The organism is Pseudomonas izuensis, assembly GCF_002356535.2.
Taxonomy (GTDB): Bacteria; Pseudomonadota; Gammaproteobacteria; order Pseudomonadales; family Pseudomonadaceae; genus Aquipseudomonas; species Aquipseudomonas izuensis.
On record NZ_AP017423.2, the window covers coordinates 4,893,610 to 5,006,347 of the forward strand.

The 112,738-nt window shown below is 58.7% G+C and carries 112 protein-coding genes and 1 tRNA gene (1 of these 113 cut by a window edge); 60 read left to right on the forward strand and 53 right to left on the reverse strand.

Going from position 1 to position 112,738, the window contains the following annotated elements; genetic code table 11:
- Positions 1 to 160: 160 nt before the first annotated feature.
- Both LAB08_RS21575 and LAB08_RS21580 read right to left on the reverse strand, forming a co-directional pair.
- Positions 161 to 397, reverse strand: coding sequence for a glutaredoxin family protein (locus tag LAB08_RS21575; RefSeq protein WP_096509792.1), 237 nt, complete (start codon positions 395 to 397; stop codon positions 161 to 163).
- A gap of 108 nt (positions 398 to 505) precedes the next feature.
- On the reverse strand, positions 506 to 1,714 hold the full coding sequence (locus tag LAB08_RS21580) for an ammonium transporter (RefSeq protein WP_096509791.1): 1,209 nt from the start codon (positions 1,712 to 1,714) through the stop codon (positions 506 to 508).
- A gap of 326 nt (positions 1,715 to 2,040) precedes the next feature.
- Between LAB08_RS21580 and LAB08_RS21585 the strand changes: the two genes are divergently transcribed.
- The 9 genes from LAB08_RS21585 (at position 2,041) to LAB08_RS21625 (ending at position 14,037) form a co-directional block, all read left to right on the forward strand.
- Entirely contained in the window at positions 2,041 to 2,355 is a 315-nt protein-coding gene (locus LAB08_RS21585) for an ElaB/YgaM/YqjD family protein (RefSeq protein ID WP_096509790.1), read from the forward strand.
- A 2-nt stretch (positions 2,356 to 2,357) separates the two neighbouring features.
- Positions 2,358 to 2,747, forward strand: a complete 390-nt coding sequence (locus LAB08_RS21590; RefSeq protein ID WP_096509789.1) for a phage holin family protein — start codon at positions 2,358 to 2,360, stop codon at positions 2,745 to 2,747.
- Positions 2,744 to 3,085, forward strand: a complete 342-nt coding sequence (locus tag LAB08_RS21595) for a hypothetical protein (protein ID WP_096509788.1) — start codon at positions 2,744 to 2,746, stop codon at positions 3,083 to 3,085. The genes LAB08_RS21590 and LAB08_RS21595 overlap by 4 nt, the downstream gene beginning before the upstream one ends.
- A 126-nt stretch (positions 3,086 to 3,211) precedes the next feature.
- On the forward strand, positions 3,212 to 4,375 hold the full coding sequence (locus LAB08_RS21600) for an EAL domain-containing protein (protein ID WP_096509787.1): 1,164 nt from the start codon (positions 3,212 to 3,214) through the stop codon (positions 4,373 to 4,375).
- Between the two features lie 250 nt (positions 4,376 to 4,625).
- Positions 4,626 to 5,954: a deoxyguanosinetriphosphate triphosphohydrolase gene (locus LAB08_RS21605; RefSeq protein WP_096509786.1), complete on the forward strand. Its 1,329-nt coding sequence runs from the start codon at positions 4,626 to 4,628 to the stop codon at positions 5,952 to 5,954.
- A gap of 179 nt (positions 5,955 to 6,133) precedes the next feature.
- Positions 6,134 to 6,574 carry a response regulator gene (locus LAB08_RS21610; RefSeq protein ID WP_096509785.1) on the forward strand — a complete coding sequence of 147 codons (441 nt, stop codon included), beginning with the start codon at positions 6,134 to 6,136 and terminating at the stop codon, positions 6,572 to 6,574.
- 192 nt (positions 6,575 to 6,766) lie between these two features.
- Positions 6,767 to 7,393, forward strand: coding sequence for a response regulator transcription factor (locus LAB08_RS21615; RefSeq protein ID WP_096509784.1), 627 nt, complete (start codon positions 6,767 to 6,769; stop codon positions 7,391 to 7,393).
- An 8-nt stretch (positions 7,394 to 7,401) separates the two neighbouring features.
- A complete protein-coding gene (locus tag LAB08_RS21620) occupies positions 7,402 to 11,043 on the forward strand; it encodes a transporter substrate-binding domain-containing protein (RefSeq protein WP_096509783.1) in 3,642 nt (1,213 codons plus the stop codon).
- 48 nt (positions 11,044 to 11,091) lie between these two features.
- Complete coding sequence (locus tag LAB08_RS21625) at positions 11,092 to 14,037, forward strand: HD domain-containing phosphohydrolase (RefSeq protein WP_096509782.1); 2,946 nt, start codon at positions 11,092 to 11,094, stop codon at positions 14,035 to 14,037.
- On the opposite strand, the gene LAB08_RS21630 is transcribed toward LAB08_RS21625, so the two are convergent.
- Both LAB08_RS21630 and LAB08_RS21635 read right to left on the reverse strand, forming a co-directional pair.
- Complete coding sequence (locus LAB08_RS21630; protein WP_096509781.1) at positions 14,038 to 14,520, reverse strand: GAF domain-containing protein; 483 nt, start codon at positions 14,518 to 14,520, stop codon at positions 14,038 to 14,040.
- On the reverse strand, positions 14,517 to 15,407 hold the full coding sequence (locus LAB08_RS21635; RefSeq protein WP_096515253.1) for an ATP-binding protein: 891 nt from the start codon (positions 15,405 to 15,407) through the stop codon (positions 14,517 to 14,519). The genes LAB08_RS21630 and LAB08_RS21635 overlap by 4 nt, the downstream gene beginning before the upstream one ends.
- Before the next feature lie 163 nt (positions 15,408 to 15,570).
- Between LAB08_RS21635 and LAB08_RS21640 the strand changes: the two genes are divergently transcribed.
- A complete protein-coding gene (locus LAB08_RS21640) occupies positions 15,571 to 17,892 on the forward strand; it encodes a hybrid sensor histidine kinase/response regulator (RefSeq protein ID WP_172901662.1) in 2,322 nt (773 codons plus the stop codon).
- Here the strand turns inward: LAB08_RS21640 and LAB08_RS21645 are convergent.
- From LAB08_RS21645 to msrB, 3 genes are all read right to left on the reverse strand, one after another.
- The gene (locus tag LAB08_RS21645; protein WP_096509780.1) at positions 17,876 to 18,337 is read right to left on the reverse strand and encodes a MarR family winged helix-turn-helix transcriptional regulator; all 462 of its coding nucleotides are present in this window, start codon (positions 18,335 to 18,337) and stop codon (positions 17,876 to 17,878) included. The genes LAB08_RS21640 and LAB08_RS21645 overlap by 17 nt on opposite strands.
- Positions 18,334 to 18,819 carry a glutathione peroxidase gene (locus tag LAB08_RS21650; protein WP_096509779.1) on the reverse strand — a complete coding sequence of 162 codons (486 nt, stop codon included), beginning with the start codon at positions 18,817 to 18,819 and terminating at the stop codon, positions 18,334 to 18,336. Before LAB08_RS21650 ends, LAB08_RS21645 begins: the two co-directional genes overlap by 4 nt.
- A gap of 327 nt (positions 18,820 to 19,146) precedes the next feature.
- Positions 19,147 to 19,542, reverse strand: a complete 396-nt coding sequence (msrB, locus tag LAB08_RS21655) for a peptide-methionine (R)-S-oxide reductase MsrB (protein ID WP_096515249.1) — start codon at positions 19,540 to 19,542, stop codon at positions 19,147 to 19,149.
- A 226-nt stretch (positions 19,543 to 19,768) separates the two neighbouring features.
- Here msrB and LAB08_RS21660 point away from each other — a divergent pair, with 226 nt between their 5' ends.
- Both LAB08_RS21660 and htpX read left to right on the forward strand, forming a co-directional pair.
- Positions 19,769 to 20,980, forward strand: coding sequence for a pyridoxal phosphate-dependent aminotransferase (locus LAB08_RS21660; protein ID WP_096509778.1), 1,212 nt, complete (start codon positions 19,769 to 19,771; stop codon positions 20,978 to 20,980).
- 316 nt (positions 20,981 to 21,296) lie between these two features.
- Positions 21,297 to 22,187, forward strand: coding sequence for a protease HtpX (gene htpX, locus LAB08_RS21665; protein ID WP_077044600.1), 891 nt, complete (start codon positions 21,297 to 21,299; stop codon positions 22,185 to 22,187).
- A gap of 179 nt (positions 22,188 to 22,366) precedes the next feature.
- On the opposite strand, the gene LAB08_RS21670 is transcribed toward htpX, so the two are convergent.
- Complete coding sequence (locus tag LAB08_RS21670) at positions 22,367 to 23,023, reverse strand: thiopurine S-methyltransferase (protein WP_096509777.1); 657 nt, start codon at positions 23,021 to 23,023, stop codon at positions 22,367 to 22,369.
- Positions 23,024 to 23,126: 103 nt separating this feature from the next.
- On the opposite strand from LAB08_RS21670, the gene LAB08_RS21675 reads away from it, so the two are divergent.
- Positions 23,127 to 23,894 carry a DODA-type extradiol aromatic ring-opening family dioxygenase gene (locus LAB08_RS21675; RefSeq protein WP_096509776.1) on the forward strand — a complete coding sequence of 256 codons (768 nt, stop codon included), beginning with the start codon at positions 23,127 to 23,129 and terminating at the stop codon, positions 23,892 to 23,894.
- Between the two features lie 121 nt (positions 23,895 to 24,015).
- On the opposite strand, the gene LAB08_RS21680 is transcribed toward LAB08_RS21675, so the two are convergent.
- On the reverse strand, positions 24,016 to 24,963 hold the full coding sequence (locus LAB08_RS21680) for an IS110 family transposase (RefSeq protein WP_217910633.1): 948 nt from the start codon (positions 24,961 to 24,963) through the stop codon (positions 24,016 to 24,018).
- Positions 24,964 to 25,278: 315 nt separating this feature from the next.
- Positions 25,279 to 26,952, reverse strand: coding sequence for a DEAD/DEAH box helicase (locus LAB08_RS21685; RefSeq protein ID WP_096509775.1), 1,674 nt, complete (start codon positions 26,950 to 26,952; stop codon positions 25,279 to 25,281).
- Positions 26,953 to 27,374: 422 nt separating this feature from the next.
- Between LAB08_RS21685 and LAB08_RS21690 the strand changes: the two genes are divergently transcribed.
- On the forward strand, positions 27,375 to 28,166 hold the full coding sequence (locus LAB08_RS21690) for a crotonase/enoyl-CoA hydratase family protein (RefSeq protein ID WP_096509774.1): 792 nt from the start codon (positions 27,375 to 27,377) through the stop codon (positions 28,164 to 28,166).
- A 136-nt stretch (positions 28,167 to 28,302) separates the two neighbouring features.
- Here the strand turns inward: LAB08_RS21690 and LAB08_RS21695 are convergent, their stop codons facing one another.
- Positions 28,303 to 29,058, reverse strand: a complete 756-nt coding sequence (locus LAB08_RS21695; protein WP_096509773.1) for a spermidine synthase — start codon at positions 29,056 to 29,058, stop codon at positions 28,303 to 28,305.
- Positions 29,059 to 29,222: 164 nt separating this feature from the next.
- Between LAB08_RS21695 and LAB08_RS21700 the strand changes: the two genes are divergently transcribed.
- Positions 29,223 to 30,569, forward strand: a complete 1,347-nt coding sequence (locus tag LAB08_RS21700; protein WP_096509772.1) for a class II 3-deoxy-7-phosphoheptulonate synthase — start codon at positions 29,223 to 29,225, stop codon at positions 30,567 to 30,569.
- An 86-nt stretch (positions 30,570 to 30,655) separates the two neighbouring features.
- Here the strand turns inward: LAB08_RS21700 and LAB08_RS21705 are convergent, their stop codons facing one another.
- Together LAB08_RS21705 and LAB08_RS21710 are read right to left on the reverse strand one after the other, a co-directional pair.
- Complete coding sequence (locus tag LAB08_RS21705) at positions 30,656 to 31,885, reverse strand: winged helix-turn-helix domain-containing protein (protein WP_096509771.1); 1,230 nt, start codon at positions 31,883 to 31,885, stop codon at positions 30,656 to 30,658.
- 64 nt (positions 31,886 to 31,949) lie between these two features.
- Complete coding sequence (locus LAB08_RS21710) at positions 31,950 to 32,165, reverse strand: DUF1127 domain-containing protein (RefSeq protein ID WP_096509770.1); 216 nt, start codon at positions 32,163 to 32,165, stop codon at positions 31,950 to 31,952.
- A 95-nt stretch (positions 32,166 to 32,260) separates the two neighbouring features.
- Between LAB08_RS21710 and LAB08_RS21715 the strand changes: the two genes are divergently transcribed.
- Positions 32,261 to 33,115: a LysR substrate-binding domain-containing protein gene (locus LAB08_RS21715; protein WP_096509769.1), complete on the forward strand. Its 855-nt coding sequence runs from the start codon at positions 32,261 to 32,263 to the stop codon at positions 33,113 to 33,115.
- On the opposite strand, the gene LAB08_RS21720 is transcribed toward LAB08_RS21715, so the two are convergent.
- Positions 33,105 to 33,854 carry a sulfite exporter TauE/SafE family protein gene (locus LAB08_RS21720; protein ID WP_096509768.1) on the reverse strand — a complete coding sequence of 250 codons (750 nt, stop codon included), beginning with the start codon at positions 33,852 to 33,854 and terminating at the stop codon, positions 33,105 to 33,107. The genes LAB08_RS21715 and LAB08_RS21720 overlap by 11 nt on opposite strands.
- A 114-nt stretch (positions 33,855 to 33,968) precedes the next feature.
- Here LAB08_RS21720 and LAB08_RS21725 point away from each other — a divergent pair, with 114 nt between their 5' ends.
- From LAB08_RS21725 to LAB08_RS21740, 4 genes are all read left to right on the forward strand, one after another.
- Positions 33,969 to 34,925 (forward strand): LysR family transcriptional regulator, encoded by a 957-nt coding sequence (locus LAB08_RS21725; RefSeq protein WP_096509767.1) that lies wholly within the window; start codon positions 33,969 to 33,971, stop codon positions 34,923 to 34,925.
- Positions 34,926 to 34,994: 69 nt separating this feature from the next.
- Positions 34,995 to 35,456 carry a MarR family winged helix-turn-helix transcriptional regulator gene (locus LAB08_RS21730; protein WP_096515246.1) on the forward strand — a complete coding sequence of 154 codons (462 nt, stop codon included), beginning with the start codon at positions 34,995 to 34,997 and terminating at the stop codon, positions 35,454 to 35,456.
- Between the two features lie 326 nt (positions 35,457 to 35,782).
- Positions 35,783 to 36,202 carry an organic hydroperoxide resistance protein gene (locus tag LAB08_RS21735; RefSeq protein ID WP_096509766.1) on the forward strand — a complete coding sequence of 140 codons (420 nt, stop codon included), beginning with the start codon at positions 35,783 to 35,785 and terminating at the stop codon, positions 36,200 to 36,202.
- Positions 36,203 to 36,239: 37 nt separating this feature from the next.
- On the forward strand, positions 36,240 to 37,250 hold the full coding sequence (locus tag LAB08_RS21740) for an alpha/beta hydrolase (RefSeq protein ID WP_096509765.1): 1,011 nt from the start codon (positions 36,240 to 36,242) through the stop codon (positions 37,248 to 37,250).
- 177 nt (positions 37,251 to 37,427) lie between these two features.
- Here LAB08_RS21740 and LAB08_RS21745 read toward each other — a convergent pair whose 3' ends face one another.
- Both LAB08_RS21745 and earP read right to left on the reverse strand, forming a co-directional pair.
- The gene (locus LAB08_RS21745; RefSeq protein ID WP_007983530.1) at positions 37,428 to 37,997 is read right to left on the reverse strand and encodes an elongation factor P; all 570 of its coding nucleotides are present in this window, start codon (positions 37,995 to 37,997) and stop codon (positions 37,428 to 37,430) included.
- 48 nt (positions 37,998 to 38,045) lie between these two features.
- On the reverse strand, positions 38,046 to 39,188 hold the full coding sequence (gene earP / locus LAB08_RS21750) for an elongation factor P maturation arginine rhamnosyltransferase EarP (RefSeq protein WP_096509764.1): 1,143 nt from the start codon (positions 39,186 to 39,188) through the stop codon (positions 38,046 to 38,048).
- A gap of 124 nt (positions 39,189 to 39,312) precedes the next feature.
- On the opposite strand from earP, the gene LAB08_RS21755 reads away from it, so the two are divergent.
- Both LAB08_RS21755 and LAB08_RS21760 read left to right on the forward strand, forming a co-directional pair.
- Positions 39,313 to 39,723, forward strand: a complete 411-nt coding sequence (locus LAB08_RS21755; protein ID WP_096509763.1) for a hypothetical protein — start codon at positions 39,313 to 39,315, stop codon at positions 39,721 to 39,723.
- A 2-nt stretch (positions 39,724 to 39,725) separates the two neighbouring features.
- Positions 39,726 to 40,208 (forward strand): GreA/GreB family elongation factor, encoded by a 483-nt coding sequence (locus tag LAB08_RS21760; protein ID WP_096509762.1) that lies wholly within the window; start codon positions 39,726 to 39,728, stop codon positions 40,206 to 40,208.
- Between the two features lie 6 nt (positions 40,209 to 40,214).
- Here the strand turns inward: LAB08_RS21760 and cysB are convergent, their stop codons facing one another.
- The 5 genes from cysB to LAB08_RS21785 all read right to left on the reverse strand — a co-directional run bounded on the left by cysB (position 40,215) and on the right by LAB08_RS21785 (position 44,170).
- Positions 40,215 to 41,189: an HTH-type transcriptional regulator CysB gene (gene cysB, locus LAB08_RS21765; RefSeq protein ID WP_008057010.1), complete on the reverse strand. Its 975-nt coding sequence runs from the start codon at positions 41,187 to 41,189 to the stop codon at positions 40,215 to 40,217.
- Between the two features lie 112 nt (positions 41,190 to 41,301).
- Positions 41,302 to 41,805 carry a universal stress protein gene (locus LAB08_RS21770; RefSeq protein WP_096509761.1) on the reverse strand — a complete coding sequence of 168 codons (504 nt, stop codon included), beginning with the start codon at positions 41,803 to 41,805 and terminating at the stop codon, positions 41,302 to 41,304.
- A gap of 94 nt (positions 41,806 to 41,899) precedes the next feature.
- Complete coding sequence (locus LAB08_RS21775) at positions 41,900 to 42,805, reverse strand: 5'-nucleotidase (RefSeq protein WP_096509760.1); 906 nt, start codon at positions 42,803 to 42,805, stop codon at positions 41,900 to 41,902.
- 25 nt (positions 42,806 to 42,830) lie between these two features.
- Positions 42,831 to 43,787 carry a putative 2-dehydropantoate 2-reductase gene (locus LAB08_RS21780; protein ID WP_096509759.1) on the reverse strand — a complete coding sequence of 319 codons (957 nt, stop codon included), beginning with the start codon at positions 43,785 to 43,787 and terminating at the stop codon, positions 42,831 to 42,833.
- Entirely contained in the window at positions 43,784 to 44,170 is a 387-nt protein-coding gene (locus LAB08_RS21785) for a thioredoxin family protein (protein ID WP_096509758.1), read from the reverse strand. The genes LAB08_RS21780 and LAB08_RS21785 overlap by 4 nt, the downstream gene beginning before the upstream one ends.
- Here LAB08_RS21785 and LAB08_RS21790 point away from each other — a divergent pair.
- Both LAB08_RS21790 and LAB08_RS21795 read left to right on the forward strand, forming a co-directional pair.
- Complete coding sequence (locus LAB08_RS21790) at positions 44,169 to 44,612, forward strand: pilus assembly protein PilZ (RefSeq protein ID WP_096509757.1); 444 nt, start codon at positions 44,169 to 44,171, stop codon at positions 44,610 to 44,612. The two genes, LAB08_RS21785 and LAB08_RS21790, sit on opposite strands and share 2 nt — an antisense overlap.
- 170 nt (positions 44,613 to 44,782) lie before the next feature.
- Positions 44,783 to 45,859, forward strand: a complete 1,077-nt coding sequence (locus LAB08_RS21795) for a 3-deoxy-7-phosphoheptulonate synthase (RefSeq protein WP_095196788.1) — start codon at positions 44,783 to 44,785, stop codon at positions 45,857 to 45,859.
- An 81-nt stretch (positions 45,860 to 45,940) separates the two neighbouring features.
- Here the strand turns inward: LAB08_RS21795 and LAB08_RS21800 are convergent, their stop codons facing one another.
- A complete protein-coding gene (locus LAB08_RS21800; protein WP_008057026.1) occupies positions 45,941 to 46,228 on the reverse strand; it encodes a GNAT family N-acetyltransferase in 288 nt (95 codons plus the stop codon).
- A 639-nt stretch (positions 46,229 to 46,867) separates the two neighbouring features.
- Between LAB08_RS21800 and oprI the strand changes: the two genes are divergently transcribed.
- Positions 46,868 to 47,119 (forward strand): outer membrane lipoprotei OprI, encoded by a 252-nt coding sequence (gene oprI, locus LAB08_RS21805; protein WP_003199355.1) that lies wholly within the window; start codon positions 46,868 to 46,870, stop codon positions 47,117 to 47,119.
- Positions 47,120 to 47,242: 123 nt separating this feature from the next.
- On the opposite strand, the gene LAB08_RS21810 is transcribed toward oprI, so the two are convergent.
- The 3 genes from LAB08_RS21810 to LAB08_RS21820 all read right to left on the reverse strand — a co-directional run bounded on the left by LAB08_RS21810 (position 47,243) and on the right by LAB08_RS21820 (position 49,295).
- The gene (locus LAB08_RS21810) at positions 47,243 to 48,214 is read right to left on the reverse strand and encodes a L,D-transpeptidase family protein (RefSeq protein ID WP_096509756.1); all 972 of its coding nucleotides are present in this window, start codon (positions 48,212 to 48,214) and stop codon (positions 47,243 to 47,245) included.
- Positions 48,215 to 48,339: 125 nt separating this feature from the next.
- Complete coding sequence (locus LAB08_RS21815; protein WP_096509755.1) at positions 48,340 to 48,633, reverse strand: hypothetical protein; 294 nt, start codon at positions 48,631 to 48,633, stop codon at positions 48,340 to 48,342.
- Between the two features lie 56 nt (positions 48,634 to 48,689).
- Positions 48,690 to 49,295, reverse strand: coding sequence for an arylesterase (locus tag LAB08_RS21820; RefSeq protein WP_096509754.1), 606 nt, complete (start codon positions 49,293 to 49,295; stop codon positions 48,690 to 48,692).
- 10 nt (positions 49,296 to 49,305) lie between these two features.
- Between LAB08_RS21820 and LAB08_RS21825 the strand changes: the two genes are divergently transcribed.
- The 3 genes from LAB08_RS21825 to greB are packed head-to-tail and all read left to right on the forward strand — an operon-like array spanning position 49,306 to position 53,025.
- On the forward strand, positions 49,306 to 49,989 hold the full coding sequence (locus LAB08_RS21825) for an ABC transporter ATP-binding protein (RefSeq protein WP_096509753.1): 684 nt from the start codon (positions 49,306 to 49,308) through the stop codon (positions 49,987 to 49,989).
- Positions 49,989 to 52,493 carry an ABC transporter permease gene (locus LAB08_RS21830; RefSeq protein ID WP_096509752.1) on the forward strand — a complete coding sequence of 835 codons (2,505 nt, stop codon included), beginning with the start codon at positions 49,989 to 49,991 and terminating at the stop codon, positions 52,491 to 52,493. The genes LAB08_RS21825 and LAB08_RS21830 overlap by 1 nt, the downstream gene beginning before the upstream one ends.
- Positions 52,494 to 52,527: 34 nt before the next feature.
- Positions 52,528 to 53,025, forward strand: a complete 498-nt coding sequence (greB, locus tag LAB08_RS21835) for a transcription elongation factor GreB (RefSeq protein WP_095196793.1) — start codon at positions 52,528 to 52,530, stop codon at positions 53,023 to 53,025.
- A 33-nt stretch (positions 53,026 to 53,058) separates the two neighbouring features.
- Here greB and LAB08_RS21840 read toward each other — a convergent pair whose 3' ends face one another.
- The 4 genes from LAB08_RS21840 to LAB08_RS21850 form a co-directional block, all read right to left on the reverse strand.
- The gene (locus tag LAB08_RS21840; protein ID WP_096509751.1) at positions 53,059 to 53,367 is read right to left on the reverse strand and encodes a hypothetical protein; all 309 of its coding nucleotides are present in this window, start codon (positions 53,365 to 53,367) and stop codon (positions 53,059 to 53,061) included.
- A 356-nt stretch (positions 53,368 to 53,723) separates the two neighbouring features.
- The gene (locus LAB08_RS21845; protein ID WP_096509750.1) at positions 53,724 to 54,092 is read right to left on the reverse strand and encodes a bacteriocin; all 369 of its coding nucleotides are present in this window, start codon (positions 54,090 to 54,092) and stop codon (positions 53,724 to 53,726) included.
- 337 nt (positions 54,093 to 54,429) lie between these two features.
- Positions 54,430 to 54,618, reverse strand: a complete 189-nt coding sequence (locus LAB08_RS30430) for a hypothetical protein (protein WP_096515244.1) — start codon at positions 54,616 to 54,618, stop codon at positions 54,430 to 54,432.
- A gap of 147 nt (positions 54,619 to 54,765) precedes the next feature.
- Complete coding sequence (locus LAB08_RS21850) at positions 54,766 to 55,086, reverse strand: YbjQ family protein (RefSeq protein ID WP_096509749.1); 321 nt, start codon at positions 55,084 to 55,086, stop codon at positions 54,766 to 54,768.
- Between the two features lie 402 nt (positions 55,087 to 55,488).
- On the opposite strand from LAB08_RS21850, the gene phaR reads away from it, so the two are divergent.
- A complete protein-coding gene (gene phaR / locus LAB08_RS21855; protein ID WP_096509748.1) occupies positions 55,489 to 56,010 on the forward strand; it encodes a polyhydroxyalkanoate synthesis repressor PhaR in 522 nt (173 codons plus the stop codon).
- A gap of 34 nt (positions 56,011 to 56,044) precedes the next feature.
- Here the strand turns inward: phaR and phaP are convergent, their stop codons facing one another.
- Positions 56,045 to 56,608, reverse strand: a complete 564-nt coding sequence (gene phaP / locus LAB08_RS21860; RefSeq protein WP_096509747.1) for a TIGR01841 family phasin — start codon at positions 56,606 to 56,608, stop codon at positions 56,045 to 56,047.
- Positions 56,609 to 56,859: 251 nt separating this feature from the next.
- Here phaP and LAB08_RS21865 point away from each other — a divergent pair, with 251 nt between their 5' ends.
- Positions 56,860 to 59,238: a DUF3141 domain-containing protein gene (locus LAB08_RS21865; RefSeq protein WP_096509746.1), complete on the forward strand. Its 2,379-nt coding sequence runs from the start codon at positions 56,860 to 56,862 to the stop codon at positions 59,236 to 59,238.
- Positions 59,239 to 59,252: 14 nt separating this feature from the next.
- Here LAB08_RS21865 and LAB08_RS21870 read toward each other — a convergent pair whose 3' ends face one another.
- Entirely contained in the window at positions 59,253 to 60,380 is a 1,128-nt protein-coding gene (locus LAB08_RS21870) for an AraC family transcriptional regulator (protein ID WP_096509745.1), read from the reverse strand.
- A gap of 270 nt (positions 60,381 to 60,650) precedes the next feature.
- Here LAB08_RS21870 and phbB point away from each other — a divergent pair, with 270 nt between their 5' ends.
- The 4 genes from phbB to LAB08_RS21890 all read left to right on the forward strand — a co-directional run bounded on the left by phbB (position 60,651) and on the right by LAB08_RS21890 (position 64,830).
- Entirely contained in the window at positions 60,651 to 61,397 is a 747-nt protein-coding gene (gene phbB / locus LAB08_RS21875; RefSeq protein WP_096509744.1) for an acetoacetyl-CoA reductase, read from the forward strand.
- A 63-nt stretch (positions 61,398 to 61,460) separates the two neighbouring features.
- The gene (locus tag LAB08_RS21880; RefSeq protein WP_096509743.1) at positions 61,461 to 62,639 is read left to right on the forward strand and encodes an acetyl-CoA C-acetyltransferase; all 1,179 of its coding nucleotides are present in this window, start codon (positions 61,461 to 61,463) and stop codon (positions 62,637 to 62,639) included.
- A gap of 161 nt (positions 62,640 to 62,800) precedes the next feature.
- Complete coding sequence (gene phaC / locus LAB08_RS21885) at positions 62,801 to 64,504, forward strand: class I poly(R)-hydroxyalkanoic acid synthase (RefSeq protein ID WP_096509742.1); 1,704 nt, start codon at positions 62,801 to 62,803, stop codon at positions 64,502 to 64,504.
- 59 nt (positions 64,505 to 64,563) lie between these two features.
- On the forward strand, positions 64,564 to 64,830 hold the full coding sequence (locus tag LAB08_RS21890; protein ID WP_096509741.1) for a hypothetical protein: 267 nt from the start codon (positions 64,564 to 64,566) through the stop codon (positions 64,828 to 64,830).
- 109 nt (positions 64,831 to 64,939) lie between these two features.
- On the opposite strand, the gene LAB08_RS21895 is transcribed toward LAB08_RS21890, so the two are convergent.
- A tRNA-Ser gene (locus tag LAB08_RS21895) sits at positions 64,940 to 65,029 on the reverse strand.
- A 307-nt stretch (positions 65,030 to 65,336) separates the two neighbouring features.
- Between LAB08_RS21895 and LAB08_RS21900 the strand changes: the two genes are divergently transcribed.
- The 3 genes from LAB08_RS21900 to LAB08_RS21910 all read left to right on the forward strand — a co-directional run bounded on the left by LAB08_RS21900 (position 65,337) and on the right by LAB08_RS21910 (position 68,078).
- Positions 65,337 to 66,026 (forward strand): crotonase/enoyl-CoA hydratase family protein, encoded by a 690-nt coding sequence (locus tag LAB08_RS21900; RefSeq protein ID WP_096509740.1) that lies wholly within the window; start codon positions 65,337 to 65,339, stop codon positions 66,024 to 66,026.
- A gap of 214 nt (positions 66,027 to 66,240) precedes the next feature.
- On the forward strand, positions 66,241 to 66,963 hold the full coding sequence (locus LAB08_RS21905) for a lysophospholipid acyltransferase family protein (protein WP_096509739.1): 723 nt from the start codon (positions 66,241 to 66,243) through the stop codon (positions 66,961 to 66,963).
- A 143-nt stretch (positions 66,964 to 67,106) separates the two neighbouring features.
- Complete coding sequence (locus tag LAB08_RS21910) at positions 67,107 to 68,078, forward strand: magnesium and cobalt transport protein CorA (RefSeq protein ID WP_096509738.1); 972 nt, start codon at positions 67,107 to 67,109, stop codon at positions 68,076 to 68,078.
- Positions 68,079 to 68,176: 98 nt separating this feature from the next.
- On the opposite strand, the gene LAB08_RS21915 is transcribed toward LAB08_RS21910, so the two are convergent.
- The 3 genes from LAB08_RS21915 to LAB08_RS21925 form a co-directional block, all read right to left on the reverse strand.
- A complete protein-coding gene (locus LAB08_RS21915) occupies positions 68,177 to 68,905 on the reverse strand; it encodes an amidotransferase (RefSeq protein WP_096509737.1) in 729 nt (242 codons plus the stop codon).
- A 94-nt stretch (positions 68,906 to 68,999) separates the two neighbouring features.
- Positions 69,000 to 71,144 carry a 3-hydroxyacyl-CoA dehydrogenase NAD-binding domain-containing protein gene (locus tag LAB08_RS21920; protein WP_096509736.1) on the reverse strand — a complete coding sequence of 715 codons (2,145 nt, stop codon included), beginning with the start codon at positions 71,142 to 71,144 and terminating at the stop codon, positions 69,000 to 69,002.
- A gap of 24 nt (positions 71,145 to 71,168) precedes the next feature.
- Entirely contained in the window at positions 71,169 to 72,374 is a 1,206-nt protein-coding gene (locus tag LAB08_RS21925; protein ID WP_096509735.1) for an acetyl-CoA C-acetyltransferase, read from the reverse strand.
- Between the two features lie 603 nt (positions 72,375 to 72,977).
- Here LAB08_RS21925 and LAB08_RS21930 point away from each other — a divergent pair.
- Positions 72,978 to 73,799: a c-type cytochrome gene (locus LAB08_RS21930; protein WP_096509734.1), complete on the forward strand. Its 822-nt coding sequence runs from the start codon at positions 72,978 to 72,980 to the stop codon at positions 73,797 to 73,799.
- Between the two features lie 116 nt (positions 73,800 to 73,915).
- On the opposite strand, the gene LAB08_RS21935 is transcribed toward LAB08_RS21930, so the two are convergent.
- From LAB08_RS21935 to LAB08_RS21980, 10 genes are all read right to left on the reverse strand, one after another.
- Positions 73,916 to 74,725, reverse strand: a complete 810-nt coding sequence (locus tag LAB08_RS21935) for a transglutaminase family protein (protein ID WP_096509733.1) — start codon at positions 74,723 to 74,725, stop codon at positions 73,916 to 73,918.
- Positions 74,722 to 75,672 (reverse strand): alpha-E domain-containing protein, encoded by a 951-nt coding sequence (locus tag LAB08_RS21940; RefSeq protein ID WP_008061804.1) that lies wholly within the window; start codon positions 75,670 to 75,672, stop codon positions 74,722 to 74,724. The genes LAB08_RS21935 and LAB08_RS21940 overlap by 4 nt, the downstream gene beginning before the upstream one ends.
- A gap of 12 nt (positions 75,673 to 75,684) precedes the next feature.
- Complete coding sequence (locus LAB08_RS21945) at positions 75,685 to 77,094, reverse strand: circularly permuted type 2 ATP-grasp protein (RefSeq protein ID WP_096509732.1); 1,410 nt, start codon at positions 77,092 to 77,094, stop codon at positions 75,685 to 75,687.
- Between the two features lie 358 nt (positions 77,095 to 77,452).
- Positions 77,453 to 77,797: a ribonuclease E inhibitor RraB gene (locus LAB08_RS21950; RefSeq protein ID WP_053157306.1), complete on the reverse strand. Its 345-nt coding sequence runs from the start codon at positions 77,795 to 77,797 to the stop codon at positions 77,453 to 77,455.
- A gap of 212 nt (positions 77,798 to 78,009) precedes the next feature.
- Positions 78,010 to 78,243: a hypothetical protein gene (locus LAB08_RS21955; RefSeq protein WP_096509731.1), complete on the reverse strand. Its 234-nt coding sequence runs from the start codon at positions 78,241 to 78,243 to the stop codon at positions 78,010 to 78,012.
- A 214-nt stretch (positions 78,244 to 78,457) separates the two neighbouring features.
- Positions 78,458 to 79,333, reverse strand: coding sequence for a polyamine aminopropyltransferase (gene speE / locus LAB08_RS21960; RefSeq protein WP_096509730.1), 876 nt, complete (start codon positions 79,331 to 79,333; stop codon positions 78,458 to 78,460).
- A gap of 204 nt (positions 79,334 to 79,537) precedes the next feature.
- On the reverse strand, positions 79,538 to 79,729 hold the full coding sequence (locus tag LAB08_RS21965; RefSeq protein ID WP_077044645.1) for a PLDc N-terminal domain-containing protein: 192 nt from the start codon (positions 79,727 to 79,729) through the stop codon (positions 79,538 to 79,540).
- 81 nt (positions 79,730 to 79,810) lie between these two features.
- Positions 79,811 to 80,341: a hypothetical protein gene (locus LAB08_RS21970; RefSeq protein ID WP_096509729.1), complete on the reverse strand. Its 531-nt coding sequence runs from the start codon at positions 80,339 to 80,341 to the stop codon at positions 79,811 to 79,813.
- Positions 80,342 to 80,511: 170 nt separating this feature from the next.
- Positions 80,512 to 81,030, reverse strand: a complete 519-nt coding sequence (locus tag LAB08_RS21975) for an ankyrin repeat domain-containing protein (RefSeq protein WP_095196809.1) — start codon at positions 81,028 to 81,030, stop codon at positions 80,512 to 80,514.
- Between the two features lie 96 nt (positions 81,031 to 81,126).
- Positions 81,127 to 82,965, reverse strand: a complete 1,839-nt coding sequence (locus LAB08_RS21980) for a long-chain-acyl-CoA synthetase (protein WP_096509728.1) — start codon at positions 82,963 to 82,965, stop codon at positions 81,127 to 81,129.
- 343 nt (positions 82,966 to 83,308) lie between these two features.
- On the opposite strand from LAB08_RS21980, the gene LAB08_RS21985 reads away from it, so the two are divergent.
- Positions 83,309 to 83,584 carry a DUF3509 domain-containing protein gene (locus LAB08_RS21985; RefSeq protein ID WP_095196811.1) on the forward strand — a complete coding sequence of 92 codons (276 nt, stop codon included), beginning with the start codon at positions 83,309 to 83,311 and terminating at the stop codon, positions 83,582 to 83,584.
- 152 nt (positions 83,585 to 83,736) lie between these two features.
- Here LAB08_RS21985 and mtnC read toward each other — a convergent pair whose 3' ends face one another.
- Genes mtnC through aroC form a run of 5 tightly spaced genes read right to left on the reverse strand, consistent with a single transcriptional unit; the run spans position 83,737 to position 87,869 of the window.
- Positions 83,737 to 84,420, reverse strand: coding sequence for an acireductone synthase (gene mtnC / locus LAB08_RS21990; RefSeq protein ID WP_096509727.1), 684 nt, complete (start codon positions 84,418 to 84,420; stop codon positions 83,737 to 83,739).
- Positions 84,421 to 84,424: 4 nt separating this feature from the next.
- Entirely contained in the window at positions 84,425 to 84,970 is a 546-nt protein-coding gene (locus tag LAB08_RS21995; protein ID WP_096509726.1) for a 1,2-dihydroxy-3-keto-5-methylthiopentene dioxygenase, read from the reverse strand.
- A gap of 12 nt (positions 84,971 to 84,982) precedes the next feature.
- A complete protein-coding gene (locus tag LAB08_RS22000) occupies positions 84,983 to 85,603 on the reverse strand; it encodes a methylthioribulose 1-phosphate dehydratase (RefSeq protein WP_096509725.1) in 621 nt (206 codons plus the stop codon).
- Positions 85,600 to 86,748, reverse strand: a complete 1,149-nt coding sequence (locus tag LAB08_RS22005; protein ID WP_096509724.1) for an MFS transporter — start codon at positions 86,746 to 86,748, stop codon at positions 85,600 to 85,602. Before LAB08_RS22005 ends, LAB08_RS22000 begins: the two co-directional genes overlap by 4 nt.
- A 29-nt stretch (positions 86,749 to 86,777) precedes the next feature.
- A complete protein-coding gene (gene aroC, locus LAB08_RS22010; protein ID WP_096509723.1) occupies positions 86,778 to 87,869 on the reverse strand; it encodes a chorismate synthase in 1,092 nt (363 codons plus the stop codon).
- 84 nt (positions 87,870 to 87,953) lie between these two features.
- Here aroC and LAB08_RS22015 point away from each other — a divergent pair, with 84 nt between their 5' ends.
- Positions 87,954 to 88,952, forward strand: coding sequence for an alpha/beta hydrolase (locus LAB08_RS22015; RefSeq protein WP_096509722.1), 999 nt, complete (start codon positions 87,954 to 87,956; stop codon positions 88,950 to 88,952).
- Positions 88,953 to 89,050: 98 nt separating this feature from the next.
- Positions 89,051 to 89,842: a hypothetical protein gene (locus LAB08_RS22020; RefSeq protein WP_096509721.1), complete on the forward strand. Its 792-nt coding sequence runs from the start codon at positions 89,051 to 89,053 to the stop codon at positions 89,840 to 89,842.
- A gap of 110 nt (positions 89,843 to 89,952) precedes the next feature.
- Here the strand turns inward: LAB08_RS22020 and prmB are convergent, their stop codons facing one another.
- Positions 89,953 to 90,861 (reverse strand): 50S ribosomal protein L3 N(5)-glutamine methyltransferase, encoded by a 909-nt coding sequence (gene prmB, locus LAB08_RS22025; protein ID WP_096509720.1) that lies wholly within the window; start codon positions 90,859 to 90,861, stop codon positions 89,953 to 89,955.
- Between the two features lie 239 nt (positions 90,862 to 91,100).
- Here prmB and LAB08_RS22030 point away from each other — a divergent pair, with 239 nt between their 5' ends.
- The 10 genes from LAB08_RS22030 (at position 91,101) to LAB08_RS22075 (ending at position 103,247) form a co-directional block, all read left to right on the forward strand.
- Positions 91,101 to 91,691: a cysteine hydrolase family protein gene (locus LAB08_RS22030; protein WP_096509719.1), complete on the forward strand. Its 591-nt coding sequence runs from the start codon at positions 91,101 to 91,103 to the stop codon at positions 91,689 to 91,691.
- 131 nt (positions 91,692 to 91,822) lie between these two features.
- Complete coding sequence (locus LAB08_RS22035; protein WP_096509718.1) at positions 91,823 to 92,143, forward strand: hypothetical protein; 321 nt, start codon at positions 91,823 to 91,825, stop codon at positions 92,141 to 92,143.
- 76 nt (positions 92,144 to 92,219) lie between these two features.
- A complete protein-coding gene (locus LAB08_RS22040) occupies positions 92,220 to 92,777 on the forward strand; it encodes a Smr/MutS family protein (protein ID WP_096509717.1) in 558 nt (185 codons plus the stop codon).
- Between the two features lie 77 nt (positions 92,778 to 92,854).
- Entirely contained in the window at positions 92,855 to 93,400 is a 546-nt protein-coding gene (gene folE, locus LAB08_RS22045; protein WP_007988130.1) for a GTP cyclohydrolase I FolE, read from the forward strand.
- Positions 93,401 to 93,503: 103 nt separating this feature from the next.
- Positions 93,504 to 93,875, forward strand: a complete 372-nt coding sequence (locus tag LAB08_RS22050; RefSeq protein ID WP_096509716.1) for a glutathione S-transferase N-terminal domain-containing protein — start codon at positions 93,504 to 93,506, stop codon at positions 93,873 to 93,875.
- 397 nt (positions 93,876 to 94,272) lie between these two features.
- Positions 94,273 to 95,622, forward strand: coding sequence for an NCS2 family permease (locus LAB08_RS22055; protein WP_096509715.1), 1,350 nt, complete (start codon positions 94,273 to 94,275; stop codon positions 95,620 to 95,622).
- A gap of 67 nt (positions 95,623 to 95,689) precedes the next feature.
- Entirely contained in the window at positions 95,690 to 96,319 is a 630-nt protein-coding gene (locus LAB08_RS22060) for a LysE family translocator (protein ID WP_096509714.1), read from the forward strand.
- A 186-nt stretch (positions 96,320 to 96,505) separates the two neighbouring features.
- Positions 96,506 to 99,760: a hypothetical protein gene (locus tag LAB08_RS22065; protein ID WP_096509713.1), complete on the forward strand. Its 3,255-nt coding sequence runs from the start codon at positions 96,506 to 96,508 to the stop codon at positions 99,758 to 99,760.
- A gap of 369 nt (positions 99,761 to 100,129) precedes the next feature.
- The gene (locus tag LAB08_RS22070) at positions 100,130 to 101,539 is read left to right on the forward strand and encodes a hypothetical protein (RefSeq protein WP_096509712.1); all 1,410 of its coding nucleotides are present in this window, start codon (positions 100,130 to 100,132) and stop codon (positions 101,537 to 101,539) included.
- 88 nt (positions 101,540 to 101,627) lie between these two features.
- On the forward strand, positions 101,628 to 103,247 hold the full coding sequence (locus LAB08_RS22075) for a hypothetical protein (RefSeq protein WP_157755687.1): 1,620 nt from the start codon (positions 101,628 to 101,630) through the stop codon (positions 103,245 to 103,247).
- A 95-nt stretch (positions 103,248 to 103,342) separates the two neighbouring features.
- Here LAB08_RS22075 and uraH read toward each other — a convergent pair whose 3' ends face one another.
- On the reverse strand, positions 103,343 to 103,696 hold the full coding sequence (gene uraH, locus LAB08_RS22080) for a hydroxyisourate hydrolase (protein ID WP_096509710.1): 354 nt from the start codon (positions 103,694 to 103,696) through the stop codon (positions 103,343 to 103,345).
- 432 nt (positions 103,697 to 104,128) lie between these two features.
- Here uraH and puuE point away from each other — a divergent pair, with 432 nt between their 5' ends.
- The 9 genes from puuE to LAB08_RS22125 all read left to right on the forward strand — a co-directional run bounded on the left by puuE (position 104,129) and on the right by LAB08_RS22125 (position 112,237).
- A complete protein-coding gene (gene puuE, locus LAB08_RS22085) occupies positions 104,129 to 105,055 on the forward strand; it encodes an allantoinase PuuE (RefSeq protein ID WP_096509709.1) in 927 nt (308 codons plus the stop codon).
- Entirely contained in the window at positions 105,052 to 105,567 is a 516-nt protein-coding gene (uraD, locus tag LAB08_RS22090) for a 2-oxo-4-hydroxy-4-carboxy-5-ureidoimidazoline decarboxylase (RefSeq protein ID WP_096509708.1), read from the forward strand. The genes puuE and uraD overlap by 4 nt, the downstream gene beginning before the upstream one ends.
- A 90-nt stretch (positions 105,568 to 105,657) precedes the next feature.
- Complete coding sequence (gene alc / locus LAB08_RS22095; protein WP_096509707.1) at positions 105,658 to 106,653, forward strand: allantoicase; 996 nt, start codon at positions 105,658 to 105,660, stop codon at positions 106,651 to 106,653.
- A 117-nt stretch (positions 106,654 to 106,770) separates the two neighbouring features.
- Entirely contained in the window at positions 106,771 to 107,274 is a 504-nt protein-coding gene (locus LAB08_RS22100) for an ureidoglycolate lyase (RefSeq protein ID WP_007988150.1), read from the forward strand.
- A 50-nt stretch (positions 107,275 to 107,324) separates the two neighbouring features.
- The gene (locus LAB08_RS22105) at positions 107,325 to 108,626 is read left to right on the forward strand and encodes a urate hydroxylase PuuD (protein ID WP_096509706.1); all 1,302 of its coding nucleotides are present in this window, start codon (positions 107,325 to 107,327) and stop codon (positions 108,624 to 108,626) included.
- Between the two features lie 154 nt (positions 108,627 to 108,780).
- Entirely contained in the window at positions 108,781 to 110,130 is a 1,350-nt protein-coding gene (locus LAB08_RS22110) for a nucleobase:cation symporter-2 family protein (protein ID WP_096509705.1), read from the forward strand.
- Between the two features lie 161 nt (positions 110,131 to 110,291).
- Positions 110,292 to 111,077, forward strand: a complete 786-nt coding sequence (locus tag LAB08_RS22115) for an outer membrane protein OmpK (protein ID WP_096509704.1) — start codon at positions 110,292 to 110,294, stop codon at positions 111,075 to 111,077.
- Position 111,078: 1 nt separating this feature from the next.
- Entirely contained in the window at positions 111,079 to 111,471 is a 393-nt protein-coding gene (locus tag LAB08_RS22120) for a hypothetical protein (protein ID WP_217910635.1), read from the forward strand.
- On the forward strand, positions 111,452 to 112,237 hold the full coding sequence (locus tag LAB08_RS22125) for an outer membrane protein OmpK (RefSeq protein WP_096509703.1): 786 nt from the start codon (positions 111,452 to 111,454) through the stop codon (positions 112,235 to 112,237). Before LAB08_RS22120 ends, LAB08_RS22125 begins: the two co-directional genes overlap by 20 nt.
- 131 nt (positions 112,238 to 112,368) lie before the next feature.
- On the opposite strand, the gene LAB08_RS22130 is transcribed toward LAB08_RS22125, so the two are convergent.
- Positions 112,369 to 112,738: the final stretch of a patatin-like phospholipase family protein gene (locus LAB08_RS22130; protein WP_096509702.1), read on the reverse strand. 794 nt of this gene lie beyond the right edge of the window; 370 of the gene's 1,164 nt are visible here — the last part of the coding sequence; the start codon falls outside the window, past its right edge; it ends in the stop codon at positions 112,369 to 112,371.

A 112,738-nucleotide genomic window follows, 5' to 3' on the forward strand; every position in this document is an offset into this window, starting at 1 on the left:
CATCCCTCTCACCCCGGATATGGCTGCACCACCCTGTTCCCAGGGACCGCGATGCAGCAACCCGAATAACTGTATGCGCATACAGTATCCGAATCGCCATCTTTAAGCCAAGGGATCAATCGTAAAGTTCGACCGGCGGGTGCCCCACCCTCACAAAAATTTAACGCAGAAAGGTCACTACTTCGTCGGCGCTGAACGGCCAGCCCAGCTCGGCGCCCGTATCGACCCGGCGCAATACAGGAATACGCAGGCTGTAGGCTGCGAACCATGATTCGTCGTCAGCGATGTCCACCAGCTCCACCAGCAGGCCACGCTCGACAAATTCCATCAGCATGGCTTCGGCCACTTCACACAGATGGCACCCCAAGGTGCCGAACAGCTGACATTCAGGAAGCATGAGCGCTCAACCGAAAAATTTGAGTGCCTATTCTAGGCCTGCCCCGAAAAACCGTCGAGCGCCCGGGCGCGTCAAAACCGGCAATGAGCAGCAGGGACAGGCCACCACTCAGTCCTGGCTGACCGCGCCGATCTTGTGCACCGACAAATCCGCCCCGTAATACTCTTCTTCCTGACTCAGGCGCAGACCATGGAGCGCCTTGATCGCACCGTACACCGCGAAGCCGCCGGCCAGTGCCACCAGCACACCCAGTGCCGTACCGATCAACTGGCTGATCAGGCTCACCCCGCCCAGCCCTCCCAGCGCGCTCTGGCCGAAGATACCGCAGGCAATTCCCCCCCACACGCCACACAGTCCATGCAGCGGCCAGACACCCAGCACATCGTCGATCCGCCATTTGACCTGAGCGGCGGTAAAGCACCAGACAAACAGTGCCCCGGCAACGGCCCCGGTCGCCAAGGCGCCCACGGGGTGCATCAAGTCCGAGCCGGCACAGATCGCCACCAGCCCGGCCAGCGGACCGTTGTGCAGAAAGCCCGGGTCATTGCGCCCGACAATCAAGGCCGCCACCGTGCCACCGACCATGGCCATCAGCGAGTTCACCGCCACCAGCCCGCTGACCCCTTGCAGGGTTTGCGCGCTCATCACGTTGAATCCGAACCAGCCGACGATCAGGATCCACGACCCCAACGCCAGAAACGGAATGCTCGATGGCGCGAAAGCCACCAGGCGCCCTTCGCGGTAACGACAATTGCGTGGCCCGAGCAACAGTACCGCCGCCAGCGCCAGCCAGCCGCCCATGGCATGAACTACCACGGAGCCGGCAAAATCATGGAAGCCGGCACCAAAGTGCTCCAGCAACCGGGCTTGCAAGCCAAAGTTGCCGTTCCAGACCATGCCTTCGAAGAAGGGATAGACGAACGCCACAATCAGAGCCGTCGCGCACAGTTGCGGTACAAATCGCGCACGCTCTGCGATACCACCGGAAATGATCGCCGGGATCGCCGCGGCAAACGTCAGTAAAAAGAAAAACTTCACCAGCCCATAACCGTGATCGGCATTGATCACCGCAGCCGGCTGCATGAAGTTGACCCCATACGAAATCCAATAGCCTATAAAGAAGTAAGCCAGGGTTGAAACCGCGAAGTCGCTGAGGATCTTCGACAGCGCGTTAACCTGGTTTTTTTGTCGGACCGTACCGACTTCAAGAAAGGCGAAACCGGCGTGCATGGCCAGTACCATCACCGCACCGATCAGGATGAACAGCGTGTTGGAACTATGGAGCAGACTGTCCACAGCGCTTTGCAGATTTTCCATGGATTAGGCAGACCTTAAGGCTGAAAAAAGCACCAAAGCAGTTCGCGCGGGCAATCCATGCACCAAGTTGTGTCGCCTCCAATGGAGAGCGCCACGCCCGATGAACCGCTTTGGCGCACAGCATTCGCCGAAGTCGATCATGATCGGGGACATTTGCTCGGGTTTTGATTGTTTGAGTTATGGTTTACGTAAATCATGCCCGGCAACAGCGCATCCGCGCAGGCTGGCGCACCAGCACACAGCAAAAGTTGTACCAGTCATTTGTACTGAACCTTCGTACAAGGCTCATACTCGAACGTTTCAGACGCCACTTATGGAGATCACCAATGGCCAGCATCAAGGCAAAGACTGCTCAAGAAATCCTGATGAATGACTTTCAGACACTGGTCAACGACACCGAAAGGCTGCTGGAACACACCGCTTCCCTGGCCGGTGACCAGGCCGATGAATTGCGCGAGCAGATCCACGACACACTGCTGCGTGCACGGGAAACCTTGAAACTGACCGAAGACTCCCTGCGCGAACGCGGCAAGGCTGCCGTGACCGCCACCGAGGATTATGTCCAGGCCAACCCATGGCAATCGCTCGGGATCGCCGCCGGTGTGGGTTTCCTGATCGGCCTGCTGGCAACCCGGCGCTAATGATGGCGATCGACGAAATCGGCGCGTCCACGACAGGCGCAAGTTCCTCATCGCGGCGCCTGGGTGCCGCCGTTCTTGGATTACTGCACAGCCATGTCGAACTGTTCGGCATCGAACTGCAGGAACAAAAGGCGCGCACCGTCAGCCTGCTGCTGTTTGCAGGCCTGGCGCTGGTGTTCGCCCTGCTGTTGCTGGTGGGGTTGTCCACGCTGGTGCTGATCCTGTTTTGGGACACCTATCGCCTGGCGGCCATCATCGGGCTTTGCTTGTTCTACGCCCTGGCAGCGATCTTCTGCGGCATTCGCCTGAGAGCGGCGATTTTCGATGAGTCCTCGCCCTTCCACGGCACGCTGGAAGAGTTGGCAAATGATCGGGAGCGCCTGTTGCCATGAATCTGCCTGAATTGCCTCAAAACAGTTCGCGCACGGAAATGCGCAAGGCGCTGATCAGACTGCGCATGGAAATGCATCGCCAGGAAATCCGCCACGAATCCGCGCAACTGCTGCAACCCCTGCAGCGTGTTCGCGGCATGACGCAAAACCTGCACGAAGGCCTCGGCCTCAAGCACGCTCCACTCTGGGGCGTCGCAGCAGTGACCCTGCTGGGTTTTCTGACCGGCAAGGGCGCAAAAAATGGCGGGGTCGCAAGCCTGACCCGCCTGGTTCAGCTCGGCACCACACTGGGCCCACTGATAAAGCTGGTCATGCAAGGCTCCTCTCGCAAACCCTGAGCCGTTTCTATCTGGCTGCATTCTTGCAATACCCGTGGGATGAACCTCTTGATCGAGGGGTTCAATCCTGCGTACCTACCCGGTGTCCAGGCCCTATCCAAAAACAAGATCAACCAAGGAGGATTTGTGATCGATGGGCAACCGCTCGCCTGCTTTCAGCCGTTCATCGATACCGCCACCGGCCGTATCGCAGGTGTCGAGGCGCTGGGTCGATTGCGTCAGGCCAACGGTCAATTGGCATCGGTGGGACCACTGTTTTCCGATCCACGGACCAACGCCACTGCACTGCGTCGCCTGGATCGCCAGCTGCGCGACAACGCCTTGAGCCGACTGCATGAAGCGCCCTCGGACTGGTTTCTCAGTCTGAATATTTCCCCGCGCTGGATCAGCCGATTACGCCCTGAACAGCCGCTGCCAAGTCTCAGTCAACTGAGCAAGTACGGTATCGATCCACAGCGAATCGTTTTCGAAATTACCGAACTGGGGGGCGATATCCAGCGCTTGGCCGAAGTGGTGACGCGTTACCGGTCAGCCGGTGCGCGAATCGCCATCGATGACTTCGGTGCCGGCTACTCCCAGCTCGATCGCGTGCTGGCGCTGCAACCGGACATCCTCAAACTCGACATGCGTTTATTCCAGGCAGCGGCACTGGGCGGTCCCAGCAGTGACGTGGTCAAGGCCCTGGCGCAAATGGCCGAGAAAACCGGTTGCTGGATTATCGCCGAGGGCGTGGAAACCGATGCGCAGCTCAATTTTGCGCTGGAGTGCGGATCGCGCTACGTGCAGGGATTTCTGTTCGCAGGCGCACAAGAAGACTTTTTTCCCACCGATGCCTTCGTTGAGCCCTTTGCACAACTGCGTCAGCGCTATGTTCAGCAGAAACTGGCCGAGCGCGGTCGTCTGATGATCATGCGCCGGCAACTCAGCGAACTCATGGCGATCCTGCAAGCCTGGGCCCAGGCTCGCGCCCCGCTCAGTGACTTGCCTCAACTCGACGCCTTCCCCTGGCTGTTGCGCTTCTATCAATGCGACCGACATGGCACACAACTGACGCCGAACCTGGAATGGCGTAACAACGCGTGGGTCGCCGACAATCGCTACCTGGGTCATAACTGGTCCTGGCGTCCGTACTTCTATCACCTGCTCGCGCAGGGCTGGGAAGAACGGCAGTTGACCCTCTCCAACACGTATCGCGATGCCACCAGTAATCAGTACTGCCTTACTGCCGGGCAGTTTTTTGATAGGGGGGAGCGCTTGTTGCTCATCGATATCGATGCGGTCGGGTTCTAGGACGAGCCTATACACAAGCCTGTGGATAACACGCGCACTTGCAGGAGCTGGCTTGCCAGCGAAGACGGCGGAACAGTCAATATCAATATTGGCTGACAGTCCCCTTTCGCTGGCAAGCCAGCTCCTACAAGGGAAATGCGTTCCCCGACGCAGCGCGAAAACTAATTGAGAACACCCCCTGGTACCCCTTGCAGGGCACGGTGCGAACCGGGAAGCTAGGAACTCAATTCACCCGACGGAGATACCCGCCTTGGATTGGCACACCCTGCTTACCCGCGAACGCCTCGGAAAGCCTCTGCACAGCCCGCAAGAACTCGGCCGCAGTCCTTTCCACAAAGATCATGACCGCATCATTTTCTCGGGGGCGTTTCGTCGTCTGGGACGCAAGACCCAGGTGCATCCGGTTTCCAGCAATGACCATATCCACACGCGGCTGACTCACTCGCTGGAAGTCAGCTGCGTCGGCCGTTCGCTGGGCATGCGCGTCGGTGAAACCATCCGCGGGGCCCTTCCTGAATGGTGCGAACCCAGTGACCTGGGGATGGTGGTGCAATCGGCTTGCCTGGCCCATGACATCGGCAATCCCCCATTTGGTCACTCTGGCGAAGATGCGATTCGTCACTGGTTCCAGCAAGCTGCCGGCCGTGGCTGGCTCGATGCAATGAGCGAAGCCGAACGCAACGACTTCCTCAATTTCGAAGGCAATGCCCAGGGTTTTCGGGTGCTGACCCAATTGGAATATCACCAGTTCGACGGTGGCACGCGGCTGACCTACGCCACCCTCGGCACTTATCTGAAGTACCCGTGGACGGCCAGGCATGCCGACTCGCTGGGGTACAAGAAACACAAATTCGGCTGCTACCAGAGCGAACTGCCCCTTCTGGAACAGATCGCCCAGAAACTCGGCCTGCCGCAACTCGAAGAACAGCGCTGGGCACGCCACCCGCTGGTTTACCTGATGGAAGCCGCCGATGACATCTGCTACGCGCTGATCGACCTCGAAGATGGCCTGGAAATGGCGTTGCTGGAATATGCCGAAGTCGAGTCACTGCTGCTGGATCTGGTGGGCGACGATCTACCGGAAACCTATCGGCAACTCGGTCCCGGGGATTCTCGCCGACGCAAGTTGGCCATCCTGCGTGGCAAGGCCATCGAGCACTTGACCAATGCCGCGGCCCGCGCCTTTGTCGAACAGCAAGACACGTTGCTGGCCGGCACGCTGGCCGGCGATCTGGTGGAGCACATGCACGGCCCGGCCAAACGTTGCGTGTTGAACGCAAAAGACATGGCGCGCAAGAAAATCTTCCAGGACAAGCGCAAGACCCTGCACGAGATCGGCGCCTACACCACCCTGGAAATCTTGCTCAACGCCTTCTGTGGCGCAGCGCTCGAGCAACACAACGGTCGGACGCCATCTTTCAAGAGCCGGCGGATTCTCGACCTGCTGGGCAACAACGCACCCGATCCAAACGGCGCGCTGCACACATCATTTTTGCGAATGATCGACTTCATTGCCGGCATGACGGACAACTACGCCAGCGACATGGCGCTGGAAATGACGGGGCGCTCCAGTCACTGAGGAGCACTGGCTGATCAACCATTACGCCGCCAGTAATGGCCGATCAGCCACTAAAAAACCAAGTGCATTCAACACTCGCTGAATCCCCCTACAGTTGATGTCGAGTGAACTGATCGATTGCCCGGTATCGACGCGAAACAATCACGGCTACTTTGTTATATAAAAGAAGCGTGAATAATATGATCAAAGACAATCTGCGCATCTTGCTGGTGGAAGACCATCCGTTTCAGCTAAGGGCCACTCAATACCTGCTCGAAAGTTATGGCTTCACCCGATTGACCACAACCGACTGCGCCCAGGGCGCTTTGCAACAAATGCTTGGTGCCGAACAGCCTTTCGATATTCTTTTGTGCGATCAATGCCTTCCCGATATTTCCGGAATTGATCTGGTCAAATTCGCCAGTCGCAACGGGATGATCAAACAGGCAATCCTACTGAGTAGCCTGACGCCTGATGAACTGGATGGACTTGAAAATATGGCAAGCATTCATGACCTTCCATTATTGGGTTATTTGGTCAAGCCATTGAAACAAGCCGAACTCACAAAACTGTTGATTTCAAAGCCGTTGAACACCAACCAAAAAGCCAGATCAACATATAATAAAAAACATACAAAATAATTCATTAACAGCACAACCAAATTAAACCAACCACTAACCATTTATATAAAAAACCTAGTTGACGCGTAAGCCTATTCTTTTTCACCTGTAGGAACATTCCTATTTTGCTGCTACAGGTAGGTCAGTTCATACGTGCCCCCAACTATCTGAGCTAAGGTGCGCGCTTTATTTCAGTTCGCATGGGATTTGATTATGAACTCCGTTTTTATCGTCGACGATCACCCCGTCATCCGACTTGCAGTTCGCATGCTGCTAGAACACGAAGGCTACAAAGTCGTCGGTGAAACTGACAATGGGGTCGATGCCATGCAGATGGTTCGTGAATGCATGCCCGATCTGGTCATTCTCGACATCAGTATTCCCAAACTGGATGGCCTGGAGGTGCTGGCCCGATTCAATGCAATGAGTACCCCCTTGAAAACATTGGTACTCACTGCACAATGCCCAACACTTTTTGGAATTCGTTGCATGCAGTCCGGCGCTTCCGGATATGTCTGTAAACAGGAAGATCTCAGCGAACTGGTCAGCGCCATCAAAGCAGTACTATCGGGTTACAACTATTTCCCGAGCGAAGCGTTGAACCCGGTTCGTGGCGATGAGGTGCGTAATGCCGAACTGGAGTTATTCAAATCCGTCAACGACCGGGAGTTGATGGTATTGCAACTTTTTGCTCAAGGCCGTACCAACAAGGAAATTGCCAAAGGCATGTTTCTCAGTAACAAGACTGTCAGCACTTATAAAAAACGTCTCATGCAAAAACTCAAGGCCAAGTCGTTGGTTGAACTCATCGAAATGGCAAAACGCAACGCGTTGGTGTGAGAAACAGGATGCCCGGTCATTTAAAGGACTACCTGATACTGATGGCCGTGGGCCTGTCCCTGAGCACCTCATCGCTCGCGGCCCAGGGCAGCGAACACTTCGCCTTGCTGAGTCGCTCGACGGCCGGACAGCTGGACATTCAATTGGACACATCGCAAAGACAGTGGCTCCAGTCCAGGCAAGAACTGATCCTTGGCACCTCGGCACCGGATTATCCGCCCTTCGACTTGACCCTCAGTGGCCACGACTATGAAGGCTTCACCGCCGATTACGCGGGCACACTGGGCCAGGCCACCGGTTTACCCATCCGGGTTCAGCGCTTTGCATCCCGTGGAGCCGCCATTGAAGCCCTTGAAAAGGGTGAGGTCGACCTGCTCGGTACCGCCAACGGGTTCGAAGCACGCAATGCCGACATCGTACTGTCCACGCCCTACGCCGTGGATCAGCCGGTCCTGGTGACCCGTGAAGGCGAAACCAGATCCCTGACCGATGGCCTCGAGGGCATGCGCCTGAGCATGGTGTATCACTACTTGCCGCTGGAGGAGGTCAAGACCCTTTATCCGAAGGCGATCATCACGTCCTATCCGTCCTACCAGAATGCGATCAATGCTGTTGCCTTCGACCAGGCTGACGTGTTTCTCGGCGATACCATCTCCACCCACTACATGATCAACAAGGGCTATCTGAATAACATCCGCATGGCCAACTTCGGCAAACACGAAGCCCACGGTTTCAGTTTTGCGGTGCACCGCAACAATCCCGAACTGCTTGGCATCATCAATGCGATGCTCGTCGCCATCCCCAACAGCGTTCGAGAAAACATTGCCAAACGCTGGAGTGCCGGTAGTGACATTCTGCTCACCGATCACAAACTGGAGCTCAGTTACAGCGAAGAACGCTGGCTGGCGCAACACCCGGTGGTACGCGTGGTGGTCAACGAAGCCTTCGCACCCCTTACCTTTTTCGACAGTGCCGGCAACTTTCGAGGGGTTGCCGCAGACCTGCTCGAGTTGATCAGATTGCGCACCGGTTTACGCTTCGACATCCAGCGCAGCCGCAACGACAGCGAAATGGTCCAGCGAATCAAGGATGACCAGGCAGACCTGATTGCCGCACTGCTTCCCAGCGCACAACGCGACACCCAGCTGAACTTCAGCCGTCCCTACCTGCAAAATTCCTATGTCCTGCTGACGCGCAAGGCCCCGGACAGCCCGACCAACCTGACGCAGCTGAACGGCAAACGCCTGGCCATAGCACAAGGTCATCCGCTGATGGCTTATCTGCGTAGCGAGTACCCGCAGATAAAGCTCGTCGAGACCCCGGACACGTTCAGTGCCGTAGAGATGCTGGCCGAGGGTCAGGCAGAGGGCACGGTGAACTCATTGGTGATCGCCAATTACTTCATCTCATCCAGACTGTTCGAACCCACCCTGCAGATCAGTACCACCATCGGCACCGAGCAGGCAGCCTTTTCCCTGGCGACCGGCCGGCAAGCCAAGGAACTTCATGACATCCTCAACAAGGCCCTGTTGAGTATCGCGCCGGAGGAACTGGGCATCATCAACAGCCGTTGGCGTGGCTATTCGGCGTCATCGCAAAGCACCTGGCGCAACTATCAGCGGCTGTTCTACCAAATCGTCATCGGTGCTGGTGTGCTGTTACTGATTTCCGTGGCCTGGAATGCCTACATGCGGCGCCAGATCAATCAACGCAAGGCTGCGGAGCGTGCATTGAACGATCAGTTCGAATTCATGCGCTCGCTGGTCAACGGCACCCCTCACCCGATTTATGTGCGCGATCGTCAGGGCCTGCTGCAAAGTTGCAATGACAGTTACTTGCAAGCCTTCAGCGCCAAACGCGAGGACGTCATCGGCAAAAGTGTCATCCACGGCACCCTGAGCAATGCCTTCGAAGCCCAGGAATACCACGCGGACTATCAGCGAGTCGTGGCCGAGGGCACCCCACTGATTCTCGACCGTGCGCTGCATATCGGCGGCCGTCGGTTGACGATCTATCACTGGATTCTCCCCTACCGCGACTCAAGCGGCGAAGTGCAAGGCATCATCGGTGGCTGGATCGACATCAGCGAACGCCGGCAATTGTTCGATGACCTGCGTTGCGCGAAAGAGCGTGCCGATGAAGCCAACCGTGCCAAAAGCACGTTTCTGGCCACCATGAGTCATGAGATCCGCACACCGATGAATGCGGTCATCGGCATGCTCGAACTGACACTCAAGCGGATCGAACACAACCACCCTGACCGCCCGGCCATCGATGTGGCGTACAACTCGGCGAAGGATTTGCTGGACCTGATCGGCGACATACTCGACATCGCGCGCATCGAATCCGGACACCTGAGCCTGAGCCCGGAACCTGTCAATCCGCGAGAGATCGTGGCGTCGGTGGTGCGGATTTTCGATGGGTTGGCCCGGCAGAAAGAACTTGAACTCCAGCTGGATTTCAGCCCGGCCACTCCGTCCTTCGATGTCCTGCTGGACCCGCTGCGTTTCAAGCAGGTGCTGTCCAATCTGGTCAGCAATGCCATCAAGTTTACCGAGCACGGCCAGATCAGGATTAGCGTCGACCTGCACCCCACCACCGAGCACGATCAGGTGCAGATGCAGTTGCAGGTCGAGGACAGTGGCATAGGCATCAGCGAAGAGGATCAACGGCGCCTGTTCGAACCCTTCGCTCAGGCCGATAACGCCGGGCAAACGGCCCGAGGTGGCACCGGGCTTGGCCTGGTGATCAGCCGCAGCCTGTGTGAAAGGATGGGCGGCAGCTTGCAATTGAGCAGTCAGCCGGGTGTCGGTACGCAAGTACTGATGTCGCTGCTTTTGCCGACACTGCCAGGGGCGTCCCGGGTGGAAAAAACCGAAACGCAGATCCAACACGCCACAGCCTCGTTGAACGTTCTGGTGGTCGACGATCATGCCGCCAATCGTTTGCTCATTTGCCAGCAACTGGAGTTTCTGGGTCATCGGTTCAGTGTCGCGGAGAATGGGCAGAAAGGCTTGGAGGTGTGGAAAACCGGTGCGTTCGATCTGGTGATCGCCGATTGCAACATGCCGGTCACGAATGGATATGAGCTGGTCCGAGCCATTCGCCGACATGAAAAACAAACGCAACAGGCACCCTGCACGGTTCTGGGTTTCACTGCCAATGCGCAACCGGAAGAAATTCAACGCTGCAAGCATGCCGGAATGGATGACTGTCTGTTCAAACCCCTGACCCTGACCGCCCTGAGCCAATGGGTCGAAGGCATAGCACCGACCGCCCTCGTTCCGGCTTTCAGCCTGGAAGGCTTGCAGCAGTTGACCGGCGGCAATCCCGTGCTGAACCAGCGACTGTTGACCGAACTGCTCAACAGTAACCGTCTCGATCGCCAGGGGTTGCTGGCACTCTGCGGCTCCTTGGACCCGCAGGCCTTTATCGATATTGCCCACAAGATCAAGGGTGCCGCGCGAATCGCCCAGGCGATTCGCTTGATCGACAGCTGCGAAGCGCTGGAAACAACTTGTCGCGACGACTTCCACCCTGACAAAGTCGCCGAATGCTGTGCCGCAGTGGAACGTGCCCTGCTGGAACTGGATCAGGCGCTGTTGCAACAAATCGGACAGAGCGACGAAAGCAGAATCACAGAGGCTTAACTATGCTTGGACGCTGAGCAGTGTGTTAACCATCATGGAGTGACCTGCATGTCCAGCCCACTGCGCCCGGATCAACGGCGGCTTCCGCTGCACATTCATATCAGCGTGATGCTTACCTGCCTGCTGTTGCTGACCGGACTGGTGCTGGGCATTTTCAATTATCAGCAATCCACTCAGATCATCCTGTCCAGCAGCGAGAAGCTCTTCGATCGCATCGAGCAGGATGTCCGCCTTGACCTGAAAGCGACCTACGAACCGATTCGTCACCTGCTGAGCCTGCAGATCCTCAACCCCGCCGTACAGGCACCGGACCTGGAGCAACGCCTGGCGTTGCTCAAACCCTTCAGCCAGTCACTCACCGACAACCCCGATCTGGCGTCACTGTACCTGGGCTACGGCAATGGCGATTTTTTCATGGTTCGCCCCCTGCGAACCGACGACTTGAAAACACTGCTCAACGCCCCGACGACAGCGGCGTATCAAGTGTGGAGCATCGAGCGAAACAGTGGCGGCCAGGTACATTCGCAATCCTTGTTTTTCGACCGGAACCTGGCTTTCATCAGCCGTCAGGATAATCCCGACGATCCCTACGATCCGCGTAGCCGCGCCTGGTTTACCAGCGCCGCCCGCGACAACGATCAAATCACCACAGAACCCTATGTCTTTTTCTCCACCCACAACGTCGGCACCACCCTGGCCCGACGCAGCGGCGAGCAATTGGTCATGGGCGCGGACCTGACCCTGGTCGAACTCAGTGCCACCCTGGCCAAGCATGTGGTGACCCCTGCTACCGAAATCGTCCTGTTCGATGCCCAGGGCAACGCCATTGCCTACCCCGACGCCAGCCGGCTGATCATCGACGATCAGACCGTCCGCCTGGCCAAGGCCGCCGACCTGAGCCCCAGCCTGGGTGCCCTACTCAACAACCCTCCCGAAGGTAATCGCCTGAATGTCGGCGGTCGCCAATGGATCGTCGCCCGCAGTAGCATGCAGGAAGGAGGCCCCCGGGGACTGCAGTTGGCACTTTTGGTGCCGGAAGATGAATTGCTGATCGACGCTTACCGCGTGCGCTGGCAAGGTGCGCTGATTACCCTGGCGACGCTGCTGTTGTGCGTGCCGCTGGGCTGGTTGACCTCCAGAGTCCTGGTCAAGCCCCTGCGCGCACTGGTGCAGGAAGCGGATGCGATTCGCAGTTTCGACTTCAACTTTCCGCTGTCCCGTCGCTCTCCGGTGCTCGAAATCGACCAACTGAGTGTGTCGATGACGCGCATGAAAGACACCCTGGCGAGCTTCTTCCAGATCACCGACAGCCTGAGTGCCGAAACCCGGTTCGCCCCGTTGCTGCAACGGGTGCTGTTTGAAACCGTGAAAATCGGCCAGGCCCAGGCCGGCCTGATCTATCTGCGCGAAGGCGACGGCGATCGCATGGAACCCCACGGCCTGGTCATCAACGAGACTGCGCAGCCCCTGTCGTCGTTCGATATCCACGCGCACGAACTGCATAACCCGCAGAGCCCCGCCTGGCTACAGCAGTTGTCGAGTGCCGACAATGTCGTCTGTAATCTCGGTTTCGAACAGGCGGGGGATTTGCAGAAAGTGCTGCTGGCACTGGACTGTCCCCGGGTGCACCTGATCGGCATCCGCTTGCACAATCGTCATAACGAAACCGTGGGTCTGCTGGTGTTTCTGCTGGCCGACAGCGGCAACCAGAGCGACCTGGAGAAACTTCGCCCGGATCGCATTGCGTTTCTGCAGGCCGTGTCCGGTGCAGCGGCGGTGAGTATCGAAAGCCAGCGCCTGCAAGCCCGGCAGAAACAACTGCTGGATGCCTTCATCAAGCTGCTGGCGGGTGCAATTGACGCAAAGAGCCCTTACACCGGCGGGCATTGTCAGCGTGTGCCGGCCCTGACCCTGATGCTTGCTCAAGCCGCTGCCGCCAGCAAGGATCCGGCCTTCAACGGCTATCAACCCACCGATGATGAATGGGAAGCCCTGCACATCGCAGCCTGGCTGCACGACTGCGGCAAGGTCACCACCCCGGAATACGTCGTGGATAAGGCCACGAAGCTGGAAACCCTGAACGATCGCATCCACGAAATCCGCACCCGTTTCGAAGTGCTCAAGCGCGATGCCTGGATCAGCTACTGGCAGGCGCTCGCCCACGGCGGCGATGAGCAACACCTGACGCAACTGCGTGAGGCCACCCTGGCCGGGCTGGATGATGACTTCGTCTTTGTAGCCCGCTGCAATCTCGGCAGTGAAGCCATGGCCGAGAGCGACCTGCAACGCCTGCGCAGCATCGGACAGCGCACCTGGACCCGAACCCTGGATGACCGGCTGGGGGTTTCCTGGGAAGAGAATCAGCGACAGGCCCGTACCCCGCCTCCCGCATTGCCGGTCGCCGAATCGCTGTTGGCGGACAAGCCCGAGCATCTGTTCGAACGCGCCGAAGCCGAACTGATTGCGCCGGACAATCCCTGGGGGTTCAAACTCAATGTACCCCGCTACAAGTACAACCGTGGCGAACTCTACAATCTGAGCATTACCCGCGGCACCCTGACCATTGAAGAGCGCTACATCATCAATCACCACATCGTGCAGACGATCCTGATGCTCAACCATCTGCCCTTCCCCGGCCACCTGCGCAACGTGGCGGAAATCGCCGGAGGTCATCACGAAAAGATGGACGGCACCGGCTATCCAAAACGCTTGAAGCGTGAGGACATGAGCCTGCCGGCGCGGATGATGGCGATCGCCGATATTTTCGAAGCGCTGACCGCTGCCGACCGGCCGTACAAGAAGGCCAAGCCATTGAGCGAAGCGCTGGGCATCATGGCCACTATGTGCCGGGAGGCCCACATCGACCCCGAGTTGTTCGGGTTATTCATCAAGGCGCGCATCTATCTGAAGTACGCCGAGCGTTTCCTCGACCCACGGCAAATCGATGTGGTAGACCCGTCAGGCCTGCTGATCAAGGCAGGCCTGACGGCGTGATCAGCAGTCGGTCAGGCGCAGGAAAATCGCCGCCAGTTGCTCGATACCGGCCTGGTCCTGCGCAGTGAAACGCGCCAGTTTCGGGCTGTCGAGGTCCAGCACACCGATCAGGCGACCGCCCTTGACCAGCGGCACCACCAGTTCGCTGTTCGATGCACTGTCACAGGCGATATGCCCGGGGAATGCGTGCACATCTTCGACCAACTGCGTCTGCAAGGTGGCCGCCGCGGTTCCGCATACACCCCGACCGAACGGAATCCGCACGCAGGCGATCTGCCCCTGGAACGGGCCCAGTACCAGTTCTTCGTTGCGATTGAGGTAGAATCCGGCCCAGTTCAGGTCATCGAGCTGATTGAACAGGAACGCCGAAAACTGCGCGGCGTTGGCAATGAAATCCCGCTCATCCGCCAAGAGTGACTCAAGCTGCGCGTGCAGCATGCGGTAGCCTTCCAGGCCCTGGCCGCTCTTTTGTAAATCGATCATGCCTTGTGCTCCAACAGTTTCAGCCCGACCCAATAACGGGCAAATTGATAGGCGCAACGTCCGTTACGATTGCCGCGCCCCGTGGCCCAGCGCACCGCGAGGATGTCCTGCTCCTCGGTGCGTTGCCACTTGAGGCCGGCCTTGTCGGCCAGTTGACCGATCCAGTGCTCGACGACGTTGAGAAAGTGTTCCTGGGTGAACGGATAGAACGACAGCCACAATCCGAAACGATCCGACAGGGCGATCTTGTCCTCCACCGCCTCGCTGGGGTGCAATTCGCCATCGACCCGTTTCCAGTTTTCGTTATCGCTTTCCTTTTCCGGCACCAGGTGGCGACGGTTGGAGGTGGCGTACAGCAACACGTTGTCCGGTGCCTGTTCCAGGGAACCGTCGAGTACGCTTTTGAGCACGCGATAGTCACCCTCGCCCGACTCGAACGACAGGTCATCGCAGAACAACACAAAACGCTGGGGCAGTTTGGCGATCTGTTCGACCACCCGCGGCAAATCCGCCAGGTGATCGCGCTCGATCTCGATCAGGCGCAAACCGGCCTCGGCGTGCTCTGCCAGCAAGGCGCGGACCAGCGAGGATTTACCGGTGCCGCGCGAGCCCCAGAGCAACGCATGGTTGGCCGGCATGCCATCGAGAAACTGTTGGGTATTGCGCCCCAGTTGTTCCACCTGGCGGTCGACGCCGATCAGGTCGGACAAACGCATATCGAGGCTGACCTGCAGCGGCAGCAGAAAGCCGCTACGGCCCTCGCGTTGCCAGCGCGCGGCCAGGCAGGTTGTCCAGTCGATGGCTTGCCGAGGGGTAGGCAGCAACGGTTCGATACGGGCCAGAACGGCATCGGCGCGTTCAAGAAAAGCATTCAATCGGGAATCCACGTCTTCTCCTCGGGCACGTTCACAGTAATGATGGCGATACAGCGACAACACATAGGGCTCCATGACCGGGATCAGCCCCGATACAGAGACTCGCGAGAACATCGGCATCCATGCATCGGCTATGCTTGAGCAGCGAAGGGAAACGAAAGTGATCCAACACCCCATGGATATCAAGTTCACCAACCGGCTGTCTTACAAACAAGCCCGGCTGACCGTGCTGGTCGGTTTTATTCTGGGCACGCTGCTCAGCCTGCTGCAAATAGGCATCGATTATGCCAGTGAAGACGCCTCCATCAACCGTGAAATCCTGTCTTTGCTGGAAATCAGCCACAACCCTGCCTCGCGCATCGCCTACAACATCGACGCCGAACTCGCTCAGGAACTGACCCTGGGCCTGCTGCGCTCGCCGGCGATCATCGGCGCCAGGCTGACCGACAACAACGGCAACGTGCTGGCCAACGTCAAGCGCCCCGGCCTGCAAAGCGGCTATCGCGTGCTCAGCGATCTGCTGTTCGGCGCCGACCGGCAGTTCGAGGACCGCCTCTATCTGGACCACTTGCCAGGCGAAGCCCTCGGCACGCTGCAACTGGACGTCGACACCTACTCATTCGGATATCGGTTCCTGCGTCGCGCCGAAGTGACCCTGCTCAACGGTTTCGCCCGCAGCCTGATCCTGACCGGCCTGCTGCTGGCGCTGTTCTATGTGATGCTGACCAAACCCTTGGTGCGGGTGATCCGTGAACTCAGCGGCCGCGATTCGCGCAGCATTGAACCCACCTCCCTGGAATGCCCGACCGGGCACGCCAATGACGAAATCGGCGTGCTGGTGAAAGTCGCCAACCAGCAATTCGAAAATGTCGCCACCGAAATCCAGCAGCGGCGCAACGCGGAAAACCGCCTCACCGACTACCTCAGCCAACTGGAAAACATCGTGTCGGCGCGCACCGCCGAACTCAAGGCGATCAACACCCGCCTGAGCCAATCCAATGAAGAGCTGGAAGTCGCCCGCAGTACTGCCCTGGACATGGCCGAAGCGCGTTCGGTATTCCTGGCCAACATGAGTCACGAAATCCGCACGCCCCTCAATGGCTTGCTGGGAATGATTGCGCTGTCGCTTGACGGTCCGCTGACTGCCGAGCAACAGCAACAGCTGTCCATTGCCCATGACTCGGGCAAGGTGCTGGTGGAATTGCTCAACGATATTCTGGATCTGTCGAAATTCGATGCCGGCCAGCTTGAACTCGAACACATCCCGTTCGACCTGGCCTCGCTGATCGAAGACACCGCCAACTTGCTGTCGCAAAACGCGGCACCGAGTGTCGAGCTGACCTGCCTGATCGATCCGCAATTTCCGGCACTGGTACTCGGCGATCCGACCCGGGTCCGGCAGATCGTCAGCAACCTGCTTTCAAACGCCCTCAAGTTCACCCGTTTCGGGCGAGTCGATGTGCGCCTGTCGACCGCCGGCGATGGCGTCAGAATCGAGGTCTGCGACACGGGCATCGGCATCCCCCAGGACGCTCAGGTGAAAATCTTCCAGCCCTTTACCCAGGCCGGTGCCGGAATTACCCGGCAATTCGGCGGTACCGGATTGGGCCTGGCGCTGACCTACAACCTTTGCGAAGCCATGCAAGGGCGCCTCACCATCAGCTCGGAAGCGGGTTTCGGCAGCCAATTCTGCGCGCAACTGCCACTGCCCCGGCACACCCGGGCCCTCGTACCGCCGTCTTTGAAGGGCAAGGTCATCGCCATTACCGCCGCCAGCAGTGGCCTGGCGGAACTGCTGGGTAGCGTGTTACCTGGCTGGGGAGTGGACTATCAGCAGCGCGCCATCGACGACCCGTTGATCGGCCTGGATTTCGACATGCTGATTACCGATTGCCCGGAATGCTTGTTTAACCTGCGCCCCACCTTCACCGCGCCGATTTTGCTGGTGACCGCTTATGGCAATTTCATGCCCAGCGAACAAGTCAACGCCCTCGCCCCCTTGCAGCAGCAGGCACGCCCCTTGGCACGCAATGCGCTGCACCAGAACCTGCGCCGCGTCCTGCAACCTGAAATCGCCACCATTGGCGACATCCGGATCGATGCGCAATCCCCACAACGCCGCGCGCGGGTGCTGCTGGTCGAGGACAATCCGGTCAATCAACTGGTGGCCAAGGGCATGCTCGGCAAACTCGGGTGCGAAGTGATCGTCGCCGCCCATGGTGTCGAGGCACTGGATCAGTTGGAAGGCAGCGAGTTCGATCTGGTGTTGATGGACTGCAACATGCCGGTGATGGACGGCTATGAAGCGAGCCGGCAAATCCGCCGCAGCGGACGCTGGCCGCAATTGCCTATCGTCGCCCTGACCGCCAACGCCATGTCCGAGGAACGCGAACGTTGCCGTGCGGCGGGCATGAGCGACTACCTGGCCAAACCGTTCCGCCGGGAAGAGTTGGTCGCGCTGCTGGATATCTGGATACCCGTTACGACAGTGCCTTGATTTGCCCCAACAGGTGATCCAGGCCGTCGCGCAACTGATTCAGGCGATCCAGATCCACGCCGCTGTCGCACAACAGTCGAGCCTTCAGCGGTCCAACCTGATCGCGCAATGCCAGACCGGTCGGCGACAGGCTCAAATGCACCTCACGCTCATCCCGGGCCGAACGCTGACGCTGTACCAGCTGCAGTTGCTCAAGGCGCTTGAGCAACGGCGTCAGCGTGCCGGAGTCCAGCGCCAGGCGCTCGCCCAGGGCCTTGACGGTGGGCTGCTCCGGTACTGTTTCCTGCCATTCCCACAACACCAGCATCGCCAGGTATTGCGGGTAGGTGAGGCCCAGTTGATCGAGCATCGGCTTATAGGCACGAATCACCGCCCGGGAAGCAGCGTACAGCTTGAAGCAGAGCTGGCTGTCGAGGTTCAGGGAGTCGACGGACAAGGTGTTCATTTGAGCAGGGCTTCGATCTCGCGGCTCAGGTCCTGTGGCTTGGTCGCCGGGGCGAAACGCTTGACCAGCTTGCCGTCCTTGCCGATCAGGAACTTGGTGAAGTTCCACTTGATGCCCTGTGAACCGAGCACGCCCGGTGCACGCTTTTTCAACTGCACGAACAGCGGATGGGCATCGGCGCCGTTGACCTCGATCTTTTTGAACAGCGGGAAACTGACACCGTAGTTCAACTCGCAGAACTCGCTGATCGCGCCTTCGTTACCCGGTTCCTGCTTGCCGAATTGATTGCAGGGAAAGCCCAGCACCACCAGGCCTTTGTCCTTATAGGTCTGCCACAACTCCTCCAGCCCTTTGTACTGTGGGGTGAAACCGCATTTGCTGGCGGTGTTGACCACCAGCACGGCTTTGCCGGCGAAATCCGCCAGGGTTTTTTGCTCACCCTTGATAGTGGTGCACGGGATGCTCAGCAGGTTGTCGCTCATGATGAAGGCTCCGGATTCGGGAAGATGCACCAAACATAGCGTGCAATTGAATTGTGTGCAATTTAATAATCGATTTTCCGGAGCACACCGCAAACTGTAGGAGCTGGCTTGCCAGCGAAGGCGATCCTTGAGACTTGCATCGCCAACCCGGACGCCTTCGCCGGCAAGCCGGCTCCTACAGGTGTTGCATCAGCCGCGGATGGTCCATTCATCCCCAATCACTGTAGGAGCTGGCTCGTCGGATCGCCGCACCGCAGCGAAGGCGGTCTTGAGATTTGCATCGCCAAGCAGGCCGGTTCCAACAGGAATTGAGTTGATCTACGCAGGTTAGTTGCGCGGCACCAGGTCCAGGCACACCGAGTTGATGCAGTAACGCAGACCGGTAGGTGGCGGGCCATCGGGGAACACATGCCCCAGGTGCGCATCGCATTTGGCGCAGACCACTTCGGTGCGGATCATGCCGTGGCTGGTGTCGCGAATCTCGACCATGGCACTGTCACCGATCGGCGCATAGAAACTCGGCCAGCCGCATCCGGAATCAAATTTGGTTCTGGAATCGAACAGCGGCTCGTTACAGCAGATGCAGTGGAAAATGCCGTCGACCTTGCTGTCGTTGTATTTGCCGGAGAACGGGCGTTCGGTGCCCTTGAGCCGGCACACGTTGTACTGCTCGGGATCGAGCATGGCTTTCCATTCTTCCAGGGTTTTTTCCAACTTTTCCATCATCACACCTCGGCGGCTGAAAAAGCCCGATCTGTACCTTTTCCACGGATCAGGCGGCACGTATGATTGCGCCTCGTCAAACGCCAGTCTGGCAGCCAGACCACGCGCATTCAAACGGATTTACGGATGCTGCCTCTCAAGGCGTCAGGCCTGTGCGATTGCGCAGGATTCCCAGTACGGTTGTTCACACGCCGCCTGGATCGTTCATTTTCGGGAACACATCGCCATGCAGGTCAGCAAATCGAACAAGCTCGCCAACGTCTGCTACGACATTCGCGGCCCGGTGCTCAAGCACGCCAAACGCCTGGAAGAGGAAGGCCATCGCATCCTCAAGCTGAACATCGGCAACCCGGCGCCCTTTGGTTTCGAAGCGCCGGATGAAATCCTCCAGGACGTCATCCGCAACTTGCCGACCGCCCAGGGCTACAGTGATTCCAAGGGCCTGTTCAGCGCGCGCAAGGCCGTGATGCAGTACTACCAGCAAAAGCAGGTGGAAGGCGTCGGCATAGAAGACATCTACCTGGGCAATGGTGTTTCCGAGCTGATCGTGATGTCGATGCAGGCCCTGCTCAACAACGGCGACGAAGTGCTGGTGCCGGCACCGGACTACCCACTATGGACCGCGGCAGTGAGCCTGTCGGGTGGTAATCCGGTGCACTACCTGTGCGACGAGCAGGCCAACTGGTGGCCGGACCTGGCGGATATCAAGGCCAAGATCACCCCGAACACCAAGGCACTGGTGATCATCAACCCGAACAACCCGACTGGCGCGGTGTACTCCAAAGAAGTGCTGCTGGGCATGCTGGAACTGGCCCGCCAGCACAATCTGGTGGTGTTCTCCGACGAAATCTACGACAAGATCCTGTACGACGATGCCGTGCACATCTGCACCGCTTCCCTGGCGCCCGACTTGCTGTGCCTGACCTTCAATGGCCTGTCCAAGTCCTATCGCGTCGCCGGTTTCCGCTCCGGCTGGATCGCCATTTCCGGCCCGAAACACCATGCCCAGAGCTACATCGAAGGCATCGACATGCTGGCCAACATGCGTCTGTGTGCCAACGTGCCGAGCCAGCATGCGATCCAGACCGCGCTGGGTGGTTATCAGAGCATCAACGATCTGGTGCTGCCGCCCGGGCGCCTGCTGGAACAACGCAACCGCACCTGGGAACTGCTCAATGACATTCCTGGCGTGAGCTGCGTCAAGCCAATGGGCGCGCTGTATGCGTTCCCGCGCATCGATCCGAAAGTCTGTCCGATCCATAACGACGAAAAATTCGTCCTCGACCTGCTGCTCTCCGAGAAGCTGCTGGTGGTACAAGGCACGGCCTTCAACTGGCCGTGGCCGGACCACTTCCGCGTCGTGACCCTGCCACGGGTCGATGACCTGGACATGGCTATCGGGCGCATCGGCAACTTCCTCAAAACCTATCGCCAGTAAATGGCCATCACCGTGCGACGTCCACAGGCGTCGCACGGTGATTCATTCAGCAACACATGTTTACGCCCTGCCGAATCCAGTCATCTCGTTTCCCGACCAACCACACACAGCCCGTTCTCGCCTAACAACGGCGGGCGCTGCAATGCCCACAAGTCTTACAAACACTTCCCGGTACAACGTCGGAAATACCCTGCAAGCAGCTAAGCTATTGCCGTAGGACACAGTTTGAAATAGTCACCTGGTTGAATACCCCGGTGCAGCACCTTATATACCCCGCAGTACGCTACATCTTTAGCATAAGGAGATTTCTACAACCATGATGCGCATCCTGCTGTTTTTGGCCACTAACCTGGCGGTCGTGCTGATTGCCAGCATCACGCTAAGCCTTTTCGGCTTCAACGGGTTCATGGCGGCCAATGGGGTTGATCTCAACCTCAATCAGCTGCTGATTTTCTGTGCGGTCTTTGGTTTCGCCGGTTCCCTGTTCTCGCTGTTCATCTCCAAGTGGATGGCGAAGATGAGCACCAGCACCCAGATCATTACCCAGCCACGTACTCGCCACGAGCAATGGCTGCTGCAAACCGTCGAGCAACTGTCCCGTGAAGCCGGGATCAAGATGCCCGAAGTCGGGATTTTCCCGGCCTACGAAGCGAACGCGTTCGCCACCGGCTGGAACAAGAACGACGCACTCGTCGCGGTCAGCCAGGGCTTGCTTGAGCGTTTCTCGCCGGATGAAGTGAAGGCCGTTCTGGCTCACGAAATCGGTCATGTGGCCAATGGCGACATGGTGACCCTGGCGCTGATCCAGGGCGTGGTGAACACCTTCGTGATGTTCTTCGCACGGATCATCGGCAACTTTGTCGACAAGGTGATCTTCAAGAACGAAGAAGGCCAAGGGATCGCCTACTACGTGGCGACCATTTTCGCCGAACTGGTCCTGGGTATCCTCGCCAGCGCCATCGTCATGTGGTTCTCGCGCAAACGGGAATTCCGTGCCGACGAAGCCGGGGCAAACCTGGCCGGTACTGCCGCGATGATTGGCGCCCTGCAACGCCTGCGTGCGGAACAAGGTCTGCCAGTGCACATGCCGGACACCCTGAATGCTTTTGGCATCAACGGTGGCCTCAAACAGGGCTTCGCTCGCATGTTCATGAGCCATCCACCGCTGGAAGAGCGTATCGACGCACTGGCTCGTCGTCGGGGCTGAGTGCTTCCAAGGCAAACAAGAAGGCCCGCAGTGATGCGGGCCTTTTTTATGCGCTTCAATATTGGGTGTTCTTTCGGCCCCCTTCGCGAGCGGGCTCGCTCCCACATTGGACTTGCGTACAACACGCCCCCCTGTGGGAGCGAGCCTGCTCGCGATGGGGCCGGAACAATCAACAAGCATTACCGGCTGGAAACCCGATACACCCGTTCCTCAAGCCGCGTAACACCCGCCTCCAGAAATTTCCCGCTCTCGCTCAAGACATCCTGATCCTCAAGGATCTTCAACCCCCACGCAGCCCCGAACAACCGCTGCACTTCATCGTCGAGTACGGCGAATGGTGGCCCGGACATTTGTGCCTGATCGTAATCCAGGGTGATCAACAACCCGAGGGACTGCCTGGGCAGTATCCGTTTCAAATGTTCGGCATAGCGCTCCCGCATCTCTGGCGGCAACGCTATCAGCGCCGCGCGATCATAAAGCGCGGAGCAATCCGCCACATCACCGGCACTCAGGGAGAAGAAATCACCGCACCACAGTTCAATCGAACCGGCGCGATAGACCTTGAATGGCCCCTGCTCGCTGATGGCGGGATCGAAACCATGCTCACCGAAGAAATCCTCCACGGCTTTTTCCGACAACTCTATGCCCAGGACTTCATGCCCCTGGTGTGCCAGCCACAGCAAATCGAGGCTCTTGCCGCACAACGGCACCAACACCCGTGAACCTTCCTCAAGACCCAGCTGTGGCCAGAACCGTTTCAGATGACCGTTCACCTGCGGCAGATGAAAGCCGATCTGATTCGACGCCCACTTCTTGTGCCAAAACTCCGGCTGCATAAATAACCCCGAAAATTCGATCAAAACACCCTAAAACTTATATTAGATTTAGATCAATGATCTGACTGAAGATGGTGCCATCTTAACTCTCAGGAGCTCATTCATGTTCCCCAGCCTGTACATATCCCATGGCTCCCCGATGCTGGCCCTGGAACCCGGCGCCAGCGGGCCGGCCCTCGCTCGCCTGGCGGCAGAAATGCCCAAGCCCAAAGCCATCGTGATTGTCTCGGCGCACTGGGAAAGCCATGAACTCTTGGTCAGCGCCAATCCCCGGCCCGAAACCTGGCATGACTTCGGTGGTTTTCCAAAGGCGCTGTTCGAAGTGCAATATCCGGCGCCCGGCGATCCCCGGCTGGCGGCCGAGGTTGTCGAGCTGTTGAACGCAGCCGACCTTCCCGCACGCAGCGACACTCAGCGGCCGTTTGACCACGGCGTCTGGGTGCCCTTGTCATTGATGTATCCGCAGGCCGATATTCCGATCGTCCAGGTTTCCCTGCCAACCCGTGGCGGCCCCGCCCTGCAAACCCGCGTCGGCCATGCCCTGGCCAGCTTGCGCGAACAGGGTGTGCTGTTGATCGGCTCCGGCAGCATTACCCACAACCTGCGGGAACTGGACTGGCATGCCGGCCCTGAGAGCGTCGAGCCCTGGGCGCAGGTATTTCGCGATTGGATGATCGAGAAACTTGAGGCCAACGACGAAACGGCTTTGCACGATTATCGTCAACAGGCACCGAACGCCGTGCGCAACCATCCCAGCGATGAACACCTGCTTCCGCTGTACTTTGCCCGCGGTGCCGGGGGTAATTTCACCGTCGCCCACAAAGGCTTCACGATGGGTGCGTTGGGTATGGATATCTACCGCTTTGGCTGACCGTTAAACCGAGTTGCGCCCTTCGCGAGCAGGCTCGCGCCCACATTTGATCTCGGTCGTTTACACCACTTGTGTGCGCAGAATATCTACTGTGGGAGATTCTATGGTTGAGGGGAAGCCCTCATCTGGTTTTCGGCTGGTATTCGCTCTGTCCTTTCAACAGGGCGAATACCAGCCGAGCAAGCTTGCGGGCCAGCATCACCAGTGCCTGGGTGGTGCTGAAACCTCGGCTTCTTTGCTCCTGGTAAAACCCTTTCCAGGTCTCGGTACGACTCGCCGACATGGCCGCATTGTGCAAAAGCCGACGGGCCTCTGGATCGCCTCGCTTGGTCAAACTCCGGCGAGCGTCCTTTTGCCCTGATTTTGCCACCCGTAAATCCATTCCCAGAAAGGCGATGAAGGCATCTGCATTTCTGAAGTCTCCGCGCTGAAACGCTGTAATCAGGCGCGCACCGGTCAAAAATCCGATGCCTTCAACTTTCAGGCAACGTTTCAGCTGACCGAGCAAACCGGCTTCCTTGAGCTGATCGTTGATCGTCTTTTCGATCAGCGTCTCGAGCTGCTGCATGGACTTTATTTGCTCGGTAAAAGCCGCCTTCAGCAGGGGCTCATTCGACCAGCTTTGCACCAGTCCAACCCTTGCCTGGACCAAGGCGGCCCGACGGCGGAAAAGGCTCAGGAGCTGGCGGTATAGCGGTGACGGCGGGGTCCATGGGTGAAGCTCTTCCTGTTCATTTTTCAGATACCGAGCAAGTAGCTTGGCATCCAGCGCATCGGTTTTGGCGCGAATCTTCACACCTTCGCGGTAATGCTTGAGCTCATAACCGCCCACCATGTAAATCACGCAGCCGGCCTCATAGGCCAAGTCAGCGAACTCCAAGTGGTAGATATTGGTGGCTTCGATGGCAATAGCCACCGGCCCCGCCAATTCTTTTAACCATTTACCAATGGCTACCTTGTTGTTGGGGATTTTTTCGAGCAGGTCCAGTTCGGCGTGATAGATCACCAGTTCGTTCTTGGCGACATCCACGCCCACGATCGGCTTTAAGACTGGAACCGGCATTGCCATAGGATTTCCTCCGAGATATGGTTTTAAGCACTTGAAGGGCTCACCCAGGGGCGCAGGCTTGTTCCTATCGTCGGTCCTAGCCAGAAGCATTCTTTATCGGCGCTTGGGTGAAAGGAGGAGGGGCGAACTCTCCCACAGTCTGTACTGCGTCAACAGTCAGAATCGAGCCTTGTCCCTCCTCCTCCCTTCAAGTCCTACCATACAAGCGAGCCTGCTCGCGAAGGGCGCACCACCGGCTCAAAGGAAAAAAAAGCAAAAAAAATCCCCGAACCAGTCGGGGATTTTTTATGTTCGATCAATCAGCCCGAAAGCGGATCAATCTTCGCGATAGCGACGCAGTTTCAACTGCTTACCGGCAACGCGAGTGTCCTTCAGTTTGGTCAGCAGACGCTCCAGACCATCTTCAGGCAGCTCGACGAGGCTGAAGCTGTCACGCACCTGGATGCGACCGATGGCTTCACGGGCCAGACCACCTTCATTGAGGATGGCGCCCAGCAGGTTCTTGGCGGCGATACCGTCACGCGCACCCAGCGCGGTACGGCAACGGGCACGACCTTCGGCCAACGGGATCGGAGCACGACGCTCACGGTCACCACGGTCCGGACGATCACCGGAACGCTCTGGACGATCGCCACGCGGTGCGTTGTTCGGCACCAGTGGACGCTCTTTCTCGATAGCGGCCAGGTTCAGCGCTTGACCGTTGGTAGCCTTGCGCAGCAGGGCTGCGGCCAGGGCACGCGGGCTGCAACCGATGTCGGCGGTCAGGCGATCCAGCAGATCACCGTGAGTCGATTCGGCATCGGCCACCAGCGGCGACAGGCTGTTGGTCAGCTTCTTGATGCGTGCATCCAGAACCGCTTGAGCGTCCGGCAGACGAACTTCGGCAACCTTCTGACCGGTCACACGCTCGATCACTTGCAGCATGCGGCGCTCACGCGGAGTCACCAGCAGCAGCGCACGGCCTTCGCGACCGGCACGGCCAGTACGGCCGATACGGTGAACGTAGGATTCCGGATCGTACGGCATGTCAACGTTGAACACGTGAGTGATGCGCGGTACGTCCAGGCCACGAGCGGCAACGTCGGTCGCCACAACGATGTCCAGACGGCCATCCTTGAGGGAGTCGATCACGCGCTCACGCTGGTTCTGGGCAATGTCACCGTTCAGCGCAGCGGCTTTGTAGCCTTTGGCTTCCAGGGCGCTGGCCAGGTCCAGGGTTGCTTGCTTGGTGCGCACGAACATGATCAGCGCGTCGAAATCTTCCACTTCCAGCAAGCTGAGAACGGCAGAAGTCTTCTGGTCAGCGTGAACCAACAGGTGAGCCTGTTCGATCGCGGTAACGGTCTGGGTCTTGCTCTGGATCTTCACGTGCTTCGGATCGCGCAGATGGCGTTCGGCGATGGCACGGATCGATTGCGGCAAGGTGGCCGAGAACAATACGGTCTGACGGGTTTCCGGCATGGCCTTGAAGATAACTTCCAGGTCGTCCATGAAGCCCAGTTTGAGCATTTCGTCTGCTTCGTCGAGAACCAGGTGGTTCACGGTCGCCAGCACTTTTTCGTCGCGACGCAGGTGGTCGCACAGACGGCCCGGAGTGGCGACAACGATCTGTGCGCCATTACGGATTGCTTTCAATTGTGGGCCCATCGGCGCGCCGCCGTAGACAGCCACAACAGTTACGCCCGGCATTTGCTTGGCGTAGGTTTCGAAAGCGGTTGCAACTTGTAGCGCCAACTCACGAGTTGGGGCCAGGATCAGAGCTTGCGGCTCGCGCTTGGACGGATCAATGCGGTGCAGGATAGGCAGGGCAAAGGCAGCGGTTTTACCGGTACCGGTTTGCGCCTGACCAATCATATCGTGACCGGCGAGAATGATCGGGATCGACTGCTGCTGAATGGCCGAAGGCTCTTCATAGCCGGTAGCGACTACTGCAGCGACAATATTGGGATGAAGTTCAAGAGCGGCGAAGCCGCCGATTTCCTGGGTCATGGGTCTGCCTCTAAGTGCATCCGCAAAGACCCATGCTCCAAAGCTGCGCATGCCGTGTTGAGACTCAAGAGTCGCCCTGGCAGCTTTGTCGGCGGGGATTTGCGAAAACGAATGAATGAAAAGAATCGTTAAGGAAGAGTCCGCTGTACGGACGTGCAACCGAAGCTGACTTCGGGGAATTGCGCTACCTAAACGCGGCCCGGCTAAAGGCCGGCGCGCACTATACCGGAATTTGCCGAAAAAGGGAGCCTTTTTTTAACGTAAAACTGCCGCGTACAGCGTTCTGTCACAGGCTTTGCGGATAATCGTGCAAGCGTCTATTTTTCAAAGGCCCGGCCCTGCGGGTCATGACGCTAAAACGGTTCACCTTGAACACGCGGACCGTCGGTCCGACTCCCCTTCCCGCTCGAGGAAATGCCCTCATGAAAGAGCTCGACACCCACCGTGTGAGCCGTGAAAAGCGCGGTCATGTCCTGTTGATCGGCCTGGATCGGGTCGCCAAACGCAACGCCTTCGATCTCGACCTGCTCAACGAGCTAAGCCTGGCTTATGGCGAGTTCGAGGCCGACAGCGAAGCGCGGGTGGCGGTGGTATTTGGTCATGGCGAGCATTTCACCGCCGGTCTGGATCTGGTGAATGCCAGCGCCGCGCTGACCGAAGGCTGGCAGGCTCCGCCCGGCGGCTGCGATCCATGGGGGGTATTTGCCGGTCCCCGAGTCAGCAAACCGGTGATCGTCGCGGCCCAGGGTTACTGCCTGACCATCGGCATCGAGTTGATGCTGGCCGCCGATATCAACCTGTGCGCCAGCAATACCCGCTTCGCGCAAATGGAAGTGCAGCGCGGCATCTTCCCCTTTGGCGGTGCCACGCTACGCCTGCATCAAGTGGCCGGCTGGGGCAATGCCATGCGCTGGATGCTGACCGGGGATGAGTTCGATGCCCATGATGCGTTGCACTTGGGTTTGGTGCAGGAAGTCATGGCCAGCGAGGATTTGCTGCCCAGGGCAATCGAGCTGGCCGAGCGCATTGCCCGTCAGGCACCGCTGGGGGTTCAGGCCACATTGATGTCGGCGCGACAGGCGCGTTATGAAGGGGAAACGGCTGCTGCCCAAGGGTTGCCGGTGCTGGTGAAGAAGTTGTTGGGCAGTGAGGATGCCCAGGAGGGGGTGCGTTCGCTGGTGGAGCGGCGGCCCGGCGTATTCAAAGGCTGTTGAGAGTTGTGTCGGCATTGATATCGCAATCGCGGGCAAGCCTTGCTCCCACAGGTTTTGCGTCGTCCACCGAGAATGTGAACGACACAAAACCTGTGGGAGCAAGGCTTGCCCGCGATGAGGCCCAACCAGACAGCACTCAAGTCGCCGGGCGAATCGCCTTGATCAACGACTGCAACGAATACCCCAACCGCGGCGCCAGTGCTTCAGCCCGGGCGGTCAACCCTTCCATATCGAGCTCCTGATCCAGCTCCGAAGGCACGATCAGGATCACGTTGCCCTCCTTCACCGGCAACTCCCAGTAATGCCGGTGATAGAGCCCGCGCAGCAATGCGGCGCCCAACGGCTTGCCGTCATCGGTTGCCCACTGATTGATCACCAGCCAGCCTCCGGGATTCAGGCGTTTCTGGCAGTTCTCCAGGAAGGTCCACGCCAGATGCCCAACGCCCGGACCCACGTCGGTATAGAGGTCGACAAAAATCAGGTCCGCCGGCTCGGCGGTGTCGAGCAGTTCCAGCGCATCGCCCACGCGGATATACAGGCGCGGATCGTCATCCAGCCCAAGGTATTCGATGGCCAGGCGCGGCACATCCGGGCGCAGTTCGATGGCCTCGACATCTTCCAGCGGCAGGAACTTGAGGCAGGCCTGGGTTAGCGTGCCGGCGCCGAGACCCAGGAACAGCGCGGATTCGGGCTGTTCGTGGCATAGCGCACCGATCAGCATCGCCCGGGTGTAATCGTATTCGAGCCAACTCGGGTCGGCTGTAAACACACAGCTTTGCTCGATGGCATCACCGAATTCGAGAAAACGGTAATCAGCCACTTCCAGCACACGAATCACGCCAAATTCGTCCTGCACCTCGGCGAGCAAATGCTCGACGCGCTCCTCAGTCATTTCGTCTCCCGATCGTCGCCATGCCTTCAATATAAAAAGCGGCAACGCAATAACACCGCGAACAGGGGGCGGCAAAGGCGCGATTGTCCGCCAAGCTTCGGGAACAGGTCACGCACTAATTGCTGATAACATGGTTGTCCGAGCGTAAAACATTAGAGACCGCGATGAGCCAACCCTGGAGCCCTGACAGCTGGCGCGCCTTGCCGATCCAGCAACAACCCCGATATCCCGACGTGGCGCATTTGCAGCATGTCGAGCAAACCCTGGCCAGCTATCCACCGCTGGTGTTTGCCGGTGAAGCCCGGGAATTGCGCCGTCAGTTTGCCGAGGTGACCCAGGGCCGCGCGTTTCTGTTACAAGGCGGCGACTGCGCGGAAAGCTTCGCCGAGTTCTCCGCCGCGAAAATCCGCGACACCTTCAAGGTGCTGCTGCAAATGGCGATTGTCATGACCTTCGCGGCCGGTTGCCCGGTGGTCAAGGTCGGGCGCATGGCCGGGCAATTCGCCAAGCCCCGCTCGGCCAACGATGAGACGATCGACGGCGTGACCCTGCCGGCCTACCGTGGCGATATCGTCAACGGTATCGGTTTCGACGAAAAAAGCCGCGTGCCGGACCCGGAGCGCCTGCTGCAGTCCTATCACCAATCCACCGCCACCCTGAATCTGTTGCGCGCATTCGCCCAGGGCGGGTTTGCCGACCTGCATCAGGTGCACAAGTGGAACCTGGACTTCATCGCCAACTCGGCCCTGGCGGAAAAATACAGCCACCTGGCCGACCGCATCGATGAAACCCTGGCCTTCATGCGTGCCTGTGGCATGGACAGCTCGCCGCAACTGCGCGAGACCAGTTTCTTCACCGCCCACGAAGCGCTGCTGCTGAACTACGAAGAAGCCTTCGTGCGCCGCGACAGCCTGACCAACGATTATTACGACTGCTCGGCCCATATGCTGTGGATCGGCGACCGCACCCGTCAGCTCGACGGCGCCCACGTCGAATTCCTGCGCGGGGTGAATAACCCGATCGGCGTCAAGGTCGGCCCGAGTATGAACCCCGAAGACCTGATTCGCCTGATCGACGTGCTGAACCCGGACAACGATCCGGGCCGTCTTAACCTGATTGCGCGGATGGGCGCGAACAAGGTCGGCGATCACTTGCCGCAGCTCATTCGCGCCGTGCAGCGTGAAGGCAGGCAAGTGCTGTGGAGTTCGGACCCGATGCACGGCAACACCATCAAGGCCAGCAGCGGCTACAAGACCCGCGACTTCGCGCAGATCCTCGGTGAAGTGAAGCAGTTCTTCCAGGTGCACGAAGCCGAAGGCAGTTATGCCGGTGGCATTCACATCGAGATGACCGGGCAGAACGTCACCGAGTGCATTGGTGGCGCGCGGCCGATAACCGAGGACGGTCTGTCGGATCGTTACCACACCCATTGCGACCCGCGGATGAATGCCGACCAGTCGCTGGAGTTGGCATTCTTGATTGCCGAGACCCTGAAACAGGTTCGGCGTTAAATAGCGTCGCTCCCTTCGCGAGCAGGCTCGCTCCCACAGGTACAGCGCACTCCTGTGGGAGCGAGCCTGCTCGCGAAAGGGCCAGCTCAGACACCATCAATCCCGGCCAATGCCACCCTCAACCTTGCCGCACTCGCCCGCGGACAATTCAACTGAATCCGCTCCAACCCCAACCAATCCGCCATCCGCCGCAGATTGACCGCCAACGCCAGCATCCCTTCATCATCCAGCCCCGGCTCTTCCTCATGCACCGCATGCACTGCCAATCGCCCCGCCGCCCGTTCGGCGCGCAGATCAACCCGTGCGGCGATCCGTTCGTTGTGCAAGAACGGCAGGACGTAATAGCCATAGACCCGTTTGTCCTGCGGCGTGTAAATCTCCAGCCGATAGCGAAAATCGAACAGGCGCTCGGTACGGCTGCGCTCCCAGATCAGCGAGTCGAAGGGTGAAAGCAGCGCACTGGCCTCGACCCTGCGTGGCATCTTGGGCTCGGGCAGGCAATACGCCGGTTGCCGCCAGCTCTGGACCTCGCAAATGAGCAACTCACCCGCCTCGACCAATTCATCAAGGCGTGGGCGACTGTCAGCGGGACTCAAGCGAAAATAGTCGCGCAAGTCCTTCTCGGTACCCACCCCCAAAGCTGTCGCGGCGTGCAGTAATAGACCACGGTGGGCTTGGGCCTCGCTCAATTGCGGTTGCGCAAGAATCGCCGCAGGAATCACCCGCTCAGGCAGGTCATAAAGCCGCTCGAATCCGCGCCGGCTGGCGACAGTCACTTCGCCTGCGGCGAACAACCATTCCAGCGCATGCTTTTCCGCGCTCCAGTCCCACCACGGCCCTGCCCGCTCCTGGCGCGTCGACAAACTACCCGCGCCCAGCGCGCCCTGTTCCTGAACGCAAACCAGCACCCGGTGAACCGTGTCCTGCTGTTCACGACCGAATTTCGCCAGTTGCTGATAGATGTCTTCGCCCCGGGTCGCACGTTGCATGCGCCAGCGCATCAACGGGTACATGGACAAGGGCAGCAACGAGGCCTCATGCCCCCAGTATTCGAACAAGGTGCGATGCCGGCCCTGACTCCAGGCGGCCTGGTCGAGCAAGTCGGATGAGTAATTGCCGAGACGGGAAAACAGCGGAAGGTAGTGCGAACGCACCACTGCATTGACGGAATCGATCTGCAGAATGCCCAGCCGTTCGATCAGACGGTTGAGTTGAACCGGTTTGATCGTCGCCGGCGGCTGGCGCCCGTTGAATCCTTGGGCAGCCAGCGCCAGACGCCGAGCCTGTTTGAGGGAAAAGGACTGTGTTGCGGGCATGAGCATCTCCTTGTCTGCTCGCAACCTACCTCACCGAAAGTCGGTTTGTGTAGTTGGGTTTTACTCATTTGTGCATCGGGTCGCTCCAGAACGGTTTGACCGACTCGAACTCCACATCCGCGCGGCTCATACCGATGTCTTTCAGCGCTTCATCACTCAGGCTTGCCAACAACTCGCGTTCCCGGTGAAGTTCATACCAGCGGCTGAACTTGTGCAACAGATCCGATACCAGGTGGTGAGAGTGTTTTTCTACGGCTGGATATTCATGTTGACCTTTCATCTTGTTGCCCTCCGTTTGGATGGCTTCAGTCTCGCCCCAGGCTTAAGATCAATCCAACGAATGTTTCTGATGTCACATATCTCGGAGATTGATGAATGTCGGCCTACCCGAGTATCGATACCGAAGTGCTGCGCACCTTCGTTGCCATCGCCGACCAGGGTGGGTTTACCCGCGCCGGTGAATTGGTCAATCGCACACAGTCCGCCGTCAGCATGCAGATGAAACGGCTGGAAGAAGACGTGTTGCAACGGCAATTGTTCCAGCGCGACGGCCGCCAGGTGAGGCTGACGGCGGAAGGCCAGGTGTTGCTTGGCTATGCGCGGCGCATCCTCAAGCTGCACAGCGAGGTGTTCAATACCCTGCGCGAACCGCACATGGTCGGCATGGTGCGCATCGGTACGCCGGATGACTATGTGATGCGTTTCCTGCCGGGGATTCTGCGCCGGTTTGCCCAGTCCTACCCGCTGATCCAGATCGAGGTGCATTGCGAATCATCCAAACAACTGCTGGTGCGTCAGGATCTGGACCTGTCCATCGTCACCCGCGAACCGGGCAGTGAAATCGGCCAGTTGTTGCGCAAGGAACGATTCGTCTGGGCCGAAGCGCAATGCTACAGCGCCCACGAGCAGACACCGTTGCCGCTGGCGATGTTCAACAGCGATTGTTTCTGCCGCTTATGGGCCTGCAATGCGCTCGATGCCATAGGCCGCGATTACCGGGTGGCCTACAACAGTGACAGCCTGTCGGCGATCATGGCAGTGGTCAGCGCCGGCCTGGCGGTGACCGCGCAACTGGAAAGCCTGATAACGCCCGACATGCGCATCCTCGGCGAGGATGAAGGTTTGCCCCTGTTGCCCGAAGCCAGCATCATGCTGGTGCGCAACCTGCACAACCCGTCGCCAATCACCGAGTGCCTGGCCGAACACATCATCGAAGGCTTCAAACTTTAAGGGCGAGTGTCACCGCGCAGCACACCAGATAGCCACAGAACAGTCCGCGCAACAGCCGCTCCGGTAGCGCATGGGCAATTTTCACGCCCCAACTGATGCTAATCAGCCCGCCGATTGCCAACGGAATGCCGATCATCCAGTCCACCTGATGATGCACGGCATACGTGACCAGCGTGACACCCGTGCTGGGTAATGCCAACGCCAGCGACAAACCTTGCGCCACCACCTGACTGGTGCCAAACACACTGGTCAGTACCGGCGTCGCCACCACGGCACCACCCACGCCAAACACGCCGCCCATGGTGCCGGATGCCGCACCGAGTACACCCAGCCACGGCCACGGGTAATTCATCTCCGAGGCTGCTGGTGCACTGGCGGTAAACATACGTGCCAGGTTGAGCGCCGACAGCGCGATCAGGAACCCGACAAACCCCAGACGCATGGTTTGTGCATCAATGCCCACCGCCCACAGGGAACCGAGCCAGGCGAAGCTGAATCCCATCGTGGCGAGTGGCAACGCGTGGCGCAATTCAATCCGGTTGCGCTGTTGATAACGCCACAGTGCCAGCATCACATTCGGCACCACCATCACCAGTGCCGTGCCTTGTGCAATCTGTTGGTCGAGACCGAACAGCACACCCAGCAGCGGAATGGCAATCAGACCGCCGCCAATTCCGAACAACCCGCCGAGTGTGCCCAAGGCCGCGCCGAACACCAGATACATCAGAAACTCAATCACGAGCGTTTTATCCCAGTCACATCAGGCCTTCGATCCTACGCAGTTGATTCTGGCGCGGAAACGCACAGCAACGCACAATGGCTGTGCCAAATTCGCAAAAGCAATGGGCGCACCATGAATCCCAATCAACTGACCGACCAGCTCGGCCTGTTCCTCGACGTGCTGGAAACCGGCAGTTTTTCCGCCGCTTCGCGCCGCCACCCACTGACGCCCTCGGCGGTAGCCCGGCGTATCGACAGCCTGGAAAGCGCCGTCGGCAGCCAGTTGTTCATTCGCAGTACCCACGCCGTCAGGGCCACCCCGGCGGGCCTGGCATTTGCCGAGCGCGCGCGGCGCATTGTCGCGGAATTGCGCCTGGCCAGGGCCGAGGCCGTGTCCCTCAGCAGCGCCCCGGAAGGGTTGATTCGGGTGGATGCGCCGGCAGCGTTTGGTCGACGGCATCTGGCGCCGGTGATTGCCGACTTTCTGATGCTCTACCCCGGGCTCGACGTGCAACTGCAACTGATCGACAGTTTCGTCGACATGCAGGGCTTGAACCTGGGCAAGGTCGATCTGGTGCTGCGCGCCGGGCAATTGGCCGACACTCGGCTCGTGGCCACACCACTGGCGAGCATGGTGCGCATCGCCTGCGCCAGCCCCGATTATTTGCAACGCCGCGGCGTGCCGAATGATCCGGCCCAACTGATTGACCACGATGGCCTCGATTGGGCCGGTCTGGCACCCCCCTTTGCCTGGCGTTTCGAGCAGGATGGCCAGATGCAATTGCATCGCCCGTCGCGCATTCGCATGAGCGCCAACAATGCCGAAGCGCTGGTCTGCGGCGCGCTGGCCGGTCTGGGTGTCGCGCACTTGCCGACGTGGCTGGCCAGCGAGTACTTGTTGCGCGGCGAACTGTTGCCCCTGTTCTGCGAAAGTGGCCTGCCCAAACCGGAAAGCGCCGGGATCTATGCCTTGCGCCTGGAGCAGCAACCCAGCTCCCGCAGCCGTCTGCTGCTGGAATACCTGAAAACCCGTTTCAGTCCGATCCCTCCCTGGGATCTGGTGCTGCAAACCCATCTGGGCCGCCACTAGGCTAGAATTGTCTGGTGCATTAAAGATTTGCCCGCTAGATTCATGACGATCACCGATCAAGGCTGCGAAATGACCACCGAGCGCAAAACCCCGGACAACTGCGACGATCTGCTGCTGGACAACCAGGCCTGCTTCGCCCTGCACTCCACTTCGCTGATGATGACCAAGGTCTACAAACCCTTGTTGCAAGCGTTGGGCCTGACTTATCCACAGTACCTGGCGATGATGGTGCTGTGGGAACAGGACGGTTTGACCGTAGGCGAAATCAGCGCCCGGCTGCTGACCGATCCCGGTTCGCTCACCCCCTTGCTCAAGCGCCTGGAAGCCGAAGGTGTGCTCAGCCGCACCCGTAGCCGTGAAGACGAGCGCGTAGTAATCGTCGAACTCACCGAGCAAGGCCGGGCCCTGCGCGACAAGGCGCGGGACATTCCCCAGTGCATCCTCGGCGCCAGCGGCATGACGCTGGAACGACTGCAGAACCTGCAAGCGGAGCTGCAAGCACTGCGTCGGCATCTGCAAGACAGCCTCTAACTACAGCCTACCCCCCTGTGGGAGCGAGCCTGCTCGCGAATGCATTGTCACATTCAGCATTGATGCTGACTGGCACACCGCATTCGCGAGCAGGCTCGCTCCCACATTGGCCATCCTTCAAAAAATTTTCTGGCAGATAAAACGCTCTTCTGAAGCTCTATCTCATCACTTTCCGCCAAGCCCATTCATTTCCCAAGCGTTCATTCGGGATTTTTTTTCAAAATTTATCTTGCGCGCCAAACATTTGCGCGATACATTTATTTCGCACTTACTTAGCGCGCAAACATTTAGCGCAAACAAAACAAATCCCGAACGAGGCTTCCACCATGCAAACTCTCTACACCGCAATCGCAACCTCCACCGGCGGCCGTGACGGTCGCGCGATTTCCAGCGACAACGTTCTCGACGTCAAACTCGCTACCCCGAAAGAACTCGGCGGTGCCGGCGGCGCAGCGACCAACCCTGAGCAACTGTTCGCCGCCGGCTATTCCGCCTGCTTCATCGGCGCACTGAAGTTCGTTGCCAGCCAGACCAAACGCAAAATCCCGGACGACGCCTCGATCACCGCCCATGTCGGCATCGGCCAGATCCCTGGCGGTTTCGGCCTGGACATCGACCTGCACATCAGCCTGCCAGGCCTTGAACAAGCCGATGCACAAACCCTGGTCGACGCTGCCCACCAGGTCTGCCCGTACTCCAACGCCACCCGCGGCAACGTCGAAGTGCGCCTGCACGTGACCGTCTAACCGCTTTTGTCCACTCAGGCCCGAACAGGAAATGAACATGAACACTTTCAGCAAAGTCTTGACCGGTACCCTTCTCGCCCTATCCGTCCACAGTGCATTCGCCGGCGACGCTGAACACAACACCCAGGCGTTTCTCGATGTGTTGAACGCCGGCACCGGCAAACCGATGGAGCAGATGACGCCCAAAGACGCCCGCGCCGTGCTGGTGGGCGCGCAGTCGGGGGTGAAGCTGACGCTGCCAAAAGCCGATATCAGCGAGAAGACCATCCAGGTCGACGGCCAACCGCTGAGCCTGACCATCGTCAGGCCGGCCGGGGTCAAAGGCGAGCTGCCGGTGTTCATGTTCTTCCATGGCGGCGGCTGGGTACTGGGAGACTTCCCGACCCACGAGCGGCTGGTTCGCGACCTGGTGGTGGGTTCGGGGGCGGCAGCGGTTTTCGTCAACTACACACCGTCGCCGGAAGCGCATTATCCGGTGGCGATCAATCAGGCTTATGCCGCGACCCAATGGGTGGCCGAACACGGTAAAGAGATCAACGTCGACGGCAAGCGTCTGGCCGTGGCCGGCAACAGTGTCGGCGGCAACATGGCGGCCGTGGTCGCATTGATGGCAAAAGACAAAGGCACCCCGGCAATCAAGTTCCAGGTACTGCTGTGGCCGGTGACCGATGCCAACTTCGACACCGGTTCCTATAACCAGTATGCCGAAGGGCACTTCCTCACCCGCAACATGATGAAGTGGTTCTGGGACAACTACACCACCGACGCCAGGCAGCGTAACGAGATCTACGCCTCGCCATTGCGGGCAACCCCTGCGCAACTCAAGGGCCTGCCACCCGCGCTGGTGCAAACCGCTGGAGCCGACGTGCTGCGCGATGAGGGTGAAGCCTACGCCCGCAAACTGGACGAAGCCGGCGTACCGGTGACCTCGGTTCGCTACAACGGCATGATCCACGACTACGGTTTGCTCAACGTGGTGAGTCAGGTGCCGGCGGTGCGTTCGGCGATGCTGCAGGCATCTGAAGAACTGAAACAACACCTGAAATAGAGCTGCGCCCCATGTGGGAGCGAGCCTGCTCGCGAAGGCGGTGTGTCAGGCAATGATGTTGTGTTTGACGAACCGCTTTCGCGAGCAGGCTCGCTCCCACAGGGATAAAGCGTAGATTTCGACAGACGAAAAAAAGCCCGACTCACTGGTCGGGCTTTTTCATTCCTGAAGCAGTGCTTATTTGGCACGGCCTTTGTAGGAACCGCCTTCGCGGGTATCAATCTCGATCATGTCGTCGATATTGATGAAGTCAGCAACCGACAGCTCGGTACCGTTCTTCAGTTTGGCAGGCTTCATCACCTTGCCGGAAGTGTCGCCGCGAGCGGAACCTTCGGTGTAGGCAACCTGACGCACGATGGTAGTCGGCAGTTCTACGGAAACCAGACGGCCTTCGAAGAATACGGCTTCGCAAACGTCGGTCATGCCTTCTTCAACGAACGGCAGAACGGCTTCGATGTCTTCGGCGTTCAGCTCGTACATGGTGTAGTCGGTGGTGTCCATGAACGTGTAGGAGTCACCGCTGATGAAGGACAGGGTCGCTTCTTTGCGATCCAGGATCACGTCATCCAGCTTGTCGTCCGCACCGTAAACGGTTTCGGTCTTGTAGCCGGTCAGCAGGTTTTTCAGCTTGGTCTTCATGATCGCGCTGTTACGACCGGACTTGGTGAATTCAGCTTTCTGAACCAGCCAAGGGTCGTTGTCGATACGGATCACTGTACCGGGTTTGAGTTCTTTACCAGTTTTCATTGCGAATATCCGAATTTGGATGGGATTTACAAAAATCTAGGCCGCGTATCATATCCAATTTACATAAAACTGTACCAGCGCTGCCGCAAGATCAGCCTGCGAGGCCTGTTCCAGACACCATGTCTCGGCGTGTTTTTGCAGTTCCGGCCAGTGTTTGCGGGTCGATTGCCAGTGGCCTGCCATATTGTCACCGGCATTCCACGCCCGCCAAAGACCGCTGATCGCCTCGCGAGCGGTCTCCGACAGACCGTTCACATACAACGCGAGGAAGGCTTCCAGTTTATCCAGGTGGATGTCTTCCTCTTGTTGATAGATGTGCCAGAGCAATGGCCGCCCCGCCCATTGGGCGCGGACAAAGGAATCTTCGCCACGTACCGCATTGAAATCGCAGCACCACAGTAAATGGTCATACTGGTCCTGTCGGACGAACGGCAACACTTGCACGGTCAACGCATCGCACACATGCAGCGCACCGGCCTTCAGTCCATCCACGCCAAGCCAACGCTCGACATCGCCGAGAATCCGCCCTTCCGGCACCAACAGATGAGTGGGCATCGTGTCGCCCGCCATCGCGTCCAGCCAACTGGCCAGCCCGGTGTTTTCGTAGGCAAACAGCGAGATCAATTGCGCACCCTGCGCAGGATTTATCCCAAGACCTTGTAGGAACTCGCGCTGCATTTCAGGACTTTGCTGAAACGTCCGTCGCCGTTCGAGCAATCCGCTTTCACGCAACAAGCCGCCCGTGCCTTTCTGGAACCCCGGAAAAAAGAAGAATTTCTGCACATGCCTGTACTTCACCGACGGCAAGCCGTGGCAGCCGACCACCCAACCCTCGGCACTCAGGTAATCGAGATTCATCCACAGCGGTGTTTTTTCCCGCTCGGCCATGGCGTCCATGTAGGCGCCCGGCAATTGGCAGGCGAACGCGGCGATCACCACATCCGCCGCTTCGACAGGCTGCCAGTCGCTCGCCCAGTGACGCACCTCCACACCCTGCTGCCATTGCTGCGAGGTGTGGATATCGATCTCCGGGCACATGCGCTCGAAGGCACGCAGGTCATCGACCCACAACCGCACCGCTATCCCATGCTCGGCAACCAGTTGCCGGGACAGGCGCCAGGTCACGCCGATGTCGCCGAAGTTGTCGACCACGGTGCAAAAAATATCCCAGCGGGTTTTCTTTTCAGGCATTCCAGGCTCCCGTTGGCAAAGGCAGCGATTCTGCGCATAAATTACCCCGTGCAGAAGAGCCGACGACGATTATTCTTCGTGCGACAATCGCCAACACCCCGCGACCCACTGCCAGGAGGCAGCCATGCCCTACCGTCCCAATCCGCGCCGTCCATTGCCGATCCAGCTCAATGTCGTGCAACTGACCGGCAGCATCGCCTTCGGTTTGTGGCTGGGTTTCATCGCCATCGCGCTGACCTGCTGGCTCGTCGCTCGACTGTTCTTCAACGAACAATTGGCGCCGGTCGCGGCGACGATAGAGCAACTGGCCAAACCGCCCGTGGCGACGCAACCGGTACCGGATATTCCTCCACAGAGCCCGATCTTCGAGCAATACGAAGAAAACCTGCGCAAGAACGAACAGGCGCAGCGACTCGATCAGGCACGCAGCAGCAATCGCAATCTGTCGAACGCAAAATGCCAGTTCTGGTTGCAACAGGACCAGACCGCCCCAAGCGAAAAAAGTCGCGCCAACGTCCTGCAATTCTGCGATTGATCATGAATAAACAAAGTGTCCACCAACTGATTCTCGATAAGCTGCGCATCGACCTCGACATCGCCGAACGCGCTGCGCAAACCGCCTACGAAACCGCGACCCACGAAGAAAACATCGCCGAAAACAAGTACGACACGCTGGGTCTGGAGGCGTCCTACCTGGCTGCCGGGCAAGCCAGGCGGGTCGAAGAGATCCGTCAGTCTCTGGCGCTTTGCCAAAACCTGGTCCCGCGTCCTTATGACGAACGGCGTGGTATTGAAGTCGGCGCGCTGCTCGGCCTGGAAGACGAAAAGGGCCGTGAACAGTGGCTGTTCCTGGCACCGGATGCGGCGGGCCTGAAGGTCGATCTGGTGGGGCAAACCATTACCGTCATCACCCCGTGCTCACCGCTGGGCAAAGGCCTGCTGGGCAAGTTCGAAGGCGATGAGGTGGAGATTCTGGTGGCGGGCGCTCGGCAACAGTTTGCTGTCACCGAGGTTGTTTAAGAAAACTTAATGCACCGGCAGTTCGACACCGTCGAACAGCTCTTCCAGTTCCTGCTTGTTGTGGCACTGGATAGCCTTGGCCATGACTTCGCGGGTCAGGTGCGGGGCGAACTTCTCGATGAAGTCGCACATGAAGCCACGCAGGAAAGTACCGCGACGGAAGCCGATCTTGGTCACGCTGGACTCGAACAGCTCGCTGGCATCGAGCACCACCAGGTCGTTGTCCAGTTTGGTATCGACCGCCATTTTCGCCACGATGCCCACGCCCAGGCCCAGGCGCACGTAAGTCTTGATCACGTCGGCGTCGGCCGCGGTAAACACCACTTTTGGCGTCAGGCCACGATGGCTGAAGGCTTCGTCGAGTTTCGAGCGGCCGGTAAAACCGAATACATAGGTCACGATCGGGTATTCGGCCAGGGCCTCGAGGGTCAGCTTCGACAGTTTGGTCAGCGGGTGCCCCTGAGGTACGACCACGCAGCGGTTCCAGCGATAGCACGGCATCATCACCAGGTCGCCGAACAGCTCCAGCGCTTCAGTGGCGATGGCGAAATCCACCGTGCCGTCAGCCGCCATTTCGGCGATCTGCATCGGCGACCCCTGGTGCATGTGCAGGGCAACGTCCGGGTACTGCTTGATGAAATTGCTGATCACCGGTGGCAACGCATAACGCGCCTGGGTATGGGTGGTGGCGATCGACAGGGTGCCTTTCTTCTCGTTGGAGAATTCCTGGGCGATCTGCTTGATGCTTTCAACCTTGCGCAGAATTTCACCGGCGGTGGTGATGATGCGTTCACCGGCCGGGGTGACGCGGGTCAGGTGCTTGCCGCTTCGGGCGAACACCTCGACGCCTAATTCGTCTTCCAGCAGTCGGATCTGTTTACTGATGCCCGGTTGCGAGGTGTAAAGGCTTTGGGCTGTAGCGGAAACGTTGAGGTCGTGGTGCGCCACTTCCCAGATGTAGCGCAATTGTTGAAGCTTCATATGAATCCCTCAAAGCAGATAGACGCCACGGGCATCAGCGACGGTATATAACTATATTAATGGTTTGAAGAATAAATCTAGAACTTTTTATCAGAATGCCACTATTCGTGTTCTAGCGATCCCCCTGGCGACGACGCTGCACCAGCGGCACCAGGTAAACCGGCACCTGCGACAGTTGCAACACACGCGCGGCGGTCCGGCCCAATGGCGTTTCCGCGCCAGCACCATGGCTATGACTACCTACGATCAGCAAATCCACGGAGAGTTTCTGCGCCTGGTCGAGAATCACCTGCGACGGATCGCCCTGCAGCACCCGCACCGCCTGGATCCGCTCCAGATCGTGCTCGCCCTCTCCCCCCAGTTCTTCACGAAAACTGTCGAGCACCCGCTGCTCGATACTGGCAATGACGGTGTTCAACCCCTGATTGTGGAACTCGTTCAACGCCTGCTCATCGAGATAGCTCTGCAGCACCGACTCGGCGAACAGCCCCATGGGTTCAACCGCGTGCACCACGTACAGGTTGGCATTAAATGTCCGGGCCAATGCCAAGGCATGCTGCATCACCAAAGGGGCGTACAGACCGAGGTCAGTGGCATAGAGTATCGAGCGAATCATATGACCTCCTCGAATGCCAACATGGCGGAGATTGATTCAGCTTAGCAGTGCCTTGAGGAGTACGACGTCCTGCGCAACACGTTGATCGGCGGGCTTAAACCTTTTGTTCGTTGCTTATGCCATGGGGCACATGACCGGTGGCGACGACTTCCCGGGCCAACTCGCAGTGACCGGCCTGATCATCGAAAAACACATCGGCGGCGAAGGCTTCGAGAAACGCCGATTTGGTCAGGCCACCGAGAAACAGCGACTCATCCAGCCGGATGTCCCATTCGCGCAAGGTGCGGATCACCCGTTCGTGGGCCGGTGCCGAGCGGGCCGTCACCAGCGCCGTGCGGATCGGGCAGGCGCCATCCGGGAACTCGCGCTGCAACAGATTGAGGGCCGCCAGGAAACCCTTGAATGGCCCACCGCGCAACGGTTGCCGGGCCGCCTCGCGTTCGCTGGCCTGAAACGCTTCCAGACCACCGGCCTGGTACACGCGCTCCGACTCGTCGGAAAACAGCACCGCATCGCCGTCGAAAGCAATGCGCAATTCATCGCTGGCGGCGCGGCTGGCGCCTCCCGACAGGATGGTCGCCGCGGCAAAACCCGCGTCCAGTGCACTGCGCACGTCTTCGGCATGGGTGGAAAGAAACAGGTCGCAGCCAAAAGCCTTGAGGTACGGATAGGGACTGCGCCCGCCGACAAACGCCGCGCGGGAAATGGCCAGTCCATAGTGATGGATCGAATTGAACACCCGCAGGCCGGTGTCGGCGCTGTTACGCGACACCAGGATCACCTCGACACGGGCACGGCCGAGGCTGGCATTGAGGTTGAGGAGTTTCTGCACCAGAGGGAAGGCATCACCGGGTTCGAGAATTTCGTCTTCATGCTCGATCTGATACTGCCGGTAAGCCTCGACGCCACTCGACAGGTACACCTTGTGGCTTTCACTCAGGTCAAACAGTGCGCGCGACGAAATCGCCAGCACCAGCTTGTCGTCGATAGTCTTTGCCATGCCCTTCCCCCTCAGGTTGATCGACTTACCGGTTGCGTCGATCGATAAAACCCAGACTGCGATACAGGGCCTCGATGCGCGGCATCTCACACCCCGCCGCCTTGGCGGCGGCCAGCGGCCGGGCGTAAATGGCGTCCAGCTCCAGCGGTCGCTTGTGCAGATAATCGTGGTACATGCTCGGCCAGTAGTCGGGCATTTTCTCGGTCACCCTGAACAAATGCTCGGCATAACCCGCCGGCACCTCATGACCACAGGCGATCGCCCCCTGCACCACTTCGGCCATCAGTGCCTTGATCAGCTCGCGGGTATCGGTATCGGCCATCAACGGCGTGGTGCTCGCCCCCAACAACACCGACAGACCGTTGTAAGGGATATTCCAGACCAGTTTTTGCCAGCGCGCCTGGTGCAGGTTCGCCATGGCCTGGGAGTCGATGCCGGCGGCACGGAACATCCCGACGCCTTCCTCGACAATTGCGGCGCGTGCCGCCCCATCGACGGCGGGACCGCTGTGGTAGCCCACATGCACGGCACCCAGCGCCTGATGGGTGACGATGCCAGGCCCCTCGCGATGGACGCAGATGTAGCAGAGCCCGCCCAGCACATGCAGCGAGTCAGGCAGCAGTTCACGCAGGCTGTCCTCGACGTCCAGGCCGTTTTGCAGCAGCAATACCTTGGCATTCGGCGCCGCGGCCTGAAGGATGGCTGGCGCCAGGTCTGCGTTGCTGGTGGTTTTCGCCCCCACCAGCAACCAGTCACAGGGCGGCATGTCTTCGGCCGACGAATAGGCCTGCACCGGGTTCAACGTCAGCGCGCCATGAACGGCGCTGTGAAGTTGCAACCCGCGTTCTGCCACCGCGGAAAATTCGCTGCGCAACAGAAAATGCACATCGAAGCCGGCACGCGCCAGCATCACCCCGTAGAAACCGCCGATTGCACCGGTCCCGATAATACCGACCGTCGGTTTGGCAACTGCCCCCATCATGGCAACTCCTCTGCTGTTCGACTCAACGCCTGACGTATCGCCCGATTGAGTTCGGTGCCGGTCAGGCGCGCATGCAACGCCCCAAAGAACTCACCGTCGCGCACCACAAACAGCGCCGGCAAATGAAAGACCTGATAACGCTCGACCACCCCGCCATTGTTCCCGGCATCGATCCAGCACAGTCGATCGACGGCCAGATCGAGCGCCGGCAACTGTTCACGGGCAAAACGGCAGCTTGAGCAACCGACGCTGGTGAAAATAACCAGTGATACACCGTTCATCGTCAGCAGCCGTTGGTCGGCGTCGAAATCGGTCAGCTCCAATTCGACCACTATACTGGGGGAAACAATGTCAGATGGCCGACACATGGAGTCCGTGTTCATGGGACGATTCATTCCTCATCCTGACGATGTGCCCGTTGAATTAACGTTGTTCAAACCTGAGTGTATTTCGCGGCACCAGTTGCACACTAGCAGCCTCGGGGGCATGGCTTGCAATTATCACCGCGCGTGGCGCTACGGCACAGCGCTTGAAGTGCGCATGCCGACCCTTAATCCCGACCTGCGCATTCTGGGCTATGTAGCCTGGTGCCTGCGACGCAAGCACGGCTATCTGGTAGGTATTGCCTTTCTCGACGAACAGACGCTGTTCAGTGCGCGGATGGGCGAGCAGGTGTGTCAGATAGAGCGTTATTGCCGCCAGCACGACGCTCACGAAGACCTGCAGGAGATTCAGGCCCTGGCCCTCGAATGGGTTCAGGAGCATGCCGACGAGTTCTCCCACGACAGGGTCCATCGGGCATTTGCACAGTCAATGCAGGATTAGGACGCGCCCAAAGGCCGGGAATTCATCGAGAATGCCCGCTAAAGCGGCGCATGCCCATTGTCGAGCCACGGTGTAACGCGCTAAGGTTCGGCTCCCCGACGCGCTTAATTTGCTGTGCTCCGCCGCGCGGGTTCGCTGGCGGCCGGCACCCGTGACCTGACGAGTAAACGATGGCTGATTTACCGATCAACGACCTAAACGTCGCCTCCAACGAGACGCTGATCACCCCCGATCAGCTCAAGCGTGACATCCCCCTGAGCGACGCCGCCCTGCGCACCGTCACCAAGGGCCGCGAAGTCATTCGCAACATTCTGGATGGCACCGACCACCGTCTGTTCGTGGTCATCGGGCCTTGCTCGATCCACGACATCAAGGCGGCCCACGAATACGCCGAGCGCCTGAAAGTGCTTGCCGCGGAAGTGTCCGATACCCTGTATCTGGTCATGCGCGTGTATTTCGAGAAGCCACGCACCACCGTCGGCTGGAAAGGCTTGATCAACGATCCGTACCTGGATGACTCGTTCAAGATCCAGGACGGTTTGCATATCGGTCGTCAATTGCTGCTGGACCTGGCCGAAATGGGCCTGCCAACCGCCACCGAAGCCCTCGACCCGATCTCCCCGCAGTATTTGCAGGACCTGATCAGCTGGTCGGCCATCGGCGCGCGCACCACCGAATCCCAGACTCACCGTGAAATGGCTTCCGGCCTGTCCTCGGCCGTCGGCTTCAAGAACGGCACCGACGGCGGCCTGACCGTGGCCATCAACGCCCTGCAATCGGTTTCCAGCCCGCACCGTTTCCTGGGTATCAACCAGGAAGGTGGCGTGTCGATCGTGACCACCAAGGGCAATGCCTACGGCCACGTGGTGCTGCGCGGCGGCAACGGCAAGCCAAACTACGATTCGGTCAGCGTCGCCCTGTGCGAGCAGGCGCTGAACAAGGCCAAAATCAAGCCGAACATCATGGTCGATTGCAGCCACGCCAACTCCAACAAGGATCCGGCCCTGCAACCGCTGGTGATGGAAAACGTCGCCAACCAGATCCTCGAAGGCAACCAGTCGATCATCGGCCTGATGGTCGAAAGCCACCTGAACTGGGGCTGCCAGGCCATCCCGAAAGACCTCGCCGACCTGCAATACGGCGTGTCGATCACCGATGCCTGCATCGACTGGACCGCGACCGAGAACACCTTGCGCAGCATGCATGCCAAGCTCAAGGATGTGCTGCCTAAACGTGATCGCACCTGATCGGCGCTTGGTGTAAAAAACGCAGACAAAAAAACGCCGGGCAGTGCCCGGCGTTTTTTTATGTGTTCGTTTTGCTGAAAGTCACTGGCTCAGCTTGGCCGCATGCCGCTGGTGACGCTCCATGTAGCGCTCGACGTAGGAACACGATGGGATGACCGTGTAGCCCATTTCCTCGGCGTACTCCAGCGCCTTCTCGGTCAGTGCCGCGGCAATGCCACGGCCGCGCAATGCGTTGGGCACAAATGTGCGATAGATATCCAGGGTCTGTTTCCCCAGATCCATATAAGTCAGGTAGGCACGATGACCGTCCACATTGGTCTCGAACTGATGACCAGCCTGGTCATGGTGGATGGACAACGCCTCGCTCATCACTACTCCTCGCGGGTCTTGAATTCCGACCCCTACCTTACCGATGTTTTTCCGGCGAAGGAACATCTACGCCACCCCGTGCCCGAATGGACACCGAGAAGAGCTACACCGATCTCGCGCAACCGAGCACGTACAAATAGTAGGCACCATTGGCAGAAATGCTCAAGGTGCGCTCGTCATCATGCTGGTTGGCGGGTGCTGCCCCGGGATCACGCAGGGACGGCTCGACCAGTGGTCTCCCAGGGTCGAACGCCTGAACATTGCCGGATGTTGAGACTTGAGACGAACGCCCGTTGTTAAAGTCACCGCAACATGGAGAAAGATATGAGAGGCGTCGCGCAAAATCCGAACAAAAGTGTAGACGAATCCATCTAGACACACTTTAGCCAAGACCGGAAAAAGAGCTGCGGGCACAGGGGAACTTTTCCTGGTCGGCTCGCTCATCTCGGGCCTCCCAGCTGAATATTTTTTAAACAGTGCAGTTAAAAGTTGCTCGAAAAAGAATCAAAGCCTACAATTTTTTTTGCTTCTTGCTTTACGTCAGTTTACTTACGACAAGTAATGGGTAGTATGTACGCCGGCTATTTCCTCAATCTGAGGAGACAGCCACTTAATTGAAAGTCCTTGAAGGGGAACACGATGAACAACGTTCTGAAATTCTCTGCTCTGGCTCTGGCCGCAGTTCTGGCTACCGGTTGCAGCAGCGCATCGAAAGAAACCGAAGCACGTCTGACCGCTACTGAAGACGCAGCAGCTCGCTCCCAGGCTCGTGCAGACGAAGCTTACCGTAAAGCTGATGAAGCTCTGGCTGCTGCTCAAAAAGCACAACAGACTGCTGACGAAGCTAACGAGCGTGCTCTGCGCATGCTGGACAAAGCTAGCCGCAAGTAATAGTCCTTCGGGATTGTTATCAAGCCGACCCATTATTGGGTCGGCTTTTTTATTGCCCGCCGTTTCGTGCAGGCGTAAAAAAACCCGCCGATGCAGCCAGCATCGGCGGGTTCTCTTCAAGCGTTACTGCAGCGGGTCGATCGGTGCACTCGTGACCATCGGCGCCGAGTTGTTCGGCACGGCGATTTCCACCGGCAAGCCGTCTTCGGCAGCAACGACGTCACGTACCACATCCCAGTTCATGCGCAAGTTGTTGGTGATGTCTTCACGCTTGAGCATCGCGTTGATCACCGCGGTGTGCTTGTCGACCACCGACGGGTTGCCCTTGTCGTCCAGTGGCGTGTGCGCCTCCAGGTAGACCTTGCCGCCACTCACCCCGAACTTGTACGGGTCATTGATGATACGAACCGACGTACCCACCGGCACCATGCCGGCCATTTCCAGCACGTTGTTGTTGAACATGCGGAAGCAGCCGTGGCTGGTGCGCATGCCGATGCCGAACTTCTTGTTCGAACCATGGATCAGGTAGCCCGGGGTGCCCAGGGTGAACTTGAACGGCCCCAGCGGGTTATCCGGGCCTGCCGGTACTACGTTTGGCAGCGGATCACCATCGGCGGCGTGCTCGGCCTTGATCGACGCTGGAGGCGTCCAGGTCGGGTTCGGCGTCTTGGCAGTGATGCTGGTGTGGGCAATCGGCGACCCCCAACCTTCACGGCCGATACCCAGCGGGAAGGTGTACACCACATTCTTGCCTTTCGGGTAGTAGTAGAGGCGGTACTCGGCGAGGTTGATGACGATGCCTTCACGCGGGCCCGGCGGCAGGATGAAGCGGGTCGGCAACACGATTTCGGTGCCGGCGCCCGGCAACCAGGCATCGACGCCCGGGTTGGCCGCAACCATTTCCGAGTAGCCAAGATCGTAGGCGGTGCCCAGGTCGGCGAAAGTATCTTCGTACTTGGCCTTGATCACCTGCACCTGGCCGATGATGTCTTCACCGGGCGGAGGCAGGGGAAACTCCAATGCAGCAACGGGACCGGCCACACACAGGGCGGCAAGAGACAGGCAGCGGGTGACGGCAGGAAAGCGCGGCAACATCCGGAAAATCCTTCGCATGATCAACAGAGGTATAAGAATCGGATTGTACACCGCCGTCTGTTATTTCGGGGAGCTCACCGATAGAGCGTGCCATGCAGGGAAAAGATCGCAGCCTGCGGCAGCTCCTACAGCTCGAATCGCAGTTCAGGCCAGATCGGCGAGGTACCGCGCTTTTGCGATTCGAGAATGGCCCGGCACAACGAGCACAGGCGCTGGTCTTGGAAGACCTTGCGATCGACGCTCGACCAACGTGGCTGCGCCGGCAACAGGCTGCCGCACAAAGTCCGGTCAGCCGAACCGCCCAGCTCCAGCTGACGGGTCACCAGATGTACCCGCACTTCCTGGCAGGCGAACAGATCCAGCTGTTCGTCAGGCTCGATCAGTTGGTAGGCAAACAGGGACCAGGCAGGACGCGGCATCGGGGGCTCCAAATCGGGGGCGCCACCTTAGCCGAAAGCCTGCGCGTAGAAAAGTGTCATAACAGCGGTTTTAGCGTAGGCCAGACATTTTCCAGCAACTTGTCCTGAGCCCCGGCCGCCGGGTGGATGCCGTCGGCCTGCATCAGGTCGGGATGACCGCCTACACCGTCGAGGAAAAACGGCACCAGGGGAATTTTCTTTTCTTCGGCAACGTTGCTGTAGGCCTCGGCGAAAGCCTTGGTGTAGCGCGCGCCATAGTTGGGAGGCAACTGCATGCCAAGCAACAGCACCTTGGCACCGCTGGCGCGGGAACTGTCGATCATAGAAGCAAGATTTTGTTGCAATTGCGTTGGCAGCAATCCGCGCAGCCCGTCATTGCCGCCCAGCTCGAGGATGACCAGCTCCGGCTTATGCTCTGCAAGCAGCGCCGGCAGCCGCGCCTGGCCTCCGGCACTGGTGTCGCCGCTGATGGATGCATTGACCACCGTATCGTCAAAACCTTCGCGCTTGAGCCGTTGTTCGAGCAACGACACCCACCCCAGCCGGGTATCCAGTCCGAAACCGGCGCTGATACTATCGCCAACGATCAGGACAGTACCCGCCGCTGCGTTCTGGGCCATGCACATCAAGGCCAGGCCAGCACTCAAAAACCACACACGCATCGGATTCTCCATGGGCGCAAGCATTCTCACCGCGAAGAACCTTAGCAAAGTGGTTCCCAGCGCGGAAGGTGAACTGACCATCCTGCACGAACTCAGCCTGGAACTGAACAAGGGCGACAGCCTGGCCATCGTCGGCGCATCCGGCTCCGGCAAATCCACCCTTCTGGGCCTGCTCGCCGGCCTCGACCTGCCGAGCAGCGGCGAAGTCACCCTCGCCGGGCAGGGCCTGAGCAGCCTCGACGAAGACCAGCGTGCTCGCATCCGCGCCGAGCACGTGGGATTTGTCTTCCAGTCGTTTCAACTGCTCGATAGCCTCAATGCGCTGGAAAACGTCATGCTGCCCCTTGAGCTCGATGGCCGCAAAGATGCCCGTGGTCGCGCCACCGAGCTGCTGCAACGGGTCGGCCTTGGCCAGCGCCTGACCCACTCGCCACGTCAGCTCTCCGGCGGCGAACAGCAGCGCGTGGCGATTGCCCGGGCATTTGCCGCCGAACCCGACGTGCTGTTCGCCGACGAGCCCACCGGCAACCTCGACAGTCACACCGGCGAGCGCATCAGCGACCTGTTGTTCGAACTCAACAAGGAGCGCGGCACGACCCTGGTGCTGGTGACTCACGATGAACGCCTGGCGCATCGCTGCCGGCGCCTGATCCGCCTTGAAGCCGGCCTGCTGGTCGCCCCACTGGAGCCTTGATGGCACGCCTGCCGCTGTTGCGCCTGTTCAGTCTCGCCATCCGCCAGTTGCTGCGTGACGCACGCGCCGGTGAGTTGCGCGTGTTGTTCTTCGCCTTGCTGGTGGCTGTGGCGGCGAGCACCGCCATCGGTTACTTCGGTGCCCGCCTCAACGGTGCCATGATGCTGCGCGCCACCGAGTTCCTGGGTGCAGACCTGCTGCTCGAAGGCAGCTCGCCGGCGCGCCCCGAACAGATAAAGAGCGGCACCGAGCTGGGTCTCGAACATGCGCAGGTGGTGGAGTTCTCCAGCGTCATCGCCACCGACAACGGGATCCAGTTGTCCAGCATCAAGGCTGCCGATGACGCCTACCCGTTGCGCGGCGAACTGAAGAGCGCCCCTGCCCCTTTCGCCCCGGAGGCGTCCGGTGGCGGGCCAAAACCCGGTGAAGCCTGGGTTGAAGCCCGGTTGCTGACCGCGCTCGATCTGAAGATGGGCGACAGCATCGATGTCGGCATGAAAACACTGACACTGGCACGGGTATTGACCTACGAACCCGACCGCGCCGGCAATTTCTACAGCCTGACGCCACGGGTACTGATCAACCTCGACGACCTCGCCGCCACTGGCGTAGTGCAGCCCGGCAGCCGGGTCAGTTACCGGGAGCTCTGGCGCGGCAAGGCCCAGGCGCTGGAAACCTATCGCCAACTGATCAAACCCGGCCTCGCCGCCAACCAACGCATCCAGGATGCCCGCGATGGCAACCGGCAGATCGGCGGTGCCCTGGGCAAGGCTGAACGTTACTTGAACATGGCCAGTCTGGTGGCCGTGTTGCTGGCCGGTGTGGCGGTGGCGCTGTCGGCGACACGATTCGCCACTCGCCGCTTCGATGCCAGTGCATTGTTGCGTTGCCTGGGCTTGTCCCGTCGGGAAACCATGGTGTTGTTCAGCCTGCAACTGACCGTCCTCGGACTGCTCGCCAGTATCAGCGGTGCCTTTATCGGTTGGCTGGCACAACTGGGGCTGTTTGCCTTGCTGCACGACTTGCTGCCGAGCGATGTACCACCGGGCGGCCTGTTTCCAGCCATCGCCGGGATCGGCACCGGGCTGGTGGCGCTGGCCGGTTTTGCCTTGCCGCCGCTGGCGGCGCTGGGCAGGGTTCCACCGTTGCGCGTGTTGCGCCGCGACCTGCTGCCGATACCTTCCAGTACCTGGATGGTCTACGGCGCAGCGCTGGGCGCCCTCGGGTTGATCATGTGGCGCCTGAGCCTGGACCTGGTGTTGACCTTTGCCCTGCTCGGCGGTGGCGTGATTGCGGCACTCGTACTGGGCGGCTTGCTGTTGCTGCTGTTGAAAAGCCTGCGGCGCCTGCTCGCCCGGGCCTCCCTGCCGTGGCGCCTCGGTCTCGGCCAGTTGCTCCGTCATCCGCTGGCAGCCGCGGGACAATCCCTGGCATTCGGCCTGATCCTGCTGTCGATGGCATTGATCGCCTTGCTGCGCGGCGAACTGCTGGACACCTGGCAGAACCAGCTGCCGAAAAATGCACCGAACTATTTTGCCCTGAACATCCTGCCCGCGGACAAGCAGGCGTTTACCGATCGCCTGATCTCAGTGTCGGCGCAATCGGCACCGCTGTACCCGGTGGTGCCGGGTCGGCTGATCAGTATCAACGGCGAACCGGTGCAGCAAATCGTCAGCAAGGATTCGGCCGGTGATCGTGCGGTCCAGCGCGACCTGAGCCTGACCTGGGCCGCCGACCTGCCGGCGGGTAACAGGATCACCGCCGGCAACTGGTGGCCTGAGCAACCGCCAGACGACATTCCCGGTGTGTCGGTGGAGGGCAAAGTCGCCGAAAGCCTGAAACTCAAGCTCGGTGATCACATGGTCTTTACCGTGGGCGGGGTCAATCGCGAGGCGAAAGTCACCAGTCTGCGGGAGATCAACTGGGACAATTTCCAGCCGAACTTCTTCATGATTTTCCAGCCCGGTACCTTGAAGGACCTGCCGGCGACTTACCTGACCAGTTTCTATCTGGCGCCGGGCCATGACCAACAGATCGTCGATCTGTCCCGCAGTTTTCCGGCGGTCACCATTTTGCAAGTCGAAGCCTTGTTGGCGCAGCTGCGCAGCATCCTCGCCCAGGTCACCCTGGCGGTGGAATATGTGCTGTTGTTTGTATTGGCGGCGGGGATGGCGGTGCTGTTTTCCGGCTTGCAGGCAACGCTGGATGAACGCATCCGCCAGGGGGCGCTGTTGCGAGCGCTGGGGGCGGAGCGGCAATTGCTGGTCAAGGCGCGGCGGATCGAGTTCGGTTTGCTCGGTGCCGTCAGCGGTTTACTGGCCGCGCTGGGTTCGGAAGTCGTGAGCCTGGTGTTGTACCGCTATGCGTTCGACCTGCCCTGGCATCCGCATCCATGGCTGCTGGTACTGCCGCTGATCGGTGCGGTACTGATTGGTGGCGCCGGTGTATTTGGCACCCGCCGCGCCTTGAATGCCAGCCCCCTGACAGTCCTGCGCGAGGGTTGATAGACTCAGCCCTTCACTCTTCAAAGAAATCACCATGAGCCGTTATCGCCCTCCCCGCACCGCAGGCACCGCGCTGATCACCCCCGAGGGTGAAGCGCGGATGCGCGCCGAGTTTCATGAGCTCTGGCACGTACGGCGACCGCAAGTGACGCAGTCTGTCAGCGAAGCCGCGGCACAGGGCGATCGCTCGGAAAACGCCGAATACACCTACGGCAAAAAGATGCTGCGCGAAATCGACAGCCGTGTGCGTTTTCTCACCAAACGCCTGGAAGCCCTCAAGGTCGTCAGCGAGAAACCCAGCGATCCGAACAAAGTCTATTTCGGTGCCTGGGTCACCATTGAAGACGAGGACGGCAAAGAGTCACGCTATCGCATCGTCGGGCCGGACGAACTGGATTTGAAACAGGGCCTGATCAGCATCGACTCACCCCTGGCCCGCGCGTTGATCGGCAAGGCACTGGACGCCGAAGTTCGGGTCCAGACACCTACTGGCGAGCAATGTGTGTACATCGTGGCGATCGAGTATCTTTGAGCCGCAGCGCCATGAGCCATGGCGCTCCGGGCCTCAGCGACGGGTAATCAGCCCTTGGCGGGCGACACGGGTCAGTTGCCTGATGACTTCAGGGGCATCTTCGGCGCTGGGCGATTGAATCACCGCCAGATCAAAACTGTCGCTGGCAAATCGAGCCAGGGATTCACCGTCTTCGACAAACTGAATCAGAAAGGCTGCCGGCCCACCGGTGCGACGCGGCCAGCCATCGAGGTAACGCAAGAGCGTTGGCTGATGTTTACCGCCAAGCAGGATTTTTGGATTGCGCTGGGTGAGATGTGCCGTGATCGGCGCGGGACGTACAACGGGGCTTAGTGCATTCATCGTGTCGTGTCTCTGCCTCAAAAGTCTGCATGGCAGGTGAGAGGCAACACCGAACCAGCGCTTTAGCGGTATTTCGAAGCCTGCTCCAGGCTTCTATCGGCAACTGATCGAGTCACCTGGCGCCCCGCAAGTAGCTGTTTAAATCGGCGCATGAGCAGCATCCTAGAGAAGCTGACTGGACAGTGTCAAGAATGACGAATAACAAAAAAGACCGCGCAATCAGACCCTATGAAAGGCAATCCGCCCCGTATTCTGGATAGGGCGCATAAAAAAATGCCCGTATCTTGCGATACGGGCATTTCCTCTAGCCGGCCAGCCTGTTGAGCGAGCCGGGCTTTTGAATGGATCGCTCGGGATCAGTGACGCTTGTGACCGTTGGCCAGGTTGCTGCCTACGCCGCCGCCCAATGCGCCACCCAGGCCTGCGCCGATGGTCGAACCAGTCTTGCCGCCCAGGCTGTTACCGATAACCGAACCACCAGCAGCACCCACGCCGCCGCCGATCGCAGCACTGGTACGGTGGCCTTTTTTGGCAGCAACAGCACTACCCGCCGCGCCTGCCACACCCGCACCAATCGCTGCACCGGTGCTGCCACCCATGCTCTGGCCCACGACGTTACCCAGCGCGCCGCCCAAACCGCCGCCGATTGCGGCAGTACCGTCGCCAGCCATTGCACCTTGAGCAACCAGAAGACCCAGAACCAAAGCAGGCAGAGTGAAACGCATGACAAAAACCTCAAAATAGGGATGAAAATCAAAAGGGTCGAGATTGAAAGCTTTAGAGGAGACAAAGTCCAGACATGCGCGCACTCAACCTCGTAGTTAGCGACGGTTGGACAGCAATTTTGGAAAAGGTTTTATGCCAGGCAAAAAAAAGCCCGCTGGGGAACGGGCAGGGTGTTGCTTTCTAACGGATGAGTTGAGCCTACGTAGGATCTCGTGAAAACTTTGTGAAAAAAAACCCGGCTGAATATTCGTTCACACCGTCCTCAAAAAATAAAAAACAATACGAATCCCAGGCTCAAAAAACCCCGCTCAATGACGGGGTTCGCTTGCTGGTTCATTACTTCCTGACAGGGGCTGTCACCTTGGGCAGAAATTTTCCCTTCTGTACCCGACACGCCCTGGTCTTGATTTTGTCGACCTCGGTCTGGTCTTCGCCGAAGCTGGCTACGTACGCCGTCTGCCCACACTGTACGCAGTTGTTGATCGGAAATTCTGCACCGTCGTCTTCGATATACGGATCAGCCATCTCTTCACCCCTCTTCAAAAGCGGGACCGACACCGGCAAGCCCATTTGCCAAAAAAAATATCGATCACCAAGGCCCTCGAGACTAGCCGGTCATTAATGGACTTGCAGTTCAGATTACCCAATGCCCGACGAATGGACCTGACCTGATCACCTCAGTTTGACGGCCGTTCCAGTCACAAATACCACCACCATTCCACCCTTGCCGGCCGGCATGCTGATCTCAAAATCGAGCCCTATCACCGCATCCGCCTGAAGCGCCCGCGCCCTCTCCTTGATCTCGTCGGTGGCCTGGATACGCGCCTCCTTCAATGCCCGCTCGAGCGTCTGGGAGCGCCCGCCGAAAAAATCCCGCATCCCGGCGAACACATCGCGGATGACGTTGACGCCCTGTACCGACTCGGCGCTGACAATATCCAGGTAGGCGGTGATCTGTCGGCCTTCGATAGCGTGGGTCGTGGTGGTGATCATGGGATTTCCTTGTCGTTCAGAGAGTGAGCCGGTACATCAATACAACTGCAATGGGCATGGATACACCGCGAAAAGCGGCGCGAGGCTGGGACATGGGGGTCGATTCGTTCGAAGGTTGGACAGCGTTGCCCACACTGAATAGATCGCGAAGCCGGGTGAACCTCACCGGTTATGCAAATCCAAAAAACAGCGCTATAAAAGCTGCGTCCTACGCTGCGCTCCTTTGTCCTACATAAGTTTCGGAAGCGCCCTCTCCTCTGCGCTTGCGGGCTCAGCGCTCAAAAGATGAAAGAAGTTCTTACGCTACCCCCTGCGCGTGCCGCGTGAAGCGACGCGCTGGAGTCGCAGTGGTCAGAGTACGATAAGATGCCTGCAAACCAGGCTTGCTGTGAGTAGCCCCGCATGACAGATAACAGTCGGAACACCCCCCGTCTGATCAAGAAGTACCCGAATCGCCGTCTGTATGACACGCACACCAGCAGTCATTTGACCCTTGCGGATATACGCCAATTGGTCGTCGATAGAATCCCGTTCGAGGTGGTCGACGCCAAGACTGGCGAGAATCTGACCCGAAGCATTTTGCTGCAGGTCATCCTGGAAGCCGAAAGTGGCGGTGAGCCAATCTTCTCCAGTGAGATGCTCATGGGGATTATCCAGTTCTACGGTCCCTACCAGAGTGTCCTCGGCAGCTACCTGGATAAAAGCATCCAGACGGTCATCGACATCCAGTCCCAGACCGGCGCTCAGTCGTCTGAAGCCTGGAGTGCATTCATGCACCAGCAAGCACCGGTCATGCAGGATCTGATGCGCCAGTATGTCGACCAGTCAAAAGCCCTCTACATGAACACTCAGAACCTCTTCGGCCTGTTCGGGAGCAAGCCGGGGGCTGGCGGCGGACCAAAAAAAAATGACGATGGGGAATAAACCCATCGTCATCCTGTAACCGTTCTGATCCGGCTTATTTGCTTTCGCTTGTAGCCTTGGCACCAGGAGCGGTTTTGCCGGCTGCGGCGGTTGCTGCGCCAAAACCGCTCTGAGCAGCGTCAGCAGCCTGTTTTACGGCTTTCTGTGCACTTTCAAATACGGTACTGGCATTCGCCAGCGATGACTTGAATCCGGCCACAACAGACTCGGAGCCAGCCGGTGCATTCTTGCTGATCACTTCAACGAACTCTTGCACCTGCTTGGTGCCCGCCTCGACCTGACGCGTGGTCAGTTGGGCAATTTCCGATTGGGTGCCAACAATCAGCGCGTGCACTTGACGATTGAACTCAGCCAGGCGTTCGGCTTGCACATTAGGCTGGGTGAAAGAAGCCTGGAGCTCAGCGAACCCTTGTGGATCACGTACCGCCAGCAGCTTGCGGAAACCGTCGAACTGCTCCTCGGTTGTGGCCTGCAAGGTCTTGAACTGCAATTGGCTGAGCTGCTCAACACTGGAGAAGATTTTGCCGCTGATTTGCTGCAGGAGGTCGAGGTTGGCTTTCTGAGCGTCTTGCAATTTTTCCAAGTTGAAAAAAGACATGCTTGAATCTCCTGATTCTGAAAGGCCGACGTAGGCCTGAGGACGCGATAGCGATCCTGCCGGTCATCGCGTTAGCTTTTATATTGCAGTGCACAAATTCGTTTGGCAATGTTTTTTGTGCGCCGCACAAAAACTTTTTCCCTCCCGCCGCTATTCGCTATAGACTCCTGAAAGGCAAACGGCCGGCCAAGCGCTCTTTGATGATGAGAGGCAGGCAAGCTGCTTCTCATGCATAAAACCAGGAGATCACCATGGGCCAGGAAGATATTATTGCATCGCAATATGACAGACTTTCCTCTCAACGCGGCCTGTTCGAACACCTGATTCATCTGCAGCGCCTCAATACGCTGAACTTCCTTATTGCTTGTCGTCAGCGCCAGGAAAAAACCCTCGCACCTCTGAAGCGGGGTCAACTCAGACAACCTACGCCCGCTGAATGGCAGGAATATGTCACGGACTTCGGCCAACGTTGCCTGCTGTTTTGGGACACCCTGCGCCAACGCGGCGACAATACGCTGGCCCATGAACGCGCCGGGTATCCGCTGCTGCTCAAGTTCGCTCATGAAACCCTGATCGCAGGCTCCGAGCTCCCGCACCCGGTCAACTATTCACTGCTGCGCATCCTCCCCGGACCCGGGCAAGAAATCGACAGCAACGCCCGGCCGGTGATCATCATTGACCCACGCGGCGGCCACGGCTCGGGAATCGGCGGTTTCAAACAGGATTCGGTATTAGGTGAAAGCCTCAGAGCCGGCCACCCCACCTATTTCATCTCTTTCAGTCACTCACCACAGCCTGGGCAAACCCTGGCCCATATCGCCGAAGCCCAGGCCCGGTTCATCGAAGTCGTCGGCGCCCTACACCCGGCCAACAGCAAGCCGATTATCATTGGTAACTGCCAAGCCGGCTGGGCCTTGATGGGACTGGCGGCAACGCGACCGGAACTGCCGGGATTGATCATTATCAATGGTGCCCCCCTGTCGTACTGGGCCGGTGTCAATGGACGCAATCCGATGCGCTATACCGGTGGCCTGCTGGGTGGTGGCTGGTTGGCTCGCCTGGGCAGCGACCTGGGCAACGGCCGTTTTGACGGTAGCTGGCTGGTCAGCAATTTCGAAAACCTGGACCCGGCCAACACTTATTGGGGCAAGTACTACCAGTTGTTCAGCCAGGTCGACAGCGAGGCTGCGCGCTTTCTCGACTTCGAACGCTGGTGGGGCAGCCCGACCCTGCTCAATGGCGAAGAAATCGAGATGATTGTCGACGATCTTTTCATTGGCAACCAATTGTCCGGCGGACTCGATCGCAAGAGCAGCGGTATCGACCTGAAACGGATCGAAGTACCGGTGGTGGTGTTCTGCTCCTACGGCGACAACATCACCCCTCCCCAGCAGGCATTGAACTGGATCACAGATGTCTATCCCAGCGATCTCGCGTTGCATGAGGCAGGCCGCACCATCGTCTATCTTCGGCACGCCAGCATCGGTCATTTAGGTATTTTCGTCTCCGGCAAGGTGGCGCGGCGTGAACACCGGGAGTTGCTCGGCGCGGTCGAAGCCATCAATGCGCTGCCGGCAGGTCTGTATGAGATGCTGATTGACGATCTGCCGGCCCCTTCAGACAGCCATGACGTGCAATACCGAGTGCAATTCGAATCAAGGCGAATCGCCGATATACACGACGACATCGAGCCGGCCCGTGATGACGATCGCGAATTCTCTCTGGTAGAGCGCATCTCTGAAATCAACAGCGCGTTTTACGACGGGTTCATACGTCCATGGCTGCGTCCGATGGTCAATGAACCCGTTGCCGAATTGATGCGCAGGACGCACCCCTTCCAACAGCAGCGGTTGCTATGGAGCAGCCTGAATCCGGCGCTGTGGTGGTTGGCCGGGAGCACATCCAAAGTCACCAGTGATCGTCGTCCCGCACGCAAAGACAACCCGTTGCTGGCTTGGCAGGAACTGTTCTCCAACCAGATGCAGGACACCCTGAATGCGTACCGCGATGCGCGTGATGCCACTCAGGAGCTGTGTTTTTACGGAGTTTATGGCGCACTGAATGCCCTCACCGGCAACAAGCCTGCGCGAAATCTCCAGGCACATGCCGACCGGCAGGACCAGGCCCTGATCGAACGCCTGCAGGATTCGCTACCCCATGGCGGCCCCCTGGAAGCCTTGGTGAGGATTCTGTTTTTGCTGGGCCGCGACAGCGACAAGGCGGGCAAGGAAAGCATCGAAAAACTGATCCAGCAGGTGCATCGGCTGGTCCAGGACTACAGCGATGAGCCCACGGCCCTGCGTGAGGCCATCCGCTTGCAGAACCTGCTGGTTTTTGCTCACCCGCAAGAAAGTTTGCGCACCCTCCCCTTGTTGCTCCCAGAGGCAAAGGAACGCCAACAGGTCCTGACAGCCGTTGGGCAAATGATGCCTGAACTGCTGGCAACCACTGGAGCAAAAGGCGAACTCTGCCGTGAGCTCCACGCGCTGCTCGAAGTCCCCCTGCCGGGCTTTGGCCTGACCCAACCGCCCAGTGAAACAGTTGTCACCCCGAGGCCCGCTCCCGCCATCGTCGCTAAAGCCCCGAAACACAAAGCGAGCAGAAAGACAAAAGGCCCCAAACCTCAATAAACCTTCACAAGGGATTAGCGGTGTATCCGTTCGGCGTAAACGTTGGCGAAACCTGCGACCGTATGATCCCTGTACAGGTCGACGGGGTTTATGGGGCGGACCGGCGCGACTTCTTCGACCACAGGCGACAACTCGTCGGTTCGATACTGGCCGGGGGTCATACCGAACCAACGGATGCATGCCTTATGGAAGCTGCTGTGATCATGAAAGCCGAGCAGGCTTGTCACATGCTTCAAGTTGAAATGAGAATGGCGCAAATAGAAGTCAGCCATCTGCCGGCGCACATCGTTCAGGACGTCCTTGAATTGCGTGCCATCCTTCTCAAGGCCTCGCTGAAGCGTTCGCTTGCTGATGTTCAGTGCCGCCGCAATCGATTCCATATCACATTGCCCCTGGCCTTGCCCCTGACTCAAGCGCTCGGTAATCAGCGCGCGAATCCTGCCAACGATAGAGCAACCGGACAACAGGTCCAATTGAGCCACGGCATAACTGTCATGGAGGGTGGCCAACGCCTCGTTGGCCATGCTCAAAGGACTCAGAAGCTCCTGGCCATCGAACAAGATGCTGTCATACGCCGCCCCGAACCTCAGCGGACAGCCAAAAAGCCGTTGATGCTCCGACGTGTCTTCAGGTTCGGGATACGCGAACTCCACACTCAAAGGTCGCGGTGACTTGCCACCTGCCAGCCAATGGCAGAAACCCAGCAGCGAAGACAAACCTGCATCCGTATATTGCCGGGGTTTGACCGAGCCCGGTTGCTGATGCTCGAGGCTGGCCAGTCGGTAATGCTGCTGCTCCTGGACCAGGAAAAGGCTGAATCCGGTACTGATCAACGGGCTGAAACGAACCAGACGCTCAAGCGCCCTTTTCAGGTTCGAACTGGACATCATCGTGTAGCCCACGATCTGAAAACTGCTGGGATGGAAATTCCCGTAGGCTTTCAAACCGATGTTCGGGTCATCCGAAGCCTGAGCAGCCAAATCCCAAAGACGATAGATCGTACTTCGATCCCAGCATGCTCCCGGTTTATTCACGAACCTGGTATCCAGCCCCGCTTCCTCGCACAGACGGGCAACGTCCAGTCCTTGGGCCAAAAACGTATTCGCCAGCATGCTGGCATAACCTGAACTCATTTTATACATGGCGTCCTCATTGACCTGTGGAACCGAACGTCCTGTTCGGAGCCGATACTGACATGCGTTGAACATATTTCAATAATGTTTCACAAATATTAACTATCCGTTGAGTTTCAGAAATTGATCCAAGTAGGGTAACCCGTCATTTTTTGCCAGCAAGCCAGAACACCCGCGTGGCACCGATGGACAGGAAATCGTCACCTTCAAACACTTCCGCACGCCCCGTCGATATCGAACAATCCTCTCTCCTGCAGCGCAAAAAAACGGAGTAGATGTATGGAATCGCGTAGTCGTATTGCTGTGGTAACGGGTGGTATGGGCGGTATCGGTACGGCAATCAGCCAACGTCTATACAAGGAAGGATTCAAGGTAATCGTCGGCTGCAGCTCTGATTCCAGCCGCAAGGACGACTGGGCTGCCAGCCAGCGCGAGGCCGGTTATGAGTTCGAGTTCATCTATGGCGACGTCACCGATTGGGAGACCACTCGCAAGGCTTTCGAGATGGCTCGTGAACAATTCGGCCCGATCGATGTGCTGGTCAACAACGCTGGCATCACTCGCGACGCCTCCTTTCGCAAGCTCACCCCGGAAGACTGGAACAGCGTGATCGGGACCAACCTGACGGGCTTGTTCAACACCACCAAGCAGGTCATTGAAGGCATGTTGGCCCAGGGTTGGGGGCGAATCATCAATATCTCCTCGATCAACGGTCAGCGCGGCCAGTTCGGTCAGACCAACTACTCCGCCGCCAAGGCCGGCATCCATGGTTTCACCATGGCACTGGCCCGGGAAGTCTCCGGCAAGGGCGTGACCGTCAATACCGTTTCCCCAGGCTACATCCAGACCTCCATGACGGCGGCCATTCGCCCGGACATTCTCGAAGGCATGATCGCGGGAATACCGGTGGGCCGCCTTGGCCAACCCGAAGAGATCGCCTCAATCGTGGCGTGGCTGGCTTCCGATGAGTCCGCCTACAGCACCGGTGCCGACTTCTCCTTGAACGGCGGCATGAACATGCAATAACCCTGATCAGGGCAGCAATGCCCTGGTTTGCTCGACGAATTTTGTCTTTCCATGAGGTCACGCATGAACGAAGTCGTAATCGTTGCCGCTACTCGTACCGCCATTGGCAGTTTCCAGGGTTCTTTGTCTGCAATTCCCGCGACCGAGCTGGGCGCCGCAGTGATTCGCAACTTGCTGGAGCAGACGGGTCTCGATGCTGCTCAGATTGATGAAGTGATCCTGGGCCAGGTTCTCACTGCCGGCGCCGGACAAAACCCGGCACGCCAGACAGCGATCAAGGCCGGCTTGCCAAACACCACACCTGCCCTGACCTTGAACAAGGTCTGCGGCTCCGGCCTCAAGGCGGTCCATCTCGCCGTCCAGGCAATCCGTTGCGGTGACGCGGAACTGGTGATTGCCGGCGGTCAGGAAAACATGAGCCTGGCCCCCTATGTTCTGCCCAAGGCACGTACCGGCCTGCGCATGGGCCATGCGCAACTGCAGGACAGCATGATCCAGGATGGCCTGTGGGACGCTTTCAACGACTACCACATGGGTATCACCGCCGAGAATCTGGCGCAGAAGTACGAGATCTCTCGTGAAGCACAGGATGCCTTCGCTGCCGCCTCGCAACAGAAGGCCGCCGCCGCCATTGAGGGCGGGCGTTTCCAGAGCGAAATCACCCCGATCCTGATTCCTCAGCGCAAGGGCGAACCGCTGGTCTTCGACACCGACGAACAGCCACGTGTCGACAGCACTGCGCAAGCCTTGGCGAAACTCAAACCTGCTTTCCAGAAAGACGGCAGCGTGACCGCCGGCAACGCGTCGACCCTCAACGATGGTGCGGCCGTGCTGTTACTGGCCAGCGCGGCTAAAGCACAAGCGCTTGGCCTTCCGGTACTGGCACGGATCAAAGCCTATGCCAGCGCCGGTGTGGACCCGTCAATCATGGGCATCGGTCCGGTCCCGGCTACACGCCTGACCCTGCAAAAAGCCGGCTGGAGTGTCGAGGACCTCGACCTGATCGAAGCCAACGAAGCCTTCGCCGCCCAGGCGCTGGCGGTTGGCAAAGAGATGGGTTGGGACACCAGCAAAGTCAACGTCAACGGCGGTGCAATCGCCCTTGGTCATCCGATCGGCGCGTCGGGGGCACGGATTCTGGTGTCGCTGGTGCACGAACTGGTCCGTCGCGATGGAAAGAAGGCGCTGGCCACACTGTGCATCGGTGGCGGACAAGGCGTAAGCCTGGCCATCGAGCGCTAACCAACGGCATCTGAATAAGCCAATGCGCGGGCTTGCGACCCTTGCTCCGCGCATCAGATTGGCGTCAATCAATGCAGCCCGCATTCCTGCCGTCGCTATGCCGGAGTCCGGCAAAGCGCGGCTTTTTTCTGCCCGGCTCATCGGTAGGGGCAAGGAACTTTATGGACAATAACGCGCATACATTCACCACCTATTGGTCAGGCCAGGTTCCGTTCATCGCGTCCTATGCAGTGCAACAATTGCGCCTGTGGGTCAGCACCAATCCCTGGTTTTCCGGGCATGAGCACGGTGCCTGGTTCGACCTGCCTCGCGAAACCCTGGACAGCCTGCAAATGGACTACCAGGTTCAATGGGGCCAACTCGGCCAAAAATTGCTGACCGGCCAACCCTTCAGTTTCGATGATCGACGCTTCGCCAGCGGCAACTGGAGCGACCCACTGTTCGGCTCCCTCGCTGCGTTTTACCTGCTCAACTCCAGCTTTCTCCTGAAACTGCTCGACAAACTGCTGATCAACGAAAAGAAACCGCGCCAACGCCTGCGCTATCTGGTCGAGCAAGCCATTGCCGTCAGTGCGCCAAGCAATTTTCTGGTCAGTAACCCTGACGCGCTGCAGCGTGTGGTCGAGACTCAAGGTGCCAGCCTGCTCACAGGGATGCAGCATCTGGCCAGCGACATGAACGAAGGCAAAATGCGTCAGTGTGATAAAGATGCCTTCAAGGTTGGCATCGATCTGGCCAACACCCCTGGTGAAGTCGTCTTCGAGAATCACCTGTTCCAGCTGATTCAGTACTACCCGCAAAGCGAAACCCAGTACCGGCACCCGGTATTCGTCGTACCGCCTTCGATCAACAAGTACTACATCCTTGACCTGCGTCCGGACAACTCGATGGTCCGCCACCTGCTGGAAAAGGGACATCCCGTATTCCTGGTGTCCTGGCGCAACTTTGACCAGGAACACGCTGGCACCACCTGGGATGACATGATTGAGCACGGGGTGATCAACGCCCTGCAAGTGACCCGCGAGATCAGTGGCCAGCAGCGACTCAATTGCGTGGGTTTCTGCATCGGCGGCACCCTGTTGAGCACTGCACTGGCCGTACTCGCTGCACGTGGCGACAGAGAGATCGCCAGCGTGAGCCTGCTCACCACGTTCCTTGATTACCTCGATACCGGCCCCATCGACGTCTTCGTCGATGAAGAGCTGGTGGCGTACCGCGAGCGCACAATCGGCGGCAAGAATGGCCCTATCGGTCTGTTTCGTGGCGAGGACATGGGCAATACCTTCTCCCTGCTGCGCCCCAACGAATTGTGGTGGAACTACAACGTCGACAAATACCTCAAGGGACAAAAGCCGATTCCCCTTGATCTGCTGTACTGGAATAACGACAGCACCAACTTTCCGGGCCCGATGTACTGCTGGTACCTGCGCCACACCTATCTGCAAAACGATTTGAAATCAGGCGAGCTGGAATGCTGCGGGGTCAAGCTGGATTTGCGTGCAATTGACGCTCCCGCTTACATCCTCGCCACCCATGACGATCACATCGTGCCCTGGAAAAGCGCCTACGCCAGCACCAACCTGCTCTCCGGTGCCAAGCGTTTCGTATTGGGCGCTTCAGGGCATATCGCCGGCGTCATCAACCCACCGGCCAAGCAGAAGCGTCATTACTGGACCAATAATCGGGTCACGAAAAACCCGGAGACCTGGTTCAAGAATGCCGAGCAGCAACCCGGTAGCTGGTGGAATGATTGGTTCAACTGGCTGGAGGGACACTCCGGCGAGCGCCAACCCGCGGTAGCGCACACAGGGAATGACAAATTCCCGCCTCTGGAACCGGCGCCAGGCAGGTATGTAAAACAGTGAAGACTGCTATGGGCCAGAGCTCGGCACATCATTTGTTTGGGTACAAGGAGAGACGACTGATGAGCACCCCGCTGCGCATCAACGAAGCACTTTTGATTGCAGGCCACGCACTCGAACCTTTTCAATGCGTCGCCTGGGCTCCACAAGACGGTAATGGCGAACTGAGCCTCACTGTCGTCGACCGGGCCAACACACGTATATGTCGCAAACAGATACCAAGCAGCGCCTATTCCGACCCGGCGCAGCTGGAAAGCCTGCTGGAAGAGGTGCGCGCCAAGTTGAGCCAGGAAGGCTACACGCTACAATCCTGGACGATGCCAGAGTAAGCACTTTCGCGGATTACTACCGGTGATCCGCCCAAGGTATGAACTGGATTTTTTTTAGAAACGCAGAAACGAAAAAGCCCCGAATAATCGGGGCTTTTTCGTTTAAATGTGGCGGTGAAGGAGAGATTCGAACTCTCGATACAGTTTCCTGTATACACACTTTCCAGGCGTGCTCCTTAAGCCACTCGGACACTTCACCGTATCTCTTCAAACAAGTTCTGTCTGTCGAGGCGCGCTAATGTAGTCGAAAGCTTTTCTGATGGCAAACATTTTTTCAGAATTTTCATGCGCTTAACGCAATTAGTCGTTTCGAGCCGGTCAGGGCAATGGCAAACCGGCCAATCTCTGGCTTCGCACACACGACTATATAGAGGGCAATGTGCCGCTGGCAGGGCGGGCTACGCTTGGCGGGCGGGCAAAGGGTGACTGGCGGGTCAGTCATGGCGCTTTACCTGGCCTGAGACGGTGGGTAACTTCTGCCCAACTTTATTGAAAGGAATAGCGTCATGAGTGAGTTGATTTCCTACCATCTCGAAGACGGTATCGCGACCCTGACCCTGAGCAATGGCAAGGTCAATGCCATTTCTCCGGACGTGATTGCAGCCTTCAACACGGCGCTGGATCAGGCGGTGACTGATCGTGCGGTGGTGATCATTACCGGTCAGCCCGGGATTCTCTCGGGCGGTTACGATTTGAAGGTGATGACGTCCGGCCCTAAAGAAGCCGTGGCGCTGGTAACTGCCGGCTCGACGCTGGCCCGCCGCCTGTTGTCTCACCCGTTCCCGGTAATCGTGGCCTGCCCCGGCCATGCGGTTGCCAAAGGCGCATTCCTGCTGCTGTCAGCCGACTACCGCATCGGTGTCGACGGCCCGTTCAGCATTGGCCTGAATGAAGTGCAGATCGGCATGACCATGCACCACGCCGGTATCGAGCTGGCCCGTGATCGACTGCGCAAGTCGGCATTCCACCGTTCGGTGATCAACGGTGAAATGTTCAATCCACAGACTGCGGTGGATGCCGGCTTCCTTGACCTGGTGGTGTCGGCGGAAGAACTGCAAGGCGCGGCATTGGCAGCGGCTCGTCAGTTGAAGAAGATCAACATGACCGCACACAAGAACACCAAGCTGAAAGTCCGCAAGGCACTGCTGGACACCCTGGATAACGCGATCATTCTGGATCAGGAGCATTTGGGTTAAGCCCCAACCTGCTTCAACGAAAAGCCCGACCGTCGTGTCGGGCTTTTTCGTACCTACCCTGTTGAAAAGCCGGCAACCGCTCTAGAACGCGTCTCACCCATCAGCCGGAAACATGTGCTTAAACATCGGCTATCTCCCGCTTCTTTAGCGGCAATTGCCGAAAACAGTGCACATCCGTACACTGCGCCACCTTTTGTCCCGGTGGGGCCTGAAAATGCTGTTTGTTTTACGTATGTCATTGATGGGCCTGCACTTTATTGTCGCGGGTGTGCTGGGCGTGATGCTCGGCCTGTGCCGCCCGTTCAATCCGGATAACAGTCGTCTGTGCGCGCGTCTGTATGCGTGGCCGGCGATGTGTATTTTGCGTTTACGGGTGAAGGCCGATGTCGGGCCGCTGATGGATAAACCCGACAGTTGCGTGATCATTGCCAACCACCAATCCAACTACGATCTGTTTGTATTCGGTAACGTGGTGCCCCGCCGTACCGTGTGCATCGGTAAAAAGAGTCTGAAATGGGTGCCATTGTTCGGTCAGTTGTTCTGGCTGGCCGGTAATGTACTGATCGACCGTGGCAATGCACAGAAAGCACGCCAGTCGATGGTGACCACCACCCACACGCTGCAAAACCAAGACACCTCGATCTGGGTCTTCCCGGAAGGCACGCGCAATCTGGGCGAAGAGCTGTTGCCGTTCAAGAAAGGCGCCTTCCAGATGGCCATCGCGGCCGGGGTTCCGATCGTGCCGGTGTGCGTCAGCAGTTACGTCAAACACATGCGCTTGAATCGCTGGCGCAGTGGGAAAATTCTGATTCGCTCGTTACCGGCCATTCCCACCGCCGGCTTGAGTCTGGACGACATGCCCATGTTGATTGCCCAGTGCCGCGAACAGATGCGCGAATGCATCGACTCGATGGACCGGCAACTGCAAGCCGCTTGAATGAAACCCGCCCTGTGCGGGTTTTCTTTTGCCCGAAAACCGCGCAGATTTCACTGACGCTCCAGCAGCAGACAAGGCTAAGCTGAGTAACGCCCGCTACTTTTTGCTAATGAACGCCTGCTAATAAGAAGTGAATCACCATCATGGGTAGAGTTGTTGCTGCTGCGGTTTACAGCGCTGGCAAGAGAGTCACCAATATCACCCTCGACGAAGGCGCGGCCTGGGCTGCAAAGCCGGGGCATTTTGTCTGGATCGGCCTTGAAGAGCCGAGCGCCGAGGAACTGTACAACCTGCAACGCCAGTTCAACCTGCACGAACTGGCCATCGAAGACGCCCTGGAAAAACACAGTCGACCGAAACTGGAAACCTTCGGCGATGCGCTGTTCATCGTCACGTATTCCCCCATTCGGGAAGAAGGCAAACTCAAGTTCATCGAGACCCATATCTTTGCCGGCAAGGGCTACATCATTACCGCTCGCAACGGTCACTCGGCGTCCTACGCCTATGTCCGACAGCGTTGTGAGGCGCGCCCTCTGCTGCTTGAGCACGGAGAAGATTTCGTACTCTATGCCATCCTCGACTTCGTGATTGAAAACTACCAGCCGATGGGTGAAGCGATTCATGCCGAGATCGATGAGCTGGAACGCAACGTCCTGTGCGGCACGCTGAACGAACGCGATATCCAGGACCTGCACAGCCTTCGCCGCGATGTGTTGCGCCTGCGCCGTTACGCAGCACCGATGGTGGAGATCGGCGAAGAGCTGCAAAAACTGAGCTTTCCATTCATCGACAAGAACATGCGCCCGTATTTTCGCGATGTGCAGATTCACGTCACACGGCAGATGGAAGACCTGACCACCCTGGCGGACATTGCCAGCCAGACGATTGAAGTCGGGGTGTTGCTGGAGGCGTCACGCCAGAGCGTGGTTCAGCGCAAGTTTGCCGCGTGGGCGGCGATCCTGGCGTTCCCGACGGCGGTAGCGGGGATTTACGGGATGAACTTCCAGAACATGCCCGAGCTAAGCTGGCATTACGGCTATTTCGCGGTGCTGGGGTTTATTACCGTGGGGTGTGTGGCTTTGTGGGCGAGTTTCAAGAAATCGGGGTGGCTGTAGGGCTGTGTGCTTCCAGTGAAAAACAGTCGCCTCATTCGCGAGCAGGCTCGCTCCCACAATCGATCGAGTTTCAAATGTGGGAGCTGCTCGCGAAGCTTTTAGCCTTTAACCGATTCTGGCTTGTGCGCCACAAACCGCATCATCCACTCGGCCACCGTGGCGCCGTGATGCTCACTTTCCAGGCTCGCGATACCCTTCGAATACACCTGCTCGCCCAGCGCTTGCTGACGAATTTCCAGCAAGGCCCGGGAATAGTCGTGAATGAACTCCGGATGACCCTGGAAGCACAGCACCTGGTCGTTGATGTGATACGCGGCATACGGGCAGAAATCGCTGGAGGCGATCACCGTGGCGTTTTCCGGCAGTGAGGTCACCTGGTCCTGGTGGCTGATCAGCAGGGTCAGCTCTTCGCGCACAGGATTCATCCACGGCGCCTTGGCAGCGAGTTTGTAATTGTGGGTACCGACACCCCAGCCCTGGCTCGCCCGTTCGCTCTTGCCGCCCAGCAACAGCGCCAGCAACTGATGGCCAAAGCATACGCCCAACAGTTTGTCGCCACGCTTGTAGCGGGTCAGCAGATATTCCTTGAGGGTCTGGATCCACGGGTCGGTGCCGAAGGAATCAGCCTTGCTGCCGGTGACCAGGTAGGCATCGAAGGTCAGGTCATCGCTGGGATAGTCACCCTGTACCACGTTGTAGATAGTGAATTCAGCGGCAATGGGTTGCTGCGAAAACAGGCGCTTGAACATCTGCCCGTAGCCCTGATATTGGTCGACCAATTCCGGACGCAGGTTGTCGGTTTCGAGAATGCAGATGCGTAACGACATAAAAAATACCTGACACGTGATGGGAATAATGCACACCCCAGAGCCTGCCTTGAAACACCGTGACAAGGCAAGCCCCGCGATGCGTCACTAATCCCTAAAACGTCTCCCCTTTGGCGGCTTTCTCCAGCAGCAATGCCGGTGGCGCGAAGCGCTCGCCGTATTGTCCGGCCAGGTACTGGGCGCGGGCGACGAAGTCCTTGACCCCGTATTGATTGATGAACTGCAGCGCACCGCCGGTCCAGGCAGCGAAACCGATGCCGAAAATCGAACCGACGTTGGCATCCGCCGTCGAGGTCAGCACGCCCTCCTCCACACAGCGCACGGTTTCGATGGCTTGCACGAACAGCAGGCGATCACGTACGTCCTTGGGCGAAATCTGCCCGTCGGCCTTTTCAAAGCGGGTTTTCAATTGAGGCCACAGATGTTTCTGGCCACCCGCCGGATACTCGTAGAAACCGCCTCCCGCCGCCTTGCCCGGACGCTTGTATTCGTTGAGCAGCAAGTCGATCACGGCAAATGCCGGATGCTCGACCAGCGGCTTGCCTTCGGCCTGCAAGTCTTTGGCGGTTTGCTGGCGGATATGGCTCATGAGGCTGAGGGACACTTCGTCGGAGATCGCCAGCGGTCCGATGGGCATGCCGGCCTTGCGCGCCTCGGTCTCGATCATTGGCGCACTGACGCCTTCACCCAGCATTGCGATGCCTTCATTGGTAAACGTGCCGAACACCCGCGAGGTGAAGAAGCCACGGCTGTCGTTGACCACAATCGGGGTTTTCTTGATTTGCAGGACGAAATCGAAGCCGCGAGCCAGGGTCTCATCGCTGGTGTGATTGCCCTTGATGATTTCCACCAAGGGCATTTTGTCCACAGGACTGAAGAAATGCAGACCGATGAACTTGCTCGGGTCCGGCACCGCCGTGGCCAGGCCACTGATCGGCAGGGTCGACGTGTTGGAGGCGATCACCGCATCCGCACCGACGACTTTTTGTGCGGCCAGGGAGACCTTGGCCTTCAGCTCACGGTCTTCAAATACGGCTTCAATGATCAGATCGCAACCGGCCAGATCGGCATCGCTTTCGGTGGTATGAATGCGCGCCAGAACGGCTTCGCGCTGCTCGCTGTTCATTTGACCGCGCGCCACTTTCTTGTCCAGCAGCGCTGCCGAGTGTGCCTTGCCCTTCTCGGCAGCCGCCAGGCTGATGTCCTTGAGTACCACCTCGATACCGGCCGACGCGCTGACAAACGCTATGCCCGCGCCCATCATTCCGGCGCCGAGTACGCCGACTTTCCGGGTGACGTACGGAGCGATTCCCTGCGGCCGCGAGCCTCCGGCATTGATTTCGTTGAGCTGGAACCAGAAAGTACCGATCAGGTTTTTCGAGATCTGACCGGTGGTTAACTCCGTGAAGTAGCGGGTTTCAATCAGGTGCGCCGTGTCGAAATCCACTTGCGCGCCTTCCACCGCGGCACAGAGGATCTTCTCCGGCGCCGGCATGCAACCCTGGGTTTTGCTGCGCAGGATCGACGGCGCAATGGCCAGCATCTGTGCGACCTTGGGGCTCGACGGCGTACCACCGGGAATCTGGTAACCCTTCACATCCCAGCGCTGCACGGCGGTCGGGTTGGCGATAATCCAGGCGCGGGCCTTGGCCAGCAGTTCGTCCTGATCCGCCGCCAACTCATCGATCAGCCCCGCCTGCAACGCCTGTTGCGGCCGTACTTTTTTACCTTCGAGCAGATACGGCAGGGCTTTTTCCAGGCCAAGCATGCGCACCATGCGCACCACCCCGCCGCCGCCCGGCAGCAAGCCGAGGGTCACTTCCGGCAAACCGAGTTGCACCGATGGGTTGTCCAGCGCCACGCGGTGATGGCAGGCCAGGCAGATTTCCCAACCGCCGCCGAGCGCCGCGCCATTGATCGCCGCAACCACCGGTTTGCCGAGGGTTTCCAGGGTGCGCAATTGCCCTTTGAGGTTCAGCACCATGTCGTAAAAGGCTTTGGCTTGCGGTTTGCCGACCTTGATCAACTCATTGAGGTCGCCGCCGGCAAAGAAGGTTTTCTTGGCCGAAGTGATGATGACGCCGGCAATGGCGTCCCGATCGGCCACCAGGCGGGCCACGCAGTCGGCCATGGCGTCGCGGTACACCGCGTTCATGGTGTTGGCGCTCTGGCCCGGCATGTCGATGGTCAGGACGACAATCTGGTCCTGGCCTTTTTCGTAACGAATGGCTTGGGTCATGAAAGGTTTCCTTGGATTCGGGGCTCAGAGGCGTTCGATGATGGTGGCAATGCCCATGCCGCCACCCACACACAGGGTCGCGAGGCCGTAGCGCAGGCTCCGGGCTTCCAGTTCATCGAGCAGGGTGCCGAGAATCGCGCAGCCGGTGGCGCCCAGCGGGTGCCCCATGGCAATGGATCCGCCGTTGACGTTGACCTTGCCCGGGTCGACGGCCATGTCCTTGATGAACTTCAACACCACCGAGGCAAAGGCCTCATTGACCTCGAACAGGTCGATGTCTTCAACCCGCAGCCCGGCCTTGGCCAGCGCCTTGCGGGTGGCCGGTGCAGGGCCGGTGAGCATGATGGTCGGGTCGGTGCTGGTCACCGCCGTGGCGACGATCCGCGCCCGTGGCTGCAAGCCCAGTGCCCGGCCCTTGGCTTCGGAACCGATCAGCATCAACGCCGCACCATCGACGATTCCGGAACTGTTACCGGGAGTGTGGACGTGGTTGATCCGCTCTACCTGGCTGTAGACCCGCAGCGCGGTGGCGTCGAAGCCCATTTGCCCGATCATTTCAAAACTCGGCTTGAGCTTGCCCAGGCCTTCCAGGGTCGAGTCGGCCCGGATGAACTCATCGTGATCGAGCAGGATGATGCCGTTCTGATCCTGCACCGGCACCAGCGACTTGCTGAACGATCCATCGGCGCGCGCCCGCGCGGCTTTCTGCTGTGAATGCAACGCGTAGGCATCGACGTCGTGACGGCTGAAGCCTTCGAGCGTGGCGATCAGGTCGGCCCCGACGCCTTGCGGAGTGAAGTGGCTATGCAGGTTGGTTTCCGGGTCCAGGGCCCAGGCCCCGCCATCGCTGCCCATGGGGACCCGCGACATGGACTCGACGCCGCCGACCACCACCAGGTCTTCGAAACCCGAGCGGACTTTCATCGCCCCAAGGTTCACCGCCTCCAGCCCTGACGCGCAAAAACGATTGATCTGCACCCCAGACACACTGACATCCCAGTCCGCTACCTGGACCGCGGTCTTGGCGATGTCGGAGCCTTGATCGCCGATGGGCGTGACGCAACCGAGCACCACGTCATCGACCTGACGGGTGTCGAGGGCAGTCCGCTCTTGCAGCGCCCTGAGCAATCCAGCCACCAGGTTCACCGGCTTGACGCTGTGTAAAGCGCCGTCGGCCTTGCCTTTGCCACGGGGCGTACGTAGCGCATCGAAAATCAAAGCTTGGGTCATGACGTCCTCGAACCGCAGTGCGAATGAATGAAAAACACAACTCACACTCTTCGCCGGAGGCCCCCCGTATTCAATGACCGCAGCGCTCATCGGCATTGACGCTCACGCTCAGACGGACGGTCGTCAACAAACGGGTAAACCGTTTCTTGACACGCAGGTGTCTAGCAAAAGGCCGCCCAAGAAGCTGGCAATAGGCCTCATGCCTTTTTAATAGCATATACCGAGACAACCATACTAAATGGATCTAAAACAAGCGTGACGCGGGCTCTAAGGTGAAGTTATACGAAGTTGTCGTCGGGTTTTGCCGAGGCGCTCGTCCTACAGGAAGTGCAACGTCTGCCGTCATGGATATATGCAGGCAGGCATCAGGAAATAACAAAAAAAAGGCGGTCAGCCATGTTCAAACAATCGAAAGTCCGTCAAGCAGGTCTCATTCTCTTTGCTACTACGCTGTTGTTGATTTTGCCCAACCTGACCAAGGTGATCGGCTAGTCGGTATTCAAAAAATACGACACCAGAGTTTTACATCGCCACGTTAAAAATGTGACTGGCTCGCTACCCGGGCCAGCGTGGCTGTGCCAACCTTTGTGGCACTTCCACGACATGGACGGCGATCAATTGAAAACGCTCATTCTGTTCGGGGCCTTGCTGCTCGGCACGCCCCTGTACGCCGCACAACTCAATCTGGAGCTGGGCGCAGACAGTCGCACCTGGCAGACCGAGGAATTGCTCAAGCATCCGCTGGTCCAGACCATCAACATCCCCAATGACGTTTCCTACAAACGGGACATGAGCTACCGCGCTGTCCCGTTGGCGGCGTTGTTGACGGGGGTCAAACCCGACGATCATTTGCAAGCTGTCGCGCTCGATGGTTTTGCCGCGGAATTGTCAGCGGCCCCCCTGCTTAATGCCCAGGGCGCGCGGGCCTGGCTGGCGATCGAAGACCCGGCGAACCCGTGGCCACCCCTGTCAGAAGGCAAGCACAGCGCCGGGCCGTTTTACCTGGTCTGGACTGATCCGCGGGCGGGCAACATCAGCCCGGAACAATGGCCGTTCGAAGTCGCCAGCATCAAGAGCATGGCGCCGGTGGCCGAGCGCTTTCCAGCCCTGCTGCCCGATCCTGCGTTGAAGGCCGACGACCCGGTCAACAAGGGCTTCGCGCTGTTTCAGAAAAACTGCCTGGCGTGCCATCGATTGAACGGTGCCGGGGATTCGCAGTTCGGGCCGGACCTGAATATTCCGTACAACCCGACCGAGTACTTCGGCGCGGACTTCCTCAAGCGCTACATCCGCGATCCGCAGGGTTTGCGCCAGTGGCCCCAGGCGAAAATGCCCGGGTTCTCGAGCGAGGTGCTACCGGATGAGGATCTGGGAATGCTGGTGGGGTATTTGAAGCATATGGTGGGGCGTAAGGCGAAGCCCTGATTGCCTTCTGCCCTGTAGGAGCAAAGCTTGCTCGCGATGGCGGTTTGTCAGTCAACATTTCTGTAACTGAACCACCGCCATCGCGAGCAAGCTTTGCTCCTACAGGGATTGGCGCCTTACTGTTGCTGGACGGAGATCACCCGCGCAGGCGTCGGCGTGACGAACACCTTGGCATGCATCTGCTCAGCGCCACCACCGCGACGCATGCCGCGCACCGGACAGGCATCCAGGTAATCCAGGCCCACCGCCAGTTTCAAGTGGCGCTCGGGCCGGGCCAGTTCGTTGGTCACGTCGAAGCTGTACCAGGCATCATCGAGCCAGGCTTCGGCCCAGGCGTGGCTGGCCAGGTGTTCGCTGTTTTCACTGTACAGATAACCGGACACGTACCTCGCCGGGATACCCAGGCTGCGGGCACAGGCGAGGAAGGCATGGGTGTGGTCCTGGCACACCCCCGAACGCCCGGCGAAAGCCTTGGCGGCGCTGGTGTCCACTTCGGTGGCGCCCGGCGTATAGGTCATGTGCTGGTTCAAGCCATGCATCAGGTCGATCAGCGCGGTGCGGTCCCGCCGCTGCTTGCACTCCTGCTGCGCGAACGCACGCAACGCCGCATCCGCTTCAGTCAGGCGGGTGAACCGCAGGAACGGCAACGCCGACTGGCTCTCGTGCTCGGCTTCGCGCAGCTCGTCGATGTCGACCTGGCCGCGGGCACCGATGATGATCGCCTCGTGGGGCTCGTCCAGGGTCAGCACATGCAGGATATTGCCGAATGGATCGAGTTGCGCACGCACCGGGCGCGGCAGGTCGAGCTGCCAGCTGAGCACGTGTTGGCGCTCGCTGTCGTGGGGGGTCAGTCGCAAATACTGGATGCTCGCCCGCACCTGATCTTCGTAGTGATAGGTGGTCTCGTGGCTAATGGAAAGTCTCATGCAGCCTCCAGGTAAGAACTGTGAATCGCGTTGCCCAACTGGCGCACCAGCGGGATGAACTCGGTCAGCCAGGCGTGCAGGCCTTCGTCGAGAATTTCGCTGATGCCGGTGTAACGCAGGCGTGCGTCCATTTCCGCCGCCAGGCGTTGTGCAGGACGGCCATTGGCCCCCGGCAACTGGGCGAGAATCTGGTCGATTTCTTCGGTACAGGCGCGCAGCGAGCGCGGCACATCCGCCCGCAGTAACAGCAACTCGGCCACATGCCGGGCGCCGGGGGCGTCACGGTAGATTTCGGTGTAGGCCTCGAACGACGACAGCGCCCGCAGCAAGGCACTCCACTGGTAATAGGCGTGGGCCGTGCCATCACTGACCGCTTCAGCCTGATCACCGGCCATTTCGTAGCGGGCATCGAGCAGGCGCAGGGTGTTGTCGGCGCGCTCGATGAAGGTCCCCAGGCGAATGAAGCGGAACGCATCGTTACGCATGATGGTGCCGTAGGACGCGCCCCGAAACAGGTGGGAACGCTCCTTGATCCACTCGCAGAAGCGGCTCATGCCGTAGCGACTGAGGCCCTGCTCGGCAATCCCGCGAATTTCCAGCCAGGTCGCGTTGATGTTTTCCCACATGTCGGCGGTGATTCGCCCACGCACAGCATGGGCACTGGCCCGCGCCGCGCCGAGGCAACTGTAGATGCTCGCCGGGTTGGCCGCGTCCAGGGCGAAAAAATGCAGCAGCCGTTCGGCATGCAGTTCGCCGTGGCGTTCGAGGTAATCGTCCAGGGTACCGGTAATCAACAGGGGCATGGCCAGTTCATGCAGACCGTTGCCACGGCCATCCTGTGGCATCAGTGACAGCGAATAGCTGATGTCGAGCATCCGTGCGAGGTTTTCCGCCCGCTCCAGGTAACGCGACATCCAATACAAATCCGAGGCAGTTCTACTTAACATGACAGGCTTCCTTCAATCCTCGACCACCCAGGTGTCCTTGGTTCCACCGCCCTGGGAGGAATTCACCACCAGGGAGCCTTCGCGCAGGGCGACACGGGTCAGGCCGCCGGGCACGACCCGGGTTTCACGGCCGGACAATACAAACGGACGCAGGTCGATATGGCGCGGCGCGATGCCGTTTTCGACAAAGGTCGGACAGGTCGACAGCGACAACGTCGGTTGTGCGATGTAGGCATGGGGCTTGGCGATGATCCGCGCGCGGAAGGCTTCGATTTCCGCGGCGGTTGCCGCTGGCCCCACCAGCATTCCGTAACCGCCGGAGCCCTGAGTTTCCTTGACCACCAGCTCCGGCAGATTGGCCAGTACGTGGGAAAGCTCGGAGGGATTACGACACTGCCAGGTCGGCACGTTTTTCAGGATGGGTTCTTCGTCCAGATAGAAACGGATCATGTCCGTGACGAACGGGTACACCGACTTGTCGTCCGCCACTCCCGTGCCGATGGCATTGGCCAGCACCACATTGCCGGAGCGGTAGGACGACAGCAGGCCCGGCACGCCGAGCATCGACTCCGGGTTGAACGCCAGCGGATCGAGGAACGCATCGTCGAGACGGCGGTAGATCACGTCGACGGCTTTTGGCCCGTCGGTGGTGCGCATGTAGACCTTGTCGTCACGCACAAACAGGTCCGCGCCTTCCACCAGCTCCACGCCCATCTCCCGCGCCAGAAAAGCGTGTTCGAAGAACGCACTGTTGAACCGTCCCGGCGTCAGCACCACCACGCTCGGGTTGTCGATGGGACTTGAGCTTTTCAGGGTATCGAGCAGCAGGTTCGGATAATGATCGATGGGCGCGATGCGTTGCGCCGCGAACAGCTCGGGGAACAGACGCATCATCATTTTGCGGTCTTCGAGCATGTAGCTGACGCCGCTGGGTGTGCGCAGGTTGTCTTCGAGCACGTAGTAGGTGCCGTCGCCGTCGCGCACCAGATCGACGCCGGAGATGTGCGAGTAGATGTCACGGTGCAGGTCCAGCCCTTGCATCGCCAACTGGTACTGCTCGTTGGCCAGCACCTGCTCGGCCGGAATGATGCCGGCCTTGATGATCCGTTGCTCGTGGTAGAGGTCGGCGAGAAACATGTTCAACGCCTTGACCCGCTGGATGCAGCCGCGCTCGACCACCCGCCATTCGCTGGCGGGAATGCTGCGCGGAATGGTATCGAAGGGAATCAGGCGCTCTGTCCCCTGCTCATCACCGTAGAGCGTGAATGTAATCCCGGCGCGATGAAATAACAGATCGGCCTCGCGTCGCCGTTGTGCCAGAAGCTCGTCAGGCGTCTCGGCCAGCCAACGGGCAAACTCCCGATAATGCGGGCGGACCTGGCCGCCGGCATCGTACATCTCATCAAAATAGGTGCGGATCATGCCGTACTCCTTGTCACCCGGACATCCAGGCCATCGCAAGGCCCGTGCCATCGGCATAAACGCTTTGATATCAATCGGTTGGATAATCAATACGCAGACACCGCACCAATCCTGTGCGGCAAATGCCCAACCTGATCGCCCCCCGCTTCATTGCAAGGCGTAATAGACGCCTGTCACCAGCATAGTCCGTAGGAGCCGGCTTGCTGGCGAAGTGACCATTAAGTCATGCGTTGCACTCAGGGGAGCCTTCGCTGGCAAGCCAGCTCCTACGGGGGCCGTGTTTAATTTCACATCTGCACAAACGAAAACGGCCAACCCGAAGGTCAGCCGCTACTGATACTTGTCACTGTTCATAGGGTTATGCGAGTCGCCCTCGTACCTCCTGCTTGACTCCCCAGCCTTCAATGATGCCGCCCAACGGCTCGACCACCGCTTCGAAACCCTGCTCGAAATCGCCGATATCGTCGTAAGTGGCGTACATCACCTTGCTGAGTTCCAGCGCCCATGCGCCGTCGTCACGCACACTGATCTGCGCATTCAGGGATTCTCCTCGATGAAAATGACCTGCCGCCCTGCGTGCCCGCTCCTCGTCCGGGAAAATGGCGTAGAACTCGATGGGATGGAACCGTGAAAAGTCGAAACCGCCTTCTTTCATGCGGCGCAGCACGCTGCTGCTGATGTCTTCTTGATAGGCTGTGCTCATGAAACGTCCTCCTCAAACCGATGGATAGACTTTCCGTACTCCCTGCGCACGCAACCATGGCCGCGCGCGTTTCGGCAATCGATGTGCCGGCGGGAAACAAGCATGTAGCTGACAAGACCAGACCTTAGCGATCCGTTCGCTGATCTCGATTGCAGAGTAGCCTCAGGACAGAGGCGCTGCCAAGGCCTGGTTGAGAATGTGACAGGAGTTGTTCAGATTGGCGTGATGCCGAGGATTTGAATGCTGTTCTGGGTCTTGAGGTTTTTGACGCTCGCGTCAGTGGTTCGACCTTCCAGATCGTTCAGATCCAGCTTGGCGGCGACAGGAAGGAGCCGTTCCTTGATGAGTTTGGCGGCCTGCTCATGACTTGGGCATTCCTCGCACTCGAAGACTTCGTTGATCGTTTCACCGTGATCATCCACGAAGGTGACTTTCCACTTTGACATCGGAGCCTCCTCAATCAAAACCCGTAAATGGGCTTACACCTATCTCGACTTTAGCTCGAATTGATCGTTCCAATCGGTTGCTGTGCGTTGGCATAAAAAAACAGACAAAACCTGCAGGAGCTGGCTTGCCAGCGAAAGCGGATCGTCAGTCAACACGGGTGTTGTGCCGCCGTTTTCGCTGGCGAGCCAGCTCCTACAGGGGTCATGCATACATTCAGTCGTTGCTTGGCTTGCCCACCGCCTGCAGTACGTACTGTGGCAAGGCAAACGCGCCGATGTGTATCTCTGGATTGTAGTAGCGCGTGACGATGCCGCTCCCAGCGAAGCGCTGTTGCAGGGCTTCACGTGTCAACTTGCGATAAGCGGTATTGGTCGAGCCCCAGGCGAAGGTCATCGAGCCGCCGATGTAGGTCGGCACCGCGGCCTGGTAGAAGTGCCAGTCCGGGAACAAGCTGCGCAGGCGACCGGCAGTGGTTTTGACTTCTTCGATTTGCATGAACGGCGTGCCGTTCTGGGTCACCAGGATGCCGCCTTCGTTCAGGCAACGATGGCAGGCCTGGTAGAAGTTTTCCGAGAACAGTACTTCGCCCGGCCCGATCGGGTCGGTGGAGTCGGAAATGATCACGTCGAATTTTTCGGTGGTGGTAGCGACGAAGCGCATGCCGTCGTCGATCACCAGGTTCAGACGCGGGTCGTCATAGGCGCCCTTGGAGTGGTTCGGCAGAAACGCCTTGCACATGTCGACCACGGTGCCATCGATCTCGACCATGGTGATATGTTCGACACTGCGGTGCTTGGCCACTTCACGCAGCATGCCGCCGTCGCCACCGCCGATGATCAATACGCGCTTGGCGGTGCCATGCGCGAGGATCGGCACATGGGTGAGCATTTCGTGGTAGATGAACTCGTCGGCTTCGGTGGTCTGGATCACGCCGTCCAGTGCCATGACCCGGCCCATGCGCGGGTTTTCGAAAATGACCAGGTGCTGGTGCTCGGTGCGCACTTCGTGCAGCAGTTTGTCCATGCGAAAACGCTGGCCGTAGCCTTCGTAGAGGGTTTCCAGGTAGTCGCTGGTTGGGGTGGTGCTCATGGGAAGTGCTCCGATGAATGCGGGTGGCAACGGACGGTTACCCGCCCATGATGGCCAATCGATCACCTCGATTGCCCGGGAAAGGCGCGCATTCTACGTTGCGGAAGATGACAGGTCGAACCTTCATGACCGAGTACACACAGAACAATGTGGGAGCGAGCCTGCTCGCTCCCACAGGGAAATGCGTTGTAGACGAAGGCGCAATCAGATCCTGACATTGCCCCGTGGCCCGGCGATGGCCCAGATGATCAGGCCCAGAACCGGCAGCAGCACAATCAACAGCACCCAGAGGATTTTCATCCCGGTTTCCGCGCCGCTTTTCAGCACATTGATGATGGCCCAGATGTCCAAGGCAAGAATGATCAGGCCGACCAGGCTGTTGAAGGTGGAACCCATGGTGACGCTCCCGAAGAGTGGTATGCCCCTTAGGATAGCCGGCCGTGGCGAGGGTTCCGTTTTATTGACAGCTTTGCCGTCTCAGACGTGGATGGCCACTTTCAAGGCTTCCAGGGCGGGCGCGGCGGCGATGCCGACCTCTGCGCACAACTCGAGTACCCGTGGTACGTCGTTGCCGAAGACCAGAACCACTTGCAGTTCGTCGTCGAGCAATTGGCTGAAGTTCATCAGCACATAGCCGCCGTTTTCCTTGTTCAGGCTGCTCATTTGCACCTGAATGCGATTGAGTGCGGTCAACGCCTCGGTCTTGGCCAGTTGCTTGGACTTGAGGTTGAACTCGACGCCCGGGCCGAACGAGGCAACGATTTGGGCGAACAGGTCCATGTAAGTGTCAGCCTGGAACAACACCGTCTCGGGGAGGCTGCCGACGACGACCCACTCGCCCAGCGGGATCGGGAAGGTATCGTCGTAGTTGATGTCCGGATTGGCTGCCAGAAAGCCCTGTGGGTCCGCGTAGGCCTGGGCCGCTTCGTCAGCGACCTTGAGGATTTCGTCTTCGCCCATGCACCCGGAGCTGATTTTGCTGATGAGTTCGACGAGTGCGGCTTTCATGGGGCGGATCCTGTAGCGAGGGAATGTTGAGGGCGCGAAGGATACCCCATTGCGCCGCGCAATTGCTCTTGTGGGAGCAAGGCTTGCCCGCGATGGCGGTGTATCTGTCACATCGATGGTGAATGTGATGATGTCATCGCGAGCAAGCTTTGCTCCCACAGGTTTGGGGGTTAGCCCAGCAGTTTCTCCAACTGCGCAACGGTATCGGTGGCGCCCATGGTCTTGGCCGCATCCAGCGCCGTAATGCCATTGGCGTCCTTGGCTTTCGGGTCGGCGCCTTTGCTGATCAGGTAGTCAACGATGGCGACACGGTTGAACATCGCCGCCATCATCAGCGCGGTACGGCCATCGAAGGACGAACCCTCAACCTGCGCGCCCCCTTCAACCAACGCCGTGACTACCGCCAGGTCGCCTTTGAAAGCAGCCCCCGCGATCGGACTCTGGCCGTTATCGTTGCGGATTTCCGGATCGGCCTTGTGTTCGAGCAGGACTTTCACCGTGTCCACATGTCCGTGGTACGCGGCCAGCATCAGCAAGGTATCGCCCTTGTGATTGCGCAAGTTCGGCGGCAACCCTTTGGTCAGCAGAGCAGCCATCATGGCCGCATCGCCCTCCCGCGCCTTGTTGAATACCTGTTCGGCAAACTCGGCAGCTTCTTCGGGGGTCATCTGGCGGCTTTTGTCTGACATTGAGCACTCCACATTCAGTTATTCGCAAAGCCGACAGTTTCCCGAGCAGTCCCGACACTGTCACTTCTTTTTTCTGATGCGCAGCTATAGCCACATTCAATAACGATACAGGCCACCCTGAATGTCGCTCAGCATCTGCTGGGTGACCTGCACGTAAGTGTCGGTTCCGGGCAACCACGCATAGATCGGGTCATCGCCCGTTCGACTGGGGTCGAAAGCTTCATCCTTGAGCCGGGTCTTCTGGTATTTGAAGGTGGCGGTGGTTTCCATTTTCACTTTCACCCGCAGAAACAACGGCACCGCATAGGCCGGCATTTGCTGCCGGGCAAACGCCAGCAATTCACTGAAGTCCAGGGTCGCCAGGGATTCGGCGGGCGTGATCGCCGCCATTCCGGCCCGGCCGTTGGTGTTGCGGATTTCCACGCCATAGGCCACGGCCTCGGAAACATGCGGATGTTTCAGGAGGATGTTCTCGACCTCGGTGGTCGAGACGTTTTCACCCTTCCAGCGATAGGTGTCGCCCAGGCGATCGACAAACTGCGCATGGCCGAAACCGATATGGCGCAACAAGTCACCAGTGTTGAAGTAACGGTCGCCCTTCACGAACACGTCGTGAAGCACGACCTTCTCGGTTTTCTGCGGATCGGTGTAGCCATCCAGCGGCGCCTTGTCGTCGATTTTCGCCAGCAACAACCCCTGCTCGCCTTTGCCGACCTTGCGCATGAAGCCATTGGCGGCACGGGTCGGCGTGCCACTGTCATGGTCGTAAGCCGCCAACGCCCAGGACATCAGGGAAAAACCGACGGTGTTATCAAAATTCAGAATGTTGGTGAAACCGATATTGCCGTCGCTGGCCGCATAGAGTTCGCAGATGTGGCTCACGCCAAAACGCGTCTTGAATTCGCGCCACGCGTCGGGCCGCAGGCCGTTGCCGATCATCTTGATCACGCCGTGCCTGCTGTCGTCGGCACTGGGCGGTTGATCGACCAGATAACGACACAATTCGCCCACATAACCGATAGTGGTCGCGCGATACTTGCGCACATCGCTCCAGAACTGGCTGGCACTGAATCTGCGGCGGATGGCAAACCCTGAGGCACCGCTGATGGCCGAGCCCCAACACACGCAAAGGCCGGTGGCGTGGTACAGCGGCAAGGTGCAATAGACGACGTCCGCGGGGCGCATATCCAGCGCGACCCTCCCGAAGCTGACGAAGCTGCGCATCCAGCGACCGTGTTTGAACACCCCGGCCTTGGGCAACCCGGTGGTGCCCGAGGTGTAGATATAGAAACACGGGTCGTCGAAGTAAACCTGCTGGCTGGTGGCGGGGTTATCGCTGTCGGCGTCGACGCTGGCGGTCATCAGGTTGATGAAGCCTTCGGGGGCAATACCGGGATGGTTGTAGGTGTTTTGATCAGCGACAAACCAGGTACGCGCTGCTTCGATCGATACCCGCTCACGCACCGCCAGAAACGTCGGGACCAGCTCTTCGCCGACCACAATCGCTACCGGTGCCACCAGATTCACGCTATGGACCAGGGTATCGCCGGTCTGCGAGGTATTGAGCAAGGCACTGATCGCGCCGACCTTGGTCACCGCCAATATCGTCACCAACAGTTCCGGGCGGTTCTCGATGAACACTGCGACCACATCGCCCTTGCCGATACCCTGTTCGATCAGGTGATGGGCGATGCGATTGGCCCACCGGTTGACCTGTGCATAACTCAATGACAGCTCGCCGTACAGCAAGGCCGGGCCATCAGGATTGCGCAAGGTAGCTTGTTCGAAACTCCAGCCCAGGCCACACGGTTGGGTCGGGTCCTTGACGTTGGCGACCTTCATGCCCTTGACCACCCGTGGCAGGGCTTTGGCAATGGAAGGCAGCTTGCGGAGCATCATGCTCCAGGTAATCGTGTCGCTCGAGGTGCGGCTCATGGTTGCTCCCGTTCGATCTTCTTATTGTCGGGCGGCGCTGTTTGATGCCCGAAAATACGTCAACGGTTCTTGAGCTGTACATGCGGTTTTTGAAATGTTTTGTATCCGCCACAGGGTGCTGGAAATCGAGAGCGCTGGCACACAAAATGGTTCCATCGAATCGCCGACGACCACGCAAAATGCAGGATGCACGATGGCCATTCTTGCAAATTGCACGAAACCGAAAATTCACAAAAATCCTAACCAACTGTTTTTAAAGCACTTTTCTAGAAACAAGATACTGGCACAATCACTGCAACGCTCTGTGCACGCTTGCCATCAAGTAATCACGGAGCTGATAGACATGAGCCTGATCCAGGAAAAGTTTTCATCCTTGTTCTCCAACTTCGAAGTCACCACCCAGGCACGGCCTGACGGCGGGATTCTGTTGACCCTGAGCGCCGAAGGCAAAGTCTTCAAACGCTCGATTTCCTATCAGCAATTGCACAATGGCGATCAATTGTCGTGGGTCATCAGCGCGATCCGTCGCGACCTTGCCGAACAGGCCAGCGAGCTGCCGCAAATTTCCATGCTGCAAAGCCAACAGCGGTTTGCGTTGCCGACTTATCACTCAGCATAAACACGCCCTTGCAGGAGCATGCTTGTGGGAGCAATGCTTGCTCGCGATGGCGGTGGTTCTGTCACATCGATGGTGAATGTGATGGCGTCATCGCGAGCAAGCTTTGCTCCCACAAGGGGCCATCCCACAAGGACCCACAGAGGTAGATGTGTTTAGAAGGTGGCGGGGTTTATGAGGGCGAAGCTGTCGACGGTGACATGCCCCGCCAATTCCCCACCCTCACGGGCCAATCCACACGTGGCCATCCCCGCTGCGCGCGCAGCGTCCAATTCTTCGACGATGTCCGACAGGAACAGTATCTGCGACGCCTCGATCTCGATCGCCCGGGTGATGTTGGCGTAGGACTGCGCTTCGCGCTTGGGCCCGGAGGTAGTGTCGAAGTAGCCGCTGAACAGCGGCGTCAGGTCCCCCGCTTCCGAGCAACCGAAGATCAGGCGCTGGGCCTGGATCGACCCTGAGGAGTAAACGAACAATTGATAGCCGGCCTGGTGCCAGCGTTGCAGTGCTTCAACGGCGTCCGGGTACACATGGCCCTTGAGTTGTCCCGCCTGATAACCCTGCTCCCAGACCATCCCCTGCAACGCCTTGAGCGGCGTGGCCTTGCGGTCTTCGGCAATCCAGCCCAGCAGGATTTCGATGACTCGCTCGACGTCGGCGTTCGGCTCGTGGCTGTCCCGGCGCACGGCGTCCAATTGCTCGGCCACATCGAAGCGCGTGGCGTTTTGGCTCACGAACGCTGGCAGATGTTTCGCTGCATAGGGAAACAGCACGTCGAACACAAAACTCACCGCGCTGGTGGTGCCTTCGATGTCGGTGAGAATCGCTTTGATCGGCATCGATTCAGTCCTCAAGACGCGGGAATTGGCTGGCGATGTCTTCACCGGTGAAATTGGCCACCCAGCCTTCCGGGTTGTTGAACAGGCGAATTGCCACGAAATGCGGGTGCTCGCCCATGTCGAACCAGTGTTTAGTACCGGCCGGCACCGAAATCAGGTCGTTTTTCTCGCAGAGCACGGCATAGACGTAATCGTCGATGTGCAGGGTGAACAAGCCACGTCCAGCGACGAAAAAGCGTACTTCGTCTTCGCCATGGCGGTGTTCTTCGAGGAACTTGGCGCGCAATTCGGCTTTTTGCGGGTGATCGCTGTTCAAGCTGACCACATCGACCGTGATGTAGCCGTGCTCAGTCATCAGCTTGTCGATTTGCACCTGGTAGGCAGCGATCACTTCGTCCTGGCTTGCGCCGGGCTGGATTTTCGCGGCGGCTTGCCAGCGGTCGAAGCGCACGCCCTGTTCGGCCAGGGTCGAGGCGATGTCTTCGAAATGGGTCAGCACCTTGTTGGGAACTTCAGGGCTGGAGACGTGATAAACGGACAGGCTGCTCATCAGGGCAACTCCTTAACGGTTAAAGAGCGAGCGGGTTTTCAACTCGCACTCGAACAAAAATTCAAAGGCTTCGATCTGCCGTAGCGCGTCGCTCATCCGCGCGCCCCAGGTGTAGAGGCCATGGCCGCGAATCAGGTAACCGACGCAATCGGGATGGGCGTCCAGCCAAGGCTGCACCTTGGCGGCCAGCCGCGCAATGTCCTGATCGTTATCGAAAATCGGCACCCGCACCCGGGACTCGTGAGTCGTCACGCCGCTGAAGGCTTTTTGCAGTTCGTAGTCTTCGAACTCGATGAAGTCTTGCGACGTCAGGCGCGACAGCACCGTGGCGTTCACCGAATGGGTGTGCAGCACCGCGCCGATTTCCGGGCGCCAGCTATAGAGCTGCGTGTGCAGCAGGGTTTCGGCGGACGGTTTCTTGCCAGGTTCCAGGCTGTTGCCGGCGAGGTCGGTGGCAAGTACATCGTCAAGGCCCAACTGCCCCTTGTGTTTGCCCGACACCGTCAATAAGGCTTCGGTCGGAGACAGTCGGGTCGAATAATTGCTGCTGGTGGCCGGCGACCAGCCGCGGCCATACAGAAAACGCCCGGCGTCGATGATTTCCTGGGCGAGGTGTTCACGGGTAAGGCTCATGACCTGTCCTCTTGCATTCGTGTGGCAATGATAACGGCAGCCGCGACGGCTGCGAGACTGGCAATACTAAAGGTCCATGCCGCGCCCAGGGCATTCCAGCTGTAGCCGGAATACAACGCGCCCAGTGCACCGCCAGTACCGGCCAGTGCGGCGTACAACGCCTGGCCCTGCCCTTGCTGGCGCGCGCCGAAGCTACGTTGCACGAAGGAAATGGCAGCGGCGTGAAAGCTGCCGAACGTCGCCGCGTGCAGCACCTGGGCAAACAACAGCACCCAGAGAAATTCCGCCAGCGAACCAAGAAGCAACCAACGCAACGCCGCCAGCAGGAAACTCGCCAGCAGCACCCGACGCACCGAAAAGCGCGCAAGGATCTTGCTCATGGCCATGAACATCAACACCTCGGCGACCACGCCGACGGCCCAGAGCATGCCGATCACCCCACGGCTGTAGCCCAACCGTTCAAGGTGCAGGGTCAGGAAGGTGTAATACGGCCCATGGCTCATCTGCATCAATGCCACGCAGGCGTAAAACGCCAGCACGCCGGGGCTGCGCAACTGGCCGAGGAAGCCCTCACCCGCCAATCGTTCGCCCTGGACCGGCTGGGCGTTCGGCACCCACAGGCTGCTCAGGACGATCCCGGCCATGATCAATACCAGCGCCGCCGGATAAATATCCAGGCTCAGCCATTCGAACAGGCGACCGAGCGCGACCACGGTGATGATGAAACCGATGGAGCCCCACAAGCGGATCTGGCTGTAGCGTGAGGTCTGCCCCTGCAAATGCGCCAGGGTGATGACCTCGAACTGCGGCAACACCGCATGCCAGAAGAACGCGTGCAGGGCCATGACCATCGCCAGCCAGGCGTAGGTCTTGCTGACGAAAATCAGCGAGAAGGTCAGCAGCGTGCAGACGGCGCCAAAACGCACGATGGCCAGGCGTCGGCCGGTGTAATCACCGAGCCAGCCCCAGATGTTCGGCGCCACACAACGCATCAGCATCGGAATCGCCACCAGTTCACCGATACGCGCGGCGGAAAACCCCAGGTGGTCGAAGTACAGCGCCAGAAACGGCGCTGTCGAACCGAGCAAGGCGAAATAGAAGAGGTAGAAACTGGAAAGCCGCCAGTACGGGAGCGCCGCAGCCATCAGACTGCGGCGTTATTCAAGTCAGCCATTCAGAGCTGACCCAGCACCGGTGTACTCACGCGCACATCGGCATTCTGCCCGCGGTGACGCAACAGGTGGTCCATCAGCACGATGGCCATCATCGCTTCGGCAATCGGCGTGGCGCGAATGCCGACGCACGGGTCGTGACGGCCCTTGGTGATGACCTCCACCGGATTGCCATGGATGTCGATGGAACGGCCCGGTGTAGTGATGCTGGACGTCGGTTTCAACGCCAGATGCGCCACGATCGGCTGACCGGACGAGATGCCGCCCAGAATGCCGCCAGCGTTGTTGCTGAGGAAACCTTGCGGAGTCATTTCATCTCGGTGCTCGGTGCCGCGCTGGGCGACGCTGGCGAAACCGGCGCCGATTTCCACGCCCTTGACCGCGTTGATGCTCATCAGCGCATGGGCCAATTCAGCGTCGAGACGGTCGAAGATCGGTTCGCCAAGGCCCGGCATCACGCCTTCGGCAACCACCGTGATCTTCGCGCCGACCGAATCCTGGTCGCGACGCAACTGGTCCATATAGGCTTCCAGCTCCGGCACCTTGTCCGGGTCCGGGCTGAAGAATGCGTTCTGCTCCACCGAATCCCAGGTCTTGAACGGGATTTCGATCGGGCCCAGCTGGCTCATGTAACCGCGAATGATGATGCCCTGGGTGGCCAGGTATTTTTTCGCAATCGCACCAGCGGCCACGCGCATGGCGGTTTCACGGGCCGAACTGCGACCGCCGCCGCGGTAATCGCGTTCGCCGTATTTGTGGTGGTAGGTGTAGTCGGCGTGGGCCGGGCGGAACAGGTCCTTGATCGCCGAATAGTCCTTGGACTTCTGGTCGGTGTTGCGGATCAGCAGGCCGATGGCGCAACCCGTGGTGCGACCCTCGAATACGCCGGAAAGGATTTCGACTTCGTCGGCTTCCTGGCGCTGGGTGGTGTGACGGCTGGTGCCGGGCTTGCGGCGGTCCAGGTCGTGCTGCAGATCCTCCAGGGAGATCTCCAGGCCCGGCGGGCAGCCATCGACAATGGCGACCAACGCCGGCCCATGGCTTTCGCCAGCGGTGGTGACAGTGAACAGCTTGCCGTAGGTATTGCCGGACATGCAGGACGCTCCGTGAAATCGAACCCAAATACGTAATGCGCGCCAGTATACGCAGGCTACCCAAGTAGTTCATCCTCGAACCTTATGGGTGCCCGGGAGTCCAACCGGCATTCTGTTGATAATGGCGTGATGATGCTGCGAGTTTTGATCTTGAGCCTTACCCTGATTTCCGGCTTCGCCCAGGCCACTGTCCTGCAACGGCCGATCACCCTGGACACCGGCACCGGCGAGCTTTTCGGCTCGCTGTTGCTTCCCAAGTCCGACAAACCGGTACCGGTTGTCCTGATCATTTCCGGTTCCGGTCCTACGGACCGCGACGGCAATAACCCCGACGGCGGACGCAATGACAGCCTCAAGCGCCTGGCCTGGGTCCTGGCCAAACACAACATCGCCAGCGTGCGTTACGACAAACGTGGCGTGGCGGCCAGCCTCGCGGCCACGCCGGACGAGCGAAACCTGACGGTGGAGGCCTATGTTGCCGACGCCGAGGCCTGGGGCCAGAAGCTTAAAACCGATCCGCGCTTTGGCCAACTGATCCTGCTGGGGCACAGCGAAGGCGCATTGATCGCCAGCCTCGCCGCACCGAGCATCGATGCGACGGCGGTGATTTCCATGTCCGGCACCGCCCGGCCGATCGATCAGGTATTGCGCCAGCAATTGGGCAATCGCCTGCCGCCGCCATTGATGCTGCGCAGCAATGAGCTGCTCGATAGCCTCAAGGCCGGGAAAACCGACGACAATGTGCCGCCGCAACTGCAAGTGATTTTCCGCCCGAGCGTGCAACCGTACCTGATTTCACTGTTCCGCCAGGACCCGGCGGCGGCCTTCGCCCGCTTGAAAATGCCGGCGCTGATCATCCAGGGCAGCAACGATATCCAGGTCGGGGTCAATGATGCCCGCCTGCTCAAGGCGGCCAAACCGGACGCCGAACTGGCGCTGATCGAAGGCATGAACCACGTCATGCGCATCGTCCCCAACGACGTGAAACGCCAGTTGGCCTCCTACAAAGATCCGAATTTGCCATTGGCGGCGGAACTGGGCGCGCGAATCCTCGGGTTTATTGACGGACTTCGCTCCAGTTAACCTCTTTTTGCCCTCCAGTCCTGAAAAAAACGGCCGATAAGCCATTGTCGCCAGCGCAATAGCTGGCGGCAGCAGAGCTTGGACAGGATCTCGCCGTTATGACTGATACCCAGACTTCACCCGACACCACCGCTGAACAAGACGCTCCGCCAGCGGTCGAGCTGCCATGGGCGGACGTCCACGTCGAGCACCACAAGATGCTCCGCCTGGCACCGTTGCAGACCGATCGCAACACCGGTGGGCGGCCCTTGCGTTTTGTCGAATTCGGTTACGCCGAACGCAACGACCATCAGCGCAGCCTGTTGCGCATGACCATCTCCCTGCCCGCCCAGCGGGTGCGCAAGGAACAGAACCATCTGGACGTGTGGGTCGACCACACTGAAAAACGCGTGCATTTCGCGCCGGAAAGCGGCCTGCAGATCGAACCGCTCAATCGCGGCATCGGCCGATTCATGGCGGCACAAGGCATTAACTGGGTGAAGGCGCGCTGGCCGGGTTACACCGTCGACGGCAGCGATCTCAACAACAAGGACGCGCTGAACGAAGACACGCGGCTGCGCCGCGACCACTTTTTGCGCGTGCACGGTTTCGATGTGGTCTACGCCGACGCCCAGCATTTGAAGGGCAGCGTCAAAGAGGTGCGAGTCAGCGACCTGCTGGGTGACTGGAACACGGAAAAACTGCAAATCGTGGAAATTCTTGAAGCCGCACAGATGCTCCAGCAGGCCGAACAGAACCTGGCCGAGCAGGAAGTCAAACTCAAGAAGCACGAAGAAAAGGTCAGCAAGTACAAACGTGAAGACGCCGGGCTGCGTTTCACCATTACCTGCCTGGTAGCGTTCGCGGTATTTCAGGCAGGGTTGTTGATCTGGATTGCGACGCACCGCTAACAGCTTGAAACCGTGGCGCGGCTATTCGCGAGCAGGCTCGCTCCCACATTGGATCTGCGTCGTTCACAAATCCCCTGTGGGAGCGAGCCTGCTCGCGAAGCTTTTGACGGTTAAACGCGGGAAGCGAACAACGCCTGATGATCCCGGCACTGCTCGGCCGTCAACATGAACACGCCATGCCCGCCACGCTCGAACTCCAGCCAGGCGAAATCGACTTCCGGGTACAACGCTTCGACGTGCACCTGGCTGTTGCCCACCTCGACAATCAGCAAGCCCTTCTCGGTCAGGTGATCCGCCGCTTCGGCGAGCATGCGTCGCACCAGGTTCAAGCCATCGTCACCGCAGGCCAGGCCCAGTTCCGGTTCATGCTGGTACTCGTCCGGCATGTCGGCGAAATCTTCGGCGTCAACGTACGGCGGATTCGACACGATCAGGTCGAAACGCTGCCCCGGCAAGCCATCGAAACCATCACCCTGCACCGTGTACACCCGCTCGTCGACGCCGTGACGCTCGATGTTCTGATTGGCCACTTCCAGCGCTTCGAACGACAGATCGGCCAGTACCACTTCAGCGTTCTGGAACTCGTAGGCGCAGGCGATACCGATGCAGCCCGAGCCGGTGCACAAGTCCAGAATCCGCGCAGGCTCGGTACCCAGCCATGGGGTAAAGCGGTTTTCGATCAACTCGCCAATCGGCGAACGCGGGATCAGCACGCGCTCATCGACAATGAACGACATGCCGCAGAACCAGGCCTCGCCCAGCAGGTAAGCGGTCGGTACGCGCTCTTCGATGCGGCGCTTGAGCAACTGCTGCAGGTGGACGAGTTCGTCTTCCTCCAGGTTGCAGTCGAGGTAGCTGTCAGCGATTTCCCACGGCAAGTGCAGTGCACCCAACACCAGTTGACGGGCTTCGTCCCAGGCATTGTCGGTCCCATGGCCGAAAAACAGATCCTCCCCATGGAAGCGGCTGACGGCCCAACGGATATGGTCACGCAGGGTACGAAGGCGGGAAGTGATCACGACGGCAAACTCCAGAAAAATCGACGGGCGATTCTAACAGCCTAACGTCCCCACGACGACGCGGGAAATACACTACGGCAGATGTAGGACTAATCTCTTTTTACAGCTGGGCATTGAACAAAACGGGCCACTTGACAACGCTGCACGCCAGTAACGACGGTGCCTACGATGGTAGCGATTCACAGAAGCGCTCAGCCAGAGGACAATGTCGCAAAAGCCCCACTCCAAGGAGCCCCAGAATGTCCGTTCCACAAACGATGTTTCAACTCAGCGGCCGCGGTTATGCAGCCGCCAAACTGAGTCATGCGACCCTGATCATCATCGATGCCCAGAAAGAATACCTCAGCGGTCCCCTGGCCCTGAGCGGCATGGATGCAGCTGTCGCGAACATCAAGAAATTGGTGACTGCTGCCCGTGCGGCCGGCCGGCCGATCGTGCATGTCAGCCACCTCGGCACTGTCGGTGGGCTGTTCGACCCACGCGGTGAGCGCGGGCAATTCATACCAGGGCTGGAGCCGCTTGCCGGCGAGATCAAGATTGAAAAGATCCTGCCGAGTGCATTCCATGGCACGGATCTGAAAAAACGCCTGGAAGATCTGGGTTCGGTGGACCTGGTGGTGTGCGGCTTCATGAGTCACTCCAGCGTCAGTACCACGGTTCGGGCAGCGAAAAACCTGGGCTTCCGTTGCACCCTCGTGGAAGACGCCTGCGCCACCCGCGATCTGCCGTACAAAGGCGGTGTCCTGAGCGCCGAGGATGTGCAGCGGACCGAAATGGCGATCATGGCGGACAACTTTGCCGCCGTCGCCCAGACCAACGACCTGGTCTGATCGACGCTTGATGAGCGGTCCATACCGCCGCTCATCCGTAAAAGCCTCTCATTAGCCGTAATTGTCTTAGCCTCAGGAACATCCCGGTCAACTTCCGGTCGAAGGGCCGATACCCATTGAGGAAGGTCGGAATGAAGTTATCCGATGGTTTTGACGCTCGCCGCTTGCGGCCCAAAGGCCAACGCAACTGGCGTTTTCGAATCGGCGCAGCATTCGCTGCGTTGCTGGCAACCTGTGGCGTGCTGCTCGCCATGGCCGGCGTCGCCAGCCTGCTCGGCCATGCACCTGCCCTGGGCGAGTTGAACACCAACCGCGCCGGAGCGGCGGTGATCCTGGCGATCGGGCTGTTCGTGCTGTACCTCGGCGTGTGGTTGTGGCGTCGTTGCCGACGCCGCTCACGGCAGTCGATGGAGCTGAACATGTCTCCGCACTTGATGAAAAAACACGACTGAGCCGAACGCAGCGCGTTTTGTCGCGCCCCCATTCGCCTCGAGTTGGGTAAACTGGCCGCCCTTCGCGGAGGCTGACATGCAAGACGACGATTTTTCCCTGTTCAAAAGCGCGATCCAAGGCGTCAAGCCAATCAAGCACGATCGCGCCGACACCGGCAAACCCAAAGCTGACCGAGCACAGATCGCCAAGCTGCGACAGGCTGCCACCGTGCGCACCGATGCCGCCACCGTCGATGGGCTGTCCGATCAGTTTGTCATCGACGTCGGCCCTGAAGACGAGTTGATGTGGGCCCGCGACGGCGTGCAGGAAAGCCAGATGCGCAAGCTCAAGATCGGACAGATTCCGTTCGAAGGCAGCCTCGACCTGCATGGCATGAATGTGGAAAAGGCCCGGGAAACCCTTTGGGCCTTCCTGGCGGAAGCCACCAAATTCGAAATCCGCTGCGTGCGCGTCACCCATGGCAAGGCCGTACGCCTGGACGGCAAGCGACCGATGATCAAAAGCCACGTCAACACCTGGCTGCGCCAGCATCCGCAAGTGCTTGGCTTCACTTCCTGCCAGGCCAAGCATGGCGGTGCCGGTGCGGTTTATGTGATGCTCAAACGCACCATGATGGAAGGTCGCGACGAGTAAAGCTGATGCGTCACGCTTGCAGCGCCGTGTCCGCCACCGTACCCTTGTTCTTTGCGTAAAATCCCACAGGTAGTTTCATGTCCCTGGAACAGAATTACACCGCGATCCTCGGCCAATTGGGCGAGGACGTGTCCCGCGAAGGCCTGCTCGACACGCCAAAACGTGCCGCCAAAGCCATGCAGTACCTCTGCCGCGGTTATGAACAGACGCTTGAAGAAGTCACCAACGGTGCCTTGTTCAGCTCCGACAACAGCGAAATGGTGCTGGTCAAGGACATCGAGCTGTACTCGTTGTGCGAACACCACCTGCTGCCGTTCATCGGCAAGGCCCATGTCGCCTACATCCCGAGCGGCAAGGTGCTGGGTTTGTCCAAGGTCGCGCGGATCGTCGATATGTATGCCCGCCGCCTGCAGATCCAGGAAAACCTCAGCCGCCAGATCGCCGATGCGGTCCAGCAGGTCACCGGCGCCCTGGGCGTTGCGGTGGTGATTGAGGCCAAGCACATGTGCATGATGATGCGTGGTGTGGAAAAGCAGAATTCGACGATGATCACCTCGGTGATGCTCGGCGAGTTCCGTGAGAACGCCGCGACCCGCAGCGAATTCCTCAGCCTCATCAAGTAATTCGCAACACAGGAAAACCGGCATTCATCGCCGGTTTTTTTTCGCCTGTGAAAAATCAGGTAAGCTGCGCGACTTTCTTCATTCGCCCAGTGAGGCTTACAACGTGTTCGTCAAAGCGCTTCGTGTCGGCCTCGGCCAACTGATCATCTTCATCGACTTCCTCACTCGCCCCGGCAAGAAGCAGCGCCCCGCCGCCGCCCAGGCCCAGGTCGAAACCGCCGCCAAGGGCCTGACCCTGTATCAATTCCACGCCTGCCCGTTCTGCGTCAAAACCCGCCGCACCCTGCGTCGCTTGAATGTGCCGGTGGCCCTGCGCGATGCGAAGAACAACGAGCAAGACCGCCAGACCTTGCTGGAGCAAGGCGGCAAGATCAAGGTGCCATGCCTGCGCATCGAAGAGAACGGCCAGACCACCTGGATGTACGAGTCCAAGGTGATCATTGATTATCTGGATCAGCGTTTCGCGGCGGTCTGATGGTTTTGCGGTGTCAGTACCGGCCTCATCGCGGGCAAGCCCGCTCCCACAGTTGACCGCAATCCCCTGTAGGAGCGAGCTTGCTCGCGATAAGTCCCTTCCAGGCACCACAAACTCCAGACAAAAATAAACCGGCCCTTGAGCCGGTTTTTTTGTTTTCAGCGTCCCTTGAGCCTACTCGCGATGACGCCCTCCTTGGCGATATACCGCAATTGCCAAACTTTTCGTCCACAAAACCAAAAACATTATTTGCTTTCTTTGTATACAAAAGCATAATCCACTTCGTGCGAGTTCCTGACCAAGCAGTCAACAAATTCGCAAGTGCCTCAAAGGGCCGCTGCCACCCCCTCGGGTCCGGCCCTGGAAATAAAAATAAAACTCTTGAGGAGTATTCGCTGTGGAAAGCCGCAAATCCGAAGCATCGACGCTGGATCTCTCGCCGCCTTTACGCAATGGCTGGCTGGAGCGCATCTTTAAACTCAGCTTGCATGGCACCACGGTGAAGACCGAGCTGATTGCCGGTCTGACAACCTTCATCACCATGGCCTACATCATCTTCGTCAACCCCAACATCATGGCTGACGCCGGAATTGACCATGGCGCGGCATTCGTTGCCACCTGTATTGCCGCGGCATTGGGCTGCCTGTTGATGGGCCTGTACGCCAACTGGCCGGTCGGCCTGGCGCCGGGCATGGGCCTGAACGCGTTCTTCACCTACACCGTGGTCGGCACCATGGGCTACAACTGGGAAACCGCCCTGGGTGCGGTGTTCGTGTCCGGTGTGCTGTTCATGATCCTGACCTTTTCCCGGATCCGTGAATGGCTGCTCAACAGTATTCCGGTGAGCCTGCGCTTCGCCATGGGCGCCGGTGTAGGCTTGTTCCTGGGCTTGATCGGCCTGAAAACCGCCGGCATCGTCGTCGATAGTCCAGCGACGCTGATCAAGCTCGGTTCCCTGCGCGAGCCTGGCCCGCTGCTGGCCGCCGTGTGCTTCCTGATGATTGCCATCCTCAGCTACCACAAGGTGTTCGGCGCGATCCTCATCAGCATCATCACTGTGACGCTGGCCGGTTGGGGCCTGGGCCTGGTGCACTACGAGGGCATCATGTCTGCCCCACCCAGCCTTGCACCAACCTGGATGGCGATGAACCTCGCCGGCGTGTTCAACGTCAGCATGATCAGCGTGGTGCTGGCCTTTCTTTTCGTACACATGTTCGACACCGCCGGCACCCTGATGGGTGTGGCCCAACGCGCCAACCTGGTGGGCGCTGACGGCCGCATCGAAAACCTCTCCCGCGCGATGAAAGCCGACAGTGCGTCCAGCGTATTTGGCGCCGTGGTCGGCGTCCCTCCGGTAACCAGCTACGTGGAAAGTGCCGCTGGCGTAGCGGCGGGTGGTCGGACTGGTCTTACCGCCGTGACCGTAGGTGTGCTATTTATCGCGGCCATGTTCTTCGCGCCGCTGGCCGGGATGATCCCTGCTTACGCCACCGCCGGTGCGCTGATTTATGTGGCCATGCTGATGATGGGCGGCATGGCCCACATCGAGTGGGACGAAGCGACCGACAGCATTCCGGCGATCGTCACCGCGATCATGATGCCGCTGACCTTTTCGGTGGCCGACGGTATTGCGCTGGGCTTCATCACCTATGTGGCGCTGAAGGCCGGTACCGGCAAGTACAAGGAAATCTCCGTGAGCCTGTGGGTGCTCTGCGCGATCTTCATCGCCAAGTTCATCTTCTTGTAACCGCGGTACAGATTCGAAAACAGCCTCACCCCGTCGGGTGAGGCTTTTGTGCAAATGGAGGAAAGTGATGAGTCTGGAAACCTGGCTGCTGTTCAGCGGCGCTGCGTTGGTCGTGATCCTGATCCCGGGACCACTGTCGTTGTTGATGATCAGCAACAGCCTGAACTACGGCCTGCGCCGTTCCTACCCGGCATTTCTCGGCGGTGTGATCGCGTCTATTTGTCTATTGAGTGCTTCGGCACTGGGCCTGGGCGCGCTGCTACTGGCATCGGAACAGTTGTTCAGCGCCCTGAAAATCGTCGGCGCGCTGTACCTGTTCTATCTCGCCTGGCAGAGCTGGCAGCAATCGCGTCAGCCTTCCCATGGTGCCGAAGTGCCTCAGGCGGCGCCGGTGCCGCGTTTTCGTGCACTGTTCGGCCGCGCCTTCATGCTGGGGGCCAGCAACCCGAAAGACATCCTGTTCTTCGCCGCGTTTCTGCCGCAGTTCTTGAGTGCCGAGCAGCCGTTCCTGCCGCAACTGCTGGTGATGATCGCCACCTGGACCGTGCTGGATCTGCTATGCAAAGTCGCCTACGGACTCGGCGCCCACGGTGCAGCCAGGTATTTGCGTTCGGGCAAGGGCCAGAGCTGGTTCAACCGGGTCAGTGCCGGTTTGTTTGGTGGCGCTGGCGCTGCCTCCCTCTTGAGTGGGCACTGATACCCCCACCGCCCATCCCGGCAGATTGAAGCCGCGGATGGGCTTTCGCACGCTTCACGTGATACAGCGTCGGATGCAACGTCATCGGCAGAAACACACGTCATACATATTTATCGCTGTACGCATATCACGCTTCCCTACAGTTCGGGCCAACGTTTTTCCAAACAGCCCGACCAGGAAGTATGTATGGCGCACAATTTCACGCCTTCCGACGCAACAGACTACGACGCCATCAAAGTGTCGGACATTGATCCGCCTTCTTTGGCTGGAGCCGATCAGGAAATCGCGGATTTTATCCGCAGCAACGGAGCCTCGACTGCCGGTGACCAGCGCCCTCGATCCGCCAGGAAGCGGGAACGGGTGCTGCGGGCCCTGGATCAGCATTATGGACCGCTGATAGTTGGCCAATTCACAGTCAGCCGCATAGAACTTCACCTGATGAATGCCACCATTGATGGTGAGCCGCTGGATATCGGCAACACCAACTTTCGCCGGCCCCCCCAGGCATTTATCGACGACATACAATTGAACCCCGCTGATGTCGAAAATCGCATCCGGGCGAGCGGCACTGTTGGCGACTACACGATCCCGACCCTGTTGTTCGAGATTGCAACTCATCGCTCGGTCGACGCATCACCGCTGTTCAGCGAGGCACAAGGCACTCACACGCAAAAGATCGACAGGCTTTTACAATCAGCCCAGAAACTGGATATCCGCGATACCCGCTTACCCGAAAATGTGCCTGGCTGGGTCAACAAACAGAAAAGCAAAGTCGTTAACAGCATGGGCGTCGGGTTACAGGCGTTTGGTATCTATAGCGGTTTGATGGGCATTTGCGACGCGATCAAAAGCGGTGATCGTACCGAAGCGGCGATCAATGCCGGGGCGGTGGTGACGGAGCTCGGTTCGCTGATCATCGAGCGCGGCCTGGTTAAAACCGCCCAAGAGATGATTGAAAACAGTGCGCTGGTCTACCAGGGTTTTTCCAGGACTCACTTTGGTCTACACCTGTCGCGTGGAGCGGGTTTGATCGCAGGCGCCTTGACCCTGCCCTTCGACATCTACTTGGCGATCAAAGCGCTGAACGATGCCTCTCAAACCACCGGCAAGCAGGCCCTGGATCATTACGTCGCAGCCGGCTTGAACCTGACCAGCGCCGCATTGACCCTGATTCTCGGCACGGCGGCCCTGGCCGGCTTCGCACATGCCGGTCCGCTGGGAATCGCGGCGGCAGCCATTCTGATTACGGGATCGCAGATCTACAGCGCCGTTCGCTATGTGGACGACATTGACGATTACATTGAGCTGAGTGTCGATGAACGTCTCGTTACCGGCTTTCTTGCCTTTCTCAACCAAAGTCCGCCGCAACGCATTGAGGACCGATACAGCATCGCTTTGACTAAAGATCAGCACTCGAAAATGCTCACCAAGAGAGCGCGTAACTGGCTCGATGGACAATTGAAAGGCAGTGTCGAGGCCATCGTAAATGGCAAGGTGACTGTTTCCCTGAAAGCCAACCAAGTGTTTTGGTTCGAGGAGGATTCCGAAGGCCGCGAATCGATGGGCTCCACGGAAATCAAGGCGCCACAGATTCAGGACGAAAACGATACCATCGACGCGCGCAACGGAATTCCTTCGGATCTCCCTGGAGTAGTGAAGGGAACCGGCGGTGAAACCAAAGCAACGCTTTGGCTGCTGGGAGGCGGGAAAGACACCGTCATCGGTGTCGAAAAGAAACCCAATCATTTCATCTATGGCACAGGCTCAAAGCACCTGACCGGTGGTGATCAGGATGATCAGTTCCTGTTTGAAGGTGCCGTACAGACGCTCAAAGCGCCCGCGCCTGTCCAGACAGATGCGCAACTTCTAGGTGGCGACGGTAACGACACGCTGGTTTTCCAAGGCAAGCTGGAAAGCCGGGACGTTTCTCCACACACCGGCTATGAAATTGATTTGGAGAACGGCCGGATCCGCCTGCTGAGCAATATCGGTTCGATGCCTCCTGTCCACCTGACAGCGCTGGAAAGTATTGAAAACGTCGAAACGCTCTCCGGCGCGAGAAACATCGTGAAGGGATCCGCCGGTGCGAACCGTATCGTTTCCAGAGGCCACGACGAGATCGATGCAGGTGGTGGTGATGACACGATTTATCTGATGGGGAGGTATGGAAGTGCTGCAGGTGGCGCAGGCCTAGACCAGTATTACGTTGCCCACAAAAGCGGCACTGTCGTCATCAGCGAGGACCCGCAGGAAGAAAGCGTGATTATCCTGGACTGGCCATTTGAAGCCATTGAGCGGTGGTCCATTGAAGGCACTTCACTTGTGGTTTCGTCGCGGTGTGGACCCGATGGAGAATTACCGGAAAGAAAGCTGGTCATCAAGGGCGTCTATAAAACAACGGAAAACAAACGCCTGTTCCAGGAACAGATACTACGTTTCTTGACCCTGGACGGGTTTCAACTCTCCCCTGACTTCCCCGATGAATTGGAAGGCCTTGATAACCACAGTGTTGAAGTCTTGATTCTGGTGAAGGGGAGAAGGCCGTCCCCATTGATTCTCAACAGCCCTGAGCATGAAGTGTCCTCCACCACACACCCAAATTATTTCATTAATAGGGACACACCCGAAACCCGCTTCACAATCACAAAAAAAGACAATAACGCCGTAAACACTATTTTTATCGATTATGACAGTAAGGAAATGGTTTCAGCTCAAGCCACCTATACGATTCGAGCTGACAGTCAGTATGCCCATCACAATGCAACCGCCAGCAACACCTCCCTGAAACTTAACTTTACCAGCAAAACTTTAACACTCGAAGAGTTTATATCCGATGGACATTACACCTATTCAAACATTTCCCACTCGAATTACATGAGCAAAGAAATGAAATTGAATCAGGCATTAATCGTAACAATGCGCGACGGAGTGTCCTATCGAATAATCCCTCCTCCAGCGCATAACCATGCTTACGGAGACACTCCGGGTCTTGTAAAGATAGATGGCGAGTGCATGCTTAAAAGACGGACAGGACGCTACCACTTTCTTACCCCTGAAGATAGCAAGGCCCTCATACTTGATTCACACCCGCAGATTGTCGATCTCCCTGGGCGCTTGTCAAATACGACACTATCACTCGAGGGGAAAGGCTCGACCTATCATGTCCGGTTCGAAACACACACCCAACTTCGAATATCTACACCGGGCGCACTCGCTAAAATATCCAACGCATCGACCTGGTATTTTTACACACGGTTTCTGGACCCTTCCATAAAAAAACTATCGGAAAATAAACTTCTGATCGGGCAAACCATTATCTACCTCCCCGAATATAACAATGAAGACACACCTATCGAGGATATATATCTGGTGAGCGCTTCTGGCACCTTACATAAAGTTGATCTTATTTTCGGATTAATCTATCTCCACGCAACAAGTTAAAAACAGCCAGAGATTACTTAAATCTCAACAAACCCATTCACTTTGCACAACATAACTATCACCCTCTGCATTAAGCGTAATCAATACTATAAACCTGTCTGATCGGGCGACTCGCTCCCAACTGGCAGGTGTGAATCTATCCAAACGAGCGATATCTATTACTGGAGTGACATAGGCATGAAGCCACCAAGAAAACCAAAACCCGGTACTCCGGAAACTGACCCATCTATTAGAAACAACCAGGGCGAGGACGGGAGAACTCCTTGGCACCACTTGCCTGATCCCAACATTCCCGGACCTGCCATCGACTTGCCGGGGAACCAACGGCCTGAAGGGCAATCGGACAATTCCCCGCAAGGACCATCGATTATGGTGGTGGACATTTCCACGCCCGGGCCACTTGTAATCAGCCCCTCTGGCATAACATCCGACATCAACTTTCTGCCCTCCGCTCTGATATCGAGATTACCCGCCCCACTTACCGACGGATTACGCCATGGCCAACGCAACACGATGTATGCAGAAATCGAAAATGAAGGCGTCACGCTGGTGCGACGCCGAGATGACGGCGAGTACCAAGCGTCATCCGCCAATGAGCTGATCGCCACAGGTCCGGTACTCGAAAGAATTGCCGGAACGGTGTTCTGGCGCAGGAAAACCACAGACGCCCCTGGGCGCAACCCACAATCGTCAAGCTCGACGGACGAACAACCCGGCCCAAGCACCAACAAGCGGCCGCGCCTGGATGAAGACGACAGCGATTTAGCCCAAGCACACCCCCTCCTCTCAGACCTTCTCACGCAGCCCGCCTCTCCTATAGATCTGTCTTCTGCGTTATGGAAGAACTGGGGAAGTTCGACAAAGCCTCAATCGGCGAACTCCATTGAAATCGAAGGGCTTCATTATCGCGTCGTACCTCAAGGATCGTTGGCGAACACTGAAGTTGCTTTAATGGAACATCCCCGGTTTTCACCTTCACGCTATGAAGCCTTCGAAGAGATGCTGCAGGACGATCTATCACTGCAACCCAGGTGGGCAGTCAAACAGAACGGCGAGTGGAAAGTGCCGGACAACCTCTACCCATTCGACAAGAGCTTGACCGGTTACATCGCCGAAACTTTCAGGGACTACTCGGATGAGACATTAAATACCGTTGCAAGAACGCTATTTAATCGCGCCGATCATTCGGAGGTTATCAACAGCCGTGGCCTTATGGTCTTGAAGCAGACCTTTCGTAACTGGGCCAATGCCAGCAGCGCCACAATACCTCGACGAGAACTGGCCGACCCGCTGCTCATGCTTCCCGTCATCACCAGAACCACCAATACTGGCTGGTTGGCGCTGCCCCCTTCTGATGCTGCCGTAACGTTGCGACGGCTGGACTTTGCCCCGCATCGTTTCCCTGAGGAATGGAGAAACTTTTCTGCCAACCCTTCCAACTTCAACCTCAAGCGGCTGGTGGCAACCGTGCTGGTGCGCAATGGGTACAGTGTTTTTCCTTTAACAAACGAACACCAAGGCTCAACGCTCGTTTTCACCCGCGCCAACCACGATGCCGTTTTTTTCCTGAAACTGGGTCGTGTGGAGGGCCACGCAATCAGAGACATCACCCCACCGGGCAATGAACTTTCCGACCCGCATCTGACAGCCCGTATCGGCGAACAAGCACGAACAGCACTGCTGACTGCTCACGACCAGAACAAAGTGGTGTGGCTGCTTGGTGGAACCCAGATAACCGCCTCGGGATGGCAGTCGGTTTTCATTATCAGGGAACGCTGACAGACGCCTCATCTCGCCGGTCATGCCGGCGAGAACTGACCGCGCATTTCAGGCACATACATTTCATACGACTCCAAAAAGGTTTTCAATGAGCCCAAAACATCCCCTTCGCCCCAAATTCCCCGGCCCCCCAAACGATGGCCCCTCAGGCATACGCGACACGGCCGCGGACACTTTGCCCAGGCGTCCTGTCACCCCACAAGGCCATGAACCCGATTCGCAGCCAGGGCATCAATTCCCGGAGCACGCACAAACACTTGAGGTCCAGCCTCCGCCCATTGAGATCATCGACCTCCCTGCCGATCTGCACATCAGTCGTACCATTACTGACTTCCCATTGGGCAATTATTATCTGGCACCTGGGCTGGTAGAGCGGTTACCCGATCCCGACCCGGCGACCGGACTCCGATCAATTGTCTCCGGGCGCCAGTATGTCGATCTTGTAGAGGGCGGGACGGTATCTGTAGGCCACGACGCGCAAGGTCATTTCAGGGCAAAACAGATCACAGAGCTCGTGCCTTCAGGCCCGCGGCTTGAACGTGTGGAAGGAATGCTCAAATGGCGTCAGTTTCGACCCGACAACAGTGGCATGGTGGATTCAGAACTGATTGTGACAGTCAACCGACAGCCGGGCGATCCGAATGAGGAAGCAGGTCCCTCCAAGCGCCCACGCCGGAATGAAGAAGAAAACGAGGATGCTGCGTCATCCGTTCCGCGGATGTCCGAAGCCGATCCACCATCCGAGCCATGGCAAAACTGGGAAATCCCCGCTCAACATGCGTCGCCCGAAGATGTCACCATCGCGGGTGTTCTGTACAAGACCGTGCCGCGCGGTGAGTCGCCGGACCATCCCATTGTTTACATCAAGAACCCGACACACCTGATCTACGACTTTGATTTATTGCAAGCAACCCTCAGGCGAGAGCCCGAACAACAACCCCGTGGCGCTATCCAGGTGCCGCCGAACCACCACTGGGAAGTCGATCCGCAGCTACCCTTCGTCAGAGCGCTGACCGACTATGTCGCCACTTACTTTCCCGAGCTCTCGGAAATCTCTTTACTGAATGTCGCCAGAAAACAGTTTCACCTCGCCAACGGCTCCGAAGTCGCAACCAGCGCCGGGCTGACGACCCTCAGGCAAGTGTTCAATGACTGGAGGTCCCTGAACATCACACCACGGCCAGAGTTGGCTGATCCACTGCTCATGCTCCCCGTGTCGCCAATGACTGCAGGCGAGGGGATTTCCCGGGTTATGGAACTTCCCCTGCTTTCCGATCAAGCGCAATTACAGCGACTGGAATTTGATCCGCACAAGTTCCGCAACGAGTGGCGATACTTCACCACCACCCAAAATGCTGTCGACCTCAAGCTGTTCATGGCCAACCTTTTGAGCCGCAATGGATACACCGTGTTTGAGCCCACCGTCGCCCAGTCCTATCCCGTGTTGGTGTTCCGGCGAACAGGGCATGATTTTGTGTTCTTCATGACCCTGCATCGTGTTCTCGGTAAAAAAATTCATATTCCACCTTCCCGTGACCAGGGATTCTCCTCGAACAGGTGGCCGGAAATGATTGGCCCGTCGGCCATGCAAGCCGTTCAAGACGCCCAAGCGGCGAACAAGCTGGTCTGGCTCAAAGGCGGGAGCCAGATTTCAAAGGATCGCCCCGACGCTGTCTTTATTGTGCGATCGGATGATCCAAGGGCCTAAGCACGGCGCGAAAAAAAGCCCGCAGTGTGAGCGGGCGAAAGACCAAAGAAGCTATATGCGCAGTCGCTTCCAGGGTGAGGCAGCTGCTTGGGGGATCAGCTGCCGCGGTACGTGGAATAGCTGTAGGGCGAAATCAGCAGCGGCACGTGGTAGTGATCCTGTTCCGCCGAGATGCCGAAACGCAGCACCACGACATCCAGGAACGCAGGCGTAGGCAACTGGACCCCACGGGCGCGGTAGTAGTCGCCCGCATGAAACTGAACCTGATAGACACCGGTGCGGTAGTCATCACCCTGCAGCAGCGGTGCATCGACACGGCCATCGCTGTTGGTTATCGCAGTGGCGACCAATTCCAGGTGCGATCCTTCAACGCGGTACAGCTCGACCTTGATCGAGCTGCCCGGGCAACCATGTGCAGCGTCCAAAACGTGTGTAGTCAAACGTCCCATTGATTCTGCGCGCCTGCCTGCGTGGAAGCAGTCAGACCTCGCGCCTCCCGAAGTCAGTTAAAAGGAGACCGCACCGTTTCAGAACGCGAAAAGCTGCGGCGAGCGACTGATTAAGACATTTTTCAAAAAAATTGTACACAATAAAAGCGACATTTTTACGACCCTCTACGCCACCCAGGGATTTCCAGGCGATTTACGGCGAAAGCACCAAGAATCTGAACCCCGCAGCCATTAGCTGACCAACCAGGCAAATTTCTTGCAGGCTCCTCCCGATAGCACGCGAAGATGACCGTTAGCGAAAAATGCAAAAAATCAGGCTTACAAAGTGAATATAAAGTTGTATACAATCAGCCCATCGCTGTGACGCCAGCCTGCCACCCCCATCCAGGCGCGCCACACAATCTGCTACCACGAATAAGAAGGAAGACTGCAGTGAGCGCTGACTACCCACGCGACCTGACCGGTTACGGCAGTAACCCTCCTCACCCACATTGGCCGGGCAATGCCCGTATCGCCCTGTCCTTTGTGCTCAATTACGAAGAAGGTGGCGAGCGCAATATCCTGCACGGCGACAAGGAATCCGAAGCCTTTCTCTCGGAAATGGTCTCGGCGCAGCCGCTGCAAGGCGCGCGCAACATGAGCATGGAATCCCTTTACGAGTATGGCAGCCGCGCCGGCGTCTGGCGGATTCTCAAGCTGTTCAAGGAATTCGACATTCCGCTGACCATTTTTGCCGTGGCCATGGCCGCCCAGCGTCACCCGGACGTGATCCGCGCCATGGTCGATGCCGGCCATGAAATCTGCAGCCACGGCTACCGCTGGATCGACTACCAGTACATGGATGAAGCCCAGGAACGCGAGCACATGCTCGAAGCGATCCGCATCCTCACCGAAATCACTGGCGAACGCCCGCTGGGCTGGTACACCGGCCGCACCGGCCCGAACACCCGTCGCCTGGTGATGGAAGAAGGCGGTTTTCTCTACGACAGCGACACCTACGACGACGATCTGCCCTACTGGGAACCGAACAACCCGACCGGCAAGCCGCACCTGGTGATCCCGTACACCCTGGACACCAACGACATGCGCTTCACCCAGGTCCAGGGCTTCAACAAGGGCGACGATTTCTTCGAATACCTGAAGGACGCGTTCGACGTGCTCTACGCCGAAGGCGCCGAAGCCCCGAAGATGCTGTCGATCGGCCTGCACTGCCGCCTGATTGGCCGTCCGGCGCGTCTGGCCTCGCTCAAGCGCTTTATCGAATACGCTAAAAGTCATGAACAGGTGTGGTTCAGCCGTCGCGTTGACATCGCGCGCCACTGGCAGGAAACCCACCCGTACCAAGGGGCTGCCAAATGAGCACCTTTCAATCGATCAAACCCTCGACCTTGAGCCGCGACGCTTTCGTCAGCGTATTCGCCGATATCTACGAACATTCGCCATGGGTGGCCGAAAAGGCTTTCGAGCTGGGCCAGGACGCTTCGATCGACCAGATCGAAACCCTGCACCAACGCATGAGCGACATCCTTTTGAGCGCCGATCACGCCAGTCAGCTGGCACTGATCAACGCTCACCCGGACCTGGCCGGTAAAGCTGCCGTCCAGGGCCAGTTGACCGAAGCCAGCACGAATGAACAGGCTGGCGCCGGTATTCACCAATGCACGGCCGAAGAGTTTCAGCGCTTCACCGAGCTGAACGACGCCTACAAGGCCAAGTTCAAGTTTCCCTTCATCATGGCGGTAAAAGGCAGCAACCGGCATCAGATCCTCGCAGCGTTCGAAACGCGCATCCATAACCCGGTCGACACCGAGTTCAAGTGCGCGCTGGCGGAGATCAACAAGATCGCCCTGTTCCGATTACTGACCCTATAGCGATCCTGGCCCGAGCGTGCTCAAGAACGCCGAACACGCCCAGGGCCCTGAGAGCATCCCAAGCCACTTATTTAAAGGCAGACAAGAAGAATGAAAGCTTACGCCGTACCTTTCGAGAAGTTCGTCAACCTGGCCGACGCCCGCCTGGGCACCAAAATCATCTCGGTCACCGATGACTGGTTCGCAGACGCCAACCGTCTGTTCCAACCGACCCCGGCCGTATGGAAGGAGGGCGTGTTCGATGACAACGGCAAGTGGATGGACGGCTGGGAATCGCGTCGCAAACGCTTCGAAGGCTTCGACAGCGCGGTGATTCGCCTGGGCGTACCGGGTTCGATCAAGGGCGTGGACATCGACACTTCATTCTTCACCGGCAACTTCCCGCCGTCGGCTTCCCTGGAAGCCTGCTTCCTGGCCGAAGGCGAGCCGAACGAAAACACCCAGTGGGTTGAAGTGCTGTCCGCCGTCGAGCTGCAAGGCAACAGCCACCACTACCACGAAATCAAAAACGATCAGGCCTTCAGCCACCTGCGTTTCAACATCTACCCGGATGGTGGCGTGGCCCGTCTGCGCGTTTACGGCGTGCCGTTCCGCGACTGGTCGGCGGTTGGCGACAACGAACAGGTCGACCTGGCTGCTGCCCTGAACGGCGGTCGTGCCCTGGCCTGCTCCGATGAGCACTTCGGCCGCATGAGCAACATCCTCAACCCGGGCCGCGGTATCAACATGGGCGACGGCTGGGAAACCGCACGTCGTCGTACCCCGGGCAATGACTGGGTGATCGTCGCCCTGGGCCATGCCGGCGAAGTCGAGAAAGTCATCGTCGACACCCTGCACTTCAAGGGCAACTACCCGGACAGTTGCTCGATCCAGGGCGCGTTCGTGAAAGGCGGCACTGACAGCCAGATCGAAACCCAATCGCTGTTCTGGCGCGAACTGCTGCCAAGCCAGAAGCTGGAAATGCACGCCGAACACACGTTCGCCGAGCAGATCAAGGCGCTGGGCCCGATCACCCACATCCGCCTGAACGTCTTCCCGGACGGTGGTGTGAGCCGCCTGCGCGTCCTGGGCAAGGTCGCTAAATAAGCAGTGAGGCCATTCGCGAGCAGGCTCGCTCCCACATTTGAAATGCATTCCCCTGTGGGAGCGAGCCTGCTCGCGAAGACGTCAGATCCAACAACACAGAATTCGGATAAGAACAGCATGCGCACATTGACGATTGAACCGCTGACCAAAGAAGCCTTCGCCCCTTTCGGTGACGTGATCGAAACCGACGGCAGCGATCACTTCATGATCAACAACGGTTCGACCATGCGCTTTCACAAACTGGCGACGGTGGAAACCGCCACGCCAGAGGACAAGGCGATCATCAGCATTTTCCGCGCCGACGCGCAGGACATGCCGCTGACCGTCAGCATGCTGGAGCGCCATCCGCTGGGCAGCCAGGCTTTCATTCCGCTGCTCGGCAACCCCTTTCTGATCGTGGTCGCGCCACTTGGCGATGAACCTGTATCAGGCTTGGTCCGCGCCTTCGTCACCAACGGCAGGCAGGGCATTAATTACCATCGCGGCGTCTGGCACCACCCGGTGCTGACGATCGAAAAGCGGGATGACTTCCTGGTGGTTGATCGCAGTGGCACAGGCAATAACTGCGATGAGCATTTTTTCAAAGAGGATGAGCGTTTGATCCTCGCCCCCCACCAATAAGAGAAGGTCTGATCACTCGACAACAGAGTGACAGGCGAGAGGTAAAGACTGTGGAAGCACATCTGTTGGAATGGCTGAACCTGAGCGTGCGCTGGGTTCATATGATTACCGGTGTGGCCTGGATCGGCGCGTCGTTCTACTTCGTCTGGCTGGAAAACAACCTCAATCGGGTCAACCCGAAAAGCGGTCTGGCCGGTGATTTGTGGGCGATCCACGGCGGCGGCATCTACCACCTGGAAAAATACAAACTGGCCCCACCGACCATGCCGGACAACCTGCACTGGTTCAAATGGGAAGCCTACTTCACCTGGATGTCGGGTATCGCGCTGCTGTGCGTGGTGTTCTACTCCAACCCGACGCTCTATCTGCTGGCTCCGGGCAGCACCCTGAGCGGCCCTGAAGGCGTGGCCATCGGTATCGGCTCGCTGTTCATCGGCTGGTTCATCTACTCCTTCCTCTGCGACTCGGCCCTGGGCAAACGCCCTGCCCTGCTCGGCTTCATCCTGTTCGTCCTGATCATCGGCGCCGCCTACGGCTTCAGCAAGGTGTTCAGCGGTCGTGGTGCCTACCTGCACGTCGGCGCGATCATCGGCACCATCATGGTCGGCAACGTGTTCCGCATCATCATGCCCGCACAGCGCGCACTGGTGGCGGCAATCGCCGAGAACCGCACGCCCGATCCGGCACTGCCGGCCAAAGGCCTGCTGCGTTCGCGTCACAACAACTACTTCACCTTGCCCGTGCTGTTCATCATGATCAGCAACCACTTCCCGAGCACCTACGGCAGCCAGTACAACTGGTTGATCCTGGCGGGGATCGCGGTACTGGCGGTGTTGGTGCGTCACTACTTCAACACCCGTCACGACAGCCACAAGTTTGCCTGGACCCTGCCAGTGGCAGCGGTGGGCATGATCAGCCTGGCTTACGTCACCGGCCCCGCACCGATGAACAGCCCTGAAGTGGCCAAGGCGCCTGCGAAGATCGAATACCAGCCTCTGCCGGAAACAGCATTGGGCGGTGGTTTGAAACCGGCTGAGACAAAACCTGCCGAAGCTCCGGCAGCGGCGCCAGCGCAAGCGTCCAATGCCGGTCCTGGTTTCGACAAGGTGCACAGCGTGATTCAAGAGCGTTGCGCCGTTTGCCACTCGGCCAAACCGACCAGCCCGCTGTTCAGCGCAGCTCCGGCCGGGGTGATGTTCGATACCCCCGAACAGATCCGCCAGAACGCTGCGCGCATCCAGGCGCAAGCCGTCACCAGCCAGATCATGCCACTGGGCAACATCACGCAGATGACCCAGCAGGAACGTGACCTGATCGGCGCCTGGATTGTTCAGGGTGCCCCGACCAATTAAGTAGCAAAAAGCATCGCTGGCAAGCCAGCTCCCACAGGGATCACCTAAATCCTGTGGGAGCTGCGGTGCGACGATTCGACTTGCCAGCGATTGGCCGCGACGCGGTCGCCCTGATGCAAATAATCACAAGAATAAAAATGATCCGAGGTGTTGCATGTCCGAGCTATCCGAAGCGCGCATCCCCGACGCACCCGCCATTCAGCGTTTACCCCTTTTGCAACTGATCCTGGTTGGCCTGCAACACGTTCTGCTGATGTACGGCGGAGCCATCGCGGTGCCGCTGATCATCGGACAGGCCGCAGGCCTGAGTCGTGAAGAAATCGCCTTCCTGATCAACGCCGACCTGCTGGTGGCCGGTATTGCCACCATCGTCCAGTCCCTCGGCATCGGCCCCTTGGGTATCCGCATGCCGGTGATGATGGGCGCCAGTTTTGCTGCAGTCGGCAGCATGGTTGCCATGGCCGGCATGCCCGGCATCGGCCTGCAAGGAATCTTCGGCGCCACCATCGCCGCCGGTTTCTTCGGCATGATCATCGCGCCGTTCATGTCCAAAGTCGTACGCTTCTTCCCACCGCTGGTGACCGGCACGGTCATCACCTCGATCGGTTTGTCGCTGTTCCCCGTAGCGGTGAATTGGGCCGGCGGCGGCGCTCAGGCCGCGCAATTCGGTTCGCCGATCTACCTGACCATTGCTGCGCTGGTGCTGGGTACCATTTTGTTGGTGCATCGTTTCATGCGTGGTTTCTGGGTCAATATTTCCGTACTGATCGGCATGTGCCTGGGCTACGTGCTCTGCGGCCTGATCGGCATGGTCGACCTCAGCGGCATGGCCAATGCGCCCTGGCTGCAATTCGTCACCCCGCTGCACTTCGGCATGCCCAAATTCGAACTCGCCCCGATTCTCTCGATGTGCCTGGTGGTGGTGATCATTTTCGTCGAGTCCACCGGGATGTTCCTCGCCCTGGGCAAGATCACCGGCCAGGAAGTCTGCCCGCGCATGTTGCGTCGCGGCTTGCTGTGCGATGCCGGCGCCTCGTTCTTCGCCGGCTTCTTCAACACCTTCACCCACTCCTCCTTCGCCCAGAACATCGGCCTGGTGCAGATGACCGGCGTGCGCTGCCGCTCGGTGACCATCGTTGCCGGTGGCTTGCTGATCGTCCTGAGCCTGCTGCCCAAAGCGGCGTTCCTGGTGGCCTCGATTCCGCCAGCGGTACTGGGCGGCGCGGCGATTGCGATGTTCGGCATGGTGGCCGCCACCGGCATCAAGATTCTTCAGGAAGCCGACATCGGTGACCGCCGCAACCAGCTGCTGGTGGCGGTGAGCATCGGCATGGGCCTGATCCCGGTGGTGCGTCCGGAGTTTTTCGCCCACCTGCCCGTATGGATGAGCCCGATCACCCACAGCGGCATCGCCATGGCCACTCTCAGCGCCCTGACGTTGAACCTGTTGTTCAACATTCTTGGCGGCGCCGAACGCGCTGCCGCCAACTGCCACGCCCACTGACAGGTAAAGACACCACAGAACCTGTGGGAGCGAGCCTGCTCGCGAAGAGGTCGTCACATCCAACATCAATGTTGACTGGCAAACCGCTTTCGCGAGCAGGCTCGCTTCCACAGGTCGGGGACTGCCTGCGCCTGAAAAATAAAAACAAGAAGGAGCAACAGATGATTCGGACACAGACAAACATACTGTTGGGCGGTGGGCTTCTGGCCGCGACCCAGGCCATGGCCGGCGATCTGCTGCTGTGGCAAACCAACAGCCTGAGCTATCTGTACGGCAAGGATTTCGCGGTCAATCCGCCGATCCAGCAGACGATCACCTTCGAACACGCCGACCGCTGGAAGTACGGCGATAACTTCCTGTTCGTCGACAGCACCTACTACAACGGCGCGCAAGACCGGAACAAAGGCGTTCACGCCTACTATGGCGAATTCAGCCCGCGTCTGTCCTTCGGCAAAATCCTCGACCGCCGTTTCGAATTCGGCCCGATCAAGGACGTGCTGCTGGCCATGACCTACGAGAATGGCGAAGACGACAGCGAGGCTTACCTGATCGGTCCCGGTTTTGATCTCAAGGTGCCCGGCTTCAACTTTTTCACCCTGAACTTCTACAACCGCCACACCGAAGGCTCGCGTCCCGGCGATGATGTCTGGCAGATCACCCCGGCCTGGTCCTACACCCTGCCATTGGGCAATTCGAGCCTGTTGATTGACGGCTACATCGACTGGGTCGTGGACAACGACCAGAACGCCCATGGCACCTATCACGCCAACCTGCACTTCAACCCGCAGGTCAAATACGACCTGGGCAAGGCCTTGGGCTGGCGGGAGAAACAGGTGTATGTCGGCGTCGAATACAGCTACTGGAAAAACAAGTACGGCATTGAAGACAGCACCCGGCTGGACACCAATGAGAGCACCACCAGCCTGCTGGTGAAGGTGCATTTCTAAGATGACCCGCAACCGCGCTTCAAACCTGTCGTCGGTGCGCTGTTGCGGGGCACTTGAGACCTGGCCAAGGAGTCAGTATTCTCCGCGGCCGCCTGAATCCGCTTTAAAAAAAAGCCCGGATTTAATTCCTGACCAGAAAGCCAACTTATCCCGGCGCTGGACGGTACCAAGGCATCCCCAAAACCCTCTCAATCGACTGTTGCAGAGCAGCCGAACGGGAGTTTTTTTGTTTTCAGAAAACCTTGGCGCAGCACTTGCTGACAGCACTCAAGCTGACCGAATGGAAGATTTTTTACAGCTACAGGAAAAGACGCCACACCAGAGCGTCGACCTTAAAAAAAAACGTGAAACCACTACTTTTTGGGAGCAACCGAATGAAACGCACGTGCACTAGCCTGATGCTCGCGGGATCCATGCTGGCAGGGGGCCAGGCCATGGCCGGCGACTTGCTGCAATGGCAGAACAACAGCCTGACCTACCTGTATGGCAAGGACTTCCAGGTCAACCCACGCATCCAGCAGACAGTGACCTTCGAACACGCCGATGGCTGGAAATACGGCGACAACTTCTTCTTCGTCGACAAGATCTTCTACAACGGCAAGCCAGACGCCTTCGCGGGTAATAACTCTTACTACGGCGAATTCAGCCCGCGCCTGTCGTTCGGCAAGATCTTCGATCAGAAGCTGGAATTCGGCCCGGTCAAGGACGTCCTGCTGGCCATGACCTATGAGTTCGGCGAGAACGACACCGAGTCGTACCTGATCGGTCCAGGCTTCGACCTGGCCATCCCGGGCTTCGACTACTTCCAGTTGAACTTCTACAACCGTCACACCGAAGGCAGCCGCCCGGGCGACAACATCTGGCAGGTCACGCCGGTCTGGTCCTACACCATTCCGGTGGGCGACTCGAGCATCCTGATCGACGGTTTCATGGACTGGGTGGTTGACAACGACGTCAACAAAAAAGGCGAATACCACGCCAACCTGCACTTCAATCCGCAGATCAAGTACGACCTGGGCAAGGCGCTGAATCTGGGTGAAAAGCAGTTGTACGTCGGTGTCGAATACGACTACTGGAAAAACAAGTACGGTATCGAAGACAGCCAGGGCTTCAAGACCGATCAGAGCGCGACCAGCTTACTGGTCAAGGTTCACTTCTGATTCGGCGGCGTCTGTAAGGACGCCATCGCGAGCAAGCTTTGCTCCCACAGGTTTTATATTGTTCGCCACTTATGCGAACGACACAAAACCTGTGGGAGCAAAGCTTGCTCGCGAATGCCGCACCGTCAATCTCAAGCCGAAACCGCCAATCCCAGAAACCGGCACAACTCATCCTTCTTGGCCAACGCATCCCGCCGCCCAAGATCAATCAACTCGCTGCAATATCCCGCCTCGAACAACAGATAACTCAACACCCCCGCCCCACTGGTCTTGGTCGCCCCTGGCCCGCGCAAAAACAATCGCAGCGCCGCCGGCAATTCCTGGCGATGGCGTGCGGCAATCTCGTCGATCGGCTGACTCGGCGAAATCACCAGCACCTCCACCGGCGCCACACCCAGCGTGCGGATCGGTGTGCCATCGGGCATGAGGCGACTGAACTGATTCAAGCGCTGCAACAACTCGATGTCGCTTTCCAGGCTGTCAATGAACGTACTGTTGAGC

Bases quoted from the DNA above. Each gene is read 5' to 3' on its own strand.
- LAB08_RS21730 (WP_096515246.1), top strand. From the start codon at position 34,995: ATGACCACCGAGCGCAAAACCCCGGACAACTGCGACGATCTGCTGCTG.
- phaC (WP_096509742.1), top strand. From the start codon at position 62,801: ATGGACAATAACGCGCATACATTCACCACCTATTGGTCAGGCCAGGTT.
- LAB08_RS21735 (WP_096509766.1), top strand. From the start codon at position 35,783: ATGCAAACTCTCTACACCGCAATCGCAACCTCCACCGGCGGCCGTGAC.
- LAB08_RS21785 (WP_096509758.1), bottom strand. From the start codon at position 44,170: ATGAACACGGACTCCATGTGTCGGCCATCTGACATTGTTTCCCCCAGT.
- LAB08_RS21870 (WP_096509745.1), bottom strand. From the start codon at position 60,380: ATGTATAAAATGAGTTCAGGTTATGCCAGCATGCTGGCGAATACGTTT.
- LAB08_RS21595 (WP_096509788.1), top strand. From the start codon at position 2,744: ATGAATCTGCCTGAATTGCCTCAAAACAGTTCGCGCACGGAAATGCGC.
- uraD (WP_096509708.1), top strand. From the start codon at position 105,052: ATGAGCACCTTTCAATCGATCAAACCCTCGACCTTGAGCCGCGACGCT.
- aroC (WP_096509723.1), bottom strand. From the start codon at position 87,869: ATGTCCGGCAATACCTACGGCAAGCTGTTCACTGTCACCACCGCTGGC.
- LAB08_RS21645 (WP_096509780.1), bottom strand. From the start codon at position 18,337: ATGAACACCTTGTCCGTCGACTCCCTGAACCTCGACAGCCAGCTCTGC.
- LAB08_RS21910 (WP_096509738.1), top strand. From the start codon at position 67,107: ATGGGTAGAGTTGTTGCTGCTGCGGTTTACAGCGCTGGCAAGAGAGTC.
- LAB08_RS21690 (WP_096509774.1), top strand. From the start codon at position 27,375: ATGAAAGAGCTCGACACCCACCGTGTGAGCCGTGAAAAGCGCGGTCAT.
- LAB08_RS21925 (WP_096509735.1), bottom strand. From the start codon at position 72,374: ATGACCCAAGCTTTGATTTTCGATGCGCTACGTACGCCCCGTGGCAAA.
- LAB08_RS21775 (WP_096509760.1), bottom strand. From the start codon at position 42,805: ATGGCAAAGACTATCGACGACAAGCTGGTGCTGGCGATTTCGTCGCGC.
- LAB08_RS21995 (WP_096509726.1), bottom strand. From the start codon at position 84,970: ATGAGCAGCCTGTCCGTTTATCACGTCTCCAGCCCTGAAGTTCCCAAC.
- LAB08_RS21650 (WP_096509779.1), bottom strand. From the start codon at position 18,819: ATGAGCGACAACCTGCTGAGCATCCCGTGCACCACTATCAAGGGTGAG.
- LAB08_RS21660 (WP_096509778.1), top strand. From the start codon at position 19,769: ATGCAGGTCAGCAAATCGAACAAGCTCGCCAACGTCTGCTACGACATT.
- LAB08_RS21580 (WP_096509791.1), bottom strand. From the start codon at position 1,714: ATGGAAAATCTGCAAAGCGCTGTGGACAGTCTGCTCCATAGTTCCAAC.
- LAB08_RS21900 (WP_096509740.1), top strand. From the start codon at position 65,337: ATGAGTGAGTTGATTTCCTACCATCTCGAAGACGGTATCGCGACCCTG.
- LAB08_RS21620 (WP_096509783.1), top strand. From the start codon at position 7,402: ATGCCCGGTCATTTAAAGGACTACCTGATACTGATGGCCGTGGGCCTG.
- LAB08_RS21755 (WP_096509763.1), top strand. From the start codon at position 39,313: ATGCCCTACCGTCCCAATCCGCGCCGTCCATTGCCGATCCAGCTCAAT.
- LAB08_RS21575 (WP_096509792.1), bottom strand. From the start codon at position 397: ATGCTTCCTGAATGTCAGCTGTTCGGCACCTTGGGGTGCCATCTGTGT.
- LAB08_RS21955 (WP_096509731.1), bottom strand. From the start codon at position 78,243: ATGTCAAAGTGGAAAGTCACCTTCGTGGATGATCACGGTGAAACGATC.
- LAB08_RS22125 (WP_096509703.1), top strand. From the start codon at position 111,452: ATGAAACGCACGTGCACTAGCCTGATGCTCGCGGGATCCATGCTGGCA.
- LAB08_RS22120 (WP_217910635.1), top strand. From the start codon at position 111,079: ATGACCCGCAACCGCGCTTCAAACCTGTCGTCGGTGCGCTGTTGCGGG.
- LAB08_RS21630 (WP_096509781.1), bottom strand. From the start codon at position 14,520: ATGATCGATTTACAAAAGAGCGGCCAGGGCCTGGAAGGCTACCGCATG.
- LAB08_RS21935 (WP_096509733.1), bottom strand. From the start codon at position 74,725: ATGAGACTTTCCATTAGCCACGAGACCACCTATCACTACGAAGATCAG.
- LAB08_RS21940 (WP_008061804.1), bottom strand. From the start codon at position 75,672: ATGTTAAGTAGAACTGCCTCGGATTTGTATTGGATGTCGCGTTACCTG.
- LAB08_RS21930 (WP_096509734.1), top strand. From the start codon at position 72,978: ATGGACGGCGATCAATTGAAAACGCTCATTCTGTTCGGGGCCTTGCTG.
- cysB (WP_008057010.1), bottom strand. From the start codon at position 41,189: ATGAAGCTTCAACAATTGCGCTACATCTGGGAAGTGGCGCACCACGAC.
- LAB08_RS22065 (WP_096509713.1), top strand. From the start codon at position 96,506: ATGGCGCACAATTTCACGCCTTCCGACGCAACAGACTACGACGCCATC.
- LAB08_RS22015 (WP_096509722.1), top strand. From the start codon at position 87,954: ATGGGTGCCCGGGAGTCCAACCGGCATTCTGTTGATAATGGCGTGATG.
- phbB (WP_096509744.1), top strand. From the start codon at position 60,651: ATGGAATCGCGTAGTCGTATTGCTGTGGTAACGGGTGGTATGGGCGGT.
- LAB08_RS21610 (WP_096509785.1), top strand. From the start codon at position 6,134: ATGATCAAAGACAATCTGCGCATCTTGCTGGTGGAAGACCATCCGTTT.
- LAB08_RS21780 (WP_096509759.1), bottom strand. From the start codon at position 43,787: ATGATGGGGGCAGTTGCCAAACCGACGGTCGGTATTATCGGGACCGGT.
- LAB08_RS22100 (WP_007988150.1), top strand. From the start codon at position 106,771: ATGCGCACATTGACGATTGAACCGCTGACCAAAGAAGCCTTCGCCCCT.
- LAB08_RS21850 (WP_096509749.1), bottom strand. From the start codon at position 55,086: ATGATCACCACCACGACCCACGCTATCGAAGGCCGACAGATCACCGCC.
- msrB (WP_096515249.1), bottom strand. From the start codon at position 19,542: ATGGAAAAGTTGGAAAAAACCCTGGAAGAATGGAAAGCCATGCTCGAT.
- mtnC (WP_096509727.1), bottom strand. From the start codon at position 84,420: ATGCCGATCAAAGCGATTCTCACCGACATCGAAGGCACCACCAGCGCG.
- LAB08_RS21770 (WP_096509761.1), bottom strand. From the start codon at position 41,805: ATGATTCGCTCGATACTCTATGCCACTGACCTCGGTCTGTACGCCCCT.
- LAB08_RS21945 (WP_096509732.1), bottom strand. From the start codon at position 77,094: ATGATCCGCACCTATTTTGATGAGATGTACGATGCCGGCGGCCAGGTC.
- LAB08_RS21890 (WP_096509741.1), top strand. From the start codon at position 64,564: ATGAGCACCCCGCTGCGCATCAACGAAGCACTTTTGATTGCAGGCCAC.
- LAB08_RS22070 (WP_096509712.1), top strand. From the start codon at position 100,130: ATGGTGGTGGACATTTCCACGCCCGGGCCACTTGTAATCAGCCCCTCT.
- LAB08_RS22075 (WP_157755687.1), top strand. From the start codon at position 101,628: ATGAGCCCAAAACATCCCCTTCGCCCCAAATTCCCCGGCCCCCCAAAC.
- LAB08_RS21585 (WP_096509790.1), top strand. From the start codon at position 2,041: ATGGCCAGCATCAAGGCAAAGACTGCTCAAGAAATCCTGATGAATGAC.
- LAB08_RS21760 (WP_096509762.1), top strand. From the start codon at position 39,726: ATGAATAAACAAAGTGTCCACCAACTGATTCTCGATAAGCTGCGCATC.
- LAB08_RS21705 (WP_096509771.1), bottom strand. From the start codon at position 31,885: ATGCCCGCAACACAGTCCTTTTCCCTCAAACAGGCTCGGCGTCTGGCG.
- LAB08_RS21840 (WP_096509751.1), bottom strand. From the start codon at position 53,367: ATGAATGCACTAAGCCCCGTTGTACGTCCCGCGCCGATCACGGCACAT.
- LAB08_RS21795 (WP_095196788.1), top strand. From the start codon at position 44,783: ATGGCTGATTTACCGATCAACGACCTAAACGTCGCCTCCAACGAGACG.
- greB (WP_095196793.1), top strand. From the start codon at position 52,528: ATGAGCCGTTATCGCCCTCCCCGCACCGCAGGCACCGCGCTGATCACC.
- LAB08_RS21810 (WP_096509756.1), bottom strand. From the start codon at position 48,214: ATGTTGCCGCGCTTTCCTGCCGTCACCCGCTGCCTGTCTCTTGCCGCC.
- LAB08_RS21830 (WP_096509752.1), top strand. From the start codon at position 49,989: ATGGCACGCCTGCCGCTGTTGCGCCTGTTCAGTCTCGCCATCCGCCAG.
- LAB08_RS21740 (WP_096509765.1), top strand. From the start codon at position 36,240: ATGAACACTTTCAGCAAAGTCTTGACCGGTACCCTTCTCGCCCTATCC.
- LAB08_RS21615 (WP_096509784.1), top strand. From the start codon at position 6,767: ATGAACTCCGTTTTTATCGTCGACGATCACCCCGTCATCCGACTTGCA.
- htpX (WP_077044600.1), top strand. From the start codon at position 21,297: ATGATGCGCATCCTGCTGTTTTTGGCCACTAACCTGGCGGTCGTGCTG.
- LAB08_RS21675 (WP_096509776.1), top strand. From the start codon at position 23,127: ATGTTCCCCAGCCTGTACATATCCCATGGCTCCCCGATGCTGGCCCTG.
- LAB08_RS22030 (WP_096509719.1), top strand. From the start codon at position 91,101: ATGTCCGTTCCACAAACGATGTTTCAACTCAGCGGCCGCGGTTATGCA.
- speE (WP_096509730.1), bottom strand. From the start codon at position 79,333: ATGAGCACCACCCCAACCAGCGACTACCTGGAAACCCTCTACGAAGGC.
- phaP (WP_096509747.1), bottom strand. From the start codon at position 56,608: ATGTCTTTTTTCAACTTGGAAAAATTGCAAGACGCTCAGAAAGCCAAC.
- LAB08_RS21670 (WP_096509777.1), bottom strand. From the start codon at position 23,023: ATGCAGCCGGAGTTTTGGCACAAGAAGTGGGCGTCGAATCAGATCGGC.
- LAB08_RS21790 (WP_096509757.1), top strand. From the start codon at position 44,169: ATGGGACGATTCATTCCTCATCCTGACGATGTGCCCGTTGAATTAACG.
- LAB08_RS21590 (WP_096509789.1), top strand. From the start codon at position 2,358: ATGGCGATCGACGAAATCGGCGCGTCCACGACAGGCGCAAGTTCCTCA.
- LAB08_RS21825 (WP_096509753.1), top strand. From the start codon at position 49,306: ATGGGCGCAAGCATTCTCACCGCGAAGAACCTTAGCAAAGTGGTTCCC.
- LAB08_RS21845 (WP_096509750.1), bottom strand. From the start codon at position 54,092: ATGCGTTTCACTCTGCCTGCTTTGGTTCTGGGTCTTCTGGTTGCTCAA.
- oprI (WP_003199355.1), top strand. From the start codon at position 46,868: ATGAACAACGTTCTGAAATTCTCTGCTCTGGCTCTGGCCGCAGTTCTG.
- LAB08_RS21695 (WP_096509773.1), bottom strand. From the start codon at position 29,058: ATGACTGAGGAGCGCGTCGAGCATTTGCTCGCCGAGGTGCAGGACGAA.
- earP (WP_096509764.1), bottom strand. From the start codon at position 39,188: ATGCCTGAAAAGAAAACCCGCTGGGATATTTTTTGCACCGTGGTCGAC.
- LAB08_RS21880 (WP_096509743.1), top strand. From the start codon at position 61,461: ATGAACGAAGTCGTAATCGTTGCCGCTACTCGTACCGCCATTGGCAGT.
- LAB08_RS21685 (WP_096509775.1), bottom strand. From the start codon at position 26,952: ATGACCCAGGAAATCGGCGGCTTCGCCGCTCTTGAACTTCATCCCAAT.
- LAB08_RS21815 (WP_096509755.1), bottom strand. From the start codon at position 48,633: ATGCCGCGTCCTGCCTGGTCCCTGTTTGCCTACCAACTGATCGAGCCT.
- LAB08_RS21800 (WP_008057026.1), bottom strand. From the start codon at position 46,228: ATGAGCGAGGCGTTGTCCATCCACCATGACCAGGCTGGTCATCAGTTC.
- LAB08_RS21715 (WP_096509769.1), top strand. From the start codon at position 32,261: ATGTCGGCCTACCCGAGTATCGATACCGAAGTGCTGCGCACCTTCGTT.
- LAB08_RS21985 (WP_095196811.1), top strand. From the start codon at position 83,309: ATGAGCCTGATCCAGGAAAAGTTTTCATCCTTGTTCTCCAACTTCGAA.
- LAB08_RS22060 (WP_096509714.1), top strand. From the start codon at position 95,690: ATGAGTCTGGAAACCTGGCTGCTGTTCAGCGGCGCTGCGTTGGTCGTG.
- LAB08_RS22035 (WP_096509718.1), top strand. From the start codon at position 91,823: ATGAAGTTATCCGATGGTTTTGACGCTCGCCGCTTGCGGCCCAAAGGC.
- LAB08_RS22110 (WP_096509705.1), top strand. From the start codon at position 108,781: ATGTCCGAGCTATCCGAAGCGCGCATCCCCGACGCACCCGCCATTCAG.
- LAB08_RS21980 (WP_096509728.1), bottom strand. From the start codon at position 82,965: ATGAGCCGCACCTCGAGCGACACGATTACCTGGAGCATGATGCTCCGC.
- LAB08_RS21975 (WP_095196809.1), bottom strand. From the start codon at position 81,030: ATGTCAGACAAAAGCCGCCAGATGACCCCCGAAGAAGCTGCCGAGTTT.
- LAB08_RS21640 (WP_172901662.1), top strand. From the start codon at position 15,571: ATGGATATCAAGTTCACCAACCGGCTGTCTTACAAACAAGCCCGGCTG.
- LAB08_RS21625 (WP_096509782.1), top strand. From the start codon at position 11,092: ATGTCCAGCCCACTGCGCCCGGATCAACGGCGGCTTCCGCTGCACATT.
- LAB08_RS21965 (WP_077044645.1), bottom strand. From the start codon at position 79,729: ATGGGTTCCACCTTCAACAGCCTGGTCGGCCTGATCATTCTTGCCTTG.
- phaR (WP_096509748.1), top strand. From the start codon at position 55,489: ATGACAGATAACAGTCGGAACACCCCCCGTCTGATCAAGAAGTACCCG.
- LAB08_RS22115 (WP_096509704.1), top strand. From the start codon at position 110,292: ATGATTCGGACACAGACAAACATACTGTTGGGCGGTGGGCTTCTGGCC.
- LAB08_RS21915 (WP_096509737.1), bottom strand. From the start codon at position 68,905: ATGTCGTTACGCATCTGCATTCTCGAAACCGACAACCTGCGTCCGGAA.
- folE (WP_007988130.1), top strand. From the start codon at position 92,855: ATGTCCCTGGAACAGAATTACACCGCGATCCTCGGCCAATTGGGCGAG.
- LAB08_RS21820 (WP_096509754.1), bottom strand. From the start codon at position 49,295: ATGCGTGTGTGGTTTTTGAGTGCTGGCCTGGCCTTGATGTGCATGGCC.
- LAB08_RS21745 (WP_007983530.1), bottom strand. From the start codon at position 37,997: ATGAAAACTGGTAAAGAACTCAAACCCGGTACAGTGATCCGTATCGAC.
- LAB08_RS21950 (WP_053157306.1), bottom strand. From the start codon at position 77,797: ATGAGCACAGCCTATCAAGAAGACATCAGCAGCAGCGTGCTGCGCCGC.
- LAB08_RS21865 (WP_096509746.1), top strand. From the start codon at position 56,860: ATGGGCCAGGAAGATATTATTGCATCGCAATATGACAGACTTTCCTCT.
- LAB08_RS22005 (WP_096509724.1), bottom strand. From the start codon at position 86,748: ATGGCTGCGGCGCTCCCGTACTGGCGGCTTTCCAGTTTCTACCTCTTC.
- LAB08_RS22000 (WP_096509725.1), bottom strand. From the start codon at position 85,603: ATGAGCCTTACCCGTGAACACCTCGCCCAGGAAATCATCGACGCCGGG.
- LAB08_RS22020 (WP_096509721.1), top strand. From the start codon at position 89,051: ATGACTGATACCCAGACTTCACCCGACACCACCGCTGAACAAGACGCT.
- LAB08_RS21920 (WP_096509736.1), bottom strand. From the start codon at position 71,144: ATGACCCAAGCCATTCGTTACGAAAAAGGCCAGGACCAGATTGTCGTC.
- LAB08_RS21680 (WP_217910633.1), bottom strand. From the start codon at position 24,963: ATGGCAATGCCGGTTCCAGTCTTAAAGCCGATCGTGGGCGTGGATGTC.
- LAB08_RS21905 (WP_096509739.1), top strand. From the start codon at position 66,241: ATGCTGTTTGTTTTACGTATGTCATTGATGGGCCTGCACTTTATTGTC.
- LAB08_RS30430 (WP_096515244.1), bottom strand. From the start codon at position 54,618: ATGGCTGATCCGTATATCGAAGACGACGGTGCAGAATTTCCGATCAAC.
- alc (WP_096509707.1), top strand. From the start codon at position 105,658: ATGAAAGCTTACGCCGTACCTTTCGAGAAGTTCGTCAACCTGGCCGAC.
- LAB08_RS21700 (WP_096509772.1), top strand. From the start codon at position 29,223: ATGAGCCAACCCTGGAGCCCTGACAGCTGGCGCGCCTTGCCGATCCAG.
- LAB08_RS21710 (WP_096509770.1), bottom strand. From the start codon at position 32,165: ATGAAAGGTCAACATGAATATCCAGCCGTAGAAAAACACTCTCACCAC.
- LAB08_RS21725 (WP_096509767.1), top strand. From the start codon at position 33,969: ATGAATCCCAATCAACTGACCGACCAGCTCGGCCTGTTCCTCGACGTG.
- LAB08_RS22040 (WP_096509717.1), top strand. From the start codon at position 92,220: ATGCAAGACGACGATTTTTCCCTGTTCAAAAGCGCGATCCAAGGCGTC.
- uraH (WP_096509710.1), bottom strand. From the start codon at position 103,696: ATGGGACGTTTGACTACACACGTTTTGGACGCTGCACATGGTTGCCCG.
- LAB08_RS21970 (WP_096509729.1), bottom strand. From the start codon at position 80,341: ATGAAAGCCGCACTCGTCGAACTCATCAGCAAAATCAGCTCCGGGTGC.